We start from the raw sequence: 115,343 nt of genomic DNA on the forward strand, positions 1-115,343 counted from the left end.
GCCTGGGTAAATGACCTGAAATTCATTTCGGCGTTTCTGGTGGCGCTGGCGCTGCCATTGACAATATGTCTGATGAGAAAACGCGGCTGGTTTAATTTCCTCTTTACGATGAAAAAGTCATCGAAGCCGATGACAACCAAAGCGGTTTAATTGCAGAAGCAGAAACAAAAAGGGCCGCCCATGTTAATGGCGGCCCTTTTTTATCAGCTGATCGATTAATCAGGCAATTTGTACCGGCAATGCTTTCGCCAGACGCTTCATCTGGTTGTCACCTTCAAAATAGGCGACTTTAGGCTGCCACTGACGCGCGACGGCATCCTCTACCTGCACATAGGAGCAGATAATTAAAATATCGCCTTCGCAGGCGCAGCGGGCAGCCGCACCGTTGACCGAAATAATTTTCGAACCACGCTCAGCCGCGATAGCGTAGGTGGAAAAGCGCTGACCGTTAGTGACGTTATAAATATCGATCGCTTCATATTGCAGAATGCCGGAAGCATCCAGGAAATCCTGATCGATAGCGCAGGAGCCTTCATAATTAAGGTCCGCCTGCGTCACTTTTACGCGGTGCAATTTGCCTTGCAGAACTGTGCGAATCATAGCCAGAAACCTTATCAGAGAAATAAAATAACCTGCAGCGGGCGTACTTACAGCGTCAGGTCAACAGTTTGATTATCAATCAGTCGGGCTTTACCCAGCCAGGCGGCCATCAGCACCACCGCACGCTGGCTGTCCACCGTCAGCGGCTGCAGCGTTTCCGCATCACAGATTGCCAGGCCATCAGGACGCAATCCCTGTGCCAGCAGCGCCTCGCTGGCTGTCTCGATAATCTCTTCAATGTGACGCTCGCCGTTCTCAAGTCGCTGAGCCATCTGATGCATCACCTGGCTCAGCACCGGGGCCAGTTTGCGCTCATCGGATGTCAGGTAGCCGTTGCGTGAACTCAGTGCCAGGCCATCGTTCGCCCGCACGGTTGGCACGCCAACAATCTCAATGTCGAAGCCCATATCAGCCACCATCTTACGAATGATAGCCAGCTGCTGAAAATCCTTTTCACCGAAACAGGCGATATCGGGCTGCACCAGATTAAACAGTTTGCTGACGATGGTGGCCACGCCGCGAAAATGGCCTGGACGCGTTGCCCCTTCCAGCAGGGAAGAGAGCACTGGCACTTCAACAAAGGTCTGATTCTGCGCGCCCTGCGGATAGACTTCAGCCGGGGAGGGCGCAAAGACCACGTCAACCTGATGGCGGTTCAGCTTTTCACAATCTTCCTGCAGGGTGCGCGGGTAGCGCGCTAAATCATCAGCGCGATCAAACTGCATCGGATTGACAAAGATCGAGACAATGACGATGTCGCCGCGCGCCCGGGCTTCATCCACCAGCGTCAGATGGCCTTCATGCAGGTTGCCCATGGTCGGTACCAGCGCAATGCGTTTACCCTGCTGGCGCCAGCGACGGACTTCCTGGCGCAGCATCAGCAGCGTTTCAATGATCAACACGGTGACTCTCCTGAATTACTGGAAACTGTGCTCTGCCGCCGGATAGGTTCCGGCCTCGACTTCGGCGATATAGTGGCGAATCGCCGCGCGAACGTCGCCGGTCTCCGCCAGGAAATTTTTGGCAAATTTGGGAATATGACCGCCGGTTACGCCCAGCGCGTCATGCATCACCAGAATCTGACCATCGGTCACGTTACCGGCACCGATGCCGATCACCGGGATGGTAAGCGCCCCGGTGATCCGCTGCGCCAGCGACACCGGCACGCACTCCAGCACCATCAGCTGTGCGCCTGCCGCTTCCAGCGCCAGGGCATCGGCCAGCAGCTGATCGGCACCGGCCTCATCACGGCCCTGCACTTTATAGCCGCCAAAAATATTCACCGACTGCGGGGTCAGCCCAAGATGACCGCACACCGGCACGGCGCGTTCGGTCAGCATCTGTACGGTCTCTGCCAGCCAGCTGCCGCCTTCCAGTTTCACCATATTGGCACCGGCACGCATCAGCTGTGCGGCACTCTCAAAGGTCTTCTCTGGTGTGGCATAACTCATAAAGGGCAGGTCGGCGAGCAGCAGGGCCTGGGGCGCACCACGGCGCACGGCGGCGGTGTGATAGGCGATGTCGCTGACCGTAACCGGCAGGGTGGAGTCGTGCCCCTGCACCGTCATCCCTAAGGAATCACCAACCAGCAGCACCTTAATGCCTTCATCGGCAAACAGGCGGGCAAAACTGAAATCGTAGGCGGTCAGCGTCGCGAATTTTTTACCGCTGGCTTTCGCCTGACGCAGATGTGAAATCGTGGTGGGTTTCATGGCGCTCTCAACTCAGGAATTCTGATGGGCGCAGTTTACTGGATAGCGTGAAAGAGCGGAATCAGAGATGTGCGTTTGTCTGATCAGTCGTGCCACAGCACGATGTTGCTGCTGTCGAGGGTGGCCAGAACGGTGCTGAGTGCGCGGCCATCGGGCAGGCGGGCATCGGGCGCAATCGCCAGCAGGGGCACCAGCATAAAGGCGCGATTCAGCAGGTCGTAGTGCGGCACAATCAGCCGCTCAGTGTTAATAACTGCGTCGCCAAACAGCATGAGATCGATATCCAGCGTGCGCGGTCCCCAGCGTTCTTCCTTGCGTATCCGGCCATGATCCCGCTCAATCTGCTGGGTATGGTTAAGCAGGGCTTCAGCGCTGAGATCGGTTTCCAGCGCCACGGCGGCATTGAGAAAATCGGGCTGATCGGGCGGGCCATAAGGCGGCGTGCGATAGAACGGCGAGGTCGCGATGCGTTGCGTCTGCGGCAACGCATCCAGTGCTGTCAGCGCTGCATCAACCTGATGCAGCGGATCGGCCAGATTACTGCCTAACGCGAGGTAAACCCGTGTCATGACACGTTTTGATTGTCACGACGTGGCGCGGAAGAGCGGCGGCGCGGACGGCGCGATTTATTGCGCGGCACCGGATCGTCACCCAGATTATTCAGCATGTTTTTCTGATGCGGCGGCGCAGCGACCTGGAATTCACCCCACCACTGGCTCAGACGCAGCAGTTCCGGATTGTTTTCCACTTCCGCGCGCAGCGCCAGCAGATCGTATGCGGCGCGGAATTTCGGATGCTCCATCAGTTTCCAGGCGCGTTTACCGTGACGGCGTGACATGCGTAACTGCAGCAACCAGATATCGCGGATCAGCGAGGTAATACGTTTTGGAATCGCCAGCGCACGGCAGGCTTCGTCCAGCGTATCGTTCATCGCCATCGCAAAGGCTTCGAAGTAGGTCAGGCCACTCTCCTGCGCAATGCGTTCGGCCGCCTCAAGCTGCGGATACCAGAACATCGCTGCAAACAGGAACGCCGGATTCACGCGCATGTCGTTATGAATGCGGTTGTCGGTGTTTTTCAGCACCTGTGCCAGCATCCGCTCCATGTGGCTGTCACTGTTTTCCGTGAAGTTGCGCGCCAGCGTCGGGAACAGCGGCTGGAACAGCTGATATTCACACAGCTTCAGATACGTGCTGTAGCCATAACCCGCCTGCAACAGCTTCAGGGACTCTTCAAACAGGCGCGCAGGCGGGATATCACGCAGCAGCGAGGCCAGACGGGGAATCGGCTCGGCGGTTTCCGGCGCAATGCTCATATTGAGCTTGGCGGCAAAGCGCGCGACGCGCAGCATGCGCACCGGATCTTCGCGGTAGCGGGTTTCCGGATCGCCAATCAGGCGAATGATGCCCTGTTCGAGATCGCTGATGCCGCCAACATAGTCGCGTACGCTGAAATCAGCCACGCTGTAGTAGAGGCTGTTGATGGTGAGATCGCGACGCTGGGCATCATCTTCGATAGAGCCGAAGATATTGTCGCGCAGCAGCATGCCGCTCTGGGCGCGCTGCGAACTGTTGCGATCTTCCGCAATCTCTTCAACCTGATGATGACCACGGAAGGTGGCGACTTCGATCACTTCCGGGCCAAACATCACGTGTGCCAGCCGGAAACGGCGACCGACCAGCCGACAGTTGCGGAACAGCTTGCGCATCTGCTCAGGCGTGGCGTTAGTGGTCACGTCGAAATCTTTGGGTTTTTGCCCCAGTAGCAAATCGCGCACGCCACCGCCTACCAGATAGGCTTCATAACCGGCTTTGTTCAGGCGATAGAGCACTTTGAGGGCATTTTCGCTGATGTCTTTACGTGAGATGGTATGGCTTTCACGAGGGATGATGGTCATCAGACGCTCTGGTTCAACCTCTGCTGGGGCTTCCTCTTCATCACGCTTCAGGACTTTCCGGCAAAAATTAGCTACTCGGGTAAAAATGGGACACCTCGACAGTGGCAATTAGGGTGTAGGTAAAATCAGCGGCTAATCATAGCCTGTTGAGAACCGTTTGAGAATGCTGTTGTCTATGCATCCGGTTTCAGGGCGTTCTGTTGCGGCATCAAAGCGATATTCCACTGTGACACCGCGTCAGACAGCAGTTTGTCCTGCGTTAAGTCCTGCCAGCCGCCTGAAACAGGCTGTCCGAGGAAGCGTAATGCCGCTACCAGCAGGGGTCTGGCATCGCCATCGGGCAGCGAAGGCGCATGATTCTGCTTCGATAACTTATTGCCATCGTGATTAAGCGCCAGCGGCAGGTGCAGCCAGGCCGGCACCGGCCAGCCAAACTGCTGATAAAGCGCAATCTGCCGTACCGTCGGCTCAATCAAATCTGCGCCGCGCACCACTTCGGTAATGCCCTGAAAATGGTCATCGACGACCACCGCCAGGTTGTAGGCAAACAGGCCATCGCGACGGTGAATAATAAAATCTTCCTGCGCAAGACGGCTGTCCGCCTCTACGCGCCCGCGTAATCGATCGTCAAAGGCAAAGACCGGCGCATGCTGGCGTAAACGCAGCGCGGCATTCTCTGGTCCGCGTTGCCGTTCACGGCAGTAACCATCATAGAAACCGCCAATCTCCTGAATGCGACGTCGGGGACAGGTGCAGAAATAGCTCTGACGATGCTGCTGCAGCCAGGCCAGTGCGTCACGGTAGGCCTCATGACGTTGCGACTGCCACAGCACCTCGCCATCCCACGTCAAACCGTAGTGTTCCAGCTGATGCAGAATGCGGCTGGCGGCCCCCGGCACTTCCCGTGGCGGATCGATATCTTCAATTCTCACCCGCCAGATGCCGTTTTGCGCGCGCGCGCTCAGGTAACTGCTCAGGGCAGCTATCAGCGAGCCAAAATGAAGTTCACCAGAGGGAGAAGGGGCGAAGCGACCAATGCAGGAAGGTGACATAGGGTTCAGAAGTGACCACGCAGCGGACAACACAACGGTTTTTCCACTGCGTGGTAACAGGCTGGACGCGACATTAGCCGGCCATTTGTTTCTCACGAATTTCTGCTAACGTCTTACAGTCGATGCAGAGATCGGCAGTAGGACGTGCTTCGAGACGGCGGATACCAATCTCAACGCCACAGGAATCGCAATAACCGAAGTCGTCGTCTTCGACTTTCTTCAGCGTCTTCTCGATCTTTTTAATCAGTTTACGTTCGCGATCGCGGTTACGCAGCTCCAGGCTGAACTCCTCTTCCTGCGCGGCACGGTCAACCGGGTCCGGGAAGTTAGCGGCTTCATCCTGCATGTGCGATACGGTACGATCGACTTCGTCCCGCAATTGATTACGCCAGGCTTCCAGAATCTTGCGAAAATGGGTCAGCTGCGCGTCGTTCATATACTCTTCGCCAGGCTTAACCTGATAAGGCTCAACGCCAGCGATAGCGAGAATACTCAGGGACGATGTTTTACGGTTTTGACCTTCTTGCATGTTGCTTCTCCTGGATAACACGCACTATACCCTCTGACTTACGTCCCGCAGGGGCGTTACTGCCGGCCTGCATCTGACGTCTGCGGGGTACATCGATCCCCCATTGGGGAAAAAAACAGGCCGCTATAAATAACAGAAGCAGTCAGGGTTGGCAATTCTTCATGAACACACCTTGACAAGCCTGTGAGGAACAGCGTAATCAGCCCTTAGCTCAGAACATTCTTACCACATAAAATTGCAAAAGATATTACAAGGTTACGTTGATTGGCGATTTAAGAAACATTCCCTCTGCCGATAAGTCTGCCTGATACGCTAAAACCTCTACACCTTCCCGTTGCGCCTGAGCCAGTTGTTCTGCATACGCCGCATCAATGTGGCGTGCCGGGGAAACGTCCTCAATCCCCGAGTGCAAAACGGCAAACAATAAAACGGCCCGATGACCCTCTGCCGCCACTGTCGCCAGCTCGCGCAGGTGTTTCTGTCCTCGAATCGTCACCGCATCCGGAAAATAGCCTTTACCATCATGTAAAAGGGTTACGGATTTCACCTCAATATAGCAGTTGCGCCGTGCCTCTGCTTTGAGCAGGAAATCAATTCTGCTTTTTTCACTGCCATATTTCACTTCCGCCTGTCGATGCGAATAACCGGCCAGCGATGGCAGCTGATGCTGGTCCAGCGCTTCAGCCACCAGCTGGTTCGCGCGCAGGGTATTCACGCAGATCCAGTGGCCCTGTTGCGTTTCGGTCAGTTCCCAGCTGTGAGGGTATTTGCGCGTCAGGCTGTCGGACGTGGAATACCAGACTGTATCGCCCGGCGTGGCGCAGCCGGTCATGGCACCGGTGTTGGCGCAATGAATCGTCAGCACTTCGCCTTCTGGCGTCTCGACATCGGCCAGGAAACGTTTGTAACGGGCGATCAGGCGGGCGGATTTAAGGGGCGGAGAGAAGTGCATGCGGATCCTGAGACGTTAATGGCCAGCTGGCCAGCGCGCGGTAGCGGGCGCGGCCCCGGGCATAGTCAGAGGCGAACAGTGAAAAGGTGGAGACGCGAAAACGCCAGTGAAAGCCGCGTGGTGGCAATGCAACCGGCTGGGTGGCCTGGCGTAACAGCGTGATGTGCGGATGAAACGGCTGTGGGCTTTGATAACAGCCATGCCGGGCAGCCTGCGCCCGCAGCAGGCTGGCGAGCTGCAGCAGGCCGCGAGGCGCGCGCTGGCAGCTGAGCCAGACCACGCCGGGACGCGGCCAGTGCCCGGCATCATCCAGGTCGAGATCGAAACCGGGCTGGACGATGCGGGAGGCCAGCGTCTGCAGGCGCAGTGAGGTTTCCGGTGCAACCTCACCCAGAAACGCCAGCGTCAGGTGCAGATTCGCTGCGACCACAGGCGTGCCTGCCTCTGCAGGAAAGGTGTCGGCCCGCCAGCGCACCAGCTGTTGCTGCATTTCGTCAGGCAGGCTGATGGCAAAAAATAAGCGTTGTGTCGCCATGGCGCTCTCCGGCAAATATCACGGATGGATGCTACAATGCGCGCCATCTTAGCACAGGCAGAAGCGGAGTTTGCTGTGAGCGATTTACCGGTCAGCGCGGTGCTGCCAGACATCCTGGCGGCGCTGCGTGACGCCTCTCAAATCCTGCTGGCCGCCCCTACCGGCGCGGGCAAATCGACCTGGCTGCCGCTGCAGTTGTTGCAGCAGGCGGCGCTGCCAGGACGCATCATTATGCTGGAGCCACGCCGGCTGGCGGCACGTAATGTGGCGCAGCGGCTGGCGGAGCAGCTCGGCGAACAGCCGGGTGCCACGGTGGGATTCCGGATGCGTGGCGAAAGCTGCGTCGGGCCAGAAACCCGGCTGGAAGTCGTTACCGAAGGGATGCTCACACGCATGCTTCAGCACGATCCGATGCTGGAAGGCGTGTCGCTGGTGATCCTCGATGAGTTTCACGAGCGCAGCCTGCAGGCCGATCTGGCGCTGGCGCTGCTGCTCGATGTGCAGCAGGGATTACGCGACGACCTTAAAATCATGCTGATGTCCGCCACGCTGGATAATGCCCGGCTGGCGGCGCTGCTGCCGGATGCGCCACTGATTATTTCAGAAGGGCGCAGCTATCCGGTTGAACGGCGTTACGCGTCGCTGAATCAGAACGTACGCTTTGAAGAGGCGGTCGCGCGTGAAGTCGCTCAGCTGCTGCGCGATGAAGAGGGGTCACTGCTACTGTTTCTGCCGGGCGTGGCGGAAATTGAACGGGTGAAACGTGAGCTGGAACCACGCATCAGTGACGATGTGGATCTGACACCACTCTATGGCGCACTGCCGCTGGCGGCGCAGCGACGGGCGATCCTGCCCGCCGCCGCCGGACGTCGCAAAGTGGTGCTCGCCACTAATATCGCCGAGACCAGCCTGACCATTGAGGGGATTCGCCTGGTAGTCGACAGTGCGCTGGAGCGCAGCGCCCTGTTTGACGCTCGCAGCGGCGTAACGCGTCTGCAGACGCAGCGCATCAGCCAGGCCTCAATGATTCAGCGCGCAGGTCGCGCCGGGCGACTGATGCCGGGAATCTGTCTGCATCTGCTGCCGCAGGAGCAGGCGTCACGTGCAGCAGCGCAGAGCGAACCGGAAATCGTGAACAGCGATCTCTCGTCGCTGTGGCTGGATCTGCTGCAGTGGGGCTGTACCGGGCCGCAACAGCTGCAGTGGCTGGATCAGCCGCCCGCCAGAAATCTGGACGCGGCACAACGGCAGCTGACCCGTCTGGGTGCGCTGGACAGCAACGGCCTGCTTAACACACTGGGACGGCGTATGGCACAGCTGGGTTGCGATCCGCGACTTGCTGCTATGCTCTGTGCCGCAGGCGATGAGCCGGATGCGGTCGCCAGCGCCGCGCTGCTGGTGGCGATTCTGGAAGATCCTCCACGCAGCGGCAGTGCCGATCTGAGGGATGCGCTGCATCGGCCTCAGGCTCAATGGCAGCGGCGGGCGCAGCAGTGGCAGCAGCGACTCAACATTCGTGGCGGGCGGATCGATGAAGATCGCTTTGCGGGCCTGCTGGCGGTGGGGTTTGGCGATCGGCTGGCGCGGCGTCGCGACCAGAGCGGTCGCTATCAACTGGCCAACGGGCTGGGGGCCAGACTCGATGAGCAGGATGGCCTGACGCGCAACGAATGGCTGATTGCACCCGCCCTGTTGCAGAGCAGTGCGACGCCGGATGCCCGGATGCTGCTGGCACTGCCGGTCGACATTGAAACGCTGTGCCAGCAGCAGCCCGCACTGATTGAGCGCCGGACTGAAGTGGAATGGGACGAAGAGAAGGGCACGCTGCGTGCGTTCAGACGTGAGCAGATTGGCGCGCTGATCCTGAAGACCCAGCCGATGGCGCGCCCGGAGCCGGACGTGCTGCACGCCGCCATACTGCGCTGGATCGCCGAAAAAGGTCTGTCGGTATTGGGCTGGACGCCGGATGCCGAACAGTTGCGCCTGCGCATCCAGTGTGCGGCACAGTGGCTGCCGGAAGAGAGCTGGCCCGCTATGGACGATCAGACGTTGCTTGAGAGCCTGCCGCAGTGGCTGTTGCCGCAGATGTCAGCGGTACGCGATCTGCGCAGCCTGCAGGCGGTAAACCTGACAACGGCGCTCTTACATTTACTCACATGGTCACAACGTCAGCGGCTGGATAGTGTGCTGCCAACTCATTACACTGTGCCGACCGGAAGCCGGCTGCCGATTCGCTACGATGCGGATAAGCCGCCCGCGCTAGCGGTCAGGATTCAGGAGATGTTTGGCGAAGCGCAGAATCCCACCGTGGCGGAAGGACGTATCCCGCTGGTGCTGGAGCTGCTATCGCCCGCCCAGCGACCGTTGCAGATCACCCGCGATCTGGCGGCGTTCTGGCGCGGTGCCTGGCCGGAGGTCAGGAAAGAGATGAAGGGACGCTATCCGAAACATCTCTGGCCAGAGGATCCGGCCACCGCTTTGCCAACAAGGCGAACCAAAAAAATGTCCCCGCAGGGTTGAGTCCGCTGGATCGAATTCAGAGGGTTCTGCCATGCGGCACGCGAGAAAGCAGTTAGAGTAGCGGCGCTGCCGTAAGCACTGCCTGGAGAAGAAAAGTAATGTCTGGGAACGATCGCGAACCAATAGGGCGCAAAGGTAAACCGTTGCCGCCGCGCAGCAGTGCGGGCCGGGGACGACGCAGGGATATCGAACAGGATATCGATCAGGACGATTTTAATGATGACGAGGAGGAAGCGCCGGTGCCACGTAAAGGTAAAGGTGGAAAACCGCCGCGCGGCAAACGCCGTTGGCTGGGATGGATAATTAAACTGTTCCTGGTGTTTGTGGTGGTTATGGCCGCGTGGGGCATCTACCTCGACTCGGAAATTCGCAGTCGTATTGACGGTAAGGTGTGGCAACTCCCCGCCACCGTCTATGGCCGTATGGTCAGCCTGGAACCGGGCATGGCCTACAACAAAAGTGAAATGGTGGCGCTGCTGGAAGGGACTCAGTATCGCGAAGTCTCCCGTATCACCCGCCCCGGCGAGTTTTCGGTGAAGGGCAACACCATCGATCTGCTGCGTCGCCCGTTTGATTTCCCCGACAGTAAAGAGGGGCAGATCCACGCGCGTATGAGCTTCGCGAAAGATGAGCTGAGCGAGATTAAAAACCTCGAAACCGGCCGTGATTTTGGCTTTTTCCGCCTCGATCCGCGCCTGATCACCATGCTGCAGTCGCCGAATGGTGAACAGCGACTCTTCGTGCCGCGCACCGGTTTCCCGGATCTGCTGGTCGATACGCTGATCGCCACTGAAGATCGCCATTTCTATGAGCATGATGGTATCAGCCCGTACTCCATTGGTCGCGCTTTCCTGGCGAACATCACGGCAGGAAAAGCGGTGCAGGGCGGCAGTACGCTGACGCAGCAGCTGGTGAAGAACCTGTTCCTGACCAATGAGCGTTCGCTGTGGCGTAAAGCGCGTGAAGCCTATATGGCGGTGATCATGGATGCGCGCTACAGCAAAGATCGCATCCTGGAGCTCTACCTGAACGAGGTCTATCTCGGTCAGGCGGGCAGCGATCAGATCCGCGGTTTCCCGCTGGCGAGCCTCTACTACTTTGGCCGTCCGGTAGATGAACTGAGTCTGGATCAGCAGGCGATGCTGGTTGGCATGGTGAAAGGGGCATCGCTCTATAACCCGTGGCGCAACCCGAAACTGGCGCTGGAACGCCGCAACCTGGTGCTGCGCCTGTTGCAGCAGCAGAAAGTGATCGACCAGGAGCTGTATGACATGCTGTCGGCGCGTCCGCTGGGCGTGCAGCCAAAAGGGGGCGTGATCACGCCGCAGCCTGCCTTTATGCAGATGGTGCGTAACGAGCTGCAGGCGAAACTGGGCGACAAGATTAAAGATCTCTCCGGCGTGAAAATCTTCACCACGCTGGACCCGGTGTCGCAGGATGCAGCTGAAAAAGCGGTGGTTGATGGCATTCCGACGCTGAAAAAACAGCGCGGCCTGAAAGATCTGGAAACCGCGATGGTGGTGGTTGACCGCTTCAGCGGCGAAGTCCGTGCCATGGTCGGCGGGGCCGATCCGCAGTACGCCGGTTACAACCGTGCGCTGCAGGCACGTCGCTCTATCGGTTCACTGGCGAAACCGGCGACCTACCTCACCGCGCTGAGCCAGCCAAACAGCTACCGCCTGAACAGCTGGATCGCCGATGAGCCGATCGCGCTGAAGCAGCCAAATGGCACCATCTGGAAACCGATGAACGACGATCGTCGCTTCAGCGGCAAAGTGATGCTGGTGGATGCGCTGACCAACTCCATGAACGTGCCGACGGTTAACCTCGGTATGACGCTGGGGCTGGATGCGGTAGTCGATACCTGGAACAAGCTGGGTGTGCCGAAAGAGCAGCTGCATCCGGTTCCGGCGATGCTGCTGGGCGCCCTGAACCTGACGCCGGTTGAAGTGGCGCAGGCGTTCCAGTCGATCGCCAGCGGCGGTAACCGCGCGTCACTGTCTGCGGTGCGTTCAGTGATTGCAGAAGATGGCAGCGTGCTCTATCAGAGCTATCCGCAGGCGCAGCGTGTGGAACCGGCGCAGGCGGCTTATCTGACGCTTTACACCATGCAGCAGGTCGCTGACCACGGTACTGCCCGTGCGCTGGGCGCGCGTTTCCCGAATGCCCATCTGGCCGGAAAAACCGGTACCACTAACGATCTGATCGACAGCTGGTTTGCCGGTATTGATGGTAAAGAAGTGGCGATCACCTGGGTGGGCCGTGATAACAACCAGCCGACCAAACTCTATGGTGCCAGCGGTGCGATGCAGCTCTACCGTCGCTATCTCGACAATCAGGCACCGATGCCGTTGCAGCTGACGCCGCCGGAAGATGTGTCGATGATGAATGTCGATTCGGCCGGTAACTTTGTCTGTGGCACGGGCAGCAGCACCTGGCGTTCTCTGCCGGTGTGGGCGCTGGATCCGAATGCGCTGTGTCAGCAACAGCAGCAGGTTCAGCAGCAGCAACAGCTGTTTGACCAGCAACAGCAGCAGCAGCAGCAGCAGCCGCAACAGCAACCAGCCCAGCAACCGCAGGAGCAGAAAGACAGCGACGGCGTAGCAGGGTGGATAAAAGATATGTTTGGCAAATAAATCAGTCAGACAGGTTAAAAAGGGCGCTTCGGCGCCCTTTTTTTGTTTGTGATCAATACGTGTAAATGGCCCTGCAAACGGCGTCACTACTGGGATTTCTGCTTGCAGTGTCCGCGGCAGTTCGCATATTATCTAATCCGTTATAATAATCATTATCGTTTCGATTCGCTCGCCTGAGCCTATTTTAAGAGACACCTTTTTATGAATGCGCGAACGACTTTTGCAGACAACACCAAAAAAACATTTTCCCGGCCGCTTCTGGGCGTCATGATCTCACTGAGCCTGAGCTCCTCGCTTTACGCCGCGCAGCCAGAGACCATGGTGGTCTCGGCGGATGGCGGCAGCGGCGTCGAGGCGGAAAGCGCCTGGGGGCCGGCACCGACGGTGGCGGCGAAACGCAGCGCCACCGGCACCAAAACCGATACCCCGATTGAAAAAAACCCGCAGTCTGTCTCCGTGGTCACCCGCGAAGAGATGGAAATGCGCAACGTGACCAGCGTGAAAGGGGCATTTAACTATACGCCTGGCGTGCTGACCGGTAACCGTGGCAGCTCAGATGTGATTGATGCGCTTTCGATTCGCGGCTTCAGCGAAACCAATACCAACCAGTATCTGGATGGCCTGAAACTGCAGGGAGATAACTACTCTGAGTTTGCCATCGATCCCTACTTCCTGGAGCGCGCTGAACTGCTGCGCGGTCCGGTCTCTGTGCTCTATGGTAAAAGCAATCCGGGCGGTGTCGTCTCACTGGTGAGCAAGCGTCCCACCCAGGAAACCCTGCGCGAAGTGCAGTTCCAGATGGGCAATGACAATCTCTTCTCGACCGGCTTTGACTTTGGGGGTGCGCTGGATGATAACGGCGTCTACAGCTATCGCCTGACCGGTCAGGCGCGCAGTCAGGATGCGCAGCAGTCGATGAACAAAGAGAAGCGCTACACCATTGCCCCGTCATTCAGCTGGCGTCCCGACGATCGCACCCGCATTGATCTGCTGACCTATTTCCAGAACGAGCCAGAAACCGGCTATTACGGCTGGCTGCCGCGTCAGGGCACCGTGGTGCCGATCACCCGTGCCGATGGCAGCCAGTACAAACTGCCGACCGACTTCGACGAAGGCGAGCAGAGCAATAAGATTTCGCGCACCACCAAAATGGTGGGCTATAACGCCGAGCACAGCCTCAACGACACCTGGACGCTGCGCCAGAATCTGCGTTATGCCGACCTGCGCACCGATTACCGCAGTATCTATGGCAATGGTTTCAATACAGCAACCCAGGAGATTACCCGTGGTTCAGCGGTCTCCAGCGAGACGCTGAATCAGTTTGCCGTGGATACTCAGGCACAGGCGAAGTTTGCCACCGGCCAGGTCGATCATACGCTGCTGCTGGGTGTGGATTTCCAGCGTACCCGCAATGATATCGACGCACAGTTTGGCTCGGCATCCAGCCTGAATGCGGTTAACCCGCAATATGGCGATGATAGCGTGACGCCGTTTGCCGATCCTTATCAGCATCTGAATAAGCAGCGTCAGACAGGCCTCTATGCGCAGGATCAGATGGAGTGGAACCGCTGGGTGCTGACGCTGGGTGGCCGCTACGACTATGCCATGAACTCCGTTTACGATCGGGTGGCAGACAGCGTTGATCGCCAGAACGATCAGGCCTTTACCTGGCGTGGTGGGCTGAACTATGTGTTTGATAACGGCATCGCGCCTTACTTTAGTTACAGCGAAGCCTTTATTCCGAATGCCGGTTCGACCTATGACGGCCAGGCCTTTGATCCGTCACGCGCTAAGCAGTATGAAGCGGGCGTGAAATATGTACCGAAAGATCGTCCGGTGGTGCTCACCGCAGCGCTTTATCAGCTGACCAAAACCAAAAACCTGACTGCCGATCCAGATACGGTTAATCATCCGTTTGCCAGCGTCCAGAGCGGTGAAATCCGGTCGCGCGGCGTAGAGCTGGAAGCTAAAGCGGCGCTGAACGCTAACGTCAATCTGACGGCTTCTTACACCTACACCGATGCGGAATATACTGAAGACACTCAACTTAAAGGCAAAACGCCGGTGCAGGTGCCGAAGCATATGGCTTCACTCTGGAGCGACTACACCTTCCACGAGACCGCCCTGTCGGGTGTAACAGTGGGCGCAGGTGTGCGTTATGTCGGCGAGAGCCAGGGGCTTTACAGCACCGGCACTGAGCAGAACCAGAACTTTAAGGTAGCCGGTTACACCACGGTGGACGCGGCGCTGAAGTATGATCTGGGTCGCTTCGGCCTGCCTGGCTCGACGGTAGGCGTCAACGTTAACAATCTGTTCAACCGCGAGTATGTCGCCAGTTGCTATCGTGAATACGCCTGCTACTGGGGGGCGGAACGCCAGATTGTCGGCACCGCGACCTTCAGATTCTGATTTAACCGGGCGCTCCGGCGCCCGTTCACAGGGATAATCATGCCGCATCCGCACGCAGAAGAGGCTACCTTCAGGCTGGAGAATGCCAGTTTCGAGGTGCCCGGCCGCACTCTCCTCCAGCCCCTGTCGCTAACTTTTCCACCGGGTAAAATGACCGCGCTGATTGGTCACAACGGCTCGGGCAAATCGACGCTGTTGAAAATGCTGGGCCGTCATCATGCGGCCAGCAGCGGAGAGGTTTTGCTGAATCAGCAGCCGGTCGGGCGCTGGAACAGTAAAGCCTTTGCCCGCGAGGTGGCCTATCTGCCGCAGCAGTTACCGGCAGCCGAAGGGATGACGGTGCGTGAGCTGGTGGCGATTGGCCGCTATCCCTGGCACGGGGCGCTGGGGCGCTTTGGTCAGGAGGATCGCGATAGGGTGGAGGATGCCATTACGCAGGTCGGGCTAAAGCCCTTTGCCGGCCGGCTGGTGGACAGTCTGTCAGGCGGTGAGCGTCAGCGCGCCTGGCTGGCGATGATGGTGGCGCAGAACAGCCGCTGTCTGCTGCTGGATGAACCCACCTCGGCGCTGGATATTGCCCATCAGGTTGAGGTACTGGCGCTGATCAAAGATCTGAGCCAGCAGCGCGGCCTGACCGTCATTGCGGTACTGCACGATATCAATATGGCGGCACGCTACTGCGATCATCTGGTGGCGCTGCGTCAGGGCGCGATGATTGCCGAAGGTGACGCGGAGGCGATTATGCAGCCTGAGGTGCTCGGTGCAATTTATGGCATTCCGATGGGCATTTTACCGCACCCGCAGGGCGGCGCGCCGGTTAGTTTTGTCTGTTAAGGAAAGGATGATGCCCGATCTTTACCGCCGCCGACTGTTGCTGGCACTGGCGGCCTCGCCGCTGTTTTGTGCGCTTCCTCTGCGTGCTGCCACGCCGAATCCGGGTCGGATTATTGCACTGGAGTGGTTACCCACCGAATTGCTGATCGCGCTGGGCGTTACGCCCTGGGGCGTGGCCGATCTGCACAACTACAACATCTGGGTAGGTGAGCCGAAGCTGCCTGCAGACGTGATCGACGTCGGTCTGCGCACCGAACCCAATCTTGAACTGATGGCGCAAATGCAGCCGTCGCTGATCCTCTGCTCCAATGGCTATGGCCCGCCCAAAGAGAAACTGACGCGCATCGCACCCATCATGGGCTTCGACCTTCACAGCGGCGACGGAAAACCCTTCACCGCCGCGCGCGCATCACTGCGTCAGCTGGCGGCGCGCCTGGGATTAAGCGAGCGGGCGGAGCAGCATCTGCGTGAGGTCGATGATCAGCTGGCAGCGGCGCGTGAGCGGCTGGCACCCTATGCCGGACGCACGCTTCTGCTGATGTCGCTGCTCGACAGTCGTCACGCCATTACCTTCGGTAAAAACAGCCTGTTCCTGGAAGTGATGACCCTGCTGGGCCTGAAAAATGGCTGGCAGGGTGAAACCAATTTCTGGGGCAGCGCAGTGATCGGCATCGAACAGCTGGCGCAGGCCGGGGAGGTGGATGTTATCTGTTTCGATCACGACAACGACGTGGAGATGCAGCAGCTGATGCGCAGTCCGCTGTGGCAGGCCATGCCGTTTGTCCGCACCGGACGCTTTCAGCGCGTCCCGGCGGTCTGGTATTACGGTGCAACGCTCTCGGCGCTGCACTTTGTTCGCGTGCTGGAACGCGCGCTGGAGACGCACTGATGCGCCATGCTCTGTTTCCCGCAGGCCTTCTCAGCCTGCTGTTTCTGCTCTCACTCAGCCTGACGCTGGTCAATCTGCATTACGCGCTGCCACAGGCTGAATGGTGGCAGGCACTCTGGTCACCGACGATCGATAGCCTGCCGCAGATGGTGTTTCACTACAGCCTGCTGCCACGTACGGCGCTGGCGCTGCTGGTGGGTGCCGGACTGGGGTTAGCCGGTCTGCTGTTTCAGCAGATCTTGCGCAACCCGCTGGCGGAGCCGACGACGCTGGGCGTCTCTTCCGGCGCGCAACTGGGCATTACCGTCGCGACGCTGTGGCATCTGCCGGGCGGGGCGCTGACACAGCAGTTTGCTGCGCTCAGCGGGGCGCTGCTGGTAGGCGCGCTGGTGTTTGGTGTGGCCTGGAGCAAACGTCTGTCGCCAGTGACGCTGATTCTGGCCGGGCTGGTACTGAGCCTGTACAGCGGCGCGGTCAATCAAATCTTCGCAATCTTCAATCACGATCAGCTGCAGAACATGTTTCTGTGGAGCACCGGCGCGCTGAATCAGATGAGCTGGGAAAACGTGCAGCAGCTCTGGCCGCGCCTGCTGCTGGCGTTTGTGCTGGCACTGGCGCTGCTGCGTCCGCTGACGCTGATGGGGCTGGATGATGGTGTCGCGAAAAACCTGGGTCTGGCGCTCTCTGTGGCGCGGGTTGGCGGCCTTGGACTGGCGATTCTGCTCAGCGCACAGCTGGTCAATGTCGCCGGTATCATCGGCTTTATCGGGCTGTTTGCACCGCTACTGGCGAAGCTGCTGGGTGGACGACGGCTCCTCACCCGGATGCTGCTGGCACCGCTGACTGGCGCGCTGCTGCTGTGGCTGGCAGACAGCTGCGTGTTATGGCTCAGCACGCACTGGCGCGATATCCCGACCGGCACGGCCACGGCCCTGCTTGGCGTACCGATTCTGCTGTGGCTGCTGCCGCGACTGCGCACCGGTTCAGTGCCGCCCGCGCTGAATCAGGGTGACAATGTGCCCGCCGAGCGACAGAACCTGCTGCGCTGGGCGCTGATCGGTCTCGCTGTTCTGGCGCTACTGGGGTGGGGGGCGCTCGCGTTTGGGCGTGATGCGCAGGGCTGGAGCGGGTCCACAGGCGAGATGCTGCAATCACTGCTGCCGTGGCGCGCACCGCGCGTGCTGGCGGCGCTGGTAACCGGTCTGATGCTGGGCGTGGCGGGAAGTCTGATTCAGCGGCTGACCGGCAATCCTATGGCCAGCCCGGAAGTACTGGGCATCAGTTCCGGGGCCGCCTGCGGCGTAGTGGTCATGATGTTCTTTGTGCCGGGCGATGCGATGGCCTGGCTGCTGCCCGCCGGTGCGGTGGGGGCCGCGCTGACGCTGCTGGTGATTATGGCGGTAGCCAGCCGTGGCGGCTTCTCGCCGGAGCGGATGCTGCTGGCGGGTATGGCGCTTAACAGCGCCTTTGTCACCCTGCTGATGCTGCTGCTGGCCAGCGGCGATCCGCGCATGGGCGGGTTGCTGAGCTGGATCTCCGGCTCGACCTATAACATCAGCGGCAGTCAGGCAGTTCAGAGCGCAATCTGCGCGCTGGTGCTGGTGTCGCTGGCTCCGCTGGCGAGCCGCTGGCTGACGCTGCTGCCGCTGGGAAGTGCGACCGCGCGCTCGGCGGGTATGGCATTGACGCCTGCACGGCTGAGTCTGCTGCTGCTGGCGGCAGCACTGACCGCCAGCGCGACGCTGACTATCGGTCCGCTGAGTTTTGTCGGACTCATGGCACCGCATATGGCGCGCATGCTGGGATTCCGGCGGGCTTTGCCACAGCTGTTGCTGTCGGGATTGCTGGGAGGCGGATTGATGATGCTGGCTGACTGGTGCGGGCGGATGCTGGCGTTTCCGGATCAAATCCCTGCCGGACTGATGGCGACGTTTTTAGGTGCGCCTTACTTTATCTGGCTGCTGCGGCGTTCAGGTTAAAAAAAAGACCGGTGCAAGCCGGTCTCAGACTGCTGACAAACCCAATGAGTGTTGCTATGGCAGCAACGCATTAGCTAAAAGCGCAGGGAACACGGGCAGAGGAGGAAAGCGTCCCGCGCCAGGGACGGCGCGGGCCGAGCGGCCATGGATGGTTTAAGCGACTTTCCGATCTGCCCGTGTACCCTTCGCAGGCTCGATCTCACAGCTGGGCTGGGCAGACTTTGCTAACAATCTCAGGCCGGCGCAAGCCGGTCTTTGTCTTTAACGCTGCCGAAATTACAGCTTCGCGAAACAATGACGCGCGGCGTCAACCGTGCGCTGAATGTCCTCTTCGCTGTGCGCCAGCGACATAAAGCCCGCTTCATAAGCTGATGGCGCAAAGTAAACGCCTTCCTCCAGCATCAGATGGAAGAAGGTTTTAAAGCGCTCTACATCGCAGCGGGTCACATCGGCATAACAGGTCACGCTGTCAGCCTCGGTGAAGAACAGGCCAAACATCCCGCCAACATGGTTGATCACCAGCGGGATATTTTGCTGTTGGGCTGCCTCGCGCAGACCCTCAGCCAGCTGGCGGGTCAGAGCATCCAGCTTTTCGTGCGTACCAGGCTGCGCGATCTGCGTCAGGCAGGCAAAACCGGCGGCCATTGCGATCGGGTTACCGGAGAGCGTCCCCGCCTGATAGACCGGGCCGGTCGGGGCCAGCGCGGCCATCACATCGCGGCGGCCACCGAATGCGCCAACCGGCATCCCGCCACCGATAATCTTTCCAAGGCAGGTCAGGTCAGGACGCACATTGTAGTGAGCCTGCGCGCCGCCCAGTGCAACGCGGAAACCGGTCATCACTTCATCAATAATCAGCAGTGCGCCGAACTCATCACAGAGCGCACGCAGGCCTGGCAGGAATTCCGGCTGCGGCGGAATGCAGTTCATGTTGCCGGCAACCGGCTCGACGATGATGGCCGCGATGGCATCAGGATATTGCTCGAAGGCGCTGCGCACTGAGTCGAGATCGTTAAAGGTGCAGGTCAGGGTGTGTTTAGCGAAATCAGCCGGTACGCCCGGCGAGTTTGGCTGACCCAGCGTCAGGGCACCAGAACCGGCTTTCACCAGCAGATGATCGGCGTGACCGTGATAGCAGCCTTCAAACTTGATAATTTTATCGCGGCCGGTAAAGCCACGTGCCAGGCGAATCGCGCTCATGGTCGCTTCGGTGCCGGAGTTGACCATCCGCACCATCTCCATGGAAGGCACCAGCTCACACACCAGCTGCGCCATGGTCACTTCCATTTCGGTCGGTGCGCCAAAGCTCAGGCCGCGCTGGGCCGCTTCGATCACGGCATTGCGGATCGCCGCATTGTTATGACCCAGCACCATCGGGCCCCATGAGCCGACATAGTCGATATAGGCTTTGCCATCGGCGTCATAGAGATACGCGCCATCAGCATGTTCAATAAACAGCGGAACGCCGCCCACACCGGTAAATGCGCGTACTGGCGAGTTTACCCCGCCCGGGATCAGGCGTTGTGCCTCGGCAAACAGTTGTTCGGACTTACTCATTTTCGGCTCCAGCGGTTCATAAAAAATATTGCACCATTCTACGGAAGAGGGGCAGCAGACGAAAGGCGGATTCACTCGCCGCGCCCTTAACGGAGGTGAAAGCGGCACAGAGTGCGAAGGGCAGAGCTTGATTGCGCTGAGGTGCTGGCTGATAATAGCGTTATTAAGGTCGTTTTCTGACCTGGGCGTTTACCGGAGTAAAACATGAGTGATGAAGTAGTAGCACTGCCGTTGCAGTTTACCGACGCCGCAGCCACCAAGGTGAAGAACCTGATTGCCGATGAAGAGAACCCGGCGCTGAAACTTCGCGTCTACATCACCGGTGGCGGTTGCAGTGGTTTCCAGTACGGCTTCACCTTTGATGATCAGCTGAATGATGGCGACATGACGATCGAAAAGCAGGGCGTCTCGCTGGTGGTTGACCCGATGAGCCTGCAATATCTGGTGGGCGGTTCGGTGGATTATACCGAAGGTCTGGAAGGCTCACGCTTTATCGTGACCAATCCGAATGCCAAAACCACCTGTGGCTGTGGCTCTTCCTTCAGTATCTGATGACGAAGGCCGTCATCGCGACGGCCTCGTTTACCACTCTATTGTGACCAGCCGGTTACTCTGTTTCACACTTCCCTGCGACTGAATCTGACTATGGGTCACGCGTGGCTGCGCGCTTGCCTGTCTGCCGCAGTTCACCTGCGGCGCGGGCTGACCGTTAGCCGTGTTGATTTCACAGCGTGAATAGATGACAAGCCTGGCGCCTATAGAGCCATTAATCGATCCCGCAAATGCAGATCCGGCGAGCGATAGCCCTATGGCCAGCAGCAGTGCTCTGGTCATAGATGGTTCCTGGTGTTTTAAAAAAGCGCCGTGGCGCTAAAAGGACGGCAAGCATACGTGGCCGGCTCGTCTCTGGTATTGATTAACGGCAAAAAGTGCAGCAACTTTAATCATTTCGCCGATTTATTCAGCGGGATGCAGGGCCACACAGAGTTGCTGCGCCGCCAGCAGCAGTCGTGGACCTGGCCGGCTCAGCCAGTCCTCGCTGATGGCAATCACCGGCACAGTGAGCTGTGGCCGCCAGAAGTCACGGATGTTCTCCGCCTGCTGGGCACTGCCCGCTGTTACAACGGCCTGAGGATGGCGCATCAGTACCTGCTCGCGGCTGACCTGTGGCCAGCTGACGCGGCTGTCGGCAAAAATATTCCTGCCACCACATAATGTAATAATCTCATTCTGCAGCGTGGCTCTGGCGGCGGTAAAAAGCGGCTGCTGTCCAAACTGCAAAAAAAGCGGAACCGCAGTCAGGTGAGTATAGCGCTGACGCAGTGCGGCTTCCTGCTGCCGTAACGCCTGGGCAGCTCTGCTTGCCTGCTCCGGGCTGGGACTCCAGCGACCCAGATCGGCCAGCGCCGTGAACATCTCATCCAGCGTCTGCGGATCAATCCATTTAACCGGTACGCCGAGCTGTTGCAACTGATCGATCTGCCGCTGCGGATTACCGCCACGCCAGGCTAAGACCAGATCCGGTTTGAGCTGCAGAATGCGTTCGGCTTTAATGCCCTGCCAGTTGGCAACCTGCTCAAGCTGTTTTGCCTGCGGCGGATAGTCAGACCATGCACTGACCGCAATCGGCGTAATCCCGGCAGCAAAGGCGAGTTCGGTAAGGTGGGGAGCAAGGGTGATAACACGGGGCGGGGAGGCAAGCAGGCTGCCGCTCAACAGCAGCAGCCAGCAGAAAAGCAGCGTTTTAGCCACGCGCCAGATGCGCCAGCAGGTTCTCCACTAACAGCGAAGATTGCTTCGCCGCTACGCTTAAGAACTCATCAAAGCTGAGGTGAGATTCCTTATCGGCCACGTCGGAAATCGCACGGACCACCACAAACGGTACCTGGAACTGATGACAGACGTGACCGATGGCAGTCGCTTCCATCTCAACGGCAATCGCCTGCGGGAACAGGTTGCGAATGCGCGCCAGCGGTTCGGCACCATTGATAAAGGCATCGCCGCTTACCACCAGACCGCGTACGGCATTCAGATCCAGCTGCTTAATGCAGGCTTCTGCCGCTGCGATAAGCTTGCTGTCGGCCACAAACGCGGCCGGACAACCCGCCATCTGACCCGGCTCATAACCAAAAGCGGTGACATCAGCATCGTGATAACGCACTTCGTCTGACACCACGATATCGCCGACGCTGAGCGACGGCGCTAAACCGCCCGCCGAACCGGTGTTGATCACCACATCGGGTTTGCATAGCTGCAGCAGCAGCGTGGTGCCCAGCGCCGCAGAGGTTTTACCAATGCCCGATTTCAGCAGTGCCACCTCAACGCCCTGCAGGGTGCCGGTATAGATTTCACAACCCGCCAGCGACAGCGTTTGACGGTTTTCAATTTTGTCGCGCAGCAGTGTGACTTCCTGCTCCATCGCGCCAATAATGCCTGCTTTCATAGTGAGTTCCGCTAATGTAAAGAATCAAAATTTAGGGCATAGTCTACCATGGCATCCAGGGGATTAATTCACGAAAAAGTCAGGGGTAATTCATGTCAGCGATCAATTTCAGGAAGAAGATCAGCTTCTCGCGCCCTTATACCAGTCGAAAAGATCCGGAAGGCGAATATTACATTACCCGACATTTTGAGAGTGACCGTGGACGGATTATCAACTCCGCCGCCATCCGGCGTTTGCAGCAGAAAACGCAGGTCTTTCCGCTGGAGCGAAATGCCGCCGTCCGTTCCCGACTGACACACTCGCTGGAGGTGCAGCAGACCGGACGCTACATCACCAAAGAGATCCTGCAAACCCTGAAGATGCAGGGCGGGTTGGCGCAGTATGGTCTGGATGAGCTTGAAGGCGCATTTGAAAGCCTGATCGAAATGGCGTGTCTGCTGCATGACGTGGGTAATCCGCCGTTTGGTCATTTTGGCGAGGCGGCCATTAACGACTGGTTTGAAGAGAACCTGGCTGCCGAACTGGTCGATCCGCTGGTGGCGGGCGTTGAAGGGGATGCACAGCGTAAAGCCTTTGATGAGCTGAATGCCATGATCCGCCAGGATCTCTGCCATTTTGAGGGCAACGCGCAGGCTATCCGTATGGTGCACACCCTGCTGCAGCTCAATCTCAGCTACTCTCAGGTCGCCTGTATCCTCAAATATACTGCTCCTGCCTGGTGGCAGGGGGAAAGGCCCGCCGAATTTAGCGTGTTAATGAAGAAACCCGGTTTTTATCTCTCCGAGCAGGATTATATTGCCGACCTGCGTGCTGCCACCAATATGGAAGAACACCATCGCTTTCCGCTCACCTATATAATGGAAGCGGCGGATGATATCTCCTATTGTATTGCCGATTTGGACGACGCTGTAGAAAAAGATATCTTTAATGTTGAGAGTTTGTTTGAATTTCTCAATAAAGCCTGGGGGCCGGTGAAAAATAATGACGCCTTTAGCCGGACTATTGGCGAAGCCTGGCGGGAAGCCTGTAGTAAAAAACGCCGCAGCCGCAGCGATCAATTTTTTATGTCATTACGCGTAAATGTTCAGAGCGTGCTGGTCAGTTACGCGGTGAAACGTTTTGTTGATAATCTTCCTGCAATATTCGAGGGAAGTTTTAACCATGCGCTGCTGGAAGATGAGGGTGAAGAGGGCCGTTTACTGCAACTGTTTAAGACCGTTGCGCGCCAGCAGGTGTTTAATCACTCTGAAGTTGAACAGCTGGAGCTGCAGGGTTACCGCGTGATTAAAGGGCTGCTGGAGATCTATCAGCCGCTGATGCGCCTTAATTATGAAGCCTTTACCACGCTGATGAATGAGGATTTTTTACGCCAGCACCCGATTGAAACGCGGCTTTTTCATAAGCTCTCCGGGAAACACCGCAAAGCCTATTTGCACAAGATGCGTAATCTGGTTGTGGAGCATAAATATCAGCGGCTGTTGTGGGAACGTTATTATCGCTTCCGGCTTATTCAGGATTATATTAGCGGCATGACCGATCTCTATGCCTGGGATGAGTACCGGCGGCTGATGGCAGTAGAATAAGCCGCCGATTGTAAAGAGCGCGAATAAATTTTTACCTTTGGCTTAAACTTTTAAAGGAACTTCGCGCTAAAACATTTATCTCACCTTTCGACCACAGCAATGGTCTGAACAGTAATCTTATTGAGAAACGAAAAATGAAAAAAAAGACTTTAGTGTTAAGTGCGCTGGCGTTGAGCCTGAGCATGGCGCTCGCCCCTGTTACTGTTTCTGCTGCGCAAACGGCCTCTTCCGAAAGCCAGCAACTGCCAAGCCTGGCTCCCATGCTGGAGAAGGTGATGCCGTCTGTGGTCAGTATCAGCGTTGAGGGCACCACCACAGTAAAAACCCCACGCATGCCGCAGCAGTTTCAGCAATTCTTTGGCGACAATTCGCCTTTCTGTCAGGACGGTTCCCCGTTCCAGGGTTCACCCATGTGCCAGAACGGTGGCGGTGAAGGTGGTAATGGTGGCGCACCCGTCCCTGATACCCAGCAGGAAAAATTCCGTGCACTGGGATCGGGCGTGATTATCAACGCCGAAAAAGGCTACGTGGTGACCAACAACCACGTGGTGAATAATGCCACCAAAATTCAGGTGCAGCTCAGCGACGGTCGTCGCTATGACGCAAAAGTCATCGGTAAAGATCCCAGCTCTGACATTGCACTGATTCAGTTGCAGGAAGCTAAAAATCTGACCGCCGTGAAAATCGCTGACTCTGACAATCTGCGCGTCGGTGACTACACCGTGGCAATCGGTAACCCGTATGGACTGGGTGAAACCGTAACCTCCGGTATCGTTTCGGCACTGGGACGCAGCGGCCTGAATGTAGAAAATTACGAAAACTTTATCCAGACGGATGCGGCGATTAACCGGGGCAACTCCGGTGGTGCGCTGGTTAACCTCAACGGTGAACTGATTGGGATTAACACCGCTATTCTGGCGCCGGATGGCGGTAACATTGGTATCGGCTTTGCTATTCCGAGCAACATGGTGAAAAACCTGACGGCGCAGATGGTTGAGTTTGGACAGGTTAAACGCGGCGAGCTGGGTGTGCAGGGCACGGAACTGAACTCCGAACTGGCAAAAGCGATGAAAGTCGACGCACAGCGTGGTGCATTTGTCAGCCAGGTACTGCCAGACTCTGCTGCCGCAAAAGCGGGCATCAAAGCGGGTGACGTGATTGTCTCCATGAACGGCAAACCGCTGAGCAGCTTTGCTTCACTGCGTGCAGAAGTGGGTTCACTGCCGGTTGGCACCACCCTGAAACTGGGCCTGCTGCGTGACGGCAAACCGGTCGATGTATCTGTTCAGTTGCAGCAGAGCAGCCAGGCGAAAGTGCAGTCCGCCACCATCTACAACGGCATTGAAGGGGCTGACCTTAGCAATGTTGAAACCGGTGATAAAGGCGTTCGCGTTGATAATGTGAAAGCGGGCAGTGCCGCAGCGCGTATCGGCCTGAAGAAGGGGGACGTGATTCAGGGCGTTAACCAGCAGCCGGTAACCAACCTCGGCGAGTTGCGCAAAGTCCTTGATACCAAGCCAGCCGTTCTGGCGCTGAATGTGAAGCGCGGCGATAGCAGCATCTACCTGCTGATGCAGTAACGGAACGACCACTGATGAAGAGGCGGACTGCGGTCCGCCTTTTTTATGTCCGGCATTTGCCCTGGCAGAGTGTGATGCTCACCGCAAATTCGGCAAATGACCGCCTGGCTCTGTGCAAATGCACAATGTTCTGCCTGCTTTCCATGCGTATTCTGTTTCTCCCCCTCTTTTTCAGGAGTAATGGATGGCTACCTATCACCTTGATGCCCGGCTGGCACAGGATATCGTGGCGCGCACCATGAAAATTATTGACAGCAATGTCAATGTGATGGATGCGCGGGGCCGCATTATCGGCAGCGGTGACCGGGAACGCATTGGGGAGTTGCACGAAGGTGCGCTGCTGGTGCTTTCACAGGGTCGCGTAGTCGACATTGATGAAGCGGTGGCTAAACATCTTCATGGCGTACGGCCCGGCATTAACCTGCCGCTGCGCATTGATGGTGACATCGTCGGGGTGATTGGCCTGACCGGCGAGCCGCTGGCATTGCGGCACTACGGCGAGCTGGTCTGCATGACCGCAGAGATGATGCTGGAGCAGGCGCGGCTTCTGCATATGCTGGCACAGGACAGCCGTCTACGTGAAGAGCTGGTGCTGAATCTCATCCGCAGCGATACCCTGTCGCCACAGCTGACTGAATGGGCTCAGCGGCTCGGCATCGATCTCAATCAACCGCGTGTGGTGGCCGTTCTGGAGGTGGATAGCGGTCAGCTTGGCGTCGACAGCGCGATGTCAGAGTTACAACAGCTGCAAACGCTGCTGACCACACCGGAGCGCGATAATCTGATCGCCATTGTCTCACTGACCGAAATGGTGGTGCTGAAACCAGCCCTGAACGGGCATGGACGTTACGATCAGGATGATCATCGCCGCCGCGTCGAGCAGTTGCTGCAGCGGATGAAAGAGAGTGGCCATCTCCGGATGCGCATCGCGCTGGGTAACTTCTTTACCGGGCCGGGCAGCATTGCACGCTCTTACCGGACGGCGCGCACCACCATGATGGTGGGCAAGCAGCGTATGCCCGAAGTGCGCAGCTATTTTTATCAGGATCTGGTGCTGCCGGTGCTGCTCGACAGCTTGCGAGGCGGCTGGCAGGCCAATGAGCTCGCCCGGCCGCTGGCGAAGCTCAAGAGCATGGATAACAACGGCTTGCTGCGCCGTACGCTAATCGCCTGGTTCACCCATAATGTCCAGCCGAGCGCTACCGCACGTGCACTATTCATTCATCGCAATACGCTGGAGTACCGCCTGAACCGGATTTCTGAACTGACGGGACTGAATCTGGGTCATTTTGACGACAGGCTATTGCTCTATGTGGCTTTGCAACTGGATGAGCAGGGGTAGAGGGCAGGTTTGCGGCATAAAAAAGGCCAGCAAAGCTGGCCTCTCTTGTCTCTTGTCGGACAGGAAATTAACGGCTGTTACGGGTTAATTTTTCCAGGTCCGATTCAATTTCCGAGATCTTGTGGGCGACCACGCTTTCCAGGTGACGCAGGTCATCCAGAATTTTGCGTTTCAGATCCACTTCAACCTGATCGCGCTGGCAAATCTGGTCCAGTTCATCGATGACATAACGCAGATTCGGGCTGATTTCCTGAACTTCTTTGTAGCCCTGCGTCGCGTGATCGGCAACGACAGTTTTGCGCTGGCGCGGATATTTGAATTTAACGCTCTTCGCGAAAAACTCGCCTTTATCTTTGCGAAAGTAGATTTTCAGAATGTCGTTATTGGCTTCCTGACGCAGGCTGTAGCGGTCAATGTCGTCCGGGTTACTGATACCTAAGCTTTTCAGATTGTCATACATAGCGTTGTTTCCATCAAAAGTGAGAAGCGCGCAGACTTGTTCATGACGTCCGTCAACTGTAGACATAAATAAGCGGGATGAACATTGCGCGACAGGATTTAACTGGCGCGGATTATGACCTGGATAAAAACTAAACGCACCAGTTAATTCGCGGCGCGAAGCATGTTATTTGATAATGACTGTAAAGAAAAGATGACGGGCTGATTTCCAGCCCGTCAGTGAAATCAGTCGATGGTGCGCAGCAGTTCGTTGATACCGGTTTTGCCCAGCGTTTTCGCATCCACTTTCTTCACGATCACGGCACAATAGAGGCTGTAGCTGCCATCTTTGGACGGCAGGTTACCTGAAACCACGACGGAGCCGGCAGGCACACGACCATAATGTACTTCGCCTGTTTCGCGGTCATAAATTTTGGTGCTCTGACCGATGTAAACACCCATTGAGATCACTGAGCCTTCTTCAACAATCACGCCTTCAACGATTTCAGAGCGTGCGCCAATGAAGCAGTTGTCTTCGATAATGGTCGGGTTGGCCTGCAGCGGTTCCAGCACGCCACCGATACCCACGCCGCCAGAAAGGTGAACGTTTTTACCAATCTGTGCACAGGAGCCGACGGTCGCCCAGGTGTCTACCATGGTGCCTTCATCCACAAATGCACCGATGTTGACGTAAGAAGGCATCAGCACCGTGTTGCGGGCGATATAGGCACCCTGACGCACAGCCGCAGGCGGCACGACGCGGAAGCCTGCTGCTTTGAAACGCGCTTCATCCCAGCCGGCAAATTTCATCGGCACTTTGTCGTAAAAGCGGGTTTCCGAACCTTCCATCACCTGGTTGTCATTGATGCGGAAAGAGAGCAGCACTGCTTTCTTCAGCCACTGATGCGTTACCCACTCGCCGTCGATCTTCTCAGAAACGCGCAGCTCACCGCTGTCCAGCAAAGAGATCACCTGGTTAATGGCATCACGGGTTTCGCTGTCAACGCTGGCAGGTGTGATGTCAGCGCGACGTTCGAAGGCGGATTCAATAACGCTCTGTAACTGTTGCATATTTTTTTCCTAATCTGTCATGTGCGATGCCGGGCAATAACCCGACACAAGTAAAGAGATTAATGTTTACAAATCGAGTCTGGTCACACTTTATCGTTTGGATTAAGGGCCTCTGTCAACCGTTGTTGCAACGCTTTGCGCATTTCTTCGTCCAGCGCCTGACGTTCACTGTTGGCCAGAATAAACAAATCTTCGACCCGCTCGCCAATGGTGCTGATGCGTGCGCCGTGCAGTGAGACACCGAGATCGGCAAAGACTTCACCCACGCGCGCCAGCAGGCCAGGCTGATCCAGCGCCACCAGTTCAAGGTAGCTGCGACGGTCGGTGTGCGTCGGCAGGAAATTGACCTCGGTATCCACGCTGAAATGCCGCAGTTTGGCCGACGGACGACGGGTTCGTGGCGCCACCCAGTCAGACTGGGTGATCGCCTGCTCCAGCGCCTGAATGATCATCGGATGGCGGTCCGGCGACAGCGGGCTGCCATCCGGTTCCAGCACAATAAAGGTATCCATGGCCATGCCGTCGCGGCTGGTAAAGATTTGCGCGTCGTGGACGCTGAGGTTGCGGCGGTCGAGTTCTCCGGCGACGGCGGCAAACAGGTGTGGGCGATCGGGACTCCAGATGAAAATTTCGGTTCCGCCGCGTGTGGCCTGCGGGCTGACCAGCACTAATGGTTTCTTCAGATCGTGAACCAGTAAGTGGCGGGCATGCCATGCAATCTGATTCGGCGTATGGCGCAGGAAATAATCTGCGCGGCAGCGATTCCAGATCTGGTGCAGACGCTCTTCATCAATGTTGTCCATCCGCAGCAGCGCCAGCGCCTGCAGGCGATGGTGACGCACCCGCTCACGCAGGTCCGGACTGTTTTCCATGCCGCGTCGCAACTGCTTCTCGGTGGCGAAAAAGAGCTCACGCAGCAGGCTCTGCTTCCAGCTGTTCCACAGACTTTCGTTGGTGGCGCAGATATCGGCGACGGTCAGGCAAACCAGATAGCGCAGCCGGTTCTCATTCTGCATCACCTCAGCGAACTGCTGGATCACCGTCGGGTCCTGAATATCGCGCCGTTGCGCCGTCACTGACATCAGCAGATGATGGCGAACCAGCCAGGCCACCAGCTGCGTTTCACGCGAGTTCAGGCCATGCATTTCAGCGAAATCGAGCGCATCCTGTGCGCCGAGAATAGAGTGGTCGCCGCCGCGCCCTTTGGCAATGTCGTGCAGCAGCGCGGCCATCAGCAGCAGTTCCTGCTGCGGCAGGCGCGGCCATAACTCTACGCAGAGCGGATGCTGTGGACGGGTGGTTTCATTGGCGAAGCTTTCCAGCTTCTGCAACACGCGGATAGTGTGCTCATCCACGGTGTAGGCGTGGAACAGATCGAACTGCATCTGCCCGACAATATGGCCCCACAGCGGCGTGTAAGCCCATAACACGCTGTGACGGTGCATCGGTACCAGTGCCCGGCTGACGGCGCCCGGGTGGCGCAGAATCGACATAAAGGTACGTCGCGCTTCCGGAATCTGGCACAGCGGCTGTTTAAGGTGACGACGCGCATGGCGCAGATGACGGAGGGTAGTGGAGTAGATCCCCTTGATGCTGTCGTTACGCACCATGACATAGAACATACGCAGAATGGCCTGCGGTTCGCGGGTAAACAGCGTTTCGTCGCGCAGGTCGATCAAATTGCCACGCAGCTGGAAATCGTCATTGACAGGTCTCGGTTTTTCGCTGGTAGAGAGCGCCAGAATCGCCTCATCAAACAGCTGCAGCAGCATCTGATTCAGTTCGCCGATGCGCCGCGTGACGCGATAGAAATCTTTCATCATCCGCTCGACCGGCTCATTGCCTTCGCCCTGGTAATTCAGGCGCTGCGCCACGCTGAGCTGGCGATCGAACAGCAGGCGATTATCGTAGCGGGGCAGGGAGAGGTGCAGGGCAAAACGGATGCGCCAGAGAAATTCCTGGCATTCGTTGAGTTCGCTGCGTTCCGCGTCGGTGAGGAAACCAAAGCCAACCATCTCATCCAGCGTGGTGGCGCCAAAATGGCGTCGGGCAACCCATTGCAGCGTGTGGATGTCGCGCAGGCCACCCGGACTGCTCTTGATGTCCGGCTCAAGGTTATAGCTGGTGCCGTGGTAACGCTTGTGGCGTTCCTGCTGTTCTTCGATTTTGGCCGCAAAGAAGGTGGATGAGGGCCAGAAACCATCGCTGAAGATGTTTTTCTGCAGTTCCAGAAACAGCGCCACGTCGCCGGTCAGCATCCGTGATTCAATCAGGTTAGTGGCAACGGTCAGGTCAGACAGCCCCTCCAGCAGACACTCTTCCAAAGTGCGCACGCTATGGCCCACTTCCAGCTTGAGGTCCCACATCAGCGTCAGCAGATCGCTGGTACGCTGTGCAGCCTGTTCATTCAGCGGCTGGCGGCTGAGGATCAGGACATCAATATCAGAGAGCGGATGCAGTTCGGCACGGCCATAGCCGCCCACGGCGACCAGCGCGATAGAGGGCATCGCATCAAAGCCATAGAAGCGCCACAGGCGACGCAGCAGCCGATCGATAAACAGCGTGCGGGCATCTATCAGCGGCTCAACGGCTTCACCGGCATCAAATGCGGCAGCCAGATGCTGCTGAAACTGCTCCAGCCGCGGCTTCAGAATGTCGCGGGTCAACTGGTCGTCACCCCATTCCGCTGGCGAATCGACCAGACCGTTTTTTACCTCTTCCGACAGACTCACGCTCATGCAGCTCTTCTCTTTTTTAGCCAAAAAAAAGCCGGCTCATCGCCGGCTTGATCTGCGTGAAGAAAATTACCCTTCAGCAACGAGCACGGCAGGGATCGTGTCATCTTTACGCAGGGTTAAAATCTCACAGCCGTTTTCCGTCACCACAATAGTATGCTCATACTGTGCGGACAAGCTGCGATCTTTGGTTTTTACCGTCCAGCCATCTTTCATGGTGCGGATGCGGTAATCACCGGCATTGACCATCGGTTCTACCGTAAAGGTCATGCCCGCCTGCAGTACAACGCCGCTATCATCGGCATCGTAATGCAGCACCTGCGGCTCTTCGTGGAAGCCCTTGCCGATGCCGTGACCGCAATATTCGCGCACAACAGAGAAGTCGTTCGCTTCCACATACTTCTGGATAGCCCGGCCCAGTTCGCGCAGACGAATACCGGGCTTAATCAGACGCAGGGAAAGATAGAGGCTCTCCTGCGTGACGCGGCACAGGCGCTCACCCTGAATGGTCGGTTTACCAACGATAAACATCTTTGAGGTATCGCCGTGGTACTCATCTTTAATCACGGTGACATCAATATTGACGATATCGCCATCTTTTAACGGGCGGTCATCGCTGGGAATGCCGTGGCACACCACTTCGTTGACGGAGATGCAGACCGACTTCGGAAAGCCGTGATAGCCGAGGCAGGCAGAGACCGCCTGTTGCTTTTGAGTAATGTGCTCGTGGCAGATGCGGTCCAGCTCACCGGTGGTCACACCCGGTTTCACGTAAGGTTCGATCATCTCCAGCACCTCGGCGGCCAGTCGGCCTGCGACGCGCATTTTTTTGATTTCTTCAGGGGTTTTAATTGAAATTGCCATTAAATTAATCCGCATTTGTCGAAATTTTCGACAATAATAAGTTCTGTGCTGTCATGTTAGCAGCCAGCAAATGGGCTGCCAAATAGAGAACGCGCTGGCCTCTGTCAGCGATGATTTATTGGCGTCACTGGGCTGGTTGTGATATAAAGCGCGCCGACGATTCTCTGTATGGCCGTTTCGGTCAGCAGGAAACGCATAACTCTCATTATGTGTACTAAAACACACATGTATCGACACATACGCCGGGGTGCCTTGAAAGAGGTCGGTCGTATGGGATACATGGAGGCCCAACCCCAATCAAACTTTAGAGGTTTTATCATGGCAACTGTTTCCATGCGCGACATGCTCCAGGCTGGTGTTCACTTCGGTCACCAGACCCGTTACTGGAACCCAAAAATGAAGCCATTCATCTTTGGTGCACGTAACAAGGTTCACATCATCAACCTGGAAAAAACTGTACCTATGTTCAACGAAGCTCTGGCTGAACTGAACAAGATCTCTTCCCGTAAAGGTAAGATCCTGATCGTAGGTACTAAGCGCGCTGCTGCTGAAGCGGTAAAAGAGTCTGCACTGAGCTGCGACCAGTTCTTCGTAAACCACCGCTGGTTGGGTGGCATGCTGACTAACTGGAAAACCGTGCGTCAGTCAATCAAGCGTCTGAAAGATCTGGAGATTCAGTCTCAGGATGGTACTTTCGACAAACTGACCAAAAAAGAAGCGCTGATGCGTGCGCGTGAGCTGGCCAAGCTGGAAAACAGCCTGGGCGGTATCAAAGACATGGGCGGTCTGCCAGACGCGCTGTTTGTTGTTGATGCTGACCACGAACACATCGCAATCAAAGAAGCAAACAACCTGGGTATCCCGGTATTTGCTATCGTTGATACCAACTCAGATCCAGATGGCGTTGATTTCGTTATCCCAGGTAACGACGATGCGATCCGTGCTGTAAACCTGTACCTGACTGCCGTTGCGACCACCGTTCGCGAAGGCCGCTCTCAGGACCTGGCTGAGCAAGCTGAAGAAGCGTCTTTAGAAAACGCTTAATTAAGGTTTGCTCTGCATAAGAGCCCTTAGCATTCAGATGTGATCTGTAAGGGGCCTATAGTGGCCCCTTTATTTATCTAAGTCTGTTACGCCCCTAACCGGACGGCGGGACAGAGTAAATTTTCCGCAAATAAGTGTCTGCATGTACGTATGTACACAGGCACGAACCGAGGATTCTGGAATGGCTGACATTACCGCTGCATTGGTAAAAGAACTGCGCGAGCGTACTGGCGCTGGCATGATGGATTGCAAAAAAGCGCTGACTGAAGCGAACGGCGACATTGAGCTGGCGATTGAGAACATGCGTAAGTCTGGCGCAATCAAAGCAGCGAAAAAAGCAGGCAACGTTGCTGCTGATGGCGTAATCAAAACCAAAATCGTTGGCGACTACGGTGTGATTCTGGAAGTTAACTGCCAGACTGACTTCGTAGCAAAAGATGGCGGTTTCCAGGCGTTCGCAGACAAAGTTCTGGATGCGGCTGCCGCTGATCGTGTTACTGACGTTGAAGTCCTGAAAGCGCAGTTCGAAGAAGAGCGCGTTGCACTGGTTGCTAAAATCGGTGAGAACATCAACATCCGTCGCGTTGCAATCCTGGAAGGCGCAGAGCTGGGCAGCTACCTGCACGGCGCGCGTATCGGCGTTCTGGTTTCAGCGAAAGGCGCTAACGAAGATCTGATCAAACAGATCGCGATGCACGTTGCAGCGAGCAAGCCTGAATTCGTTAAGCCAGAAGACGTTTCTGCTGACGTGGTAGATAAAGAGTACCAGGTTCAGCTGGACATCGCGATGCAGTCTGGCAAGCCAAAAGAGATCGCAGAGAAGATGGTTGAAGGCCGTATGAAGAAATTCACCGGCGAAGTCTCTCTGACGGGTCAGGCTTTCGTTATCGACCCAAGCAAAACCGTTGGCCAGGCTCTGAAAGAGCAGGGCGCTGACGTGATCAACTTCATCCGCTTCGAAGTGGGTGAAGGCATCGAGAAAGTTGAATCAGACTTCGCTGCAGAAGTTGCAGCAATGTCCAAACAGTCTTAATGCTCTGAAAGAACCGCCAGATGGCGGTTCTTTTTTGTCTGTGAATCGCAACAGACACGTTTTCAGTTTCATCCCAATAGCATTTTCTTTGCGGTAAGCGGATGATCGATCAGAATTTACTTCTCCTTTACACCCAATCTTCCAGGAAGAACTGACCATGGCGACCAACGCAAAACCTGTTTATCAACGTATCCTGCTTAAACTCAGCGGCGAAGCTCTGCAAGGCGCTGAAGGTTTTGGTATCGACGCGAGTGTGCTTGACCGCATGGCACAAGAGGTAAAAGAGCTGGTTGAGCTGGGCATCCAGGTTGGCGTGGTAATTGGCGGAGGGAACCTGTTCCGCGGCGCGAGCCTGCAGCAGGCAGGTATGAACCGCGTCGTAGGTGACCACATGGGTATGCTGGCGACCGTGATGAACGGCCTGGCGATGCGTGATGCACTGCACCGCGCCTATGTGAATGCACGCCTGATGTCAGCGATTCCACTGAATGGCGTCTGTGACAACTACAGCTGGGCAGAAGCGATCAGCCTGCTGCGTAACAACCGCGTCGTCATCTTCTCCGCCGGTACCGGCAATCCGTTCTTTACCACCGACTCTGCGGCGTGTCTGCGCGGCATTGAGATTGAAGCGGACGTGGTACTGAAGGCGACCAAAGTTGACGGCGTTTACTCTGCCGATCCGGTGAAAAGCCCGGACGCGACGCTGTATGATCAACTGACCTATGCCGAAGTCCTGGATAAAGAGCTGAAAGTGATGGATCTGGCGGCCTTTACGCTGGCACGTGACCACAAATTACCTATCCGTGTTTTCAACATGAATAAACCTGGCGCACTGCGTCGCGTAGTAATGGGTGAAAAAGAAGGCACCCTGATTACGCATTAATACCCGAGGCGAGATAAAATAAGGTATATTCTGTCAGCGCGATGAGAATGCATCGCGCACCAGTCAGGATTATCGATGATTATCGATCCCGCTTCCGGTTATGCCGGAACTGGCCAGGTCAAACCGAATCCAAGGGTTTCAACGTGATTAACGACATCAAAAAAGATGCTGACACGCGCATGGAAAAATGCGTTGAAGCATTCAAAACTACCATCAGCAAAGTGCGTACCGGTCGTGCGTCACCTTCGCTGCTCGACGGCATCGTCGTCGAATATTACGGCACGCCGACGCCACTGCGTCAGCTGGCTTCTGTCACTGTGGAAGATTCACGCACGCTGAAAATCAACGTGTTTGATCGTTCACTAAGCCAGGCAGTCGAAAAAGCGATCATGAAGTCCGATCTCGGTCTGAACCCAAGTTCAGCCGGTACTGACATCCGTGTTCCGCTGCCAGCGCTGACAGAAGAGCGTCGTAAAGATCTGATTAAAATCGTGCGCGGCGAAGCCGAGCAGGGCCGTGTGTCGGTACGTAACGTCCGTCGCGATGCCAACGATAAAATCAAAGCGCTGCTGAAAGATAAAGAAATCAGCGAAGACGACGAACGTCGTGCGCAGGACGAAGTGCAAAAAATGACCGATGCGTACATCAAGAAAGTTGATGCTGCACTGTCAGAAAAAGAAACGGAGCTGATGGATTTCTGATTCCATCACTGCCGGACAAAACGCCGTACAGAGAGGTATTCGTATGAATGCGACATCTGGCGGCGTTTTACATTGTGCCTGCGGGCACGCTGACTTCACACGGATAGCCTCATGAAGCGATTAACTCTGCTGGGATCCACCGGCTCGATCGGCACCAGTACGCTAGCGGTGGTTCGCGCCAACCCAGAGCTTTATCAGATTACGGCGCTGGTTGCCGGCCATAACGTGGCGCTGATGGCCGAACAGTGTGCGGCCTTTACGCCACGCTACGCCTGCATGGCAGACGAAACTTCTGCCGCTGCGCTGCGTGAGCGACTGAGAGCAATCAGGGTCAATACTGAAGTGCTCTCCGGCGTTCAGGCAGCCTGTGAGCTGGCCGCGCTGGATGAGGTGGATCAGGTGATGGCGGCCATTGTCGGTGCGTCAGGTTTGCTGCCAACGCTGGCCGCCATTCGCGCCGGTAAAACGGTATTGCTGGCCAACAAAGAATCGCTTGTCACCTGCGGCCGTTTGTTTATGGAGGCGGTGCGTCATCATAACGCGCAGTTACTACCGGTCGACAGCGAACATAACGCCATTTTTCAGAGTTTACCGGCTACCATCCAGCATCAGTTAGGTTACGCTGACCTGCGGGATAATGGCATTGAGTCAATTATCCTTACGGGATCGGGTGGTCCTTTTCGTGACACAGATTTAGCGGATCTCAGCGCCATGTCGCCTGATCAGGCCTGTGCACATCCGAACTGGTCGATGGGGAGAAAAATCTCTGTCGATTCGGCCACCATGATGAATAAAGGTCTTGAGTACATTGAAGCCCGTTGGTTGTTTAATGCCAGCGCAGCGCAGATGGAAGTGATCCTTCACCCACAGTCGGTGATTCACTCTATGGTGCGATACTGCGATGGCAGCGTGCTGGCTCAGTTAGGTTCTCCCGATATGCGTACGCCCATTGCCCATAGCATGGCCTGGCCTTCGCGCATCAAAGCAGGCGTGACGCCGCTGGATTTTACCCGCATGTCGGCGCTGAGCTTTGCAGAACCTGATTTTAGTCGCTACCCCTGCCTGAAACTGGCCATTGATGCCTGTGATGCAGGGCAGGCGGCGACCACCACGCTGAATGCAGCCAACGAGGTTGCCGTCGCGGCTTTCCTGAACCACCAGATCCGCTTCACCGACATCGCAGCGCTTAATAGCGCGGTGATGGCGGCACAGGTGTGTCCGGAGCCTGATTCGGTGGACGCTGTCCTTGAAATTGATCGCTCCGCGCGCGCGCTGGCGGCAGAAATGTTGCCGCGCTTCACGTCGTGAAGCCGATCGTTATGAGGCCATTTGTTCGCTTCAGGTGAAAATGGTATAGTCGCTGGCTCGCGTTTCACGGTCTGTCACCGAATTCGGTGTGGCCCGGCACCAAAAGCGTGTCGGGATTTGAATCGGGCGCAATGTATTCAGAAACCACAGCATTTCTGATGAAAGGAATTGGTTAAGCGTTATGTCGTCTAACAATCACAACAACACTGATGACCAGCAGGGAAACGGTCCGCGCCACGTCGCTATCATCATGGATGGCAACGGTCGCTGGGCCAAAAATCAGGGAAAATTGCGTATTTCAGGCCACAAAGCGGGCGTTAAATCGGTGCGCCGCGCCGTCAGCTTTGCGGTCAGCAACAATCTTGAAGCCCTGACGCTTTACGCCTTCAGCAGTGAAAACTGGAGCCGTCCGGCGCAGGAAGTCACCGCGTTAATGGAACTGTTTGTCTGGGCGCTCGACAGCGAAGTGAAAAGCCTGCACAAACACAATGTTCGCTTACGCGTCATTGGCGATACCAGCCGTTTCAGCCCGCGTATTCAGGAACGTATTCGCCGTTCTGAGACGCTGACCGCAAATAATAGTGGCCTGACGCTCAACATTGCTGCCAACTATGGCGGCCGTTGGGATATTATCGAAGGCGTGAAAAAACTGGCTGAGCAGGTGCAGGAAGGATTACTGCGTCCTGACCAGATTACCGAAGAGAGCCTGACGTCGCAGCTCTGTATGCAGGAGCTGGCGCCAGTGGATTTAGTGATAAGGACCGGGGGAGAGCATCGGATTAGCAACTTCCTGCTGTGGCAGATTGCCTATGCTGAATTCTATTTTACCGATGTGCTCTGGCCGGATTTCGATGAACACGTTTTTGAAGGTGCACTGAATGCATTCTCTCTGCGGGAGCGTCGTTTTGGCGGCGCTGCACCAGGCGGCGCCTGAGCAATCTGGGGGTAACCTTTGCTGAAGTCTCGTCTGATTACCGCGTTGATATTAATTCCGCTGGTAATAGCTGCACTGTTCTGGTTACCACCTGTGGGCTTTGCCCTTACAACCATCGTTATCTGCATGCTGGCCGCCTGGGAATGGGGTCAGTTTGCAGGGATGGCATCACGGCAACAGCGCGTCTGGCTGGCTGTACTTTGTGGTCTGCTGCTGGCGCTGATGCAGTTTACGCTGCCGCCTTATCAACACACGGTGCATCTGCCCCAGGTCGCGACATCGCTTTGGGCGTCGCTGGTGTGGTGGGTCGTTGCACTGCTGCTGGTACTCTCCTATCCCGCATCTGCGGCCTTCTGGCGTCATTCGCGCCCGCTCCGCTTACTGTTTGGCGTGTTAACGCTGGTGCCTTTTTTCTGGGGCATGGTGGCGCTGCGGCAGTATCACTACGAAACCGATCACTTCGCCGGTGCCTGGTGGCTGCTGTTTGTGTTGCTGCTGGTGTGGGGTGCGGATTCAGGTGCCTATATGTTTGGCAAGATGTTCGGCAAGCACAAGCTGGCACCGAAGGTCTCGCCAGGTAAAACCTGGGAAGGCTTCCTGGGCGGCCTGGTCTCCTCTGCGCTGATTGCGCTGCTGTTTGCCTCGCTGGCGCCGCTGACGGTCTCTACCGGTACGCTGGTGATTTGCGCGGTTATCGCAACGCTGGCCTCCGTGCTGGGCGACCTCACTGAGAGTATGTTTAAACGTGAAGCGGGTATCAAAGACAGTGGCAATCTGATACCGGGTCACGGCGGCATTCTTGATCGCATTGATAGTCTGACTGCGGCGGTGCCGGTGTTTGCCTGTTTATTGCTGCTGGTGTTCCGCACCCTTTAAGGACAGGCAAAGATGTTGAGCATAATCTGGAGTTTCTTCGCCTTTATCGTTGCGCTGGGCGTGTTGATTACCGTTCATGAGTTTGGCCATTTCTGGGTCGCTCGTCGCTGTGGCGTCAAGGTTGAGCGTTTTTCCATTGGGTTTGGTAAGTCGCTCTGGCAGCGCCGTGACCGCCACGACACGGAATTTGTCATCGCGCTGATTCCCCTTGGTGGCTACGTGAAAATGCTCGACGAACGTGTCGAAAGCGTGCCAGCCGAGCTGCGTCATCAGGCTTTTAATAATAAAGCCGTCTGGCAACGTGCCTCCATCATTGCGGCAGGTCCTGTCGCTAACTTCCTCTTTGCCATCTTTGCCTACTGGGTTGTGTTTATTCACGGCGTGCCTGGTGTGCGCCCGGTAATCGGTGAAATTTTAAACGGTTCGGTCGCTGCGGAAGCGCAAATTGCGCCCGGCATGGAACTTAAGGCCGTTGACGGTATCGAAACGCCTGACTGGGATGCTGTGCGTATGGCGCTGGTGGGTAAAATCGGCGACAGCAGCACCACGTTAACGGTGGCACGATTTGGCGAGGACGCGACTCAGCAGAAGCAGCTGGATTTGCGTAACTGGCAGTTTGAGCCTGATAAGCAGGATCCGGTCGTCGCGTTAGGCATTCAGCCTCGCGGTCCGCAAATTGAGACCACACTGGCAGAAGTTCAGGCGAATTCGCCAGCCAGTGAAGCCGGTTTGCAAGCAGGCGACAGGATCGTTAAAGTCGATGGTCAGCCATTATCGCAGTGGCAGACGTTTGTTACCCAGGTCCGGGACAATCCCGGCAAAAGCATGGCGCTTGAGGTGGATCGCGGCGGTGAATCAATTGCGCTGACGATGACGCCAGAAGCGAAAGCTGGCACGACAGCGGGCTTTGCGGGTGTGATTCCGCGCATTGTTCCGCTGCCCGAAGAGTACAAGACGGTAAGGCAGTATGGCGCGTTTGCGGCTATCGGTGAGGCCAGTGTAAAAACCTGGCAACTGATGAAGCTCACCGTTTCCATGCTGGGCAAGTTAATAACCGGTGATGTGAAGCTGAACAACCTGAGCGGGCCAATCTCGATTGCGCAGGGTGCAGGGTTGTCAGCGGAGTATGGGTTGATTTACTACCTGATGTTCCTGGCGTTGATTAGCGTCAACCTGGGCATTATCAACCTGTTCCCTTTGCCGGTTTTAGATGGTGGGCACCTGCTGTTCCTGGCGATCGAAAAGATCAAAGGTGGACCGGTGTCCGAGCGAGTTCAGGACTTTAGTTATCGCATTGGCTCAATTCTGCTGGTGCTGTTAATGGGGCTTGCACTTTTCAATGATTTCTCACGTTTGTAACCGCTGGAACGCGAACATTCGAGGGATGTGTTAGGAAAACGCATAACAACGATGGCGATGAAAAAGTTGCTCATAGCGTCGCTGCTGTTTAGCAGCGCCACCGTTTACGGTGCAGACGATTTCGTGGTGAAGGATATTCATTTCGAAGGGCTGCAGCGAGTCGCCGTCGGCGCGGCTCTGCTGAGCATGCCAGTACGGGTTGGCGATACGGTGAATGACGATGATGTCAGAAATACCATTCGCTCGCTGTTCGCTACTGGCAACTTTGAGGATGTTCAGGTCCTGCGAGACGGTACAACGCTGATTGTCCAGGTCAAAGAACGTCCTACCATTGCCAGCATTACCTTCACCGGTAACAAAGCGGTGAAAGAGGATCAGCTCAAACAAAATCTGGAAGCTTCAGGTGTCCGTGTCGGCGAAGCGCTGGACCGTACTACCATCTCTTCTATCGAGAAGGGACTTGAAGACTTCTATTACAGCGTCGGTAAATATACCGCCAACGTGAAAGCCGTGGTCACGCCACTGCCGCGTAACCGCGTTGATCTGAAGCTGGTCTTTACGGAAGGTGTCTCTGCCAAAATTCAGCAGATCAACATCGTCGGTAATAAAGCCTTCAGCTCCGATGAACTGATCTCCCGTTTCCAGCTGCGCGATGAAGTGCCATGGTGGAACGTGGTCGGCGATCGTAAATACCAGAAGCAGAAACTGGCGGGCGACCTTGAGACCCTGCGCAGCTTCTATCTGGATCGCGGTTATGCCCGCTTCAACATCGATTCGACTCAGGTCAGCCTGACGCCAGATAAAAAAGGCATCTACATCACGGTGAATATCACCGAGGGTGACCAGTACAAAATCGCTGGTGTGATCGTCAATGGCAGCATGGCGGGCCATTCAGCAGAAATTGAGCATCTGACCAAAATTCCGGCAGGCGAGCTTTATAACGGCGCCAAAGTCACGAAAATGGAAGATGACATCAAGAAACTGCTGGGCCGCTACGGCTATGCCTATCCGCGTGTGGCCACACAGCCTGAAATCAACGACGCCGATAAAACCGTAAAACTGCATATCAACGTCGATGCGGGTAACCGCTACTACGTGCGTAACGTCCGTTTCGAAGGTAATGACACCTCTAAAGATTCGGTGTTACGTCGCGAAATGCGTCAGATGGAAGGCGCATGGCTGGGCAGCGATCTGGTTGAACAGGGTAAAGAACGTCTGAACCGTACCGGTTACTTTGAAACCGTGGATGTGGATACGCAGCGTGTGCCTGGTTCGCCGGACCAGGTTGATGTGGTTTACAAGGTTAAAGAGCGTAACACCGGTACCTTTAACTTCGGCGTCGGCTACGGCACCGAAAGTGGTGTGAGCTTCCAGGTCGGGGTAACGCAGGATAACTGGCTGGGCACCGGTAATACCGTGGGCATCAGCGGCACCAAAAATGACTACCAGACCTATGCTGAATTCTCGCTTACTGACCCTTACTTCACCGTTGATGGTGTGAGTCTGGGTGGTCGTCTGTTCTATAACGACTTCAAAGCGGACAATGCGGATCTTTCTGACTATACCAACCGAAGTTATGGTCTGGATGGCACGCTTGGCTTCCCGGTTAACGAAAACAACACCCTGCGTGTCGGTCTGGGCTATGTCCACAATGATCTGTCAAACATGCAGCCGCAGGTTGCGATGTGGCGTTATCTGGATTCAGTCGGCAAGCCGCAGCAGTTAAATGACAAAGGCGAATTCTCAGCCGATGACTTCACCTTTAACTACGGCTGGACTTACAACACGCTGGACCGCGGCTTCTTCCCGACATCCGGTAACCGTACCAACCTGAACGGTAAGGTAACGATTCCAGGCTCAGATAACAGCTTCTATAAGGCCACGCTGGACACCCAGCAGTATGTGCCGATTAACCAGGATCGTACCTGGGTGCTGCTGGGCCGTGGTCGTGTTGGCTATGGCGATGGTCTCGGCGGCAAAGAGATGCCGTTCTATGAGAACTTCTACGCCGGTGGCTCGAGCACCGTGCGTGGCTTCCAGTCCAACACCATTGGACCGAAAGCGGCTTACTACAATAACAACTCGTCGAACTGCCGCATTGCCGATCCAAATGGCGTCTGTAAGTCTGACGATGCGGTGGGCGGTAACGCCATGGCGATTGCCAGCCTTGAGCTGATTACGCCAACGCCGTTCCTGAGCGAGAAGTATGCTAACTCGGTGCGTACCTCGGTGTTTGTTGATACCGGTACTGCGTGGGATACCCACTGGGAAAACACCGCTGAAACACGTGCTGCGGGTATTCCAGACTACAGCGATCCAAACAATATCCGCGTATCAAGCGGTGTGGCGCTGCAGTGGATGTCACCGCTCGGCCCGCTGGTGTTCTCGTATGCCCAGCCGATTAAGAAAGTCGATGGAGACAAGTCAGAGCAGTTCCAGTTTAACATTGGTAAAACCTGGTAATGTTCTGAGCATGGATGCATAGCTGAAGTCTTGCTGCCGGGCAGCACTTGTTGCTGTTCCGGGGCAAACACTGTGTCGCTGACACAAACGTTGATGGTAAGGAGTTTATAGTGAAAAAGTTGTTGTGTGCCGCAGGTCTGGGTCTTGCTTTAGCGGTCTCCGCTGGTGTTCAGGCTGCTGACAAAATTGCAGTGGTAAACGTGTCCAGCATTTTCCAACAGTTACCGCAACGTGCGACTGTTGCTAAACAGCTGGAAAACGAGTTCAAAGGCCGTGCAACTGAGTTGCAGAGCCAGGAGCGCGATCTGCAAACCAAAATGCAGCGTCTGCAGCGTGACGGTTCTACCATGAAGGCCAGCGAACGCAGCCGTATGGAAAAAGATGTCATGTCACAGCGTGAAGCTTTCTCTTCAAAAGCGCAGGCTTTTGAGCAGGACAATCGCCGTCGTCAGATGGAAGAGCGTAACAAGCTGCTGAGCCGTATTCAGGATGCCGTGAAGAAAGTCGCTGACAGCGATGGTTACGACGTCGTGATCGACGCTAACGCGGTGGCTTATGCATCAAACGCAAAAGACATCACTGCTGACGTGCTGAAACAGGTTAAATAATTCATGTCATCTATTCGACTGGCTGATTTAGCCCAGCAGTTGGATGCAGAATTGCACGGAGATGGCGATATCGTCATCTCCGGCATTGCTTCTATGCAATCCGCCACAACTGGCCAAATCACTTTTCTTGCAAACAGCCGTTACCGCGAGCAACTCGCCCTGATAAAGGCCTCAGCCGTGGTGCTGACGGAAGCGGATCTGGAGTGGTGCAAAACCGCAGCGCTGGTAGTCAAAAATCCCTACCTGACCTATGCGCGTATGGCACAAATACTCGATACCACGCCACAGCCGGCGCAGAATATCGCCCCCAGCGCAGTCATCGATCCCTCAGCGCGACTTGGCAATAACGTTGCCATTGGTGCCAATGCGGTGATCGAAGCGGACGTTGAGCTGGGTGATAACGTAGTCATTGGTGCGGGATGCTTTGTGGGCAAAAAAACCTGTATCGGCAGCGGAACCCGCCTCTGGGCCAACGTCTCTGTGTATCACGAGATCGAAATCGGCCAGGATTGTCTGATTCAGTCAGGTACCGTCATCGGTTCTGATGGTTTCGGCTATGCCAACGATCGCGGTAACTGGGTGAAAATCCCGCAGTTAGGCGCGGTAATTATCGGCGATCGCGTCGAAATAGGTGCCTGCACCACCATCGATCGCGGTGCGCTTGATAACACTCTGATCGGCAATGGTGTTATCATAGACAACCAGTGCCAGATCGCTCACAACGTAATTATTGGCGACAATACTGCGGTTGCAGGCGGTGTGATCATGGCGGGTAGTTTGAAAATTGGGCGTTACTGTATGATTGGCGGTGCCAGCGTCATTAACGGCCATATGGAAATCTGTGACAAAGTAACGGTGACCGGTATGGGTATGGTCATGCGTCCTATCACAGAGCCTGGTGTCTATTCGTCAGGCATTCCGCTGCAACCCAACAAAACCTGGCGCAAAACTGCAGCGCTGGTGATGAACATCGATGACATGAGCAAACGCTTAAAAGCCATCGAGCGCAAGGTCGGCAAAGACGACTAACCGCCATCCCAAAACTGACCGGCTTTCATAATAAAAATGTTAAGCAGGGAAGCCCGGCGCCACAGAACCTATTTGCGGCCTGCGGAAGATCATTTTGATCTGTGCAGGCCGTGTTATTGATGTCATCAGATTTTTAGGACAGGAAGAGTATTTTGACTACTGAAACTCATACTCTGAAAATTGAAGAGATTTTAGAGCTGCTGCCGCACCGCTATCCGTTTCTGCTGGTAGACCGCGTGCTGGAATTTGAAGAGCACAAATACCTGCGTGCAGTGAAGAACGTTTCTGTTAATGAACCGTTTTTCCAGGGGCATTTCCCTGGTAAACCGATTTTTCCTGGCGTTCTGATCCTGGAAGCGATGGCGCAGGCCACCGGTATTCTGGCGTTTAAAAGCGTAGGTAAACTGGAACCAGGTGAACTCTATTACTTTGCCGGTATCGACAGTGCCCGCTTCAAGCGCCCTGTGGTACCAGGCGACCAGATGATCATGGAAGTCACTTTCGAGAAAACCCGCCGTGGTCTGACCCGCTTTAAAGGCGTGGCGACTGTCGATGGTAAAATCGTTTGTGAAGCGACCATGATGTGTGCCCGCAGCCGGGAGGCATAATTCGTGATTGATCCAACCGCCACTATCCATCCCAGTTCTGTCATCGAAGAGGGCGCTGTTATTGGCGCCCGCGTTCACATTGGCCCGTTTTGCTTTATTGGCGCGAATGTTGAAATCGGTGAAGGAACGGTACTGAAGTCACACGTTGTGGTGAACGGCCACACGCGTATCGGTAAAGATAATCAGATCTATCAGTTTGCCTCGATTGGTGAAGTGAATCAGGATCTGAAATATGCCGGTGAGCCAACACGGGTTGAGATCGGCGATCGCAACCGCATCCGTGAAAGCGTGACGATTCATCGCGGCACCACGCAGGGTGGCCATGTCACCACGGTGGGCAGCGATAATCTGCTGATGGTCAATGTCCACATTGCGCATGACTGCGTGATTGGCAACCGCTGTATCTTCGCCAACAACGCCACCCTGGGTGGTCACGTGACGGTCGATGATTTCGCCATCATTGGCGGCATGACAGCGGTACATCAGTGGTGCATCATCGGTGCTCACGTGATGGTTGGTGGCTGTTCCGGCGTAGCGCAGGATGTACCGCCTTACGTTATTGCGCAGGGCAACCACGCGACGCCGTTCGGGATCAATATCGAAGGTCTTAAACGCCGTGGCTTCAGCAAAGAGTCGTTGCACGCCATTCGCAACGCCTACAAGCTGCTCTATCGCAGCGGCAGAACGCTGGAAGAAGTGAAGCCGGAAATCGAAGCCATCGCGCAGCAGCACAGCGAAGTGCAGCCTTTCTACGACTTCTTCACCCGTTCAACCCGTGGATTAATTCGTTAATCCATGTCAGCGCGTCCTTTAACGATTGCCCTGGTCGCCGGAGAAACCTCCGGCGATATTCTTGGTGCAGGTCTGATTCGTGCCCTGAAAGCCCGTCATCCTGATGCACGCTTTGTCGGCGTGGCGGGTCCCTTAATGCAGGCGGAAGGGTGTGAAGCCTGGTATGAGATGGAAGAGCTGGCGGTGATGGGCATTGTTGAGGTGCTGGGCCGCCTGCGACGTCTGCTGACAATCCGCCGCGATCTCACCCGGCGTTTTACCGAACTCAGACCCGATGTCTTTGTCGGGATTGATGCGCCCGATTTCAATATCACGCTGGAAGGCAACCTTAAACGCACGGGCATTCGCACGATCCACTATGTCAGTCCCTCGGTGTGGGCATGGCGGCAAAAGCGCGTGTTTAAAATTGGTCGTAACACCAATCTGGTGCTGGCTTTCCTGCCGTTTGAAAAAGCCTTCTACGATCGCTATAACGTTCCCTGTCGCTTTATCGGCCATACCATGGCGGATGCCATGCCGCTGCAACCTGATAAGCAGGCTGCGCGTCGTCATCTCGGCATTGCCGATGATGCACTCTGTCTGGCTTTGCTGCCCGGCAGCAGAGGCGCAGAAGTGGAAATGCTCAGCGCTGATTTCCTGAAAACAGCGCAATTGTTGCGTCGTCACTATCCGGCACTGGAAATCGTGGTGCCGCTGGTTAATGCCCGTCGCCGCGAACAGTTTGAAAAAATTAAAGCTGACGTCGCTCCTGAGCTGCCGATGCATCTGCTGGATGGTCAGGGACGTGAAGCGATGATTGCGAGCGATGCCGCACTCCTGGCGTCAGGTACTGCCGCACTGGAGTGCATGCTGGCAAAATGCCCTATGGTCGTCGGTTATCGCATGAAGCCGGCCACGTTCTGGCTGGCGAAACGGCTGGTAAAGACGCCTTATGTCTCTCTGCCGAATCTGCTGGCCGGGCGTGAGCTGGTCAAAGAGCTACTGCAGGATGAGTGTCAGCCAGAAGCCCTGGCCGCGGCGTTAGATCCACTGCTGCATGCCGGGCCTGAGCGCGAAACCCTGCTGCAGACGTTTCATGAATTACATCAACAGATCCGCTGGAACGCCGATGAGCAGGCAGCGGATGCGGTACTGGAGCTGGTGAATGCCTGATTTTATCTATCCTGTCGCCAGACTGATTGCCGGTGTGGACGAAGTGGGGCGCGGTCCGCTGGTCGGCGCGGTGGTCACTGCTGCCGTCATCCTCGACCCGGCTAATCCGATTACCGGTTTGGCTGACTCCAAGAAATTGTCGGAAAAGCGCCGCCTGTCATTGTATGACGAAATCAAAGAGAAGGCGCTGGCCTGGAGTCTGGGACGTGCAGAGCCGGAAGAGATTGATCAGCTCAACATTCTGCACGCCACTATGCTGGCGATGCAGCGCGCCGTTGCTGGCCTGAGTATTCAGCCCGACTATGTGCTGATTGATGGTAATCGTTGTCCGGCGTTGCCAATGCCTTCACAGGCCGTGGTGAAAGGGGATAGCCTGGTGGCCGAAATCAGTGCAGCCTCCATCATCGCCAAAGTGTCGCGCGATCGTGAAATGGCCGAGCTGGATCTGCTGTTCCCGCAGTATGGTTTTGCGCAGCACAAAGGTTATCCGACGGCGCTGCATATGGAAAAACTGACGCAGTATGGCGCCACGCCGCACCACCGTCGCAGTTTTGCGCCTGTACGCAACGCGCTGCTCGACGCTGAAGTACTGGCTGCCCGCCAGATCCTTACGCTTTAATAGCCTGACGCTGTTTTAACCGGAAACTGATATGGCTGAACCCCGTTTTATACATCTGCGTGTCCATAGTGACTATTCGATGGTTGATGGCCTGGCGAAAACCGGGCCGTTGATCAAGAAGGCGGCTGCCCTTGGCATGCCTGCTATCGCGATTACCGACTTCACTAACCTTTGTGGTCTGGTGAAATTTTACGGTGGCGCACACAGCGCAGGGATAAAGCCGGTCATTGGTGCCGATTTTAACGTTGCCAGTGAGCTGATGGGAGATGAGCTGACCCAACTGACCGTGCTGGCGTCCAGTGATACCGGATACCAGAACCTGACGCTGTTGATCTCCCGCGCTTATCAGCGTGGTTATGGCGTGGACGGACCGATCATCGATCGCGACTGGCTGATTGAACTGCAGGAAGGGTTAATTCTGCTGTCGGGCGGGCGACGTGGCGACGTGGGCCGCAGCCTGTTGCGTGGCAACAATGCCCTGGTTTCGCAGTGTCTGTCGTTTTACCAGCAGCATTTCCCCGATCGCTACTATCTGGAACTGATCCGCACCGGTCGTCAGGACGAAGAGAGCTATCTGCATGCCGCCGTTGAACTGGCGATTGCCGAGGGCATCCCGGTCGTCGCCACCAATGAAGTCTGCTTTATCAACGCAGAAGATTTCGATGCGCACGAAATTCGCGTTGCCATTCACGACGGCTATACGCTGGACGATCCCAAGCGCCCGCGCAACTACAGTCCTCAGCAATATATGCGCAGCGAAGAGGAGATGTGCGAGCTGTTCTCGGATATCCCGGAAGCGCTGGAAAACAGCGTAGAGATTGCTAAGCGTTGTAACGTGACTGTCCGGCTCGGTGAGTACTTCCTGCCGCAGTTCCCGACCGGCGATATGACCACTGAAGATTATCTGGTGGTGAAATCCCGTGAGGGACTGGAAGAACGTCTGGTCTTCCTGTTCCCGGACGAGGCTGAGCGCGCGGAAAAACGCCCGGAATATGATGAGCGTCTGGAAATTGAACTCAACGTTATCAACCAGATGGGATTCCCCGGCTACTTCCTGATCGTAATGGAGTTCATCCAGTGGTCCAAAGATAACGGCGTGCCGGTCGGACCGGGCCGTGGTTCGGGTGCGGGTTCGCTGGTGGCCTATGCGCTGAAAATCACCGATATCGATCCGCTGGAATTTGACCTGCTGTTTGAACGCTTCCTGAACCCGGAACGTGTTTCGATGCCCGACTTTGACGTCGACTTCTGCATGGAGAAACGCGATCAGGTGATTGAACACGTCGCCGATATGTACGGTCGTGAAGCAGTTTCCCAGATTATTACCTTCGGTACCATGGCGGCGAAAGCGGTTATCCGCGATGTGGGTCGCGTGCTGGGGCATCCTTACGGCTTTGTTGACCGTATTTCAAAACTGATCCCGCCCGATCCCGGCATGACGCTGGAAAAAGCGTTTATTGCTGAACCACAACTTCCTGCGATGTATGACGCAGATGAAGAGGTTAAAGCGCTGATCGACATGGCGCGCAAGCTGGAAGGGGTTACGCGTAACGCCGGTAAGCATGCGGGTGGCGTGGTCATTGCGCCAACGAAGATCACCGATTTTGCGCCGCTCTATTGCGATGAGCACGGCCAGTTCCCGGTCACCCAGTTCGATAAAAATGATGTGGAATATGCCGGCCTGGTGAAGTTCGACTTCCTGGGACTGCGAACGCTGACCATCATCGACTGGGCACTGAAGATGATCAACCCGCGCCGGGAAAAAGAGGGACTGGAGCCGATCGATATCGCCGCGATCCCGCTGGATGATAAGAAAAGCTTCGATATGCTGCAGCGCTCGGAAACCACCGCGGTGTTCCAGCTTGAATCGCGCGGCATGAAAGATCTGATTAAGCGTCTTAAGCCTGACTGCTTCGAAGATATGATCGCACTGGTAGCGCTGTTCCGTCCTGGTCCTCTGCAGTCCGGCATGGTAGATAACTTCATCGACCGTAAGCATGGCCGTGAAGCGATCTCCTATCCCGATATCCAGTGGCAGCACGAGAGCCTGAAGCCAGTGCTGGAGCCAACGTACGGCATCATCCTCTATCAGGAACAGGTGATGCAGATCGCCCAGGTCCTGTCCGGTTACACTCTGGGCGGTGCAGATATGCTGCGTCGCGCCATGGGTAAAAAGAAACCCGAGGAGATGGCTAAGCAGCGTTCAGTTTTCCGCGACGGTGCCGAAAGCATGGGCATCGACGGCGAACTGTCGATGAAGATCTTCGATCTGGTGGAAAAATTTGCAGGTTATGGCTTTAACAAGTCACACTCTGCGGCCTACGCACTGGTCTCCTATCAGACGCTGTGGCTGAAAGCGCACTATCCGGCTGAGTTTATGGCGGCGGTGATGACCGCCGATATGGATAACACCGAGAAAGTGGTCGGCCTGGTCGATGAGTGCTGGCGGATGGGGCTGAAGGTCCTGCCGCCCGATATTAACTCCGGTCTCTATCCGTTCCACGTTAACGAAGCGGGCGAGATCGTGTACGGCATAGGCGCGATCAAAGGCGTGGGCGAAGGTCCGATCGAAGCGATCATCGACGCCCGTAACGAAGGCGGCTATTTCCGCGAACTGTTTGATCTCTGCGCCCGTACCGACACCAAAAAGATCAACCGTCGGGTGATGGAGAAACTGATCATGTCCGGGGCCTTTGATCGCCTCGGACCGCACCGCGCCGCGCTGATGAGTGCACTCAGCGACGCGCTGAAAGCGGCCGATCAGCACGCGAAAGCGGAAGCGATTGGTCAGGCGGATATGTTTGGCGTGCTGGCAGAAGAGCCAGAGCAGGTGGAGAAATCATACGCCAGCGTCACGCCGTGGCCTGAGCAGGTGCAGCTGGATGGTGAACGGGAAACGCTGGGGTTATACCTGACCGGCCACCCGATTAATCAGTATCTGAAAGAAATTGAGCGTTACGTTGGCGGGGTGCGGCTGAAAGATATGCATCCTACCGATCGGGGTAAAATTACCGTGGCGGCCGGTCTGGTGATCGCCGCGCGGGTAATGGTGACCAAACGCGGCAACCGAATTGGTATCTGTACTCTGGACGATCGCTCCGGTCGTCTTGAGGTGATGTTATTTACCGATGCGTTAGATAAATACCAGCAGTTGCTGGAGAAAGACCGAATCCTGATCGTCAGCGGACAGGTCAGCTTTGATGACTTCAGTGGTGGGCTTAAAATGACCGCGCGTGAAGTCATGGACATCGACGAAGCTCGCGAAAAATACGCGCGCGGACTTGCTATCTCGCTGACGGACAGGCAAATTGATGACCAGCTATTAAACCGACTCCGTCAGTCCCTGGAACCCCATCGATCAGGGACTATTCCGGTGCATCTCTATTATCAGAGAGCCGACGCGCGAGCGAAGCTGCGCTTTGGTGCAGCGTGGCGTATTTCGCCCAGCGATCGTTTACTTAACGATCTGCGCTCGTTGATTGGATCGGAGCAGGTGGAACTGGAGTTTGACTAGAACAGGAACATTATGAGTCTTAATTACCTGGATTTTGAACAGCCAATTGCAGAACTGGAAGCGAAGATTGATTCGCTGACCTCAATTGGTCGTCAGGATGATAAACACGTTAATCTGGATGAAGAAGTTCAGCGTCTGCGTGAGAAAAGCGTTGAGCTGACCCGTAAAATCTTCGCCGATTTGGGCGCATGGCAGATTGCCCAACTGGCACGCCATCCTTTACGTCCTTACACCTTTGACTACGTTCGCAACGCTTTCGACGATTTCGATGAGCTGGCGGGCGACCGTGCTTATGCGGATGACAAAGCGATTGTCGGCGGGATTGCGCGTCTTGATGGACGTCCGGTGATGATCATCGGGCACCAGAAAGGCCGTGAAACTAAAGAGAAGATTCGCCGTAACTTCGGCATGCCTGCACCGGAAGGCTATCGTAAAGCGCTGCGCCTGATGGAGATGGCTGAACGTTTCAAAATGCCAATCATCACCTTCATCGACACACCGGGTGCTTATCCGGGCGTGGGCGCGGAAGAGCGTGGGCAGTCTGAAGCGATTGCCCGCAACCTGCGTGAAATGTCTGGCCTGAAAGTGCCGGTGATCTGTACGGTCATCGGTGAAGGCGGTTCAGGTGGCGCGCTGGCGATTGGCGTAGGTGATAAAGTGAATATGCTGCAGTACAGCACCTATTCAGTGATCTCACCAGAAGGTTGCGCCTCCATTCTGTGGAAAAGCGCTGACAAAGCGCCGCTGGCCGCCGAAGCGATGGGCATTACCGCGCATCGTCTGAAAGAGCTGAAGCTGATTGACTCCGTGATCCCTGAGCCGCTGGGTGGCGCACATCGCCGTCCGGTGGATATGGCGCAGTCACTCAAGCAGCAGCTGCTGGCTGACCTGGCCGACCTCGATGGATTAACCACCGAAGAGCTGCTGGATCGTCGTTATCAGCGTCTGATGAGCTACGGCTACGCCTGATTTTAGCTCATCCATAAAAGCGGACTCCGGTCCGCTTTTTTTATGCCGCCAGTTCAGCCCCCGCACGCGGTCTGACGCCTTTCAGCCTCATCTGATCGTCCCCTTGCTACACCTTCCCTGAGTTAGCGGTTATGCTTGTCCGGTTCCACAACAATCAGGGAGAGGGGCATTGAATATTCTGGCGATCATGGGCGCGCACGGCGTGTTTTATAAAGATGAACCGTTACGCGAACTCGACGCGGCGTTAAATCTGCAAGGCTTCCAGCTGCTTTACCCGAAAAACAGTGACGATCTGCTGAAGCTGATCGAACACAATCCGCGTATCAGTGGCGTGATCTTCGACTGGGACGCGCACAACAGTCCGGAACTGTGCGGCGAGATTAATCAGCTCAATGAATACCTGCCGCTGTATGCCTTTATCAATACCCACTCGCAGATGGACATCAGCATCAATGAGATGCGCATGCCACTGCACTTTTTTGAATATGCGCTGAATGCCGCCGACGATATCGCGCTGCATATCCGGCAGTATACCGATGACTATCTCGACCACATTACCCCACCGCTGACCAAAGCACTTTTCACCTATGTGAAAGAGGGCAAGTACACCTTCTGCACGCCGGGCCATATGGCGGGTACCGCATTTCAGAAAAGCCCGGTAGGCTGTTTGTTCTACGACTTCTTCGGGGCCAATACGCTGAAGTCGGACATCTCTATTTCAGTGACCGAGCTGGGTTCGCTGCTGGATCACACCGGCCCGCACCTTGAAGCGGAAGAGTACATCGCACGCACGTTTGGCGCCGAGCAGAGTTACATGGTGACCAATGGCACCTCGACCTCGAATAAAATTGTCGGCATGTATGCGGCACCGGCGGGCAGCACCGTATTGATCGATCGCAACTGCCACAAGTCTCTCACTCATCTGCTGATGATGAGCGATCTGGTTCCCATCTGGCTGAAGCCGACCCGCAATGCGCTGGGGATTCTCGGCGGTATCCCGAAGCACGAGTTCACCCGCGAGAGCATTACGCAGAAGGTCGCGACCACCGATCGCGCTACCTGGCCAGCGCATGCGGTGATCACCAACTCCACTTACGATGGGCTGCTCTACAACACCCAGTACATTAAAGAGACGCTGGATGTGCCGTCGATTCATTTCGATTCGGCCTGGGTGCCATATACCAATTTCCATCCGATTTATGCCGGTAAAAGCGGCATGAGTGGCGATCGTATTCCGGGCAAGGTGGTATATGAGACGCAATCGACCCACAAACTGCTGGCGGCGTTCTCGCAGGCCTCCATGATTCACATTAAAGGCGACTACGACGAACAGACGTTTAACGAAGCCTACATGATGCACACCACCACCTCACCCAATTACGCTATTGTCTCCTCCATTGAAACTGCCGCCGCCATGCTGCGCGGTAACCCCGGTAAGCGGTTGATCAATCGCTCGGTGGAACGTGCCTTGCACTTCCGTCGGGAAATCCAGCGCCTGCGCGAAGAGTCTGACAGCTGGTTCTTCGATATCTGGCAGCCGGAACAGATCGATGAAGCGCAATGCTGGGCGATCCAGCCCGGCGAAGAAGAGTGGCATGGATTTACGCAGGCCGATCGCGATCACATGTACCTCGATCCGATCAAAGTCACTATCCTGACGCCAGGCATGAGTGAGCTGGGTGAAATGGCGGAAGAGGGGATCCCGGCCGCGCTGGTGGCGAAGTTTCTCGATGAGCGCGGCATTGTAGTGGAGAAGACCGGCCCCTATAACCTGCTGTTCCTGTTCAGCATCGGCATCGACAAAACCAAAGCGATGAGCGTGCTGCGCGGTCTGACTGAGTTTAAACGCGCCTATGATCTCAATCTGCGCGTGAAAAACATGCTGCCGGATCTCTACGCTGAAGATCCCGACTTCTATCGCAATATGCGCATTCAGACGCTGGCGCAGGGGATCCATCAGCTGATCCGCCATCACGATCTGCCGCGTCTGATGCTGCAGGCATTTGATGTCCTGCCCGAAATGAAGATGACGCCGCATCAGGCGTTTCAGCAGCAGGTGAAGGGCAACATCGAAACGGTGGACCTCAGCGAACTGGTCGGGCGGGTGTCGGCCAACATGATCCTGCCTTATCCGCCGGGCGTTCCTCTGGTAATGCCGGGCGAGATGATTACCGAAAAGAGCCGTGCGGTGCTCGATTTTCTGCTGATGCTGTGTAGCATCGGCCGGCACTACCCGGGATTCGAAACCGATATTCACGGTGCCAGCCTGACGGAAGAGGGCGAGTATCGCGTCCGCGTACTGAAAAACGACCTCGCGTAACCCTTTAAATCACTATCAGCGGCAGGCGGTCTGCGGACAGCCTGCCCCAATCAGGAAATTCACTATGTTGCAGTTAACCGCTATTCACCACATCGCCATCATCGCCTCCGACTATCAGCGCAGCAAAGCGTTCTATTGCGACGTGCTGGGCTTTCGTCTGATGGGCGAAGTTTACCGCGAGGCGCGTGACTCCTGGAAAGGGGATCTGGCCTTACAGGATCGCTATACCATTGAGCTGTTCTCTTTTCCCGCGCCGCCAGCACGCGTCAGTCATCCCGAGGCGTGTGGCCTGCGTCATCTGGCCTTTACCGTGCCCGATGTGGCCGCTGCCGTTGCGACGCTGGCCGATAAAGGCGTTGTCTGCGAGCCGATTCGCATTGATGAACTGACCGGTAAACAGTGTACGTTCTTTGCCGATCCGGATGGTTTGCCGCTGGAGCTTTATCAGGCGTAAAATAGCGCGCTCAGCGGGCGACATTCGGTCGCCCGATTATCCGGATTCTGCCATGCCTTTGCCCGCTTTTGACGCCCTGTTGCAACCTGATGCCGCGCTGGTAGTCGCATTCAGTGGCGGACTCGATTCAACGGTGCTGCTGCATCAGCTTCTCGGCTGGCAGCAGCAGCATCCTCAGTCGCACCTGCGGGCGTTGCATGTACATCACGGTCTCAGCCCAAATGCCGATGCATGGGCCGCCCATTGCCAGACGATATGCGAACAGTGGCAGCTGAGATGTGACGTGTTGCGCGTGACGGTGGATGGCAGGGAAAATGGGATTGAAGCAGCTGCCCGCACCGCCCGTTATCATGCGCTGAGCGCCGCGCTCAAGCCGGGCGAGATATTGCTTACCGCGCAGCACCTCGACGATCAGTGTGAAACCTTTCTGCTGGCGCTGAAGCGCGGCAGTGGTCCGGCCGGGCTGGCAGCAATGCCTTTATCGCGCATGCTGGGTACGCATCAGCTGGTGCGTCCGCTGCTGAATCAGTCGCGACAGTCGCTGGAAGCTTATGCCGACGTCCATCAACTGGTGTGGATAGACGACGAAAGTAATCAGGATCTTCGCTACGATCGTAACTTCCTCCGCCAGCGGCTGCTGCCTGAGCTTAATCAGCGCTGGCCCCATTTTGCTGAGGCAACGGCCCGAAGTGCGGCATTGTGCAGTGAGCAGGAGCAGTTACTGGATGAGCTGCTTGCCGGGCAACTGGCCGAGCTGATCCAGCCTGACGGCAGCCTCAATTTTCCACCTTTAATGAACATGAGCACGCTGCGCGCTAACGCGTTATTGCGCCGCTGGATCGCCGGACAGGGTGGAGCGATGCCATCACGGGATGCGCTGAAGCGTATTCGCGATGAAGTGATGGCGAGCCGGGAAGATGCACAGCCCCGGCTACGCTTCGGCCAGGCTGAATTGCGTCGTTTCCGTCAGCAACTCTACTGGCTGCCGTTATTCACGTCACTGCGCGACACCGAGCTGGCATGGCCCGATATCCGCCAGCCGCTATCATTACCGCAGAACCTCGGTACGCTGCGTGCCAGCATGTCGCAGAGCCTGTTGCGCTATCCTCTGCCGGATGAGCAGATCAGCGTGCGGTTCCATGCGCAGGGTCAGGTCCATCTGGTGGGCCGCAATGGCGGAAGAGAAATGAAAAAGCTGTGGCAGGAGTTACAGATACCGCCGTGGCAGCGAGAACGGCTGCCGTTAATTTTTTATAACCAGACGCTGGTCTGTGTGCCGAATCTCTTTGTCACACACGCGGGCGCGGCCAGTGATCAGCAGGGCTGGCAGATAGTCTGGGACAGGGCATCCCGCTCAGGAGAGCAATAACAATGAAGCAATGGCTTATCGTCTGTTTAGTGGCCGCCGTATTACCGGCATGGGCGGCGGGTGATGCGCAGCGCGGCGCAGAAAAAGCGGCCAGTTGCATGGCGTGTCATGGCGCAGCGGGCAAAGCGGCGGTGCCGCTCTACCCAAACCTGGCCGGACAACACGCCCCTTATCTGGAGCATGCGCTGCAGGCGTACAAAAAGGGCGAACGCAGTGGCGGTCAGGCTGAGGTCATGAAGGCGTTTGTGGCGGGATTAAGCGATAGTGATATGGCGGATCTGGCGGCATACTACGGTTCGTTACAGCCCTGACGTTTAACAGGGCGGGAAGGTCCCGCCCGGAATACGTGGATTACTCTGCGCTGACCACGACCGTACCCAGTTCGGGATGGGTAAAGCTGGCGATATGGTCGAGACGTAATTCGCGATGCTCACCGGAAAGATCGATAGCCAGATATTCCACATTCTTGCGTGAGAAGATCTCTTTAGCCTTTGCCTTGAGCTGCTCGCCATCTTTCATTTCCAGCGACAGCATCCATTGGTTCTGGCAGGCGAGCTCCAGATTATCGTAATCATCGCAATTGATAGGTTGGTACGCTTCATTTATCAACATAGTCGCTCACCAATAAGTTAGCAGCGGCGTAAGCCGCCTGTTCCCTGACAGAAGAGTTTAGCTCAGTATTTGCGGCAATATCATTAAGCGCCTTTAATGCGCAGCCAATCGCATCCGGTATGTAACCTAAATCCCCGCTGCCGATTTCGGCATATTTCCGGCGAACTAACTCACAATAATTTTGCACGTGGCCCTCCTCAGCAGAGCGTAAATACTCTGGTTAACTGGCGACTATATCATAGCCATTTAGAGGAAATCAGCCTGCGTAAAGCAGGATCAGTGCGCGAATCACTGCTAAAGTGACAGATTCCGCTGTCTGAGACGGAATGAATCAGAGCACAAAAGGTTAATTTGATGAACAGGTTATCAGAGGTCAACGTGATTAAGGTGTGGGGAGCGCGCTAATGATTATGCTATCCCGTTCGGTTGAGATTCCGGAGAGTGAGATCGAGCTGACGGCGATTCGTGCCCAGGGGGCGGGCGGACAACATGTCAACAAAGCCAGTACCGCCATTCATCTGCGCTTCGATATTGCGGCCTCTTCACTGCCTGCGTTTTATAAAGAGCGGTTGCTCACCGCCAGCCATCATCTGATTACCGGTGAGGGCGTGGTGGTGATCAAGGCGCAGGAGTATCGTAGTCAGGAAATGAATCGTGAAGCGGCATTGCAGCGTCTGGTCAATCTGATCCAGGAGTTGAGCACTGTCGAAAAAGCCCGGCGCGCCACGCGCCCGACCCGCGCGTCGAAAGAGCGTCGTCTGGAAGGGAAATCACGCCGCAGTACGACTAAATCGATGCGCGGCAAAGTGCAATAAAAAACGCCCCGCAAGCGGGGCGTTTGTTTCCTGGGCAGGCCCGGTCTCAAAGCAACCGGGCAAACTCTTCAGCTATCAGACGCCCCTCAGGAAAGGCATCTGACCGTTCCTTCAAAGCTTACTTATTCAGAGCCTTCAGCAGGAAATCAACGATTTCATCCTGCTTAATCATCTGCTTCTCACCGGCGCGACGTGATTTATATTCAATCTCCTGATTGTCGAGATTGCGGTCGCCGATGACGATGGTGTGTGGCACACCGATCAGTTCCATATCTGCGAACATCACGCCTGGACGCTCTTTACGGTCATCCAGGATAACTTCAACGCCTTTGGCACGCAGGGTGGCATACAGCTCTTCCGCCAGCTCTTTAACGCGGAACGATTTCTGCATATTCATCGGCAGAATCGCCACCTCGAACGGTGCTAGTGCATCTGGCCAGATGATGCCGCGATCGTCATGGTTCTGCTCAATGGCTGCGGCAACCACGCGGGTGATGCCGATGCCGTAGCAGCCCATGCTCATCACCTGATTACGGCCATCTTCACCCTGAACGGAGGCTTTCAGCGCGTCAGAATACTTGGTGCCGAGCTGGAAGATGTGACCGACTTCGATGCCGCGTTTAATCTGCAGCGTACCTTTGCCATCCGGGCTTAAATCGCCTTCGACCACGTTACGGATATCCGCCACGCTCGCCAGCGGCAGATCGCGCTCCCAGTTAATGCCGAAGTAGTGTTTACCATCGACGTTGGCACCGGCGCTGAAGTCGCTCATCTTCGCCACGGTACGGTCAGCAATGATTGGCATCTGCAGGTCTACTGGTCCAATGGAACCCGGACCGGCTCCCACTGCCGCGCGAATCTCTTCTTCTGTCGCGAACACCAGTGGTGATGCCACGATAGCTGACTTCTCGGCTTTGATCTCATTCAGCTGATGATCGCCGCGAACCAGCAGGGCAACCAGTGCATGACCGCTCTCTTCAGCACCTTTAACAATCAGCGTTTTCACTGTCTTTTCAACAGGCACACTGAATTGCTCAACCAGCTCCGCGATGGTTTTGGCATCTGGCGTCTCAACCAGCTGCATCTCCTGCGACGGCGCAGCACGTTCACCGGCGGGGGCGACGGCTTCGGCCAGCTCAATGTTGGCGGCGTAATCAGAATCGGTAGAGAAGATCACATCATCTTCACCGCTCTGCGCCAGCACCTGGAACTCATGTGATGCGCTGCCGCCGATAGAGCCGGTGTCGGCCTGCACGGCACGGAAATCCAGGCCCATACGGCTGAAGATCTGGCTATAGGCGCGATACATCGCATCATACGTTTCCTGCAGCGATTCCTGTGAAACGTGGAATGAGTAAGCATCTTTCATGATGAACTCGCGTGAACGCATCACGCCAAAGCGTGGACGCACTTCATCACGGAATTTGGTCTGAATCTGATACAGGTTGAGCGGCAGTTGCTTATATGAGCTCAGCTCATTGCGGATGAGGTCAGTGACTACTTCTTCATGCGTCGGACCCAGCACGAAAGGACGCTCGTGGCGATCGGCAATACGTAACAGTTCCGGGCCATACTCCTCCCAGCGACCGCTCTCCTGCCACAGGTCGGCGGGCTGCACAACCGGCATTAAAATCTCAACCGCGCCCGCGTTGTTCATCTCTTCGCGCACGATATTTTCGACTTTCTTCAGCACGCGAACACCGGTCGGTAACCAGGTGTACAAGCCAGAAGCCAGTTTGCGGATCATACCGGCGCGCAGCATCAGCTGGTGGCTGATCACTTCAGCGTCGGAAGGCGTCTCTTTCTGAGTAGAGAGCAGATATTGAGTAGTACGCATTGATTACGGTTCCAGTTGATCGGAAAGTCACAGACAGAATTTTGCTGGCGGCTAGTGTACCAGCGAGATCACCGGCTCAAAAGCGGGTTTTAACGCGGGTCGATAGCGATCACTTCAGTACCGGCATCGTCAATGCGCCAGCGTACATTAAAATCCATCAGCAAGGCCGCATATTCCCGCTCCTGCGTTTCACCCTGACGGTAAGCGGGACGAGGATCCTGTGCCAGCACCTCACTGATAAAGCGTGCGAGATTGGGATAGCGCGACTGCTGCTGAAGCTGTTGCTGGGCCAGCGCGGAGAAGCGAACCGGCATATCCGCCGCCGGTGCCGCCTGAGCAAACCCGGCCTGCGCATGAGGCAGCGCTTCGGCAAAGGGCAGATAAGGTTTGATATCCACCACCGGCGTGCCATCGACCAGATCCAGACTGCCAAGCTGCAGGATTACCTGCTGTTTTTCAATCCTGATCCCTTTCAGTTCAACCAGCGACATGCCAATGGGATTGGGACGGAACGTTGAACGTGTCGCAAAAACACCCATGCGCGCATTGCCGCCCAGCCGGGGAGGGCGAACCGTAGGACGCCAGCCGCCTGCCATCGTCTGATGGAAGACAAACAGCAGCCAGAGGTGACTGAAGTCTTCCAGCCCGCGAACGGCTTCCGGCTGATTGTAGGGGGGCAGCAGGTGAAGTTCGCCGCCGCCATCCTGCACTAGACCTGGCTGGCGCGGCACGGCAAACTTCTCTTTCCACGGTGAACGGATTACCCCAATTTGCGCAAAGGCGAATTCACTCATTGATTGCTGACTTTCAGCGCTGAACCCTGGCAGACGGCCTGACGATAGCAGCCCGGCGTGCCGGTAACGATTTCACACTGATGCAGCAGCACCGCATTGGCTTTCATCTGTGAAGCTTTGATCTGCAGACGTTTACGTGCTGTGGCGATGTTGGCCGGGGAGTTCTGATTACTGATCTGGCAATCTTCAGCGGAGACTTCACCCAGATCGCGGAACGGTTTGCTGACCAGATCGGCGGCATCGGTATAAAGCTTAACCGGGGCCGGTCGTACCACGGGTTTGCGGGTCGGTTGGCTGGATTGCTGCGGCCGGGACGGTGCGCTGCTTATCGGGTGATACTCATGAACACACCCTGTCAGCATCAATGCTAACAAGCAGAGCGGTAAAAAACGCATGGCAACATCCTCAGGTTTCAAAAAGTGGCGTTATTGAAACAAGGACGGGAATAAATAACAAGTCGGGCAGGGTACCCAATAACAGAAAGGGCGACATAGCGTCGCCCTTAAGGAGATGAATAGCTGAATTACCAGCCTTTAACCGCGCCGCCGTTAAAGACTTTGTTAGCGGCTTCGTTCACTTCGTCAGACTGGTAAGCCTGAACGAACTTCTTCACGTTTTCCGCATCTTTATTATCTTCGCGGGCAACAATCAGGTTCACGTAAGGTGAATCTTTATCTTCGACGAAAATGCCATCTTTAGCCGGGGTCAGGCCAATCTGGCTGGCGTAAGTGGTATTGATTACGGCCAGTGCGATCTGCTGATCGTCTAATGAGCGCGGCAGCTGTGGTGCTTCCAGCTCAACGATTTTCAGATGCTTAGGATTCTCAGTGATATCCAGTGAGGTTGGCAGCAAGCCCACGCCATCTTTCAGTTTGATCAGCCCCACTTTCTGCAGCAGCAGCAGCGTACGACCCAGGTTGGTCGGGTCATTCGGAATGGCAACCTGTGCGCCATCCTGCAGCTCATCCAGTGACTTGATCTTCTTCGAATAGCCCGCGATTGGGTAGACGAAAGAGTTACCCACTGAAACCAGCTTGTAACCACGATCTTTGATCTGCTGATCCAGATACGGTTTGTGCTGGAAGGCGTTGACGTCGATATCGCCTTTACTCAGCGCTTCATTCGGCAGCACGTAGTCGTTAAACGTGACCAGCTCAACGTCCAGACCATACTTCTCTTTAGCCACTTTCTGTGCGGCTTCAGCAACCTGCTGCTCAGCACCGACAATGACGCCCACTTTAATGTGGTTTGCGTCTTTCTCTTTTTGATCGCATCCTGCCAGCGCAATCGCGCCAATCAGTGCACCCACAGCGGCAATTTTTTTGAATCTGAAAGACATATCCTTTCCTTCTTAATAATGTGAGATTGCTGGCTTACTTATGGGACACTGCACGCACGATGCGGTCGCCACAGAATTGAATGAGATACACCAAAACCACTAACAACACCAATACCGTATTCATCACCGTGGCGTTGTATCCGATATAACCATACTGATAGCCGATCTGACCCAGACCACCGGCACCCACTGCGCCACCCATGGCAGAGTAACCGACCAGCGTAATCAGGGTAATGGTGGCTGCATTCACCAGGCCCGGCATCGCTTCCGGCAGCAGGACCTTACGGACGATCTGCATTGGCGTAGCGCCCATGGCACGTGATGCTTCAATCAGACCGGTAGGCAGTTCCAGCAAGGCATTTTCAACCATACGCGCAATAAACGGTGCAGCGCCAACGGTCAGCGGCACGATGGCTGCCTGCAGTCCGATGGAGGTGCCAACGATAACGCGGGTAAAAGGAATCATCCAGACCAGTAAAATAATGAAAGGAATGGAGCGGAAGATATTCACCAGCGCGGAGAGCACGCGGTACAGCCCCTGATTCTGTAGAATCTGCCCTGGACGGGTGACATAAAGTAAAACGCCGACCGGCAGGCCCAGTACAAAACCGAAAAAGCCTGAGACGAAGGTCATCATCAGCGTTTCCCATACGCCCCGTCCCAGCAACCACATCATCGCTTCAGACATAACCTAGCACCTCTACTTTCACATGATTCTCTTTCAGCCAGGCTATCGCCTCGCGCGTATCGCTTTCTGCGCCGTGCATTTCGGCCAGCATAATGCCGAACTTCACACCACCGGCGTAATCCATCTGGGCACTGATAATGTTGTTATTCACGTTGTAACGGCGGGCCGCTTCGGAAAGCAGCGGCGCATCAACTGATTTACCGGTGAACTCCAGTCGCAGCAGGGGCACGGTGCCTTCAGCGGCCGTGGCTGAAAGACGCTGCTGGTAATCATCCGGAATATCCAGATGCAGAGTCGACTGAATAAACTGCTGTGCTAACGGCGTCTTAGGGTGTGAGAACACTTCACTGACGCTGTCTTTCTCGATCAGCTCACCGTGACTGATGACCGCAACCTGATCGCAGATGCGTTTCACCACATCCATCTCATGCGTGATCAGGAGAATCGTCAGTCCAAGCCGGCGGTTGATATCTTTCAGCAATTCCAGAATAGAGCGGGTTGTTGCGGGATCCAGTGCGCTGGTGGCTTCATCACACAGCAGAACCTTAGGATTGCTGGCCAGCGCACGGGCAATTGCGACACGCTGCTTCTGACCGCCCGAGAGATTGGCAGGCCAGGCATCATGTTTATCGGATAATCCCACCAGTTCCAGCAGCTCAGTAACGCGAGCGTTGATCTGGGCGCGGGAGAGATTACCGAGTTCCAGTGGCAGAGAAACGTTGCCCGCGACAGTGCGTGAGTTCATCAGGTTAAAGTGCTGGAAGATCATGCCAATCTGGCGGCGCGCCTGGGTTAACTGACGCTCATTAAGTGCAGTCAGATCGGCTCCGTCGACCAGTACGCGGCCTGAAGTGGGGCGCTCCAGCAGATTCACACAACGAATCAATGTACTTTTACCGGCACCGGAAGCGCCGATAACGCCATAAATCTGTCCGGCAGGCACGTGCAGGCTGACATCCGTTAATGCCGGAATAGTCCGCGAGCCCTGCTGAAACACCTTAGTAATATTTTCTAGTTTAATCATTATGTTATTAATTATCGTGTTGCGTTGTCCGTGGTGTGGGAAGCCTCGTCACTTTTAATCGCTATAAAAGCTGAATGGATGGTAAGGCATCCAGACGTCTGAATCAATGGAAGTGATTCAATCTGACATTCTCCCTTTTATAGCAATCATGCGATACTGATCGGCAATTTTTACAGCAGGAGTTTCTAAGTGGCGAATAAAGTCCCCGCTATTTTTCTTGATCGTGATGGCACCCTTAATGTCGACAGTGGCTATGTTCATGAGATCGATGACTTCCAGTTTATTGACGGCACAATTGAAGCGCTGCAGCAACTGAAGGCAATGGGATATGCGCTGGTGGTTGTGACCAATCAGTCTGGTATAGCGCGCGGTATGTTTACCGAAGATACCTTTATGCGTCTGACAGAGTGGATGGACTGGTCGCTGGCCGATCGCGACGTCGATCTTGATGGCATCTATTTCTGTCCTCACCATCCCGAAGCAACAGTTGAAGAGTTCCGTCAGGAATGTGATTGCCGTAAGCCACAGCCTGGCATGCTGCTGACCGCACAGGAAGAGCTGCATATTGATATGGCTGCTTCTTATATGGTGGGCGACAAGCTGGAAGATATGCTGGCAGGAAAGGCTGCGGGCGTAGGCACCAAAGTGCTGGTGCGTAGCGGTAAACCCGTCACGGCTGAAGGCGAAGCTGCAGCAGACTGGGTGATTAATAGCCTCGCAGAGCTGCCAGCACGCATTAAACACGGCTAAAACGGCGCTTTTGAGCAAATTTCAGACGAACAGCAAAAAAGTCTCAATTTGCACTTGCGCTATCTGAGCCGTTCCCTATAATGCGCCTCCACTGACACGGCAAACCGGAAACGGAAAACGGGTTGAGAGGCACAGGAGACTGCGCCGCCGGAGAAAAACTTCTGAAATAGAGGTTGACTCTGCAGGAGGAAAGCGTAATATACGCCACCTCGCGACAGGGCGCTAACGCACTGTTCGCACTGCTCTTTAACAATTTATCAGACAATCTGTGTGGGCACTCGCAGGATTGATATCAGCGTCTCCGGACGCAACAAAATATCAAAGCCTCACGAGTGAACACATAATGAAATTCATTATGACGTTTTACAGATGAGCACCGCTTAACTTGTTTAAGCAAATCAAACTTAAATTGAAGAGTTTGATCATGGCTCAGATTGAACGCTGGCGGCAGGCCTAACACATGCAAGTCGGACGGTAGCACAGAGGAGCTTGCTCCTTGGGTGACGAGTGGCGGACGGGTGAGTAATGTCTGGGGATCTGCCCGATAGAGGGGGATAACCACTGGAAACGGTGGCTAATACCGCATAACGTCGCAAGACCAAAGAGGGGGACCTTCGGGCCTCTCACTATCGGATGAACCCAGATGGGATTAGCTAGTAGGCGGGGTAATGGCCCACCTAGGCGACGATCCCTAGCTGGTCTGAGAGGATGGCCAGCCACACTGGAACTGAGACACGGTCCAGACTCCTACGGGAGGCAGCAGTGGGGAATATTGCACAATGGGCGCAAGCCTGATGCAGCCATGCCGCGTGTATGAAGAAGGCCTTCGGGTTGTAAAGTACTTTCAGCGGGGAGGAAGGCGGTGCGGTTAATAACCGCACCGATTGACGTTACCCGCAGAAGAAGCACCGGCTAACTCCGTGCCAGCAGCCGCGGTAATACGGAGGGTGCAAGCGTTAATCGGAATTACTGGGCGTAAAGCGCACGCAGGCGGTCTGTTAAGTCAGATGTGAAATCCCCGGGCTTAACCTGGGAACTGCATTTGAAACTGGCAGGCTTGAGTCTTGTAGAGGGGGGTAGAATTCCAGGTGTAGCGGTGAAATGCGTAGAGATCTGGAGGAATACCGGTGGCGAAGGCGGCCCCCTGGACAAAGACTGACGCTCAGGTGCGAAAGCGTGGGGAGCAAACAGGATTAGATACCCTGGTAGTCCACGCCGTAAACGATGTCGACTTGGAGGTTGTTCCCTTGAGGAGTGGCTTCCGGAGCTAACGCGTTAAGTCGACCGCCTGGGGAGTACGGCCGCAAGGTTAAAACTCAAATGAATTGACGGGGGCCCGCACAAGCGGTGGAGCATGTGGTTTAATTCGATGCAACGCGAAGAACCTTACCTACTCTTGACATCCAGAGAACTTAGCAGAGATGCTTTGGTGCCTTCGGGAACTCTGAGACAGGTGCTGCATGGCTGTCGTCAGCTCGTGTTGTGAAATGTTGGGTTAAGTCCCGCAACGAGCGCAACCCTTATCCTTTGTTGCCAGCGATTCGGTCGGGAACTCAAAGGAGACTGCCGGTGATAAACCGGAGGAAGGTGGGGATGACGTCAAGTCATCATGGCCCTTACGAGTAGGGCTACACACGTGCTACAATGGCGCATACAAAGAGAAGCGACCTCGCGAGAGCAAGCGGACCTCACAAAGTGCGTCGTAGTCCGGATCGGAGTCTGCAACTCGACTCCGTGAAGTCGGAATCGCTAGTAATCGTGGATCAGAATGCCACGGTGAATACGTTCCCGGGCCTTGTACACACCGCCCGTCACACCATGGGAGTGGGTTGCAAAAGAAGTAGGTAGCTTAACCTTCGGGAGGGCGCTTACCACTTTGTGATTCATGACTGGGGTGAAGTCGTAACAAGGTAACCGTAGGGGAACCTGCGGTTGGATCACCTCCTTACCTGAAGATACCTTCCCGCGCAGTGTCCACACAGATTGTCTGATAAAAAGTAATGAGCAGGACGGCTGCGAAGTCGTGACACTATCGTGTCCCCTTCGTCTAGCGGTTAGGACTCCGCCCTTTCACGGCGGCAACAGGGGTTCGAATCCCCTAGGGGACGCCACCTGCTTGGTGACAGGTGAAAGGTGTCTCCATACAGTATCTCAAAACCGATTTGGTTGCGTAAGCAGCCGGGCCGCGTTTGAGATATTTGCTCTTTAACAATCCGGAACAAGCTGAAAATTGAAACGACGTGTCGTTTTCATTCTCCGTAATAAGAATGAAAAATACGATACGTTCGAGTCTCTCAAATGCTTGCAGTCTGCAGCGTTGAAAAACGCCTGTGGGTTGTGAGGTTAAGCGACTAAGCGTACACGGTGGATGCCCAGGCAGTCAGAGGCGATGAAGGACGTGCTAATCTGCGTAAAGCGACGGTAAGGTGATATGAACCGCTACAGCCGTCGATGTCCGAATGGGGAAACCCGGTGCACTCTGTGCATCATTGCAGCATGAATACATAGTGCTGCAAGGCGAACCGGGGGAACTGAAACATCTAAGTACCCCGAGGAAAAGAAATCAACCGAGATTCCCCCAGTAGCGGCGAGCGAACGGGGAGCAGCCCAGAGCCTGAATCAGCATGTGTGTTAGTGGAAGCGTCTGGAAAGTCGCAGGGTACAGGGTGATACTCCCGTACACAAAAGCACACGTGCTGTGAGCTCGATGAGTAAGGCGGGACACGTGGTATCCTGTCTGAATATGGGGGGACCATCCTCCAAGGCTAAATACTCCTGACTGACCGATAGTGAACCAGTACCGTGAGGGAAAGGCGAAAAGAACCCCGGCGAGGGGAGTGAAACAGAACCTGAAACCGTGTACGTACAAGCAGTGGGAGCCTTCTTTATGGGGGTGACTGCGTACCTTTTGTATAATGGGTCAGCGACTTATATTCTGTAGCAAGGTTAACCGTATAGGGGAGCCGCAGGGAAACCGAGTCTTAACTGGGCGTTAAGTTGCAGGGTATAGACCCGAAACCCGGTGATCTAGCCATGGGCAGGTTGAAGGTTGGGTAACACTAACTGGAGGACCGAACCGACTAATGTTGAAAAATTAGCGGATGACCTGTGGCTGGGGGTGAAAGGCCAATCAAACCGGGAGATAGCTGGTTCTCCCCGAAAGCTATTTAGGTAGCGCCTCGTGAACTCATCCTCGGGGGTAGAGCACTGTTTCGGCTAGGGGGCCATCCCGGCTTACCAACCCGATGCAAACTGCGAATACCGAGGAATGTTATCACGGGAGACACACGGCGGGTGCTAACGTCCGTCGTGAAGAGGGAAACAACCCAGACCGCCAGCTAAGGTCCCAAAGTCATGGTTAAGTGGGAAACGATGTGGGAAGGCACAGACAGCCAGGATGTTGGCTTAGAAGCAGCCATCATTTAAAGAAAGCGTAATAGCTCACTGGTCGAGTCGGCCTGCGCGGAAGATGTAACGGGGCTAAACCATGCACCGAAGCTGCGGCAGCGACGCTTAGGCGTTGTTGGGTAGGGGAGCGTTCTGTAAGCCGTTGAAGGTGTGCTGTGAGGCATGCTGGAGGTATCAGAAGTGCGAATGCTGACATAAGTAACGATAAAGCGGGTGAAAAGCCCGCTCGCCGGAAGACCAAGGGTTCCTGTTCAACGTTAATCGGAGCAGGGTGAGTCGACCCCTAAGGCGAGGCCGAAAGGCGTAGTCGATGGGAAACAGGTTAATATTCCTGTACTCGGTGTTACTGCGAAGGGGGGACGGAGAAGGCTATATCAGCCGGGCGACGGTTGTCCCGGTTTAAGCGTGTAGGCGGAGGGTCCAGGTAAATCCGGTCCCTTATTAACGCTGAGGCGTGACGACGAGGCACTACGGTGCTGAAGTGATAAATGCCCTGCTTCCAGGAAAAGCCTCTAAGCATCAGGTAACACAGAATCGTACCCCAAACCGACACAGGTGGTCAGGTAGAGAATACCAAGGCGCTTGAGAGAACTCGGGTGAAGGAACTAGGCAAAATGGTGCCGTAACTTCGGGAGAAGGCACGCTGGCGCGTAGGTGGAGGGACTTGCTCCCCGAGCCGAAGCCAGTCGAAGATACCAGCTGGCTGCAACTGTTTATTAAAAACACAGCACTGTGCAAACACGAAAGTGGACGTATACGGTGTGACGCCTGCCCGGTGCCGGAAGGTTAATTGATGGGGTTATCCGCAAGGAGAAGCTCTTGATCGAAGCCCCGGTAAACGGCGGCCGTAACTATAACGGTCCTAAGGTAGCGAAATTCCTTGTCGGGTAAGTTCCGACCTGCACGAATGGCGTAATGATGGCCAGGCTGTCTCCACCCGAGACTCAGTGAAATTGAACTCGCTGTGAAGATGCAGTGTACCCGCGGCAAGACGGAAAGACCCCGTGAACCTTTACTACAGCTTGACACTGAACATTGAGCCTTGATGTGTAGGATAGGTGGGAGGCTTTGAAGCGCGGACGCCAGTCTGCGTGGAGCCAACCTTGAAATACCACCCTTTAATGTTTGATGTTCTAACGTAGGCCCGTTACCCGGGCTGCGGACAGTGTCTGGTGGGTAGTTTGACTGGGGCGGTCTCCTCCTAAAGAGTAACGGAGGAGCACGAAGGTCAGCTAATCACGGTCGGACATCGTGAGGTTAGTGCAATGGCATAAGCTGGCTTGACTGCGAGAGTGACGGCTCGAGCAGGTGCGAAAGCAGGTCATAGTGATCCGGTGGTTCTGAATGGAAGGGCCATCGCTCAACGGATAAAAGGTACTCCGGGGATAACAGGCTGATACCGCCCAAGAGTTCATATCGACGGCGGTGTTTGGCACCTCGATGTCGGCTCATCACATCCTGGGGCTGAAGTAGGTCCCAAGGGTACGGCTGTTCGCCGTTTAAAGTGGTACGCGAGCTGGGTTTAGAACGTCGTGAGACAGTTCGGTCCCTATCTGCCGTGGGCGCTGGAGAATTGAGGGGGGTTGCTCCTAGTACGAGAGGACCGGAGTGAACGCACCACTGGTGTTCGGGTTGTCATGCCAATGGCATTGCCCGGTAGCTAAGTGCGGAAAAGATAAGTGCTGAAAGCATCTAAGCACGAAACTTGCCCCGAGATGAGTTCTCCCTGACCCCTTGAGGGTCCTGAAGGGACGTTGAAGACTACGACGTTGATAGGCCGGGTGTGTAAGCGCAGCGATGCGTTGAGCTAACCGGTACTAATGACCCGTGAGGCTTAACCTTACAACGCCAGAGGCGTTTTTGAGAGACACGATTTTCAGCTTTGTACCGGATATTCTGCGCGGCCCCTGTGGCGGCGCAGAGACAGAATTTGCCTGGCGGCTGTAGCGCGGTGGTCCCACCTGACCCCATGCCGAACTCAGAAGTGAAACGCCGTAGCGCCGATGGTAGTGTGGGGCCTCCCCATGCGAGAGTAGGGAACTGCCAGGCATCAAATTTGTTCCTTTTCCTCTGACAGGGAAAATAACGGGAACAGACGGTTATCAGCCGGTTGCTGATAAGCGTGAAAGAATCGGTGGAGCGGTAGTTCAGTTGGTTAGAATACCTGCCTGTCACGCAGGGGGTCGCGGGTTCGAGCCCCGTCCGTTCCGCCACTTAATTGGAAAGCCCTGACTTAACGGTCAGGGCTTTTTCCATTGCAGCAAATAAGCCAGTTCAAAAGACCTCACGTGCGCCACGGCTGCTCAGCTGTCCACTCGCTGAGAAAATCGATAAAAGCCCGCACACGCTGACTCAAGCCGATATCGCTGTAGTAGACCGCATTGAAGGGCATCTCGACCGGCAGACGTTGATCGGCCAGCACCTCCACCAGTGTTCCTTCTGCAACCTCACGATCGATCATATAGTCTGACAGACAGGCAATACCATTGCCGGTAAGGCAGAGCTGCTTAATCGTCTCTCCACTATTAGAAGAGATAGCCCAGTCAATATCATAGAGTTCGCCGCTTTCACGTGCGATGGGCCAGCGATTGAGCCTCGGGGATTCTTCAAAGCCAAGACAAGTGTGGTTATCCAGATCGGTCACCTTTTGTGGTACACCGTGCTCACGGAGATAGGCAGGTGACGCTACAACCCTGCGAAAACTGTTAAACAGCAATCTGGCGCGTAGCGTTGAGTCCGTAAGATTGCCGGCACGAATCGCAATATCCACTTTCCGTTCAATCAGATTGATAAAACTCTCTGAGGAGATCAACGAAAGCGTCACCCCGGGATAGCGCTGGCGAAAGGGCTTAACCATCGGCATCAGCAAATGTAGAATAACCGGTGTCGCGGCATCAACGCGCAATAGCCCTTTGGGCTCATGTAAGCTTTCTATCAAATCGCTTTCTGCGGTAGTCATCTCCTGCAAAAAGCGCTGAACATGGCGGAAATAGCGTTCGCCTTCCTGCGTAAGTGCCAGCTGTCGCGTGGTACGGGTCAGCAGAGCAATGCCCAGCTTGTTTTCCAGTTTTTTTATGGTTCTGCTGACGGCAGAGTTTGCCATCTGCAACTGCTCAGCAGCGCGGCTGAAACTTCCACTCTCTACTACACTGACAAACACTTTAAGTTCGTCAGAAGATGCCTTCATTTTTCCGCCCTATAGTATCTTATTTATTTAGCTATTTTATGAACGATTATACTGGCATAACCAGTACAGGCGTCCTCAATGATGGCACCGTTGATGTGGCCAGGCCCTGCCTCGTTTAGCTTAGCGAGCTTAAACTAACGCCTTTATTCTGGAAAAGCGTGATGAATTCTGACATTCACCTGCATCCATTGAAACCCCGGTCTAGAATCCCTATAACAGACAGGTGTTAACTGTATTTTTGAATTATCAGCCAGGCGGGAAAGTGCGCAAAAAAACTTATGCAATGCGATATGTAGCAGGACAACCAGTGGAACAGATCTTTCCACCTGGGGCGATGCTCCATCTCGGACAGGCACTGCCCCCCGGCGCACCGTTGCCCGCACATCCAAACCTTAAAGTTCTGGTATGGAATATTTTCAAGCAGCAGCGTGCTGACTGGATGTCAGTGCTGGAAGGATTTGGTAAGGATGCGCATCTGGTGTTACTGCAGGAAGCGCAGACCACACCCGAACTGGTGCAGTTTGCCACTAGTAATTATCTGGCTGCCGATCAGGTGCCTGCCTTTGTGCTGCCTCAGCATCCCTCTGGCGTGATGACACTCGCTTCTGCCCATCCGGTCTATTGTTGCCCATTACGCGAGCGTGAGCCTCTGCTGAGGCTGTCAAAATCGGCGCTGGTTACGGCGTATCCGCTGCCAGCAGGAGAAATGCTGATGGTGGTTAACATCCATGCGGTTAACTTCAGCCTGGGTGTCGACGTCTACAGTAAACAGCTGGGGCCCATCGGCGAACAGATCATGCATCATCAGGGACCGGTAATCATGGCAGGGGATTTCAATGCCTGGAGCCGTCAGCGCATCAATGCGCTCTACCGGTTTGCACAGCGGATGAAGCTGGAAGAGGTGATGTTTACGGCCGATCACCGCCGCAAAGCGTTTGGTCGCCCACTGGATTTCGTCTTCTATCGCGATCTCAGAGTGAGCGAGGCATCCGTACTGGTGACGCGCGCTTCCGATCATAACCCCTTACTGGTGGAGTTCAGTTCAGGCGGCTAATCCTGCGCCGGGCCAGGGAGGTATGTTGGTGTGAGGCCTAAATAGCGGCAGATGAATAAATGAAAAAGGCTGACAAATGTCAGCCTTTTCAACGTATCAGGTATCCGGTGTTGCGTTATTATTCACAAACAGCGTTAAGTTATCGCCGGGTTGAATATCTTTCGCACTGTCCAGCACACTGTTCCAGCGCATCACGTCTTTGATATTGACGCCGTGATGACGGGCAATACTGTCAAGAGAATCACCCTTACGAACACGATAGGTGATGCTGTTGCCGTTATCAGCCAGTCGGGTGCCGTTCGAACCGATGGTCAGCGTCTGACCCGGTCGGATATCAGCACCGCGCAGGTTGTTTTCCTGCTTCAGTGTCGAGACGCTAACGCCAAGTTTAGCGGCGATACCAGAAAGCGTATCACCCCGTCGCACTTTGTACCCGCCACTCGCGCTGGCTTTCGCAAGCTGCACAGGCTGTACCGCTGCGATGTCACCGGAAGCCAGTGAGTTTCGCAATTTCGCGACGTTCGACTTCGGCACCATAATATAGTGCGGGCCGTTTGGCGCTGTTGCACCGCCTTTGTAGCCGGTATTGAAGCTCTTAAGTTTCGTGAGCGACATACCTGCCATTTCAGCAGCCTGCGTCAGCTGTATCTGCTGACCCACTTCCACTCGTGCCAGAGCACGACTTTCATTAGGTGTCGGCAGTTTGATACCGTAACGCTTGTTATTTTTGAGCAGTTCACTCAGAGCTAACATTTTAGGCACATACACGGTCGTTTCGCGTGGCAGCGATAAATGCCAGAAGTCAGTCGGCTTACCGCGCGCCTTATTCTGCTTGATCGCTTTGAGCACCCGTCCTTCACCACTGTTGTAAGCAGCGATGGTCAGTAACCAGTCACCGTCAAACATGGTGTTAAGACGCTGCATCATATCCAGCGCAACTTTCGTGGATGCGACTACATCACGTCGCCCATCGTAATACTGGTTTTGTTTCAAACCATAGTTTCGACCCGTAGCTGCAACAATCTGCCAGATACCAGCGGCATTGGCGGATGAGGTTGCGCGAGGGTCAAAAGCGCTCTCCACTATGGGTAGCAGTACCAGTTCCATCGGCATTTTACGTTTCTGTATCTGCTCGACTATCCAGTACATGTACGGCTCTGCCCGTAATGTTACATCGTGGAGATAGCTCTTATTTTTTAAAAATTTACTTTTTTGTTCGCGGATTGCCGGGTTTTCCGGAATCCCCATCTTCAACTCGTCACTAATGAAACTCCAGAGATCTGCGTCTGCTGCGAGGCCAGTTCCATCTTCCTGCCATCGCGGCGACAAAAACTCGTCTCCGTACTTTCCATTTTCACCTTGACCAGCTGAAGACAGACTCTGTGCATGCTGTTCGGGGATATTGGCATCGTTCCTGGACGCCTGACATCCTACCAGCAAGACTGAGGCGAGTAAGATCGCTTTAGCCTTCATGTGTGTGTCAATAGTTCGCTTAAAAGACGAGCAACTATACGTGACGACTTTTCACAACACAACCCGAAAAATCAAAAAGCGTCTTTCTTCTCGCGTAGAACGGCAAATGTCCGCCATACCGGTTCATCCGTAACGTTAACGTTTAATGCCCTTTGCAAATCAATATCTTGCGTACGCAGAAATAAATTTATTGACCGTTCGTGCGCCAGTTTTGTTGGCAGACTAATGCCATTTTCGGCACGTAAGTCCTTAATTTTCTGGTATTCGGCCGTTATTTGCGGGTCATGGGGCAGAATAGCCGCAGCAAACTTCAGATTGGATAAAGTATATTCATGCGCGCAGCAGACTAAGGTTTCTCCTGGATGCTGATTAAGCTTTTGAAACGAATCATACATCTGCTCTGGTGTACCCTCAAAAAGGCGTCCGCAGCCGCCTGAAAAGAGAGTGTCCCCACAGAAAAGATAAGGTGAGCTGTAATATGAGATATGTCCTAAAGTGTGACCAGGGGTATGGATCACTTCAAAGGTCAGGCCCAGTACGGTGACTTTATCCCCTTCGCTGACTATCGTTCTGGCCCCTTTCGCTTCGGTTTCCTGAGGACCGTAAACCTCAAGGTGAGGGAAGTGCTCACATAATGTTTTCACGCCGCCCGTATGGTCGTTATGGTGGTGAGTCAACAGAATCGCGACTGGCTGCCAGCCGTTTGACGCCATTTTTTCTAACACTGGCTGAGCTTCGCCGGGATCAACGATCAGGCATTTACCCTCATCATCATTCAGCGTCCAGATGTAGTTGTCCTGCAACGCAGGAATACTGGTAAGATTCATCATCACCTCTCGCAGGTCGTAGGAAAAGGAAGAGCGTAAAGCATGAAGCCCGCTAAATCACGCCAGGTTCTGAACGCACCGCTGTCCTGGCGCAATATGCCGTGGGGAGATTATTTCCGCGACGCGCTAACGCAGCAGCTTCAGCCTTACCTTGGAAAGCTTTATGGCTTTCATATGCTTAAGCTTGGCAACCTCAGCGCAGAAATCAACACCGAAAACTGTGCTATTTCACATCAGGTCAATGTGGGTAGTGAAGGCGAGCTGTTACAGGTGCGGGCTGACCCGATGCAGTTGCCGTTTGAGTCGAAGTCTATTGATGCCTGTTTGCTGGCCCATACGCTCGCCTGGAGTCAGGATCCTCACCGGGTGCTACGCGAAGTGGACAGGGTGTTAATCGATGATGGCTGGATGATCATCAGCGGCTTCAATCCCTTCAGCCTGCTTGGTGTGAGTAAAATGGTACCGGGATTAACCCGCAAAGCACCCTGGAGCGGGCGGATGTTCAGCCAGATGCGGCTACTCGACTGGCTGGGATTGCTGAATTATGAGGTGGTCTACCGCACCCGATTTCAGGTGCTGCCGTGGCACCGGCAGGGCGGAAAACTGATCAGCGCCCACTTACCGGCGCTGGGGTGTCTGAATATTGTGGTGGCGCGTAAGCGAACCTTCCCGCTGCTGCCAACCCGGGCAAAGAAGAGCCTGAGCACCAGCAAGATCCGCCAGACGGTCAATGCCACGCGTCAGTTTCGCAAGGCAGAGGATCAGGACTCCGCTTTATAACCGATATCCTCAAAGGCAGGATTTTCGGCCGCGCTGCGGGCCAGCACGTCGCAGCGCTCGTTTTCCGGGTGTCCGGCATGCCCTTTAACCCACTCCCACTGAATCTTATGGGTGCTGAGGGCTAAGTCGAGACGCTGCCAGAGATCGACATTCTTCACCGGCTTTTTATCGGCAGTTTTCCAGCCACGCTTCTTCCAGTTATGGATCCAGCTGGTGATCCCCTGACGCACATACTGACTGTCGGTGCTGAGCACCACATCGCACGGCTGGGTCAGCGCTTCAAGCGAGACAATCGCCGCCATCAGCTCCATCCGGTTGTTAGTGGTAAGGTAATAGCCCGCGCTGAAGGTTTTCTCATGCTGACCGTAGCGTAAAATCGCACCGTAACCGCCGGCACCGGGATTTCCAAGACAGGATCCATCGGTGAATATTTCTACCTGTTTGCGCATCTCTGGTAGACTTCCTCTCAAAAGCGCCAAGTCTGACATAAAACGGGTCTTATGAGCACTGCAAATAATCGCCAGATCGTTCTCGATACTGAAACCACCGGCATGAATATGATCGGGGTACATTATGAGGGGCACCGCATCATTGAGATTGGTGCGGTAGAGGTGATTAACCGTCGCCTGACCGGCAACAATTTCCATATGTATCTCAAGCCCGATCGGCTGGTCGATCCTGAAGCTTTTGGTGTACATGGGATTGCCGATGAGTTTCTGGCCGACAAGCCCGCGTTCAGCGAAATCGCCGATGAGTTTCTCGACTACATTCGCGGTGCCGAGTTAGTCATTCATAACGCGCCGTTTGATATCGGCTTTATGGATTACGAATTTTCAAAGCTGAACCGCGGCATTGAGAAAACCGAAACCTTCTGCAAAATTACCGACAGCCTGGCACTGGCGCGTCGAATGTTTCCCGGCAAGCGTAACAGCCTTGATGCGCTCTGCTCACGTTACGAAATAGACAACACCAAACGTACCCTGCACGGCGCACTGCTCGATGCCGAGATTCTGGCTGAAGTGTTCCTGACCATGACCGGCGGGCAGACGTCACTCTCCTTCTTATCAGAAAGTGAAAGCGCCCGGCAGGCACAGGGAGAGAGCATTCAGCGCATCGTGCGTCCCGCTTCTGCACTGCGTGTGGTGACGGCCAGCGAAGAAGAGGTCGTTGCTCATGAGTCCCGTCTGGATCTGGTGATGAAAAAAGGCGGCAGCTGTCTGTGGCGCGGCTGAAGAGCCTGTTTTTGTGGATAAAATCAGCGCCAAGCTGAAAAAAACAGCAAACGATTCATTCACCTGGAAAAAGCGTTGACGCCGTAACGGCCTGCCATTACTATGCGCCTCGTTCCCGACGGGGAACAAAGCGCGGAGCGGTAGTTCAGTTGGTTAGAATACCTGCCTGTCACGCAGGGGGTCGCGGGTTCGAGCCCCGTCCGTTCCGCCAATCTCTTTAAAAAAGCCGATTCAGAAATGAATCGGCTTTTTGCTGTCTGCTATTCAGCGGCGGCTTGCTTCTTCTGCGCCATTCCCTCGCTATGCCAGCGGGTCACATCCTCCTTCTCGCGATCTTCACGGGCGATAAAGCGATAGCAGCCTGCCGCCAGACCGGCACCAATAAACCAGCTGAAGTTCGCCACCTGATGCAGGGAAGGGATAAAGCTAATCACCAGGCAAATCGCTACCGACGGCAGCAGCGCGCCAATCGCTTTGGGGTTAAAGCCACCGCGATACCAGTAACGGCCTGCTGGCGTATCGTTAAACAGGTCATCGACCGAGATACGTGCACGTTTAATCAGGTAGAAATCGGTCAGCAGAATGCCGAACAGTGGTCCGATGAACGATCCCAGTACATCCAGCGTGTAATGAATCAGCTCAGGGGACTGGAACAGGTTCCACGGCGTTAACAGCACGGAACCCACGGCGGCGATCATGCCACCTGTGCGGAAGCTGATTTTCTGCGGTGAACAGTTGGAGAAGTCAAAAGCAGGTGAAACGAAGTTCGCCACGATATTGATGCCGATGGTAGCAGTAATCATCGTCAGCAGGCCAATCGCCACCGCCAGATCGTTGCCGACCATGCTCACGGTTTCGATGGGATCGGTAATCATCTTGCCAAACAGCGACTGGGTACCTGACACAATCACCACCGTCACCACAGAGAACAGCAGGAAGTTGAACGGCAGGCCCCAGCGGTTGCCACGGCGAATCTCGGACATGTTTTTGCCATAGCGTGAAAAGTCACCGAAGTTCAGCAATGGACCGGAGAAGTAGGAGACCACCAGCGCCGTGGCCGTAATCATCTGCCACGTCTGCTCACCTGCAGTCAGTGATTTGCTGGCAAGGGTAAAGGAGATCCCATCGAAGCCGGTCTTGTATACAATCCAGCCCGCCAGTGCCACCATCACCACATAGACAGCCGGTCCAGCGACATCAATAAAGCGTTTAATCGCGTTCATGCCGTGCCAGAACACCATCGCCTGCAGTAACCACATAATGCCAAAGCAGCACCAGCCCAGTAGCGACAGGCCCAGCCAGTGCGGTACGGTCATCGACGTCAGCGACGGCGCGAACTTCAGCAGCACCAGCATCAGGGCGCTCGCCGCCAGGTAGGTCTGGATGCCATACCACGCGAACGCGATCAGCCCGCGGATCACTGCCGGAATATTGGCGCCGAACACGCCAAACGCCTGACGGCAAATCACCGCATAAGGTACGCCCGCCATCTGGCTCGGTTTCGCCACCAGATTCGCACAGATCTGCACGATGCAGATCCCGGCCAGCAGACAGAGCAGCACCTGCCAGCTGGCTAATCCCAGCGTGAAGAAGCTGGCGGCCACCACATAGCCACCCATGCTGTGCACATCGGACATCCAGAAGGAAAAAATGTTGTACCACGACCAGTTCTGATCGCGTGTCGGTGCCAGGTCGTCGTTACAGAGCCGTGGGCTGTAACGGGCACTGGCTTCAGAGGCCGTGCTGGCCACCGTTGATTGATTTGGCATGAAACCTGCTCCTATACCTGAGAGTGAAATGAATAATCTGGTAAAACGGTATTGCAGGATTCAGGCCAGATCTCTTTTCTTGTATACAATTTTTATTTTTCACGTATACGATATGTTGCATACAGCGAGCGACCGGAGCAGGTAATGACGAGTAAAACAGGCCAGCGAGACGCCACCAGGCTGCAGGATAAGGATGAAGGGATCTACCAGGCGCTAATGAACGCCATTGTTGAGCACCAGCTGCCGCCGGGCAGTAAATTGCCGGAAGAGGCCCTTTCCGTAGTATTTGGCGTGAGCCGCACCGGCATCCGCAAAGTGCTGCAGCGCCTCGCGGCGGTGCAGATGGTCACCCTGACGCCCAAACGTGGTGCGCAGGTGGCGACACCCGGTGTTGAAGAGGCGCGTGACATCTTCTCCACCCGCAGTTTGATGGAGTGCGCCAATCTGCCTGCGGTACTGGCGCATCTGCAGCCGCCTCATCTGGTGGCGCTGGAGCAGCTTATCGCGCAGGAGAATCAGGCCCTTGCCGATCAGGATGGTCCGGCAGCGATCCGGCTCTCTGCGGCATTTCATATCCAGCTGCAGGCGATCTCCGGCAATCAGGTGCTCACCGGCATGGTGACCAGCCTGACGCAGCGCTCGTCGCTGGTGATTGCCGCTTATGGCGCGCCGTGGCAGCGCGGCTGCCGCTGTGACGATCACGCGAATCTGCTGAAGTTACTGCGTGCGCGTGCGCTGGAACCGCTGACGCAGGCGCTACAGCATCACTTTGAGCACATCGTTTCCAGCCTGCATTTTGAGCGCAGCGGGGAAACCCTGCCCGATTTCTCCCGACTGTTTGCCTCAGGCTCTGGAGCTGCCTTATGAGCCTGATTCAGGTTATTAACCCCAACACCAGCCTGGCGATGACTGAAACCATCTGCCAGGCCGCCCGTGCGGTCGCCGCGCCGGGTACCGAAATTCTGGCCGTTTCGCCGTCGCAGGGCGTGCCCTCCATTGAAGGCCACTTCGATGAGGCGATCGCCGCCATCGGCGTGCTGGAGCAGATCAAACTCGGCAGGGAGCAGGGCGTCAGCGGCCATGTCATCGCCTGCTTTGGCGATCCGGGTCTGCTGGCGGCACGCGAGCTGGCCAGCGGACCGGTGATAGGTATTGCGGAAGCGGCGATGCATACCGCCACGCTGCTGGCGACGCGTTTCTCCATTGTTACTACGCTGCCACGCACCCTGGTGATTGCGCGTCATCTGCTGCAGCAGTATGGCTTTACCCATCACTGTGCCGCGCTGCACGCCATCGATCTGCCGGTACTGGCGCTGGAAGATGGCAGCGGCCTGGCGCAGGAGAAAGTGCGGGAACGCTGTATTCAGGCGAAACGGGAAGATGGCAGCGGGGCGATTGTGCTGGGCTGTGGCGGAATGGCCACGCTGGCTGCTTCGCTGACCCAGGAGCTGGGCCTGCCGGTGATCGACGGCGTCAGCGCGGCGGTGAAAATGGTGGAGTCGCTGGTGGCGCTGGGCTTTGGCACCAGCAAACATGGCGATCTGGCCTGGCCTTTGCAGAAACCTCTCTCAGGTGCGTTTCAGCATCTAAACTAACGGAACTTTCCCGATTTAAGACAGGAAGCGAGTGATGACTGACGCTGCAGAGAAGAAAGAGTACAGCTTTAACAAAAACTATCCGCGCGATTTAATCGGTTATGGCGCTAATCCGCCGCACGCCGCCTGGCCCAACAACGCCCGCGTGGCGGTGCAGTTTGTTCTGAACTATGAAGAGGGCGCAGAAAACAGCGTGCTGCATGGCGATGCGGGCTCAGAACAGTTCCTTTCGGACATCATCGGTGCAGCCAGCTATGCCGATCGTCACATGTCGATGGAGTCGCTGTATGAATATGGCTCCCGCGCCGGTTTCTGGCGCATTCACAATGAGTTTCAGAAGCGCGGTCTGCCGCTAACCGTGTTTGGCGTGGCGATGGCGCTGGCGCGTCACCCGGAAGTCGTCGAGGCGATTAAACAGGCGGACTACGATGTGGTCAGCCACGGCTGGCGCTGGATCCACTATCAGGGCATGGATGCAAAAACCGAACGTCAGCATATGCAGCAGGCGGTTGATGTGCTGGTGGATCTGTTTGGTAAAGCACCGACCGGCTGGTACACCGGCCGTGACAGCCCGAATACCCGCCGGCTGGTGGTGGAGCAGGGCGGCTTCAGCTATGACAGTGACTACTATGGCGACGATCTGCCGTTCTGGACCCAGGTCACCTGTCAGGATGGCACGGTGAAACCGCACCTGATTATTCCTTACACCCTGGAATGCAATGACATGCGCTTTGCCTCGCCGCAGGGTTTTAACACCGCCGAACAGTTCTTCACCTATCTGCGGGACACCTTCGATGTGCTGTATGAAGAGGGGGAAACCGCGCCGAAGATGATGTCGATCGGCATGCATTGCCGCCTGCTGGGGCGTCCTGGCAAATTCCGCGCGCTGCAAAACTTCCTCGATCACATTCAGCAGCACGATGACGTCTGGATTTGTACCCGTCAGCAGATCGCTGACCACTGGATCACCACGCACCCGGCTCCGTAAGCCCGGTCCGGCGCTTGCCCCGTACTGATTGGGCGAAGCGCCGGAGGCCGTCAGCTCATCAGACTGACCTGCGCCGCCACGATGCACCAGCCGTGGGGCATGCGCACCCAGGTCTGCTGCTGGCGGCCAATTTTATCGCTGCCGGTGCGGGTAAATTCGGTGCTGCAGACCGCATAATCCTCGCCAAAGGTGGTAATCACGGTGTTGCGCAGCGTCCGGTCCAGCCCGGCTGACGGACGCGCGGCACGGAAGGCCCGAATCTCATCAATGCCATACAGATTCTCACCCGCGCCGAGGCGCACGGTTCGCGGGTCGTGCCAGAACAACACATCCAGTTCGTCCACATCATTGCTAACCAGCGCCTGCTCGTAGCGGTAAAACTGCGCCGTCACCTCGCTGAGCACCTGCGGTAAATTAATCTCTCTGTTCATCAGGCTCCTGCCATATTGATTTGCGGTATCGTAATGCCCTGTTGTTCCAGTGCCCAGGCGGCGCGTAGCACTGCCTCTTCGTTAAACGGACGGGCGATAAGCTGTAAACCAATCGGCAGGCCGCTCCGGGTCGCCAGCGGCACGGTACAGACCGGCAATCCCAGGAAGGAGATCGGCTGCGTCAGCATCCCCATGCTCGCTTTAGCGGGCAGGGATTCACCCTGAATCGACAGCGTCTGCTGGCCGATCGTGATCGCGCTGCAGGGCGTTGCCGGGGCGATCAGCACATCGAAATGATCAAACAGCGGTAACACCTGCTGCTGGAAATGACGACGGAAGCGCTGCGCCTGCACATACCAGGCGCCTGGCATCATGGCACCCGCCAGCAGACGCTCGCGTGAGTTCGGTTCAAACTGCTCCGGCATCTGACGCAGGGCAGGCAGATAGTGATTGCCGCCTTCTGCGGCGGTCATGATAAACGCCGCCGAGCGTGCCAGCTCCGCGTCGGGCATCAGCACCTCTTCCTGTGCATCCAGCGCGGCCGCGACCACCGCGACGGCATCGCGCGCGTCATCATCGCACCAGCGGGAAAAAAAGCCGCCCAGCACGCCGCAGCGTAAGCCTTCGCTGCCCTGTGACAGCCCCGGCAGCGTCGCGGCAAGCGGACGATCGGCCTGAAACGCATCGGCGTGGTCTGCGCCCTGTAACAGATCATAAACCAGCGCCAGGTCTTCAGCCCGCCGGGCCAGCGGCCCGATATGGTCAAGGCTGGCGACAAACGGATGGCTGCCGCTACGCGACAGACGGCCAAAAGTGGGCTTAAGGCCAAAAATACCGCACAGCGACGCGGGCACCCGAATCGAACCGTTGGTATCGCTGCCGAGCGAAAAGTGAACCAGCCCGGCGGCTACCGCGGCGGCCGAACCGCCTGACGAGCCGCCCGCCACGCGGCTGAGATCGCGCGGATTGTGGGTCGCACCATAATGGCTGTTCTCGGTGGTAAAACCATAGGCATAGGCATCCATGTTCAGCATACCTGACAGCAGCGCGCCAGCGTTACGCAGTTTCCCGACGGCAAACGCATCGGCCTGTGCCGCAGGGCGATCGCGGAACAGGCTGGCACCGGCCAGGGTGCTATGACCCACCACATCAAACAGGTTTTTCACCGCATACGGAATGCCCGCCAGCGGTGGCAGCGTTTCGCCGCGCTGCCGCTGTGCATCAATGACGCTGGCCTCTTTTAACATGCGCGGCCCGGTCACTTCCGTCCAGGCATTCAGCGCCGGGTTGTGCTGCTCAACCGCCTGCAGCGTGTGCTTCGCCACCTCCAGTGCGCTGATCTCACCCTGCTGAATCGCCCGTTGCAGCGTCTGAATTGAAACATCACCTAATCTCATGCCTGATATACTCCTGCGACTTCCAGCCGGTCATCCAGCGGAAACGCCATCAGCGGCGCAGCCATCTCCGCAATGCGTGAAAGCTGGATCAGCAGCTCAGCGCGGCGGGCCTCATCCAGTTCCAGTTGCAGGATCTGCTCCATATGGCCGATGTAGCTGGCCCACTCTTGTTGATTCATGATTCGCTCCTGTTAAAAACCGGCAGCGCTGCCGTTACTACGTGGGTCGCTTGCGCCCTCAAACATGCCGTTGCTGTGACGCACAATCGCGCCCGCATGGCCTACGGATTCGCTGAAGTCCGGCAGCCGTTCCACCTCATGTCCCCACAGACGCAGCATCAATACCGTTTCGTCGTCAAAGCGGCCTTCCAGTTTTAATGAGTCGGACGATTGCCCCCAGGTCCGGCCCAGCAGCCAGCGCGGTGCACTGACCGCCTGCTGTAACGGCAGCCCCTGAATCACATGGCGGGTAAAAATCGCCGCCTGAGTCTGCGGCTGCCCATCTCCGCCCATCGCGCCATACACCATTGTCCGGCCATCTTTCAGCCGCGCGGCGGCGGGATTGAGGGTATGAAACGGCTGCTTACCGGGCGCGAGCGCCAGGAGATGGTCAGGGTCGAGGCTGAACGCAGCGCCCCGGTTCTGCCAGGTGATGCCCGTGCCAGGCAGCACCACACCGCTGCCAAACTCGTGGTAAATGCTCTGAATAAAGGAAACAGCCAGGCCGCTGCTGTCCATTACGCCCATCCAGACCGTATCGCCCGGTCCGCGTCCGCTGCCCCAGGCGGCGGCCTCGCCATCGGCGATCTGGCTGGCGAGCGTATCGAGATGATCACTATCCAGCAGCGCCTGCACATCTTCGGTGACGTGACGCGGATCGGTGATGTGTTTGTCGCGCAGCGCAAAGGCTTTTTTGGTGGCTTCCACGATGCGGTGCACCGTCTGCGCGTCGTCAGCCTCCGTCATCTCCAGCCGATCGGTGATGCCGAGGATCGCCAGCGACACGACGCCCTGGGTTGGCGGAGCGATATTCCAGATGTCGCCTTCGCTGTGGGCGAGATGCAGCGGCGTTGTGCGACGGGCGCGATGCTGCTGCAGATCGGCCAGCGTCACCGGCATGCCCAGCGTCGCCATCTCACCGGCCATATGGTGAGCCAGCGGGCCGCGATAAAAGCTGTCGAGTCCCTCTTCGGTGAGCTGGCTCAGGGTGTTCGCCAGCGCGGGCTGGGTAAAACGGCTGCCCGGCTGCGGCACATCGCCGTCGGGCATAAAATGGGCACGAAAGCCGGGCTGATGCTGCAACTCACTGAGGAAGTTCGTGGTCGCGGCGGTCTGTGAGGCGGTCACCGGAATCCCGTCGGCGGCGTAGCGAATCGCATCCCGCAGCAGACGGGCCAGCGGCAGTGGCGGGGTGCCCATCTCTGCAGAGAGCTTCAGTGCCTCCTGCCAGCCGCTGACCGTACCGGCCACCGTCAGCGCCGCTTTCGGCCCGCGATGGGGGATCTTCGGGTGATCGGCGTAAAAATCGCGGTGAGCCAGTGAACCGGCTGCGCCGCTGGCGTCGATAGCGACCGGATCGCCGCCAGGCGGCAGAATCAGCCAGAAGCCATCGCCGCCCAGTCCGTTCATGTGCGGATAGACCACGGCGATTGTTGCGGCAGCAGCCACCATCGCTTCAATGGCATTACCGCCATCGCGCAGCACCGCGAGCGCACTTTCACTCGCCAGATGGTGTGGCGTCACCGCCATCCCCTGCGGGGCCATATTGCTTTGAATCATCTTTTTCTCGTTCTTTGGGTGACAGAACCCATAACAAAGCAAGAGCTGTTCCAGTTTTCATGCTCAGCTGACAATGCGCCGGTTAACCTGGCGTAAATTGTGCTAGCTTCTGCTGAAACAAAAGTTACAGGACGCCTTATGAAACAGCTTGATGAACGACTCAGAAGTCACTATCCCCAGCTCTCTCCGCAGGAGCAGCGTATTGCCGACTTCGTGTTTGACCACTTCGATGACCTGATCAGCTACAACAGCGCCGAGCTGGCGCGGCTCAGTGGCGTGTCGAAAGCCACGGTCAGTCGACTGTTTAAGCGTCTGGGCTATGAGAAGTACAAGGATATGCGTGATGAGCTTCGCATCCTGCGGCAGAGCGGCATGCCGCTGACCGATAACCGTGATGCGGTGCAGGGCAATACGCTGCTGGCGCGCCACTACAAGCAGGAGATGGCTAATCTGACGCAGTGGGTAAACAGCCTGGATGCCCGACACTTTAATGAGGTGATTCAGCAGCTGGCGCAGGCTAAACGTGTCTTTATTATCGGCATGCGCAACGCCTATCCGGTAGCGCTGCATCTGCGACAGCAGCTGGTGCAGGCGCGTTCGCAGGTGCATATCCTGCCGCAGCCAGGCCAGACGCTGGCTGAGGAGCTGGTGGATATCACGCCGGACGACATGGTGATCGTGATGGCGTTTCGCCGCCGTCCGCGCATCATCCGCCCGCTGATGCAGCAGCTGCAGGCGGCGGGCATCCCGCTGCTGGCGCTGTGTGAGCCGCAGGCGCAGACGGTAATTTCGCTGGCGCGCTGGCAGCTCTGTACGCCACTCGACAGTGTTTCCGCCTTCGACAGCTACAGTGCCGCCATGAGTCTGGTTAATCTGATCGCCAATGCGCTGCTGCATGAAATGCTGGCACAGGGACGTCAGCGTATTCATCAGATCGCCGACCTTTACCAGCAGTTTGACGAGCTGGAGCACCGTTAACAGGCACCGTTTTGGTGCTTTGCCCCATTTCAGAACACCACTTACCCGGCGTGATTGCCCCGATTACGCCGTATTTCCACTGAACTCTCTGCCGCTTAACCCTTTTTCTGTTGCCGCCCGTATTGGCACATTAGTTGCAGATTGCTTGTCAAAGAATCTTTTGTTTCACGTTAATCTCACCGGGGTGCATAATGAAAAAAGTTTTGATGGCAGTTGCGACAGCGGTATTACTGATGGCACAAACGGGCAGCGCGTTGGCCGATCAACTGCAGGATATCCAGAAGCGCGGCGTCATCCGTGTCGCCGTGCCGCAGGATTTTCCGCCGTTTGGCTCGGTCGGCACTGACCTGCAGCCGCAGGGATATGACATCGACACGGCGAAATATCTGGCGAAGCAGATGAAACTTAAGTTGCAGCTGGTGCCGGTCAGTAGTGCCAACCGCGTGCCTTATCTGCAAACCGACAAGGTCGATCTGGTTATCTCCAGCATGGGTAAAAACGCCGAGCGTGAGAAAGTGATCGACTTCACCCGTGCCTATGCGCCGTTCTTCCTGGGCGTCTTCGGACCGAAGGGCGATGAAATCAAAGCGGCGTCGGCTCTGAGCGGCAAGTCGATTGGCGTCACGCGCGGTGCGGTAGAAGATATGGTGCTCAGCGAAGTGGCCCCGAAAGATGCGCAGGTGAAACGCTACGAAGATAACAACACCACGTTGTCTGCGTATCTTTCTGGTCAGGTGCAGTATGTCGCAACCGGTAACCTGGTCGTCGCCGCGATTGCGCGCCAGAATCCGGCCAAAGCGCCTGTGGCGCAGTTTATGCTGAAAGATTCACCCTGCTATATCGGCCTGAAAAAAGATGAGCCTGCATTGAAAGCGAAAGTGAATGAGCTGATTGAGCAGGGCATTAAAGACGGCACGCTGAATAAACTCTCAGAAGAGTGGCTGAAAGCACCGCTGCCTGCGAACCTCGGCGCCTGAGGACGGATTCATGATCGGGCAACTTAACTTTCCCGCCCTGTGGCCCTACTGGCCGGAGCTGCTCTCCGGTCTGTGGGTCACCATCCAGCTGACGGTGCTGGCGACCACCGGTGGCGTGGCGCTCGGCATTGCGGGTGCGGCGCTGCGCAGCGGCAAACCGAGCTGGATGAGCCGTCTGTGGGGCATCTATGTCGAGCTGATCCGCAATACGCCGTTTGTGGTGCAACTGTTCTTTATCGTTTTTGGTCTGCCTGCGCTGGGGCTGAAACTCACTGCGGGTGAGGCGGCACTGCTGGCGATGCTGATTAACCTTGGCGCCTACAGCACCGAGATTATCCGCGCCGGGATTCAGGTGACGCCCAAAGGGCAGTGGGAAGCGGGACGGGTGCTGGGATTAACCCGCAGCCAGACTTTTCTGCGGGTCGTGCTGCCGTCTGCGCTGCAGCGCATTTATCCGGCGCTGGTGAGTCAGTGCATCATCGTGATGCTGGGCTCGTCGGTGGTGTCGCAGGTCTCCTATGAGGAACTGACCTTCGCCGCCAACCTGATCCAGTCGCGCACCTTCTTAAGTTTTGAGGTCTATCTGGTGACCACGCTGATCTACCTGGCGTTGTCGATTGCGATGCGCCATCTGCTGCTGGCGATTGGCCGTAAATGGTTTGGAGTGCAGCCATCATGATGACGACCTTTACCGACTGGGACATCCTGCGCAACCTGCTGCTGGCGGCGCGCTGGACCCTGTTACTGTCGCTGGTGGCCTTTATCGGCGGCACGCTGGTGACGCTGCCGCTGCTGTTTATGCGGCTGCTGCAGCGTAAGTGGCTGACGCGCCTGATACGCGGTTACACCGCGCTGTTTCAGGGCACGCCGCTGCTGATGCAGCTGTTCCTGGCATTTTTCGGCGTCGGCCTGTTTGGGATCGATGTCGCCCCCTGGACCGCCGCCTCACTGGCGCTGACCTTCTACACCAGCGCCTTTCTGGTGGACATCTGGTACGGCAGCATCCGCGCCCTGCCGAAAGGGCAGTGGGAAGCGTCGCGCTGCCTCGGCCTGACCTTTGGTCAGACGCTGTGGCGGGTGGTGGCACCGCAGGCGATCCGCATCGGTATCGCCCCGACGGTGGGATTCGCCGTGCAGGTGATCAAGGGCACCGCGCTGGCGTCGATTATCGGCTTCATCGAGCTGACCAAGGCGGGCACCATTCTCAACAACGTCACATATCAGCCGTTTAAAGTCTTTGGGCTGGTGGCGCTGGGCTACTTCCTGATGTGTTATCCGCTGTCTCGCTACAGCCAGTATCTGGAGAAAAAATTCAATGCCGCTCATCACCATTAATCAGGTGCAAAAATATTACGGCGACAACCATGTGTTGAAAGGCGTGGATCTGGATATCGACATGGGCGAGGTGATCTCGATCATCGGTCGCAGCGGATCGGGTAAAAGCACGCTGCTGCGCTGCATGAATGGGCTGGAAGGTTATCAGGAGGGCAGCATCAAGCTGGGGGGAATGACGATCACCGACCGCGATTCGCAGGCGCGTGAAATCAGCCGCTCGGTCGGAATGGTGTTTCAGAGCTTCAACCTGTTCCCGCACATGACAGCGCTGGAGAACGTCATGCTGGCACCGCGCCGCGTGCTGAAGAAAAGCGAGGCCGAGTGCCGGGCGCTGGCGGCACAGATGCTGGAGAAGGTCGGACTGGGCGAACGCCTTAACTACTATCCTGCCAGCCTCTCCGGCGGTCAGCAGCAGCGCGTGGCGATCGCCCGTGCGCTGGCGATGACGCCGAAAGTTTTACTCTGTGATGAGATCACCTCCGCGCTCGATCCTGAACTGGTGGGCGAAGTGCTCAAGGTTCTGGAGCAGCTGGCGGCAGAGGGCATGACGCTGATCCTCGTCACCCATGAAATGAACTTCGCCCGCGACGTGGGCGATCGTGTGGTCTTTATGCATCAGGGGCGCGTCTGGGAGCAGGGCGACAGTAAAACGCTGTTCGCCCAGCCGCAGACGGCGGAGCTGAAGCAGTTTATTTCTTCGGTTCGTCTCTGAGTCTTAGAAAAGGAAATGATGATGGATATAACAAAATTCCCGCAACTCAATCCGCCACAGCGTTTGCTGATGGGACCGGGGCCGATCAACGCCGATCCCCGTGTGCTGCGCGCCATGTCGAGTCAGCTGCTGGGTCAGTACGATCCTGCGATGACCCACTACATGAACGAAGTGATGGCGCTCTATCGCGGCGTGTTCCGCACCGAAAACCGCTGGACGCTGCTGATTGATGGCACGTCACGTGCCGGTATCGAAGCGATTCTGCTGTCGTCTATTCGCCCTGGTGACAAAGTGCTGGTACCGGTGTTTGGCCGTTTCGGTCATCTGCTGTGCGAAATTGCCCGCCGCTGTCGTGCGGACGTGCACACCATTGAAGTGCCGTGGGGCGAAGTCTTTACCCCGGACCAGATTGAAGATGCGATCAAAAAAGTGCGACCGCGTCTGTTGCTGACCGTGCAGGGCGACACGTCGACCACCATGCTGCAACCACTGGAGCAGCTGGGCGCAATCTGCAAACAGTATAGCGTGCTGTTCTACACCGATGCGACCGCGTCGCTGGCGGGTAACGCGCTGGAAACGGACGCCTGGGGACTTGATGCGGTGTCGGCGGGGATGCAGAAATGCCTGGGCGGGCCATCGGGCACCTCGCCGGTCACCCTGAGCGCAGAGATGGAAGCCGTGATCCGCAAACGCAAATGCGTAGAGCAGGGGATCCGCACCGAAGCGCATCAGGATGGCGAAGAGGAGATGATCTACTCCAACTATTTTGATCTCGGCATGATCATGGATTACTGGGGCCCGGAGCGGCTCAACCATCACACCGAAGCGACCAGTGCGCTGTTTGGCGCGCGCGAATGCGCCCGTCTGATCCTGCAGGAGGGGCTGGATAACGGCATCGCCCGCCACAAACTGCATGGCGAAGCGATGCTGAAAGGCATTCAGGGGATGGGGCTGGAGACCTTCGGCGATCTGAAAAACAAAATGAACAACGTGCTGGGCGTGATGATCCCGTCCGGCGTGAATGGCGATCAGGTGCGCAAGCTGATGCTGGAAGATTTTGGCATTGAGATTGGCACCTCATTTGGTCCGCTGCATGGCAAGGTCTGGCGCATCGGCACCATGGGCTACAACGCGCGTAAAGATTGCGTGATGCAGACCCTGTCGGCGCTGGAAACGGTGCTGACCTACGTCGGCTACCGCACGCCGCAGGGTGCCGCCGCACAGGCCGCGTGGGATCACTACGGGAGCCACGCATGATGATGAGCGCCAGCGAAGCCCAGGTCGCGGCACAGCGCGTGATGGCGCGCTGCGATACGCTGGCCGCGATCAGCGAAACGGCTGAGGGACTGACCCGCGTCTACCTCTCGCCAGAACATCTGCGCGCTAACGCCTGCGTCGGTGAGTGGATGCAGGCGGCGGGAATGCAGGTGTGGCAGGATGAAGTTGGCAATATCTGTGGGCGCTACGAGGCGGCAGAAGCGGGTGCGCCTGCGCTGCTGCTCGGCTCGCATCTCGACACGGTACGCAACGCCGGGCGCTATGATGGGATGCTGGGCGTGCTCAGCGCCATTGAAACCGTGCAGTGGCTTAACGAACATCAGTGCCGTCTGCCGCTGGCGATTGAGGTGATTGGCTTCGGCGACGAAGAGGGCACCCGTTTTGGCATTACGCTGCTCGGCAGTCGCGGTATTACCGGCAGCTGGCCGCAGAGCTGGGTGACGCATCCTGACGGCAACGGCATCACCGTGGCGCAGGCGATGACCGATGTCGGGCTCGACAGCGACAGGATCGTATCTGCGGCGCGGCGGGTTGAGGACATCGTCGGATATCTTGAGCTGCACATTGAGCAGGGCCCCTGTCTGGAGCAGGAGGAGCTGGCGCTGGGCGTGGTCACGGCGATCAACGGTGCGCGCCGCCTCAACTGCCGTTTTACCGGCGAAGCGGGCCATGCGGGCACGGTGCCGATGACGCACCGCAAAGATGCGCTGGCCGCCGCTGCCGAGTGGATGGTGTTTATCGAGCAGACCACCCGTGAGCAGGACCCGCAGCTGGTCGCTACCGTCGGTACGATTAACTGTGCGCCGGGTGCGGTGAATGTCATCCCCGGCGAGGTGTCGCTGTCACTCGACGTACGCGGTCCGCTGGACACGCCGCTGGAGACGCTGCTCTCCAGCCTGTTAACCCAGGCAGAGGCGATTGCACTGCGCCGTGGACTTCAGTTTGAATCGAACGAATATTATCGCATCGGTGCCACCGCCTGTGACTCTGCGCTGCAACAGGCGCTGAGCCATGCGGTGAAAACGGTGCAGGGTCGCAGTCTGTCGCTGCCGAGCGGTGCCGGACACGACGCTATCGCCATCGCTGAACGCTGGCCGGTCGGCATGTTATTTGTGCGTAACCATCGCGGCATCAGTCACCATCCGGCTGAGTCGGTGGCGGTGGACGATGTGGCACCTGCGCTGCAGGCCTATTTACAGGCGGTCTCGCTGATTGCCGGACGGAGCTGAACATGGAATTAGCCACATTTAATCAGCTTTCCGCTGACGAAGCGCAGGCGGCCATCCGGCACTGTGTGGCGATCCCGCACTGGCAACAGGCGCTGGTGGCGGCCCGGCCTTTTGCCAGCACCGATGCATTACTGGCTACTGCCGATATGCTGGCGCGTCAGTGGCAGCAGCCTGAACTGGAGGCCGCCCTGTCGGCACATCCGCGCATCGGTGAGCGCGTGAACGGCGCAGATAAGGAAGCCGCGTTGTCACGTGGCGAGCAGTCTGCAATGCAGCAGGCCGATCACGCCCTGCAACGGGCGATGCAGCAGGCTAATCAGGCGTATGAAGCACGTTTTGGCCGGGTGTTTCTGATACGCGCTAAAGGGCGCAGCGGCGAGCAGATGCTGGCAGAGTTGCAGCGTCGGTTGCAGAATGATGATATTGCCGAGCAGCAGGAGGCGCTGGATCAGCTGCGTGAAATTACCCTGTTACGCCTTAAGGAGATGATGCAATGAGTACCGTGACGACCCATATTCTTGACACGGCGCTGGGCAAACCGGCCAGCGCCGTGGCGATTTCACTGGAGCAGAACAGTCCGGAAGGGTGGTTTCCGATTTCACAGGGTGAAACGGACAGCGACGGACGTCTGAAAGATCTGACGCCCGAGCCGCTGACGCCGGGCCATTACCGTTTAACGGCGGAAATTGGCGACTATTTTGCCGCTGCCGGTCGGGATGCGCTCTACGTCAGCGCCCAGATCGATTTTGTCATTGCCGAGGCGGGCAGCCACTTCCATCTGCCGTTTCTGATTTCACCCTGGTCGTGGTCAACCTATCGCGGCAGCTAATCGTCGGTGGTTTACAGCGAAAAACGATCCGCATCCTGCCACGCCGGGAAACGCTCGCGGTAGGCCTTCAGCGCGTCCAGCGACAGCTCAGCATCCAGCCGGGCGCGCTGATGCGGCTCGGCCGCGCTGAGGATCTCGCCCTGCGGCGAAATAATCTGACTGTCGCCGCTGTAGTGATGCTGATTGCCGTCACTGCCAACACGATTACAGCCTGCCACATAAGCCTGATTTTCAATCGCCCGCGCTAACAGCAGCGCCTGCCAGTGCAGCGTACGTGGCGCTGGCCAGTTGGCAACATAGAGCGCCAGATCGTAATCGTTGCGGTTGCGCGAGAAAACCGGAAAGCGCAGGTCGTAACAGATTTGCGGCAGAATGCGCCAGCCGCGCCACTCAAACACCTGACGCTGTTCGCCGGGCAGATAGTGGTGATGTTCATCCGCCATGCGGAACAGGTGACGCTTGTCATACTGATGCAGCGTGCCGTCCGGCTCGACCAGCAGGAAGCGGTTAACCGCGCCATTGTCGGTCTGAATCGCCGCGCTGCCGCCGACCAGGGCATCGGTGCGGCGGGCATGCTGATGCAGCCATTCAACCACCTGCGCCTGTGGCAGCGAGCTTTTCGCTGCCTCCATCGCAAAGCCGGTAGTAAACATCTCCGGCAGCAGAATCAGGTCACGTCCGGTGAGTCCGGCCAGCTGCGCGTCAAAATGTCGCAGGTTGGCCTCGCCATCCATCCAGCTCAGCGTCTCCTGCAAAACGGTAATTTTTAAAGCTGACATAAGCGCTCCGCGGCGGCATCTAATGTCGCCGGCTGTTTGGCAAAACAAAGGCGGATCAGTTTATGAGGGAAAGCATCGGCGCAGAACACCGACAGCGGAATCGCGGCGACGCCCACTTCGCGGGTCAGCCACTGGCAGAAACTGACATCATCCAGATCGGAGATGGCGCTGTAATCGACCAGCAAAAAGTAGGTGCCTTCGCAGGGCAGTACCTTAAAGCGGCTGTTGCTCAGCGCCGTCGCCAGCCGATCGCGCCGGTCACGATAAAACGCCGGCAGCTCAAAATAGTGTTCCGGATGCTCACGCAGCATATCGGCAATTGCCAGCTGCGCAGGGGTATTCACCGAGAAGGTCAGGTACTGATGCACCTTGCGCAGTTCAGCGCTAATCGCCACAGGAGCAATGCAGTAACCCACTTTCCAGCCGGTCATGTGGAACGTCTTGCCAAACGATGACACCGCAATGGCGCGCTGGCGCAGTTCAGGATGGGCCAGCACGCTGGCGTGGCCCGCCTCATCGAAACAGATGTGCTCATACACTTCGTCGCTCAGCACATAGATTGGGTGCTGAGCAATCGCCTGCCACAGCGCGGCGAAATCCTGCTGCTGCCAGACGGTGGCCGAAGGATTGTGCGGCGTATTCAGGATCACCAGCCGGGTTTTGTCACTCAGCAGCGCAGCAAATGCCTGCCAGTCCACCCGGAAGGCAGGCGGCTGCAGCGTAATGCGTTTCATCACGCCGCCCGACAGCTCCACCGCAGGGGCATAACTGTCGTAGCTGGGATCAAAGCAGATCACCTCATCGCCCGGCCGCACCAGCGCGGTAATCGCCGCATAGAGCGCTTCGGTCGCGCCCGCCGTCACCGTGATTTCCGTTTCCACATCCGGACGATAGTCATAAAGCCGCGCGGTTTTCTCTGCAATCGCCTCACGCAACGGCAGCGCACCTGTCATCGGCGCATACTGGTTCGCGCCCTGGCTGACGTGATACGCCAGCCGCTGCTGCAGATAGTTCGGGCCGCTGAAATCGGGAAAGCCCTGGGAGAGATTGATGGCGTTATGCTGCTGCGCCAGCGCACTCATCTGGCTGAAAATCGTGGTGCCGAGCAAAGGGAGTTTGCTCTCGGGGATCAGGTTGTGCTGCGTCATGGTGTCAGGCCTTAAGCGCGAAGATTGATGCGGTGTCACCCGGTGTTTGTGCCACTATAAACAGGATGGTAGTATTTGGCAATCAAGACGCTTAGACGGCTAAATGCGTCATGCTCCGCGCGTCGGCGGCGTTGGCTACGCGTACTTACCCGGAATCTCATTTCACCGCAAGGAACCATTATGTCGCAGAGTCTTCCGTTAGATCAGCTGGTCGCCGCCTGTCACTGGATTGGGGCAAAAGGCTGGGCACCGGCCACCGGCGGCAATATGTCCGTGCGCCGCGATGAACATGTCTGCCTGCTGAGTGAATCGGGCAAAGATAAAGGCACGCTGACGCGGGATGACTTTATCGAGGTCGATATCGCCACCAGCCAGTCGCTCTCTGGCCGTAAGCCGTCGGCAGAAACCGGGCTGCACACGATGATCTATCGCCTCTTTCCGGAGGCGGGCGCGGTACTGCACACCCACACGGTGAATTCGACCGTGCTGTCGCGGGTGGAGCAGGGCGCGGCGCTGCTGCTGCACGGCTATGAGATGCAGAAATCGTTAAGTGGCCAGCACACCCATCTGGATACGCTGGCGATTCCCGTATTCGACAACAGCCAGGACATTGCGGCGCTGGCGTCAGAAATTGAAGATTACGCCGCCCGCTTTCCGCTGCATTATGGCTTCCTGCTGCGCGGCCACGGCTTAACCTGCTGGGGCCGGGATGTCAGCGAAGCCCGCCGTCATCTGGAAGGTCTGGAATTTTTATTCGAATGTGAACGTCAACGTCGCCTGCTGGAGAAAGCATGATTCGCGCCATTGTTACTGATATCGAAGGCACCACCAGCGATATTCGCTTTGTACATAACATCCTGTTTCCCTATGCCCGCCAGCATCTGCCGGACTTCGTGCGTGACAATGCGCACCAGCCTGAGGTGGCGGCGGCGCTGCAGTCGGTACGTGAAGAGGCCGGTCAGCCGCAGGCCGATCTGGATGGGGTGACGGACATTCTGCTGGGCTTTATGGGCCAGGATCGCAAATCCACCGGCCTGAAAGCGCTGCAGGGGATGATCTGGCGCGACGGCTACGTGAACGGCAGTTTTACCGGTCATCTCTATCCCGACGTCCTCCCAGCACTCACCCGCTGGAAGGCGCAGGGTATTGAACTTTATGTATATTCCTCCGGATCGGTTGCGGCGCAGAAATTGTTATTTGGCTACAGCGACGAAGGTGATATTACTGGCCTGTTCAGCGGCTATTTTGACACCCGCGTCGGCGCCAAGCGTGAAGTCGCGTCTTATCGCGCTATCGCCGCTGAAATTGGTCAGCCAGCGGCGCAGCTGCTGTTTCTCTCCGATATTCATCAGGAGCTGGATGCCGCCGCGGAGGCGGGATGGCAGACGCTGCAATTACTGCGTGGCGATGCGGACGACGAGAGCCGCCATCGTCAGGTGACGGATTTTTCCCAGATTAACCCGGAGTCGATTTAGGATGAGCGCACTGACTATTTTTACCGACCGCGAAGCCAGCCAGCCGGTGTGGCACAGCACCGACGCAGAAGCGATTCGTGACCGTCTGAATGCTAAAGGCGTCCGTTTTGAACGCTGGGAAGCCGATCGCGATTTGGGTGAAAACCCGGATGCCGAAACGGTGATCAACGCCTATCAGCATGCGATCGATCGGCTGGTGGCGGAGAAGGGCTATCAGAGCTGGGACGTGATCAGCATGCGTGCCGACAATCCGCAGAAAACCGTACTGCGCGAGAAGTTTCTCAATGAGCATACGCACGGTGAAGATGAGGTGCGTTTCTTTGTCGAGGGGGCCGGGCTGTTTTGCCTGCATCTGGATGGCGAGATCCTGCAGATCCTGTGCGAGAAAAACGATCTGATCTCGGTGCCCGCGGGCACGCCGCACTGGTTTGATATGGGATCGTCACCGCACTTCACGGCGATCCGGATTTTCGATAATCAGGAAGGCTGGGTGGCGAACTTTACCGGCGACAAGATCGCGGATGCCTATCCGCGTATGGCGTAATCTGTCAGCCTGCACGGTGAGGCGTCTGCCATCAGCGGCAAACGCCTTGCAGCGCGTTACTGCGGCTGGAAGATGCCGTTCTGTACCTGGTCAGGCGTGACCACGCCAGTATCCAGTACCCAGCCGCTGATCAGGGCGGCAGGCGTGACATCGAACGCCGGGTTGTAAACCTTCGTCGCTTCCGGTGCCCACTGTACGCTGCCAAAACTGCCGGCCACGCCTGTCACTTCGCTGGCGGCGCGCTGCTCAATAGGAATTTCTGCGCCGTCAGGACAGCTGCGATCCAGCGTGGTATGGGGAGCCGCCACGTAAAATGGAATCTGATGATAATGCGCCAGCACCGCCAGGCTGTAGGTGCCAATCTTATTGGCGACATCGCCGTTGGCGGCAATGCGGTCAGCGCCAACCCACACCGCATCCACCTCGCCACGGGCCATCAGGCTGGCGGCCATGGAATCGGTGATCAGCGTGTAAGGAACCGCCAGTTCGCCCAGCTCCCAGGCGGTCAACCGGCCACCCTGTAGCAGCGGGCGGGTTTCATCCACCCAGACATTCTTAACCAGTCCCTGCTGATGGGCACGGGCAATAACGCCGAGCGCGGTGCCCACGCCAGCAGTGGCCAGCCCGCCGGTATTGCAGTGGGTCAGCAACTGGCTGTTGGGTTTTACGAGTGTGCAACCTGCGTCTGCGATGGCGTCGCACAGTTGCTTATCCTCCTGCACCAGCCGCCAGGCTTCTTCAACCAGCGCGGGGACAAAGTCCGGCTGAGCCAGCGCCACTTTCATCCGATCCAGGTTGTTCATCAGATTGACCGCGGTAGGGCGGGCGGCGCGCAGCGTCTCCAGCGCCTGTGCCAGTTCAGCGCGCGTCAGTCCCTGTTCTGCCAGCAGCGCCAGCAACAGCGAAGCGGAGAGACCAATCAGCGGCGCACCGCGCACCCGCAGCGCATGAATATGTTCAACCAGCTGAGGCACGCTGTGCGCAGGCAGCCAGTTTTTCTGCTGCGGCAGCGCCTGCTGATCCAGAATCCAGAGCTGATTGTCACGAACCTGTAAACTGGTGGTTTGAAGTGTCTGCATTGTGGGTGAAATCCATGTTGCGTTAATGATACGTATTGTGCCAACATGCTGAACGGATGTATAGACGTCTGAACGGCTTATTACACCTGAGTGACCCCCTTCGAACGATGAGGAACAGGCAATGTCGCAATACCGTACTTTTACTGCTGCTGATGCTGTGGACTATGCCCGACAATTTGGCGGCGTGGACAATCCTGCCGCGCTGAGCAGCGCAGAAGAGATTGGTGATGGCAACCTCAACCTGGTGTTTAAGATTTATGACGATCAGGGCAACAGTCGCGTCATCGTCAAGCAGGCACTGCCCTATGTGCGCTGCGTGGGGGAGTCCTGGCCGCTGACGCTGGATCGGGCGCGGCTGGAAGCGCAGACCCTGGTCGAGCACTACAAGTATTGTCCGCAGCACACGGTGAAGATCACCCATTATGATGCGGAGTTGGCAGTGATGGTGATGGAAGATCTTTCCAGCCATCGCATCTGGCGCGGCGAGCTGGTGAAGGGCGTGTATTATCCGGAAGCGGCGCAGCAGCTAGGCGACTATCTGGCGCAGACTCTGTTCCATACCTCCGATTTCATCCTGCATCCACATCAGAAAAAAGCGGAAGTGGCGCGTTTTATTAATCCGGAAATGTGTGAAATCACCGAAGATCTTTTCTTCAACGATCCCTACACCAACCATGAGCGCAACAGCTATCCCGCGGCGCTTGAGCCGCTGGTCGCCAGCCTGCGTGATGATGATGCGTTACGCATTGCGGTGGGCGGCCTTAAACATCGCTTCTTTGCCCATGCTGAAGCCTTGCTGCATGGCGATATTCACAGTGGCTCAATTTTCGTTGCGGACCGCAGTCTGAAAGCGATTGATGCAGAATTTGGCTATTTCGGCCCCATCGGGTTTGATATTGGCACTGCTATCGGCAATCTGCTGATTAACTACTGTGGTCTGCCGGGGCTGCTGCCTCCGCGTGAAGCCGCCGATGCACGTGAACAGCGCCTCAGCGATGTTCACACCCTCTGGACGACCTTTGCGTCAGGCTTCCTGGCGCTGGCAGCTGAGAAAACCCGCGATGAGGCGATGGCTTATCCAGGCTATGCGGCGGCGTTTCTGCGTAAAGTGTGGGCCGATACCATCGGTTACTGCGGCACGGAACTGATTCGCCGCACGGTGGGGATGTCACATGTAGCGGATATGAAGCTGATTGCCGATCCGGCGATGCATATCGACTGCATCCGTAATGCGATTAACCTGGGACGCACGCTGATTCTGGCCGCCGATCACGTAGAAGATGTGGATGCGCTGATTGCCCGTATCCGTCAGGCGGGATAAAAAGGCCGACGTGATGTCGGCCTGTAAAGCAGTACTGGCTCAGGGAGCATACGCCCTCCCTTGCTCGCCCGGCCCGTAGCACGGGATGCTTTCCTTTTCTGACCCTGTTCCCTGCGCTTTGGGCTTAATCATTGCGGTCAGATTTCCCCTGATTTGGCATAGTGTCGCCCTCCTGATGAAGAGCGCTGAACTTCAAGCGATGGGAGCATACGCCTGGAGTAAAGCATCGCGGGCCATGGATGGCCCGCGCTGAGCATGCCATGGATGGCGTTTTTGCGTCTTTACGGAGGGCGTATGCTCCCTGAGCAGACGCTAATCCTATGCCGCCTCACTCGCCCGTGACGCAGGCTGAGGGGCTTTCTCCTGCACCGGGACTGCCAGTGCCTCTGGCTCAAACTCATCAACGTTAATCGACCGCAGACGACTGGCTTCAGCACGCTGCAACACATCCGCCTCTTTAGCATCAATCCAGCCCTGCTCCAGCGCACGCTTAGCCAGCGCGTCCAGCCGGGTAAAGGAGAGATGCTGCTTCGTCTGTTTGCACAACCTGTCATGAATCACTTCTGCCGCCATCACATCCTGCAGCGCCTGTTCCAGCTGACCGGCAGGGTTGTGCTCGCTCGGCGTCAGGTACATGCCACGTCCCAGACGGCTACGGGTAGCTGACGGCTGTTGCAGCATTTTTGCCAGTTGATGATCCAGGCGATCAGATGGCGCAGGACAGTGATGACCGCCAGCAAAAATGGTCATCCGCAGTGCGCCCGCCACCAGACGGTTGGGGAAGTTACGCAGCAGATCGTCGATAGCCACTTCCGCCTGATGCAGCGCATCCTGAACGCCCCAGTGAACCAGCGGCAGATCGGCTTCGTTGCGGCCTTCATCGTCATAGCGTTTCAGCGTCGCGGAAGCGAGATAGAGCTGGCTCAGTACATCGCCCAGACGCGCCGAGATACGCTCGCGACGTTTCAGGCTGCCGCCCAGTACCGCCATCGACACATCAGAGAGCAACGCCAGATTGGCACTGATGCGGTTCAGGTGCTGGTAATAACGGCGGGTGCCATCGCGGGTCGGGCTGGCGCTGGTACGTCCGGCGGTTAAGCCCAGCCACAGACTGCGCAGGGTGCTGCTGCCCACATAACCGATATGGCTGAACAGCGCGTGATCAAACGCGTTCACATCGTTGCTGGCGGCGGCTGCCATCTCCTGCAGCACATAAGGATGGCAGCGAATCGCGCCCTGTCCGAAGATAATCATGCTGCGGGTCAGAATGTTAGCGCCTTCCACCGTGATAGCGATCGGTGCGCCCTGATAGGCACGGGCCAGGAAGTTGCTGTTGCCGAGCATGATGCCTTTACCGCCCGCAATATCCATGGCGTCGATAATGGCGCGCTGGCCGCGATGGGTGCAGTGATATTTCACAATCGCCGACAGCACCGCCGGTTTTTCACCCTGCATAATCCCGGCGGTAATCAGCGTGGCCGCCGCATCCATCACGTAAGCGTTACCGGCGATGCGCGCCAGCGGCTCTTCAATCCCTTCCATCTTACCGATTGAAACCCGGAACTGACGGCGGATATGGGCATACGCACCTGTCGCCAGCGCCACACTTTTCAGGCTGCCGGTTGAGTTCGAAGGCAGCGTAATGCCGCGGCCCACTGACAGACACTCCACCAGCATCCGCCAGCCCTGTCCGGCCATTTCCGGCCCGCCGATAATATAGTCAATCGGTACAAAGATATTATTGCCGCGCGTTGGGCCGTTCTGGAATGGTACGTTAAGCGGGAAGTGGCGATGGCCAATTTCCACGCCGGGGGTATTCGTTGGGATCAGCGCACAGGTAATGCCAGGATTCTCGTTGTCGCTGAGCAGATGCTCCGGGTCAGAGAGTTTAAACGCCAGGCCCAGCACGGTGGCGATCGGCGCCAGCGTAATGTAGCGCTTGTTCCAGGTCAGCCGCATGCCCAGCACCTGCTGACCCTTCCATTCACCCATGCAGACGACGCCGGTATCGGGGATTGCGCCGGCATCTGAACCCGCTTCCGGGCTGGTCAGCGCAAAGCAGGGGATCTCATCGCCGCGTGCCAGCCGCGGTAAATAGTGATTTTTCTGCTCTTCGGTGCCGTAGTGCTGCAGCAATTCGCCCGGACCCAGTGAGTTAGGCACGCCCACGGTAATCGCCAGAATCCCGGAGACGCCAGACAGTTTTTGCAACACACAGGCCTGCGCATAGGCGGAGAAATCGAGTCCGCCATACTCTTTCTTAATGATCATCGCGAAGAAACGATGCTCTTTCAGATAGGCCCAGAGTTCCGGCGGCATATCGGCCAGCTCGTGGGTGATCTGGAAATCGTTAGCCATGCGGCACGCTTCTTCGACCGGGCCATCAAGAAAAGCCTGCTCTTCGGCGGTGAGGCGCGGCTGTGGATAGCTGTGCAGCTTCTGCCAGTCCGGTTTGCCCTGGAACAGATCGCCTTCCCACCAGGTGGTGCCCGCATCAATCGCTTCTTTCTCGGTGCGCGACATCGGCGGCATCACCTTCTGGAAGCGCTGAAAGATCGGCTTTGAAAACAGGCTGCGGCGCAGTGACGGCAGGTTAAATGGCAGCAGGACGATCGCCAGCAGCAGCAGCAGCCACGGCGTCCAGAGGTGAGCAACAGCCATCGCGGCAGTCCACAGCAACAGGATTGCGCTGCTGAGCCGTAACGACAGGCGGTGATAGAACAGAGCGCCAATCAGCGCCAGCGTGGCAAATATTGAAACAATTATCATGATGAACCGCTCCAGGAAGTAAGAGGTCTGACCTGTTGTGTAGAGAGGTTTAGAGTAGTTGGCGGGATTTATCAATTTGTTTACATCGCAATTACAACCTGCCTCACAAAAACCGTTTTTAGCCCATTTTTGCATCAACTGTGGCAATGTTAATCGCCGCCACTGCCTGGCCGGACATGGCATGACGCTTTGCGCTGACCGGCCATTCCGTTAAACTTGCTGCGATTAACCTCTCCTAAAAAAGGACATCCCTATGTACCAGGACATCATCCGCTCTGAGCTTAATGAAGCTGCTGATACGCTGACAAAATTCCTCAGCGATGACGCCAATATTCATGCGATCCAACGTGCTGCGGTGCTGCTGGCTGATAGCTTCAAGGCGGGCGGCAAGGTGCTTTCCTGCGGTAACGGCGGTTCACATTGTGATGCCATGCACTTCGCCGAAGAGCTGACCGGTCGCTACCGTGAAAATCGTCCTGGTTATCCGGCGATTGCCATCTCAGATGTCAGCCATCTCTCCTGCGTCAGTAATGACTTTGGTTATGACTATGTCTTTTCGCGCTATGTGGAAGCGGTAGGACGACCAGGCGATGTGTTGCTGGGCCTCTCAACCTCCGGGAACTCTGCCAATATTATTAAAGCGATTGAAGCTGCACGTGCGCAGGGGATGAAAGTGATCACCCTGACCGGTAAAGATGGCGGTAAGATGGCAGGCAGTGCCGATATTGAAATCCGCGTGCCACACTTTGGTTATGCCGATCGCATTCAGGAGATCCACATTAAAGTGATCCATATCCTGATGCTGCTGATCGAAAAAGAGATGGTGAAGTAACTGCGCTGGCCTCCCGCCTGACGGGAGGCCTCAAAATCAGAGGTGGTGGCTATGTGCGAATTGCTCGGGATGAGCGCCAATGTTCCCACGGATATCTGTTTCAGCTTTACCGGACTGGTTCAGCGTGGCGGTGGAACCGGGCCTCACAAAGATGGCTGGGGCATTACCTTTTACGAAGATAAAGGTTGTCGTACGTTTAAAGATCCGCTGCCGAGCTTTAACTCGCCGATTGCGCGTCTGGTGCAGGAGTATCCGATCAAATCGCATTCGGTGGTGGCGCACATCCGCCAGGCGAATCGTGGTCAGGTGTCGCTGGAAAACACCCATCCGTTTACCCGCGAGCTGTGGGGCCGAAACTGGACCTATGCGCACAACGGTCAGCTTAAGGGCTATCGTCAGCTGGAGACCGGTACATTCCGGCCGGTAGGTGAAACGGACAGTGAGAAGGCGTTCTGCTGGATCCTGCATCAGCTGGCGACGCGCTATCCACGCACGCCGGGCAACTGGCCTGCGGTGTTTCGTTTTATCGGAGAGCTGGCCGGTTCGTTGCGGCAGAAGGGCGTGTTTAACATGCTGTTGTCAGATGGCCGCTATCTGATGGCCTTCTGCTCCACCAACCTGTTCTGGATCACCCGCCGGGCACCGTTTGGCCGGGCGCAATTACTGGATCAGGATGTGGAGGTGGATTTTCAGCAGCACACCACGCCGCATGACGTGGTGACGGTGATTGCTACGCAGCCACTGACGGCCAATGAAACCTGGCAGCGGATTGCGCCAGGTGAATGGGCGTTATTCTGCCTTGGAGAGCGCCAGGAATGAACGTGAAGCGGCTTCGGGACTGGCTAACACCGGTGCCGGGCTGCTGTTCATCACATATTTCCCGCTGGTAACATTGACCATCGGCGGCTGGTGATATTTCGCAAAGTACGCATAGCCCGGCTGCAACTGCTGCCAGAAACTGGCGTCGCTGGAGTAGCGGTGACGCTGCATGTTGCTGTCGGTCATGCGGAACGGATAGATGCTGATGCCAACATCCTGCTGACCGTTACGCAGCGCCGCGTTCACATAGGTAAAAATCTCATCCATATAGGCGTTGGTCATGGCATAGCAGCCAATTGACTTACAGTCGCCATGAATCATCAGGTAGTTGCCGCTATACCCCTGATTACGATCGTACTGATTCGGGAAGCCGATGTTGATCGCGCGATAAAAGCGGCTATCCGGCTTCAGCTGATTCAGCTTCACGTTGTAAAAACCTTCCGGGCTTTTGAAATCGCCTTCACGACGTTTCGGGCCGAGGCCGCCAGAAAAGTTACAGATGCGATAGGTATCCAGCAGGCGGAATTCGTTACCGATTTTGCCGTAGAGTTCGAGCGTGCGTTCTTCCTTGAAGATCTGGATGTAGACCGGGGTGCCGAGTAACTGCTTTTTTAATTCTTTGCTGACCGGTGCCGCTGAGACGGGTTCGGGTGTCATTGCCATGCTGAGGGCTGGCAGTAAAATCATCGCAAACAGGAGTGCGATTTTGCCCATGCTGTGTATACCTTGAGGTGAAGAGAACATGACGCAAAATGTGCGTCTTTGTTTGCATTATCGGAACTGTCCGCTACCGCAGCGCAACATTAAACATTGTCTGTTTTTTTAGCAAGACGCCGACAGCCAGATTCGCGATTTACTGAAAGATATTCGGCCACAAATTTGTAAACTTTAATTGTGGGCCCGACAAATATTGCAGTTACCCCTGCCAACTGTATACTTATCCAGTGCCGGAGGGGGTATGCGTAAAATCATTCATGTCGATATGGACTGCTTCTATGCCGCGGTGGAGATGCGTGATAATCCCCAGCTGCGCGATATCCCGATCGCCATTGGCGGCAGTCGCGAACGCCGTGGCGTGATCAGCACCGCCAACTATCCGGCCCGCAAATTTGGCGTGCGCAGTGCGATGCCAACCGGCATGGCCCTCAAGTTATGCCCGCATCTGCGCCTGCTGCCAGGCCGTTTCGACGCCTACAAAGAAGCCTCCGCACAGATTCGCGACATTTTTACCCGCTACACACCGCGGATTGAACCGCTCTCACTCGATGAAGCCTATCTGGATGTCACCGACAGTCCGCACTGTCACGGCTCCGCCACGCTGATGGCGCAGGAAATCCGTGCGACCATCTTCCGTGAAACCGGGCTTACCGCGTCAGCGGGTATCGCGCCAATTAAGTTTCTGGCGAAGATCGCCTCGGACCTGAATAAGCCGGACGGACAGTATGTAATTACCCCGCCGGAGATGGCCGGTTTTCTGCTGTCCCTGCCGCTGGCGAAAATTCCCGGTGTCGGCAAGGTCTCGGCCAAAAAGCTGGAGGAGATGGGGCTGGTCACCTGTGGCGACGTACAGAAGGCTGATTTAGCGCTGCTACTGAAGCGCTTTGGTAAGTTTGGCCGGGTGCTGTGGGAACGCAGCAACGGCATTGATGATCGTGAGGTGATCGTCGAGCGCGAGCGTAAATCGCTGGGAGTGGAACGCACGCTGGCGGAAGATATCAGCGACTGGGACGCCTGCCTGGAGATTATCGACTTTCTCTATGCTGAACTGGATCGCCGGCTGACGCAGATTCGACCAGACAAACAGGTGGCGCGGCAGGGCGTAAAACTGAAGTTCAGCGATTTTCAGCAGACGACCCAGGAGCATATCTGGCCGGTGCTGAATAAAGAGGACATGATTGCCATCGCCCGGAAAACCTGGGATGAGCGTCGCGCCGGTCGTGGCGTGCGGCTGGTGGGACTGCATGTCACCATGGTGGATCCCCAGCTGGAGCGTCAGCTGCTGCTGGGTCTGTAACGGTCAGCCTCACCAGTCGGCAAGGCTGACGCCGGATTACTTCTTGTATTTCGCCTCAAGGGTCGCAAACCACGGTGCGATGAAATCTTCATTGCCGCCCCAGCCCGGAATGATCTTGTTCAGCGAGGCAACGTTCACCGCGCCAGGCTGACTGTTGAGCTGCTGCTGAGAGATCGACGCGGCTTTAAACTGATACGTCGCTGGCGTCTCTTCACCGGCAATCTTCTTCGCCACCAGACGCATATTCACCGCGCCGATGGTTTTAGGATCGACCGCCACCGTCTGCACCCATGGGCTGTTTTTCTCGCGCATCAGCTGCAAATCCTGGTTCGAGACGTCGATGCTGTAGAGCTTAATCTCGGTACGACCATTCTCCTGCAGCGCCTTGTAAGCACCCTGACTGAACGCATCCCAGGCGCCCCAGATGGCATCGATTTTGCCTTTCGGGTATTTCGCCAGAATCGCGCCAATCTTGTTGGCGGTGTCGCCCTGAACGTCCGTAGAGACGGCGCCAATCGACTCCAGCTGGTGAATGCCCGGATTCTCTTTCAGCAGTTTTTCATACACGACCTGACGGCGTTCCATCGGCGGGAAACCGGCGACCCACAGCTTGACGATGTTCGCCTTACCGTTGAAGTCGTGGATAAGCTGACCTAGCGACAGCTGCGCCAGCGAAGCATCATCCTGCGCAGTGACGGTGACGCCAGGAATCCGGTTATCCACCGGCGTATCAAACACGGACAGCTTAATACCGGCATCGGCAATACGCTTTACCAGTCCGCTGGCGTAGGGTGCTTTGCCGTGCGACAGCACGATGCCGTCATATTTCTGGCTGATCGCCTGATTCACGAAATCCTGAAAGCGCGCATCATCGCCGTTGCTGAGAAAGGTGCTGACCTTAAAGCCCAGCTGGCGACCCTGCTGTATGGCACCGGCAACAAACTGGGTGGTGTTGTCATCGGAGCCGAGGTTGCGGATCACCGCAATACGAATCAGGCCATCATGGCTGGCGATTGCCGCAGGCACCGGGGTGACGGTGTCCGCGAAGGCGGCGCTGGCGTTCAGCAGGCTCAGGGCCAGCAGCGAGAGTGTTATTTTTTCCATTGTTATCAACTCCGGTATACGCGCCTCAGCGGCGCTGGATATAGGTAATCGCCAGTGCTAACGCCAGCACCAGTCCTTTAATAATGTCCATGGCGTAGTAGGGCACAGAGAGCATGACCAGGCCGTTCTGCAGCACGCCGAGGATAACCGCGCCGACCAGCGTGCCCAGCGCGTTGGGCTTGCCGGAACCGGCCAGCGAAAAGCCAATCCACGCCGCCGCGACCGCATCCATCAGGTAGCCGCTGCCGGCATTGACCTGCGATGAACCGATACGTGAAGCAAGCAGGATGCCGCCCAGACCGGCGAGCAGTGAGGCGATCACATAAGCCAGCACCCGGTAGCGGTTGGTACGGATGCCCGAGAGGCGCGCCGCTTCCGGATTACCGCCCAGCGCATACATGCGGCGGCCATGCTTAGTCAGAGATAGCGCCAGCTGTGCGGCAACGGTCACCACCAGCATAATGATGACGATGGTCGGCACCTGACCCAGCAGGCCAAACGCGGCCGGAATAGTGCCTTCCGCCATATCACCGCTCGGCAGCACCATGTTCTCGGTGATCGACCCGCCAAAGCTGTAGGTCATCGCCACACCCTGAATCACGAAGAGTGTCGCCAGCGTCGCCAGCATGTCGGGGATACGCAGGATCACAATCAGGAAGGCGTTAAACAGTCCGACCAGGGTGCAGAGCGCCAGGGTAATCAGGATTGCGGTGGTCGTGCCGAAGCCGTACCAGACAAACAGCGAAATCACTAACGCATTGGCGAGTGAGGCGGTTGAGCCGACCGACAGATCAAAGCCGCCCACGGTCAGCGAGATGGACACGCCGATCGCAATCACCGTCACAATCGCAATCGATCGCAGAATGTTGATGATGTTGTTGGGCTCAAGGAAGCTGTCGGAAGCCAGGCCAAAGGCGGCGATCAGGATCACCACCGTGAGTAACATGCCCCATTTATAGAGAAAGTCGAACAACTGGTGACGCCATGGCGCGGCCGTCAGGTTCAGGCTGGTTTCTTTGCTGCTCACGCAGGGGTTCCTCCGGTGGAATAGAGCAAAAGCGTCTCTTCGGTGACGTCGCGTGCGGCCAGCTCGGCCACAATACGTCCATCCCAGAGCACGCAAATCCGGTCGCATAAGCCGACCAGTTCAGAAAATTCACCCGACGCGTAGATGATGCCTTTACCCTCGCGCGCCAGGCTGTCGATCAGGGTGAACAGCTCGGTTTTGGCTTTGATATCGACGCCTTTGGTCGGCTCATCGAAAATCAGCACGTCAGCGTTGTTGCGCAGCCATTTGCCAATCGCCACCTTCTGCTGGTTGCCGCCTGAGAGACGCCGCAGTGTCTGTGCCGGGCCGGTGGTGCGCACCTGCAACTGCCGGATAACCTGCTCCGCCCAGCGCCACGCCTGGCGATGCCCGAACAGGCTCCAGCGCGAAAAGCTGTCGTCGGCGCTGACGCTAAGGTTCATCGCCACCGACTCATCGATAAAGATCCCCTCTTTGCGCCGCTCTTCCGGCACCAGCGCCATGCGGCGACTGACGGAGTCGTGCGGCGAGCGCGGCTGCCACGGCTGACCGTGCAGTTCACCGCGACTGACGCGGCTTTTGCTGGCACCAAACAGCGCCTTGCAGAGTTCGGTTTTGCCGGCACCGGCCAGTCCGGCGATGCCCAGAATTTCCCCTTTGTGCAGCCGCAGCGAGATATCCTGCAGCAGCTGCTCATCGTGCAGTCCTTCCACCGCCAGCAGCAGCGGCTGTGTCTGCTGTTCACGACGGGCCGGGAAGATATCGGTGAGCTGGTGGCCCAGCATCTTCTCCACGATCTGCTCGCCGCTCAGCGCCGCCATCGGGCCGGTTTCGATCAACCGGCCATCACGCAGCACCGTCAGCTGGTCGCAGATGGCTTTCAGTTCATGGATGCGGTGAGAGATGAACACCACGCCGATCCCACTGGCCTGCAGACGACGCACCACGGCAAACAGCCGTTCGCTTTCGTGCTGATCCAGCGGGGCAGTGGGTTCATCCAGAATCAGGAAGCGGCAGTGGTGCGACAGCGCCCGCGCCAGCAGAATTTGCTGTTTTTCCGCCAGGGTGCAGCGCTCTACCAGCCGGTTGACGTCCAGTGCCACGTCGAGCTGCGTCAGCAGCGCCCGCGCCTGACGGCGGATCTCACCCCAGCGATAGCGGTGGCCGGGTTCTGCCAGCCGATCCAGCAAAATGTTTTCCGCCACGCTGAGCTGCGGCACCAGCGCCACGTCCACTTCCTGCTGAACCAGATGGATACCCAGCTGTTTTGCATCACGCGGCGTGCGGATGGAGACCGGTTCACCATCCAGCAGGATTTCGCCGCTGTAGTGGCTGTGCGCGCCGGAAAGGATCGCCATCAGGGTAGATTTACCCGCGCCGTTCGCGCCGGTCAGGGCATGAACCGAATGGCCGTCACTGCGGAAATCCACCGACGATAGCGCGGCAAACCCGCCAAAAGCGATGGAGATGTTACGCATCTCAAGGCGGTTTAACCCTGGCATGTCATTACTCTCCTGAAAAATCACTGGCCGCATTTTTTCCTGAACCTTCAGGCGCGGCAACAGCCGAAAGCGCATAAGCTAGCACGAAATCTTATTAGCCATCCAGACATCCGGATATAACGGCGGCTGTGACCAGCGAAGCGCGGGAACGTGGCGGAATAGCGGGGTAAAGCGCGGAAAAGGCAGCGAATTATGCTGGGGATAAGTGACAGGCATAAAAAAACCAGGCCGGAGCCTGGTTTACTTTTTTTGTGACAGAATTACTTTTCTGGCACTACATTCAGCAGGGTGGTCAGTAATTTCCAGTAAAGACCAACGCTTTCGATGTGAACCTGCTCATCCGGCGAGTGCGGCCCGGTGATGGTCGGTCCAATCGAGACCATATCCATATCCGGATATGGCTTTTTGAACAGACCACACTCCAGACCGGCGTGAATCACCTGAATGTTCGGGGTCTTATCAAACAGCGCGATATAGGTCTGACGGGTCAGCGCCATGATGGCGGAGTCCGCATCCGGCTGCCAGCCTGGGTAGCCACCTTTCGCTTTGGTCTGCGCGCCCGCCAGCTGGCCCAGCGAGGTCAGCATCTGTACCACATAATCGCGGCCGGTGTCGATCAGCGAACGGATCAGGCAGTTGATCTCTGCGTGGTCATCTTCCATCGTCACCACACCGATATTCAGTGAGGTTTCGACCACACCTTTCGCCACGTCTGAATTGCGGATCACGCCGTTTGGCGTGCTGTTCAGCAGATTCAGGAAGCGATCGCGGCTGTCAGTGCTCAGGGCATTACCCTGATGCGCCAGCGGCTCGGTGACCAGTGCGATGTTTGGCTCTTTAACGCCATGCTCGTTTTTGATGGCGCTCAGGAAGTGCGCCGCTGCGGATTTCAGCGCATCCGCTTTGTGACTCTCGACCGCCACAGTAGCAAAGGCTTCACGCGGAATCGCGTTGCGCAGCGTACCGCCGCTGAACGCCAGCAGACGCAGATCCAGTTCAGCCGCGTGTGCCGCCAGGAAGCGTGCCAGCAGTTTGTTGGCGTTGCCGAGGCCCATATGAATGTCGGCACCGGAGTGACCGCCACGCAGTCCCTTCAGCGTCAGCTTCAGGGTCTGGAACTCAGCAGGCACGGCTTCGCGGGTCAGTGGCAGGGTAGAGACGAAGTCGATACCGCCTGCACAACCCATGTAGATCTCACCTTCTTCTTCGGAGTCGGTGTTGATCAGGATTTCAGCCTGCAGCCAGTTGGGTTGCAGACCGAACGCGCCATCCATGCCAGTCTCTTCGGTCATGGTCAGCAGCACTTCCAGCGGGCCATGCGTCAGGCTGTTGTCAGCCAGCACCGCCAGCGCAGAAGCCATACCGATGCCGTTGTCCGCGCCCAGCGTGGTGCCGCGTGCTTTTACCCACTCGCCGTCAATCCAGGGCTGAATCGGGTCTTTGGTGAAGTCATGCACGGTGTCGTTATTTTTCTGCGGCACCATGTCCAGATGCGCCTGCAGCGCAACCGGGGTACGGTTTTCCATGCCTGCGGTGGCGGGCTTACGAATCAGGATGTTGCCGACCTGATCGCGCTCACACCAGAAGCCCTGCTCTTTAGCCCAGCCGGTGATGTAGTTCGCCAGCGCTTCTTCGTGAAAAGAGGGATGGGGAATAGAGCAGATCTTAGCGAAAATATCCCACAGTGGCTGTGGAGAGAGTTGAGACAATTCAGACACGACAGGTCTCCTGTGTCAGTGTACCGGCGAGGCCGGACATCGCGAGTTTCCAGTGAAAAATCGCCGTCAGAGAATCTGACGAGCCAGGCCTGAGAATATCACTGTTTTTTACCGGGTGCGCTCTCAGACGCGCTAAAAAGCCGCAACCAGCGCGCGGGTGCTGGTTTTTAGTGCGTCAACTCCTTATAATCTCGCGCAACCTTTTCCCCGTTGCACATTTTTACGCCACCTCGGTTGGCTGGGATTTCTATTTTATGAGCGAAAAATACGTCGTTACCTGGGACATGCTTCAGATTCATGCCCGTAAACTGGCCCAGCGCCTGCTTCCTGTTGAACAGTGGACAGGCATTATCGCGGTGAGCCGCGGCGGTCTGGTACCGGCTTCGCTGCTGGCACGTGAACTGGGTATCCGCTACGTTGATACCGTCTGCATCTCCAGCTATGACCACGATCATCAGCGCGAAATGAAAGTGCTGAAGCGTGCGGAAGGCGACGGTGAAGGCTTTATCGTGATCGATGACCTGGTGGATACCGGCGGCACCGCCCAGGCGATTCGCGAGATGTACCCGAAAGCGCGTTTCTGCACCATTTTCGCGAAACCCGCTGGTCGCTCACTGGTTGATGATTATATTGTCGATATCCCGCAGGATACCTGGATTGAGCAGCCGTGGGATATGGGCGTGGTCTACATCCCGCCGATTGTAAAAAACTGATTGATACACATCAGACAACGCCCGGTTTTCCGGGCGTTGTGCTTTCTGAGCCTCGCACGCCGAATTGCCGTACAGTACACTTAGCCATCGCCGTTCTGTTGCAGGAGAAGTGAGTATGTCGAGCAAAAATCTCAGCGAGGAGCTATTCAAGCCGCGCTTTAAGCATCCTGAAACCTCTTCCCTGGTTCGCCGCCAGCATCACGCTACCCCGGATATCCACTCAGCCCTGGATGGTGACAGCCAGCGTGGCTGGTATCGCATGCTGAACAAGCTGATGTGGACATGGCGCGGGCTGACGCCGCAGGAGATCAGTGAAGTGCTGGCGCGTATTGCCATCAGTAACGTTGAACATACCGATGAGACGCTGCTCGATACGGTAATCGGTTTCCGCAGCGGTAACTGGCATTTTGAATGGTGCAGACAGGCAGGCATCTGGCAGCAGAAAGCGCTGGAGGCGACCGACGACAGCGAGGCGGGTGACTACTGGCTGCACGCGGCGCACCTCTATAGCGTTGCCGCTTATCCCTATATAAAAGGCGATGAGCTGGCTGACCAGGCACAGACGCTGGCCAATCGCGCCTATGAAGAGGCCACTCAGCGGTTGCCGGGCGAACTGAAATCCCTGACGTTTGCCATCACGGGCGGCAGTCCGGTTAGCGGCTTTCTGCACATACCACCGGATGTCGAAGCGCCTTATCCCACCGTGCTGTTCTGCGGCGCGCTCGACTCGTTACAGAGCGATCATTACCGCCTGTTCCATGACTATCTTGCCCCGCGCGGCATTGCGATGCTGACCATTGATGTGCCGTCGGTGGGTAACTCGGTGAAATGGACGCTGAATCAGGACACCAGTTTTCTGCATCAGCAGGTGTTGCGCGATCTGAAAAACGTGGCCTGGGTTGACCATACCCGTGTGGCGGCGTTTGGCTATCGCTTTGGCGCGAACGTGGCGGTGCGGCTGGCCTATCTGGAATCGCAGCGGCTGCGCGGCGTCGCCTGTCTTGGCCCGATTGTGCATGCGCTGCTGACGCAGACGGCATTGCAGGATGAGATCCCGGATATGTATATGGATATGCTGGCAAGCCGGTTAGGCATGGCGACCACTTCCGACAGCGCGCTGCGCACCGAACTCAATCGTTATTCGCTTAAAACCCAGGGATTGCTGGGCCGCCGGACGCCGACACCGATGCTGTCGGGTTACTGGCAGAACGATCTTTTCAGTCCGGAAGAAGAGAGCAAGCTGATCGCTAACTCGTCGTCAGACGGCAAAGCGCTGCTGATTCCGGTGAAGCCGATGATGGCCAGTTTCGACAAGGCGCTGAATGAGATTTGCGACTGGCTGGAGAAGCGTTTAAAAAGGTAACTGGCAAAATTTACAGTATTTGCTACAACTAGTAGCGGAATTCTTCCGGGCGGCCTTATAAAGGCTTATGACGTAATCGGGCCGCCCGGAAATCAAGGCTGTATAGCGGTCAAAACCTATGGAGAATCAGCATGACGTTACCAAGTGGTCATCCCCGCAGTCGCCTGCTTAAGCGTTTTACCGAGCTTGGGCCTTATATTCGCGATGGGAAATGTGGCGAAACCCGCTTCTTCTTCGACTGTCTGGCTGCCTGCGTCAATGTGAAACCGGCACCGGAACTGCGTGAGTTCTGGGGCTGGTGGATGGAGCTGGAAGCGCAGGCTGACCACTTTACCTATGTCTACCATATTGGTCTGTTCGATAAAGAGGGCGACTGGTCGGTGGCAAACATCAAAGGTAAAGAGAACACGGCACGTGTGGAAGAGACCTTACGGAATTTCCATACCCGCCTGAAAGCGATGCTGAAGGAGTTAGAGCTGGATCTTATCCCGGCCAGCGACTTCGATGAGAAACCGGTGAAGCTGAGCGCCTGATTAGGTAGTTCAGTAAAATAAAGACGAAAAAAATGGCGAGTTTAAAAACTCGCCATTTTTGTTGAAGTCTGGCCCGCTGTTAGATCGCGTTTTCGCAGAGAACACGGTCAGATCGGAAAGACGCAAAAGCCGCCATCCATGGCACGCTCTGCTCACGCGATTACGCACCTCATCCCTGAGGTGCGTCCGTAAACGGGCCAACGCTTTGCGTTGTTCAAAAACGCTCCCGGCGTTTTTGTCCGTGGCGTGGGACGCTTTCCTCTTCTGACCGTGTTCCCTGCGTGTTGAATTTATGCGTTGCTGCCAGATCCAAATCCGCCCGGTTTTCGAGCCTCAAATCAGAACTGGTAAGTCACACCCATTGCCACAATGTCGTCGTTGTTGATCGACAGCGCGTTGTCATCATCCAGCTGGTTGATTTTGTAATCCACGAAGGCGGACATGTTTTTGTTGAAGTAGTAGGTTGCACCCACATCGATATATTTCACCAGATCTGCATCACCGATACCGTTTTCAATATCTTTGCCTTTGGTCTGCACATAGCCAATAGAAGGACGCAGGCCGAAATCAAACTGATACTGCGCCACCAGTTCGATGTTCTGCGCTTTGTTGGCTGCGCCCGCGACGGCAGCGCCGGTATTACGGTTGGTGCCGCTGATTGGCGTCATGTTGCGGGTATCGGTGTAAATCGCCGCCAGGTAAACGCTGTTGGCATCATACTTCACCCCTGCGCCCCAGGAATCTGCGCGGTCACCGCCGCCATAGGCGCGCGCCTGCTGCTGGTTGGTGCGGTCAGATGAGGTGATGGCACTCATCAGGCTCACGCCGCTATCACCCAGCGCATAGCCCAGTGAAGCACCGTAGCCGTCGCCGTTCTGGCGGTTAATGTCAGTACGGCTGTTGGCGCTGGTGGCGTCGTTCTTGCCCTGATACTGCAGCGCAAATTTCAGGCCATCGACCAGACCAAAGAAGTTGTTGTTGCGGTAAGTGGCGACGCCGGTGGCGCGCTGGGTCATAAAGTTATCGGAACGGGCCGTGCCGTCCCCACCGAATTCCGGGAACACGTCGGTCCAGGCTTCAACGTCATACAGCACGCCATAGTTACGGCCATAATCCACCGAACCATACTGCGAGAATTTCAGGCCAGCAAAACCCAGGCGGGTCTTGTTGCCGTTATTGGCGTCGCTGCCTTCAGAGTTATTAACGTTGTACTGATATTCCCACTGACCGTAACCGGTCATCAGGTCATTAATCTGCGTCTGGCCTTTAAAGCCGATACGGGTATAAGACTTGTCACCGTCTGCGCTGGCATTATCGCTGATGTAGTGCTCAGCTTTAACTTTGCCGTATAAATCCAGTTTGTTGCCGTCTTTGTTATAGATTTCGGCAGCGTGCGCGGCAGAAGCCAGCGTCAGCGTGGAGACGATCATGGCCAGTGTGCTTTTCTTCATTTGCTATCAATCCCAATGTGAACGCCGTAAAAAAACGAAAGTTTTTGTAAAACACCGACTTTTTACCCGTCCGTGATGAACTTTTTATGACACTTTTCCGGATTTCTTGTTAATGCTGAACTTTTGGTCTACCGCCTTGTCCGCGTAAATTCGTGCTTTTCCCCCGCTGGCTGTTGGCTTCCGTATCGACTCCTGTTAAAACGTCCTTTCGTAAAAATTTTTCACTACGGCAGGAAATATGAGTGGCAGTCAGACCTTAGTGGTCAAGTTGGGTACCAGCGTTCTTACCGGCGGCTCTCGCCGGTTAAATCGGGCGCACATGGTGGAACTGGTTCGTCAGTGTGCGCAGCAGCATGCCGCAGGCCACCGCATTGTGATCGTCACTTCTGGCGCGATGGCCGCCGGACGCGAACACCTGGGCTACCCCGAACTGCCACCCACCATCGCCTCAAAGCAGCTGCTGGCTGCGGTGGGGCAGAGCCGTCTGATTCAGCTGTGGGAACAGTTATTCTCCATCTATGGCATCCATATTGGTCAGATGCTGCTGACCCGTGCCGACATGGAAGATCGCGAACGTTTCCTGAATGCCCGCGATACGCTGCGCGCGTTGCTGGATAACCACATTGTGCCGGTGATCAACGAGAACGATGCGGTTGCTACCGCTGAAATCAAAGTGGGCGACAACGACAATCTTTCGGCGCTGGCGGCGATGCTCGGCGGTGCCGACAAGCTGCTGCTGCTGACCGATCAGCAGGGTCTGTTTACCGCCGATCCGCGCAACAATCCTGACGCTGAGCTGATCAGCGACGTCCACGTGATCGATGATGCGTTACGCGCGCTCGCGGGTGACAGCGTATCCGGTCTCGGCACCGGCGGTATGTCGACCAAGCTTCAGGCGGCGGATGTTGCCTGCCGCGCCGGAATAGACGTGATTATCGCCTCGGGCAGTCGCAGCGGTGTGATCAGCGATGTGATTGACGGTAAGCCGGTTGGTACGCGATTCCATGCACAGCAATCGCCGCTGGAGAACCGTAAACGCTGGATTTTCGGTGCGCCACCGGCGGGCGAACTTACCGTCGATGACGGGGCACTGGCGGCCATCATTGAACGCGGCAGTTCGCTGCTGCCCAAGGGCATTCGCGCAATCCAGGGGAATTTCTCGCGCGGTGAAGTGATCCGCATCCGCAGCCTGCAGGGCCGGGATATTGCTCACGGTGTTTCTCGCTACAACAGTGACGCGATGCGCATGATTGCCGGCCATCACAGCCAGCAGATCAGCGAAATTCTGGGATATGAATATGGCCCGGTGGCCGTTCACCGCGACGATATGATCGTCAGTTAAGGAGCGGACAATGCTTGAAGAGATGGGAAAAGCGGCGCGTGCCGCAGCGTATACCGTGGCCGATCTGTCGACGGCTGAGAAGAATCAGGTTCTGATGACCATTGCTGACCGCCTTGAGGCGGAGAGCGCAGACATTCTGGCTGCTAACGAGCTGGATTTAGCCGATGCGCGTCAGAACGGCATGAGTGCCGCGCTGTTAGACCGGCTGACACTCAACCCGCAACGCCTCGCCAGCATCGCCAGCGATGTGCGTCAGGTCTGTCAGCTGGCCGATCCGGTGGGACAGTTAATCGACGGCGGTCAGCTCGACAGCGGACTGCGTATTGAACGCCGTCGCGTGCCGCTGGGCGTTGTTGCAGTCATTTATGAGGCGCGTCCTAACGTCACGGTTGATGTCGCCAGCCTGTGTCTGAAAACCGGCAACGCCGCCATTCTGCGTGGCGGCAAAGAGACCTGGCGCACCAATGCGGCCACCGTCCGGGTGATCCAGAACGCGCTGAAA

At 56.5% G+C, this 115,343-nt stretch carries 105 protein-coding genes, 3 tRNA genes and 3 rRNA genes (2 of these 111 only partly in view); 67 read left to right on the forward strand and 44 right to left on the reverse strand.

The window, feature by feature from the left end:
• Positions 1-150: the final stretch of an acyltransferase family protein gene (locus FA92_RS01950; RefSeq protein ID WP_013356814.1), read on the forward strand. Its footprint begins 864 nt before the window's first position; 150 of the gene's 1,014 nt are visible here — the last part of the coding sequence; its start codon lies off the left edge, out of view; its stop codon occupies positions 148-150.
• Positions 151-219: 69 nt separating this feature from the next.
• On the opposite strand, the gene panD is transcribed toward FA92_RS01950, so the two are convergent.
• From panD to thpR, 9 genes are all read right to left on the reverse strand, one after another.
• Entirely contained in the window at positions 220-600 is a 381-nt protein-coding gene (panD, locus tag FA92_RS01955) for an aspartate 1-decarboxylase (RefSeq protein WP_013356815.1), read from the reverse strand.
• A 47-nt stretch (positions 601-647) separates the two neighbouring features.
• The gene (panC, locus tag FA92_RS01960; protein WP_033781903.1) at positions 648-1,502 is read right to left on the reverse strand and encodes a pantoate--beta-alanine ligase; all 855 of its coding nucleotides are present in this window, start codon (positions 1,500-1,502) and stop codon (positions 648-650) included.
• Positions 1,503-1,517: 15 nt separating this feature from the next.
• Positions 1,518-2,312 (reverse strand): 3-methyl-2-oxobutanoate hydroxymethyltransferase, encoded by a 795-nt coding sequence (panB, locus tag FA92_RS01965; protein ID WP_033781905.1) that lies wholly within the window; start codon positions 2,310-2,312, stop codon positions 1,518-1,520.
• A gap of 83 nt (positions 2,313-2,395) precedes the next feature.
• Positions 2,396-2,881 (reverse strand): 2-amino-4-hydroxy-6-hydroxymethyldihydropteridine diphosphokinase, encoded by a 486-nt coding sequence (folK, locus tag FA92_RS01970; protein WP_033781907.1) that lies wholly within the window; start codon positions 2,879-2,881, stop codon positions 2,396-2,398.
• Entirely contained in the window at positions 2,878-4,296 is a 1,419-nt protein-coding gene (gene pcnB / locus FA92_RS01975) for a polynucleotide adenylyltransferase PcnB (protein ID WP_218832235.1), read from the reverse strand. Before pcnB ends, folK begins: the two co-directional genes overlap by 4 nt.
• 86 nt (positions 4,297-4,382) lie before the next feature.
• Positions 4,383-5,261 carry a tRNA glutamyl-Q(34) synthetase GluQRS gene (gene gluQRS, locus FA92_RS01980; RefSeq protein WP_033781909.1) on the reverse strand — a complete coding sequence of 293 codons (879 nt, stop codon included), beginning with the start codon at positions 5,259-5,261 and terminating at the stop codon, positions 4,383-4,385.
• A gap of 73 nt (positions 5,262-5,334) precedes the next feature.
• Entirely contained in the window at positions 5,335-5,790 is a 456-nt protein-coding gene (gene dksA / locus FA92_RS01985; protein ID WP_008925615.1) for an RNA polymerase-binding protein DksA, read from the reverse strand.
• Between the two features lie 247 nt (positions 5,791-6,037).
• Complete coding sequence (gene sfsA / locus FA92_RS01990; RefSeq protein WP_033781911.1) at positions 6,038-6,742, reverse strand: DNA/RNA nuclease SfsA; 705 nt, start codon at positions 6,740-6,742, stop codon at positions 6,038-6,040.
• Positions 6,720-7,277: an RNA 2',3'-cyclic phosphodiesterase gene (thpR, locus tag FA92_RS01995; protein WP_033781913.1), complete on the reverse strand. Its 558-nt coding sequence runs from the start codon at positions 7,275-7,277 to the stop codon at positions 6,720-6,722. The genes sfsA and thpR overlap by 23 nt, the downstream gene beginning before the upstream one ends.
• A 36-nt stretch (positions 7,278-7,313) precedes the next feature.
• On the opposite strand from thpR, the gene hrpB reads away from it, so the two are divergent.
• The 6 genes from hrpB to fhuB all read left to right on the forward strand — a co-directional run bounded on the left by hrpB (position 7,314) and on the right by fhuB (position 18,544).
• Entirely contained in the window at positions 7,314-9,797 is a 2,484-nt protein-coding gene (gene hrpB / locus FA92_RS02000) for an ATP-dependent helicase HrpB (RefSeq protein ID WP_033781915.1), read from the forward strand.
• 98 nt (positions 9,798-9,895) lie between these two features.
• Entirely contained in the window at positions 9,896-12,433 is a 2,538-nt protein-coding gene (gene mrcB, locus FA92_RS02005; RefSeq protein WP_033781917.1) for a bifunctional glycosyl transferase/transpeptidase, read from the forward strand.
• 201 nt (positions 12,434-12,634) lie between these two features.
• Positions 12,635-14,842 carry a ferrichrome porin FhuA gene (fhuA, locus tag FA92_RS02010; protein WP_033781919.1) on the forward strand — a complete coding sequence of 736 codons (2,208 nt, stop codon included), beginning with the start codon at positions 12,635-12,637 and terminating at the stop codon, positions 14,840-14,842.
• Positions 14,843-14,881: 39 nt separating this feature from the next.
• On the forward strand, positions 14,882-15,676 hold the full coding sequence (gene fhuC, locus FA92_RS02015; protein WP_033781921.1) for a Fe3+-hydroxamate ABC transporter ATP-binding protein FhuC: 795 nt from the start codon (positions 14,882-14,884) through the stop codon (positions 15,674-15,676).
• A 10-nt stretch (positions 15,677-15,686) separates the two neighbouring features.
• Positions 15,687-16,565 (forward strand): Fe(3+)-hydroxamate ABC transporter substrate-binding protein FhuD, encoded by an 879-nt coding sequence (gene fhuD, locus FA92_RS02020; RefSeq protein ID WP_033731617.1) that lies wholly within the window; start codon positions 15,687-15,689, stop codon positions 16,563-16,565.
• A complete protein-coding gene (fhuB, locus tag FA92_RS02025) occupies positions 16,565-18,544 on the forward strand; it encodes a Fe(3+)-hydroxamate ABC transporter permease FhuB (protein ID WP_033781923.1) in 1,980 nt (659 codons plus the stop codon). The genes fhuD and fhuB overlap by 1 nt, the downstream gene beginning before the upstream one ends.
• Before the next feature lie 276 nt (positions 18,545-18,820).
• Here fhuB and hemL read toward each other — a convergent pair whose 3' ends face one another.
• The gene (gene hemL / locus FA92_RS02030; RefSeq protein ID WP_033781924.1) at positions 18,821-20,101 is read right to left on the reverse strand and encodes a glutamate-1-semialdehyde 2,1-aminomutase; all 1,281 of its coding nucleotides are present in this window, start codon (positions 20,099-20,101) and stop codon (positions 18,821-18,823) included.
• A 204-nt stretch (positions 20,102-20,305) separates the two neighbouring features.
• Between hemL and erpA the strand changes: the two genes are divergently transcribed.
• Positions 20,306-20,653, forward strand: a complete 348-nt coding sequence (gene erpA / locus FA92_RS02035) for an iron-sulfur cluster insertion protein ErpA (RefSeq protein ID WP_008925625.1) — start codon at positions 20,306-20,308, stop codon at positions 20,651-20,653.
• Between the two features lie 30 nt (positions 20,654-20,683).
• Here erpA and FA92_RS02040 read toward each other — a convergent pair whose 3' ends face one another.
• From FA92_RS02040 to mtnN, 3 genes are all read right to left on the reverse strand, one after another.
• Complete coding sequence (locus FA92_RS02040) at positions 20,684-20,935, reverse strand: hypothetical protein (RefSeq protein WP_033781925.1); 252 nt, start codon at positions 20,933-20,935, stop codon at positions 20,684-20,686.
• A gap of 123 nt (positions 20,936-21,058) precedes the next feature.
• Positions 21,059-21,853 (reverse strand): vitamin B12 ABC transporter substrate-binding protein BtuF, encoded by a 795-nt coding sequence (gene btuF / locus FA92_RS02045; RefSeq protein WP_033781927.1) that lies wholly within the window; start codon positions 21,851-21,853, stop codon positions 21,059-21,061.
• The gene (gene mtnN / locus FA92_RS02050) at positions 21,846-22,544 is read right to left on the reverse strand and encodes a 5'-methylthioadenosine/S-adenosylhomocysteine nucleosidase (RefSeq protein WP_013356830.1); all 699 of its coding nucleotides are present in this window, start codon (positions 22,542-22,544) and stop codon (positions 21,846-21,848) included. The genes btuF and mtnN overlap by 8 nt, the downstream gene beginning before the upstream one ends.
• Before the next feature lie 92 nt (positions 22,545-22,636).
• Between mtnN and dgt the strand changes: the two genes are divergently transcribed.
• The 3 genes from dgt (at position 22,637) to FA92_RS02065 (ending at position 27,049) form a co-directional block, all read left to right on the forward strand.
• A complete protein-coding gene (gene dgt, locus FA92_RS02055; RefSeq protein WP_033781928.1) occupies positions 22,637-24,127 on the forward strand; it encodes a dGTPase in 1,491 nt (496 codons plus the stop codon).
• A 134-nt stretch (positions 24,128-24,261) separates the two neighbouring features.
• Positions 24,262-25,707 (forward strand): serine endoprotease DegP, encoded by a 1,446-nt coding sequence (gene degP, locus FA92_RS02060; RefSeq protein WP_033781929.1) that lies wholly within the window; start codon positions 24,262-24,264, stop codon positions 25,705-25,707.
• Between the two features lie 184 nt (positions 25,708-25,891).
• Entirely contained in the window at positions 25,892-27,049 is a 1,158-nt protein-coding gene (locus tag FA92_RS02065; RefSeq protein ID WP_013356833.1) for a CdaR family transcriptional regulator, read from the forward strand.
• 67 nt (positions 27,050-27,116) lie between these two features.
• Here FA92_RS02065 and FA92_RS02070 read toward each other — a convergent pair whose 3' ends face one another.
• From FA92_RS02070 to map, 4 genes are all read right to left on the reverse strand, one after another.
• Positions 27,117-27,509 (reverse strand): DUF3461 family protein, encoded by a 393-nt coding sequence (locus FA92_RS02070; RefSeq protein WP_033731626.1) that lies wholly within the window; start codon positions 27,507-27,509, stop codon positions 27,117-27,119.
• A gap of 224 nt (positions 27,510-27,733) precedes the next feature.
• The gene (gene dapD, locus FA92_RS02075; RefSeq protein WP_013356835.1) at positions 27,734-28,558 is read right to left on the reverse strand and encodes a 2,3,4,5-tetrahydropyridine-2,6-dicarboxylate N-succinyltransferase; all 825 of its coding nucleotides are present in this window, start codon (positions 28,556-28,558) and stop codon (positions 27,734-27,736) included.
• An 83-nt stretch (positions 28,559-28,641) separates the two neighbouring features.
• Positions 28,642-31,296, reverse strand: coding sequence for a bifunctional uridylyltransferase/uridylyl-removing protein GlnD (gene glnD, locus FA92_RS02080; protein WP_033781930.1), 2,655 nt, complete (start codon positions 31,294-31,296; stop codon positions 28,642-28,644).
• A gap of 66 nt (positions 31,297-31,362) precedes the next feature.
• Entirely contained in the window at positions 31,363-32,157 is a 795-nt protein-coding gene (map, locus tag FA92_RS02085) for a type I methionyl aminopeptidase (protein WP_033781932.1), read from the reverse strand.
• A gap of 318 nt (positions 32,158-32,475) precedes the next feature.
• Here map and rpsB point away from each other — a divergent pair, with 318 nt between their 5' ends.
• The 21 genes from rpsB to FA92_RS02190 all read left to right on the forward strand — a co-directional run bounded on the left by rpsB (position 32,476) and on the right by FA92_RS02190 (position 56,503).
• Positions 32,476-33,201: a 30S ribosomal protein S2 gene (gene rpsB / locus FA92_RS02090; protein WP_033731630.1), complete on the forward strand. Its 726-nt coding sequence runs from the start codon at positions 32,476-32,478 to the stop codon at positions 33,199-33,201.
• 181 nt (positions 33,202-33,382) lie between these two features.
• Positions 33,383-34,234 (forward strand): translation elongation factor Ts, encoded by an 852-nt coding sequence (tsf, locus tag FA92_RS02095; RefSeq protein ID WP_013356839.1) that lies wholly within the window; start codon positions 33,383-33,385, stop codon positions 34,232-34,234.
• 157 nt (positions 34,235-34,391) lie between these two features.
• The gene (gene pyrH, locus FA92_RS02100; protein WP_013356840.1) at positions 34,392-35,117 is read left to right on the forward strand and encodes a UMP kinase; all 726 of its coding nucleotides are present in this window, start codon (positions 34,392-34,394) and stop codon (positions 35,115-35,117) included.
• A 143-nt stretch (positions 35,118-35,260) separates the two neighbouring features.
• Positions 35,261-35,818 carry a ribosome recycling factor gene (frr, locus tag FA92_RS02105; RefSeq protein WP_033731632.1) on the forward strand — a complete coding sequence of 186 codons (558 nt, stop codon included), beginning with the start codon at positions 35,261-35,263 and terminating at the stop codon, positions 35,816-35,818.
• Between the two features lie 111 nt (positions 35,819-35,929).
• On the forward strand, positions 35,930-37,126 hold the full coding sequence (gene ispC / locus FA92_RS02110; protein ID WP_033731633.1) for a 1-deoxy-D-xylulose-5-phosphate reductoisomerase: 1,197 nt from the start codon (positions 35,930-35,932) through the stop codon (positions 37,124-37,126).
• Between the two features lie 181 nt (positions 37,127-37,307).
• The gene (gene ispU / locus FA92_RS02115) at positions 37,308-38,060 is read left to right on the forward strand and encodes a (2E,6E)-farnesyl-diphosphate-specific ditrans,polycis-undecaprenyl-diphosphate synthase (protein WP_009091989.1); all 753 of its coding nucleotides are present in this window, start codon (positions 37,308-37,310) and stop codon (positions 38,058-38,060) included.
• 18 nt (positions 38,061-38,078) lie between these two features.
• The gene (gene cdsA / locus FA92_RS02120; RefSeq protein WP_013356843.1) at positions 38,079-38,936 is read left to right on the forward strand and encodes a phosphatidate cytidylyltransferase; all 858 of its coding nucleotides are present in this window, start codon (positions 38,079-38,081) and stop codon (positions 38,934-38,936) included.
• A 12-nt stretch (positions 38,937-38,948) separates the two neighbouring features.
• Positions 38,949-40,295 (forward strand): sigma E protease regulator RseP, encoded by a 1,347-nt coding sequence (rseP, locus tag FA92_RS02125; protein WP_033781935.1) that lies wholly within the window; start codon positions 38,949-38,951, stop codon positions 40,293-40,295.
• A 51-nt stretch (positions 40,296-40,346) separates the two neighbouring features.
• Entirely contained in the window at positions 40,347-42,758 is a 2,412-nt protein-coding gene (bamA, locus tag FA92_RS02130; protein ID WP_013356845.1) for an outer membrane protein assembly factor BamA, read from the forward strand.
• A gap of 110 nt (positions 42,759-42,868) precedes the next feature.
• Positions 42,869-43,366, forward strand: coding sequence for a molecular chaperone Skp (skp, locus tag FA92_RS02135; protein ID WP_003852644.1), 498 nt, complete (start codon positions 42,869-42,871; stop codon positions 43,364-43,366).
• Between the two features lie 3 nt (positions 43,367-43,369).
• Entirely contained in the window at positions 43,370-44,395 is a 1,026-nt protein-coding gene (lpxD, locus tag FA92_RS02140) for a UDP-3-O-(3-hydroxymyristoyl)glucosamine N-acyltransferase (protein WP_033781937.1), read from the forward strand.
• 152 nt (positions 44,396-44,547) lie between these two features.
• A complete protein-coding gene (fabZ, locus tag FA92_RS02145) occupies positions 44,548-45,003 on the forward strand; it encodes a 3-hydroxyacyl-ACP dehydratase FabZ (protein WP_003852639.1) in 456 nt (151 codons plus the stop codon).
• A gap of 3 nt (positions 45,004-45,006) precedes the next feature.
• Positions 45,007-45,795, forward strand: a complete 789-nt coding sequence (lpxA, locus tag FA92_RS02150) for an acyl-ACP--UDP-N-acetylglucosamine O-acyltransferase (protein ID WP_013356847.1) — start codon at positions 45,007-45,009, stop codon at positions 45,793-45,795.
• A gap of 3 nt (positions 45,796-45,798) precedes the next feature.
• Complete coding sequence (gene lpxB / locus FA92_RS02155) at positions 45,799-46,947, forward strand: lipid-A-disaccharide synthase (RefSeq protein WP_013356848.1); 1,149 nt, start codon at positions 45,799-45,801, stop codon at positions 46,945-46,947.
• Positions 46,940-47,566, forward strand: a complete 627-nt coding sequence (gene rnhB, locus FA92_RS02160; RefSeq protein ID WP_013356849.1) for a ribonuclease HII — start codon at positions 46,940-46,942, stop codon at positions 47,564-47,566. The genes lpxB and rnhB overlap by 8 nt, the downstream gene beginning before the upstream one ends.
• Positions 47,567-47,597: 31 nt before the next feature.
• The gene (gene dnaE / locus FA92_RS02165) at positions 47,598-51,080 is read left to right on the forward strand and encodes a DNA polymerase III subunit alpha (RefSeq protein WP_013356850.1); all 3,483 of its coding nucleotides are present in this window, start codon (positions 47,598-47,600) and stop codon (positions 51,078-51,080) included.
• Between the two features lie 12 nt (positions 51,081-51,092).
• Positions 51,093-52,049 carry an acetyl-CoA carboxylase carboxyl transferase subunit alpha gene (gene accA, locus FA92_RS02170; protein WP_013356851.1) on the forward strand — a complete coding sequence of 319 codons (957 nt, stop codon included), beginning with the start codon at positions 51,093-51,095 and terminating at the stop codon, positions 52,047-52,049.
• Between the two features lie 169 nt (positions 52,050-52,218).
• The gene (locus tag FA92_RS02175; RefSeq protein ID WP_013356852.1) at positions 52,219-54,369 is read left to right on the forward strand and encodes a lysine decarboxylase LdcC; all 2,151 of its coding nucleotides are present in this window, start codon (positions 52,219-52,221) and stop codon (positions 54,367-54,369) included.
• Positions 54,370-54,433: 64 nt separating this feature from the next.
• Positions 54,434-54,823: a VOC family protein gene (locus FA92_RS02180; protein WP_013356853.1), complete on the forward strand. Its 390-nt coding sequence runs from the start codon at positions 54,434-54,436 to the stop codon at positions 54,821-54,823.
• 52 nt (positions 54,824-54,875) lie between these two features.
• Complete coding sequence (tilS, locus tag FA92_RS02185) at positions 54,876-56,192, forward strand: tRNA lysidine(34) synthetase TilS (RefSeq protein WP_033781939.1); 1,317 nt, start codon at positions 54,876-54,878, stop codon at positions 56,190-56,192.
• A gap of 2 nt (positions 56,193-56,194) precedes the next feature.
• Positions 56,195-56,503, forward strand: coding sequence for a cytochrome c (locus tag FA92_RS02190; RefSeq protein WP_013356855.1), 309 nt, complete (start codon positions 56,195-56,197; stop codon positions 56,501-56,503).
• Positions 56,504-56,543: 40 nt separating this feature from the next.
• Here the strand turns inward: FA92_RS02190 and rof are convergent, their stop codons facing one another.
• Complete coding sequence (gene rof, locus FA92_RS02195; protein WP_013356856.1) at positions 56,544-56,804, reverse strand: Rho-binding antiterminator; 261 nt, start codon at positions 56,802-56,804, stop codon at positions 56,544-56,546.
• Positions 56,791-56,991 (reverse strand): YaeP family protein, encoded by a 201-nt coding sequence (locus FA92_RS02200; protein WP_003852623.1) that lies wholly within the window; start codon positions 56,989-56,991, stop codon positions 56,791-56,793. Before FA92_RS02200 ends, rof begins: the two co-directional genes overlap by 14 nt.
• Before the next feature lie 217 nt (positions 56,992-57,208).
• Here FA92_RS02200 and arfB point away from each other — a divergent pair, with 217 nt between their 5' ends.
• The gene (gene arfB, locus FA92_RS02205) at positions 57,209-57,619 is read left to right on the forward strand and encodes an alternative ribosome rescue aminoacyl-tRNA hydrolase ArfB (RefSeq protein WP_033781940.1); all 411 of its coding nucleotides are present in this window, start codon (positions 57,209-57,211) and stop codon (positions 57,617-57,619) included.
• Positions 57,620-57,737: 118 nt separating this feature from the next.
• On the opposite strand, the gene proS is transcribed toward arfB, so the two are convergent.
• The 6 genes from proS to metN form a co-directional block, all read right to left on the reverse strand.
• Positions 57,738-59,456: a proline--tRNA ligase gene (gene proS, locus FA92_RS02210; RefSeq protein WP_033781941.1), complete on the reverse strand. Its 1,719-nt coding sequence runs from the start codon at positions 59,454-59,456 to the stop codon at positions 57,738-57,740.
• An 89-nt stretch (positions 59,457-59,545) separates the two neighbouring features.
• Positions 59,546-60,250, reverse strand: a complete 705-nt coding sequence (gene tsaA, locus FA92_RS02215; protein WP_033781942.1) for a tRNA (N6-threonylcarbamoyladenosine(37)-N6)-methyltransferase TrmO — start codon at positions 60,248-60,250, stop codon at positions 59,546-59,548.
• Positions 60,247-60,645 carry an Rcs stress response system protein RcsF gene (rcsF, locus tag FA92_RS02220; protein ID WP_013356860.1) on the reverse strand — a complete coding sequence of 133 codons (399 nt, stop codon included), beginning with the start codon at positions 60,643-60,645 and terminating at the stop codon, positions 60,247-60,249. Before rcsF ends, tsaA begins: the two co-directional genes overlap by 4 nt.
• A 128-nt stretch (positions 60,646-60,773) precedes the next feature.
• Complete coding sequence (locus FA92_RS02225; protein WP_013356861.1) at positions 60,774-61,589, reverse strand: MetQ/NlpA family lipoprotein; 816 nt, start codon at positions 61,587-61,589, stop codon at positions 60,774-60,776.
• Positions 61,590-61,623: 34 nt separating this feature from the next.
• Positions 61,624-62,277 (reverse strand): methionine ABC transporter permease MetI, encoded by a 654-nt coding sequence (locus FA92_RS02230; RefSeq protein WP_009091958.1) that lies wholly within the window; start codon positions 62,275-62,277, stop codon positions 61,624-61,626.
• On the reverse strand, positions 62,270-63,301 hold the full coding sequence (gene metN, locus FA92_RS02235) for a methionine ABC transporter ATP-binding protein MetN (RefSeq protein WP_033731647.1): 1,032 nt from the start codon (positions 63,299-63,301) through the stop codon (positions 62,270-62,272). The genes FA92_RS02230 and metN overlap by 8 nt, the downstream gene beginning before the upstream one ends.
• A 189-nt stretch (positions 63,302-63,490) precedes the next feature.
• Here metN and gmhB point away from each other — a divergent pair, with 189 nt between their 5' ends.
• From gmhB to FA92_RS02265, 6 genes are all read left to right on the forward strand, one after another.
• Complete coding sequence (gmhB, locus tag FA92_RS02240; RefSeq protein ID WP_033781943.1) at positions 63,491-64,051, forward strand: D-glycero-beta-D-manno-heptose 1,7-bisphosphate 7-phosphatase; 561 nt, start codon at positions 63,491-63,493, stop codon at positions 64,049-64,051.
• A 406-nt stretch (positions 64,052-64,457) separates the two neighbouring features.
• A 16S ribosomal RNA gene (locus tag FA92_RS02245) occupies positions 64,458-65,999 on the forward strand.
• Between the two features lie 88 nt (positions 66,000-66,087).
• Positions 66,088-66,162: transfer RNA gene (locus FA92_RS02250), tRNA-Glu, on the forward strand.
• A gap of 230 nt (positions 66,163-66,392) precedes the next feature.
• A 23S ribosomal RNA gene (locus FA92_RS02255) occupies positions 66,393-69,301 on the forward strand.
• Positions 69,302-69,392: 91 nt separating this feature from the next.
• Positions 69,393-69,508 (forward strand): 5S ribosomal RNA (rrf, locus tag FA92_RS02260).
• The 16S, 23S and 5S rRNA genes sit together here with 2 tRNA genes alongside, the layout of an rRNA operon.
• An 87-nt stretch (positions 69,509-69,595) precedes the next feature.
• Positions 69,596-69,672, forward strand: a tRNA-Asp gene (locus FA92_RS02265).
• Between the two features lie 71 nt (positions 69,673-69,743).
• Here FA92_RS02265 and yafC read toward each other — a convergent pair.
• Positions 69,744-70,646: a DNA-binding transcriptional regulator YafC gene (yafC, locus tag FA92_RS02270; protein ID WP_033781944.1), complete on the reverse strand. Its 903-nt coding sequence runs from the start codon at positions 70,644-70,646 to the stop codon at positions 69,744-69,746.
• A 262-nt stretch (positions 70,647-70,908) separates the two neighbouring features.
• Here yafC and FA92_RS02275 point away from each other — a divergent pair, with 262 nt between their 5' ends.
• Positions 70,909-71,700, forward strand: coding sequence for an endonuclease/exonuclease/phosphatase family protein (locus FA92_RS02275; protein WP_033732016.1), 792 nt, complete (start codon positions 70,909-70,911; stop codon positions 71,698-71,700).
• A gap of 96 nt (positions 71,701-71,796) precedes the next feature.
• Here FA92_RS02275 and mltD read toward each other — a convergent pair whose 3' ends face one another.
• Together mltD and gloB are read right to left on the reverse strand one after the other, a co-directional pair.
• Positions 71,797-73,173: a murein transglycosylase D gene (mltD, locus tag FA92_RS02280; RefSeq protein WP_013356866.1), complete on the reverse strand. Its 1,377-nt coding sequence runs from the start codon at positions 73,171-73,173 to the stop codon at positions 71,797-71,799.
• A 71-nt stretch (positions 73,174-73,244) separates the two neighbouring features.
• The gene (gloB, locus tag FA92_RS02285) at positions 73,245-74,000 is read right to left on the reverse strand and encodes a hydroxyacylglutathione hydrolase (RefSeq protein WP_033781946.1); all 756 of its coding nucleotides are present in this window, start codon (positions 73,998-74,000) and stop codon (positions 73,245-73,247) included.
• Between the two features lie 42 nt (positions 74,001-74,042).
• Here gloB and FA92_RS02290 point away from each other — a divergent pair, with 42 nt between their 5' ends.
• Positions 74,043-74,780: a class I SAM-dependent methyltransferase gene (locus FA92_RS02290; protein ID WP_013356868.1), complete on the forward strand. Its 738-nt coding sequence runs from the start codon at positions 74,043-74,045 to the stop codon at positions 74,778-74,780.
• Here the strand turns inward: FA92_RS02290 and rnhA are convergent.
• Positions 74,762-75,229 (reverse strand): ribonuclease HI, encoded by a 468-nt coding sequence (gene rnhA, locus FA92_RS02295; protein WP_033781948.1) that lies wholly within the window; start codon positions 75,227-75,229, stop codon positions 74,762-74,764. The genes FA92_RS02290 and rnhA overlap by 19 nt on opposite strands.
• 51 nt (positions 75,230-75,280) lie before the next feature.
• Between rnhA and dnaQ the strand changes: the two genes are divergently transcribed.
• Together dnaQ and FA92_RS02305 are read left to right on the forward strand one after the other, a co-directional pair.
• Entirely contained in the window at positions 75,281-76,012 is a 732-nt protein-coding gene (gene dnaQ / locus FA92_RS02300) for a DNA polymerase III subunit epsilon (RefSeq protein ID WP_013356870.1), read from the forward strand.
• Between the two features lie 134 nt (positions 76,013-76,146).
• Positions 76,147-76,223: transfer RNA gene (locus FA92_RS02305), tRNA-Asp, on the forward strand.
• A gap of 49 nt (positions 76,224-76,272) precedes the next feature.
• On the opposite strand, the gene FA92_RS02310 is transcribed toward FA92_RS02305, so the two are convergent.
• Complete coding sequence (locus tag FA92_RS02310) at positions 76,273-77,781, reverse strand: NCS1 family nucleobase:cation symporter-1 (RefSeq protein WP_033781950.1); 1,509 nt, start codon at positions 77,779-77,781, stop codon at positions 76,273-76,275.
• A gap of 144 nt (positions 77,782-77,925) precedes the next feature.
• On the opposite strand from FA92_RS02310, the gene FA92_RS02315 reads away from it, so the two are divergent.
• From FA92_RS02315 to puuE, 3 genes are read left to right on the forward strand one after another with little or no spacing between them, the layout of a single operon-like run.
• Entirely contained in the window at positions 77,926-78,648 is a 723-nt protein-coding gene (locus FA92_RS02315) for a GntR family transcriptional regulator (RefSeq protein WP_033781952.1), read from the forward strand.
• Positions 78,645-79,376 carry an allantoin racemase gene (hpxA, locus tag FA92_RS02320; RefSeq protein WP_033781954.1) on the forward strand — a complete coding sequence of 244 codons (732 nt, stop codon included), beginning with the start codon at positions 78,645-78,647 and terminating at the stop codon, positions 79,374-79,376. The genes FA92_RS02315 and hpxA overlap by 4 nt, the downstream gene beginning before the upstream one ends.
• Before the next feature lie 34 nt (positions 79,377-79,410).
• Positions 79,411-80,364 (forward strand): allantoinase PuuE, encoded by a 954-nt coding sequence (gene puuE / locus FA92_RS02325; RefSeq protein ID WP_013356874.1) that lies wholly within the window; start codon positions 79,411-79,413, stop codon positions 80,362-80,364.
• Between the two features lie 50 nt (positions 80,365-80,414).
• Here the strand turns inward: puuE and hpxZ are convergent, their stop codons facing one another.
• The 4 genes from hpxZ to FA92_RS02345 are packed head-to-tail and all read right to left on the reverse strand — an operon-like array spanning position 80,415 to position 83,970.
• On the reverse strand, positions 80,415-80,795 hold the full coding sequence (hpxZ, locus tag FA92_RS02330; protein ID WP_033781955.1) for an oxalurate catabolism protein HpxZ: 381 nt from the start codon (positions 80,793-80,795) through the stop codon (positions 80,415-80,417).
• Positions 80,795-82,192, reverse strand: a complete 1,398-nt coding sequence (locus FA92_RS02335) for an AtzE family amidohydrolase (protein ID WP_033781956.1) — start codon at positions 82,190-82,192, stop codon at positions 80,795-80,797. The genes hpxZ and FA92_RS02335 overlap by 1 nt, the downstream gene beginning before the upstream one ends.
• A complete protein-coding gene (hpxX, locus tag FA92_RS02340) occupies positions 82,189-82,371 on the reverse strand; it encodes an oxalurate catabolism protein HpxX (protein ID WP_033781957.1) in 183 nt (60 codons plus the stop codon). Before hpxX ends, FA92_RS02335 begins: the two co-directional genes overlap by 4 nt.
• Before the next feature lie 12 nt (positions 82,372-82,383).
• The gene (locus FA92_RS02345) at positions 82,384-83,970 is read right to left on the reverse strand and encodes a gamma-glutamyltransferase family protein (RefSeq protein ID WP_033781958.1); all 1,587 of its coding nucleotides are present in this window, start codon (positions 83,968-83,970) and stop codon (positions 82,384-82,386) included.
• Between the two features lie 138 nt (positions 83,971-84,108).
• On the opposite strand from FA92_RS02345, the gene hpxU reads away from it, so the two are divergent.
• The 9 genes from hpxU to uraH all read left to right on the forward strand — a co-directional run bounded on the left by hpxU (position 84,109) and on the right by uraH (position 91,308).
• The gene (gene hpxU / locus FA92_RS02350; RefSeq protein ID WP_033781959.1) at positions 84,109-84,948 is read left to right on the forward strand and encodes a MurR/RpiR family transcriptional regulator HpxU; all 840 of its coding nucleotides are present in this window, start codon (positions 84,109-84,111) and stop codon (positions 84,946-84,948) included.
• A gap of 191 nt (positions 84,949-85,139) precedes the next feature.
• Complete coding sequence (locus FA92_RS02355; protein WP_033781961.1) at positions 85,140-85,925, forward strand: transporter substrate-binding domain-containing protein; 786 nt, start codon at positions 85,140-85,142, stop codon at positions 85,923-85,925.
• A gap of 10 nt (positions 85,926-85,935) precedes the next feature.
• Positions 85,936-86,604 carry an amino acid ABC transporter permease gene (locus FA92_RS02360; protein ID WP_033781963.1) on the forward strand — a complete coding sequence of 223 codons (669 nt, stop codon included), beginning with the start codon at positions 85,936-85,938 and terminating at the stop codon, positions 86,602-86,604.
• Positions 86,604-87,260, forward strand: a complete 657-nt coding sequence (locus FA92_RS02365) for an amino acid ABC transporter permease (RefSeq protein WP_033784498.1) — start codon at positions 86,604-86,606, stop codon at positions 87,258-87,260. The genes FA92_RS02360 and FA92_RS02365 overlap by 1 nt, the downstream gene beginning before the upstream one ends.
• Positions 87,241-87,972: an amino acid ABC transporter ATP-binding protein gene (locus tag FA92_RS02370; protein ID WP_013356883.1), complete on the forward strand. Its 732-nt coding sequence runs from the start codon at positions 87,241-87,243 to the stop codon at positions 87,970-87,972. The genes FA92_RS02365 and FA92_RS02370 overlap by 20 nt, the downstream gene beginning before the upstream one ends.
• A 21-nt stretch (positions 87,973-87,993) precedes the next feature.
• Positions 87,994-89,229 (forward strand): alanine--glyoxylate aminotransferase family protein, encoded by a 1,236-nt coding sequence (locus FA92_RS02375; protein ID WP_033781965.1) that lies wholly within the window; start codon positions 87,994-87,996, stop codon positions 89,227-89,229.
• A complete protein-coding gene (gene hpxK / locus FA92_RS02380; RefSeq protein ID WP_033781967.1) occupies positions 89,226-90,479 on the forward strand; it encodes an allantoate amidohydrolase in 1,254 nt (417 codons plus the stop codon). The genes FA92_RS02375 and hpxK overlap by 4 nt, the downstream gene beginning before the upstream one ends.
• A 2-nt stretch (positions 90,480-90,481) precedes the next feature.
• Positions 90,482-90,976 carry a 2-oxo-4-hydroxy-4-carboxy-5-ureidoimidazoline decarboxylase gene (uraD, locus tag FA92_RS02385; RefSeq protein ID WP_033781969.1) on the forward strand — a complete coding sequence of 165 codons (495 nt, stop codon included), beginning with the start codon at positions 90,482-90,484 and terminating at the stop codon, positions 90,974-90,976.
• On the forward strand, positions 90,973-91,308 hold the full coding sequence (gene uraH, locus FA92_RS02390) for a hydroxyisourate hydrolase (RefSeq protein WP_013356887.1): 336 nt from the start codon (positions 90,973-90,975) through the stop codon (positions 91,306-91,308). Before uraD ends, uraH begins: the two co-directional genes overlap by 4 nt.
• An 11-nt stretch (positions 91,309-91,319) precedes the next feature.
• Here the strand turns inward: uraH and FA92_RS02395 are convergent, their stop codons facing one another.
• The gene (locus tag FA92_RS02395) at positions 91,320-92,087 is read right to left on the reverse strand and encodes an amidohydrolase (protein ID WP_013356888.1); all 768 of its coding nucleotides are present in this window, start codon (positions 92,085-92,087) and stop codon (positions 91,320-91,322) included.
• Complete coding sequence (locus FA92_RS02400; protein WP_033781970.1) at positions 92,075-93,235, reverse strand: pyridoxal phosphate-dependent aminotransferase; 1,161 nt, start codon at positions 93,233-93,235, stop codon at positions 92,075-92,077. The genes FA92_RS02395 and FA92_RS02400 overlap by 13 nt, the downstream gene beginning before the upstream one ends.
• Positions 93,236-93,415: 180 nt before the next feature.
• On the opposite strand from FA92_RS02400, the gene FA92_RS02405 reads away from it, so the two are divergent.
• The 3 genes from FA92_RS02405 to FA92_RS02415 are packed head-to-tail and all read left to right on the forward strand — an operon-like array spanning position 93,416 to position 95,254.
• Positions 93,416-94,030, forward strand: a complete 615-nt coding sequence (locus tag FA92_RS02405; RefSeq protein ID WP_033781972.1) for a methylthioribulose 1-phosphate dehydratase — start codon at positions 93,416-93,418, stop codon at positions 94,028-94,030.
• Positions 94,027-94,710: an acireductone synthase gene (mtnC, locus tag FA92_RS02410; protein ID WP_033781973.1), complete on the forward strand. Its 684-nt coding sequence runs from the start codon at positions 94,027-94,029 to the stop codon at positions 94,708-94,710. Before FA92_RS02405 ends, mtnC begins: the two co-directional genes overlap by 4 nt.
• Before the next feature lies 1 nt (position 94,711).
• A complete protein-coding gene (locus FA92_RS02415; RefSeq protein WP_033781974.1) occupies positions 94,712-95,254 on the forward strand; it encodes an acireductone dioxygenase in 543 nt (180 codons plus the stop codon).
• Between the two features lie 56 nt (positions 95,255-95,310).
• Here FA92_RS02415 and mtnA read toward each other — a convergent pair whose 3' ends face one another.
• Positions 95,311-96,333: an S-methyl-5-thioribose-1-phosphate isomerase gene (gene mtnA, locus FA92_RS02420; protein WP_033781975.1), complete on the reverse strand. Its 1,023-nt coding sequence runs from the start codon at positions 96,331-96,333 to the stop codon at positions 95,311-95,313.
• Positions 96,334-96,454: 121 nt separating this feature from the next.
• On the opposite strand from mtnA, the gene mtnK reads away from it, so the two are divergent.
• Positions 96,455-97,654: an S-methyl-5-thioribose kinase gene (gene mtnK, locus FA92_RS02425; protein WP_033781976.1), complete on the forward strand. Its 1,200-nt coding sequence runs from the start codon at positions 96,455-96,457 to the stop codon at positions 97,652-97,654.
• A 318-nt stretch (positions 97,655-97,972) separates the two neighbouring features.
• Here the strand turns inward: mtnK and fadE are convergent, their stop codons facing one another.
• Complete coding sequence (gene fadE, locus FA92_RS02430; protein WP_033781977.1) at positions 97,973-100,423, reverse strand: acyl-CoA dehydrogenase FadE; 2,451 nt, start codon at positions 100,421-100,423, stop codon at positions 97,973-97,975.
• Between the two features lie 253 nt (positions 100,424-100,676).
• Between fadE and lpcA the strand changes: the two genes are divergently transcribed.
• A complete protein-coding gene (lpcA, locus tag FA92_RS02435; protein ID WP_013356896.1) occupies positions 100,677-101,255 on the forward strand; it encodes a D-sedoheptulose 7-phosphate isomerase in 579 nt (192 codons plus the stop codon).
• A gap of 51 nt (positions 101,256-101,306) precedes the next feature.
• A complete protein-coding gene (locus tag FA92_RS02440; RefSeq protein WP_013356897.1) occupies positions 101,307-102,074 on the forward strand; it encodes a class II glutamine amidotransferase in 768 nt (255 codons plus the stop codon).
• On the opposite strand, the gene dpaA is transcribed toward FA92_RS02440, so the two are convergent.
• Positions 102,045-102,788, reverse strand: a complete 744-nt coding sequence (gene dpaA / locus FA92_RS02445; RefSeq protein ID WP_033781979.1) for a peptidoglycan meso-diaminopimelic acid protein amidase — start codon at positions 102,786-102,788, stop codon at positions 102,045-102,047. The two genes, FA92_RS02440 and dpaA, sit on opposite strands and share 30 nt — an antisense overlap.
• 244 nt (positions 102,789-103,032) lie before the next feature.
• Between dpaA and dinB the strand changes: the two genes are divergently transcribed.
• Positions 103,033-104,088, forward strand: a complete 1,056-nt coding sequence (dinB, locus tag FA92_RS02450) for a DNA polymerase IV (RefSeq protein ID WP_033781980.1) — start codon at positions 103,033-103,035, stop codon at positions 104,086-104,088.
• Positions 104,089-104,124: 36 nt separating this feature from the next.
• On the opposite strand, the gene FA92_RS02455 is transcribed toward dinB, so the two are convergent.
• The 4 genes from FA92_RS02455 to pepD all read right to left on the reverse strand — a co-directional run bounded on the left by FA92_RS02455 (position 104,125) and on the right by pepD (position 109,439).
• A complete protein-coding gene (locus tag FA92_RS02455) occupies positions 104,125-105,192 on the reverse strand; it encodes a sugar ABC transporter substrate-binding protein (protein WP_033781981.1) in 1,068 nt (355 codons plus the stop codon).
• Positions 105,193-105,217: 25 nt separating this feature from the next.
• Positions 105,218-106,219, reverse strand: coding sequence for an ABC transporter permease (locus tag FA92_RS02460; protein WP_033781982.1), 1,002 nt, complete (start codon positions 106,217-106,219; stop codon positions 105,218-105,220).
• The gene (locus FA92_RS02465) at positions 106,216-107,721 is read right to left on the reverse strand and encodes a sugar ABC transporter ATP-binding protein (RefSeq protein WP_013356902.1); all 1,506 of its coding nucleotides are present in this window, start codon (positions 107,719-107,721) and stop codon (positions 106,216-106,218) included. Before FA92_RS02465 ends, FA92_RS02460 begins: the two co-directional genes overlap by 4 nt.
• A gap of 260 nt (positions 107,722-107,981) precedes the next feature.
• The gene (gene pepD / locus FA92_RS02470) at positions 107,982-109,439 is read right to left on the reverse strand and encodes a beta-Ala-His dipeptidase (protein WP_013356903.1); all 1,458 of its coding nucleotides are present in this window, start codon (positions 109,437-109,439) and stop codon (positions 107,982-107,984) included.
• Positions 109,440-109,693: 254 nt separating this feature from the next.
• On the opposite strand from pepD, the gene gpt reads away from it, so the two are divergent.
• The 3 genes from gpt (at position 109,694) to crl (ending at position 112,048) form a co-directional block, all read left to right on the forward strand.
• Entirely contained in the window at positions 109,694-110,152 is a 459-nt protein-coding gene (gpt, locus tag FA92_RS02475; RefSeq protein ID WP_003851171.1) for a xanthine phosphoribosyltransferase, read from the forward strand.
• 115 nt (positions 110,153-110,267) lie between these two features.
• A complete protein-coding gene (gene frsA / locus FA92_RS02480; protein ID WP_033781984.1) occupies positions 110,268-111,515 on the forward strand; it encodes an esterase FrsA in 1,248 nt (415 codons plus the stop codon).
• A gap of 131 nt (positions 111,516-111,646) precedes the next feature.
• The gene (gene crl, locus FA92_RS02485; RefSeq protein WP_013356906.1) at positions 111,647-112,048 is read left to right on the forward strand and encodes a sigma factor-binding protein Crl; all 402 of its coding nucleotides are present in this window, start codon (positions 111,647-111,649) and stop codon (positions 112,046-112,048) included.
• 338 nt (positions 112,049-112,386) lie between these two features.
• On the opposite strand, the gene ompC is transcribed toward crl, so the two are convergent.
• Positions 112,387-113,499 (reverse strand): porin OmpC, encoded by a 1,113-nt coding sequence (ompC, locus tag FA92_RS02490; RefSeq protein WP_013356907.1) that lies wholly within the window; start codon positions 113,497-113,499, stop codon positions 112,387-112,389.
• Positions 113,500-113,737: 238 nt separating this feature from the next.
• Between ompC and proB the strand changes: the two genes are divergently transcribed.
• Positions 113,738-114,841, forward strand: coding sequence for a glutamate 5-kinase (gene proB, locus FA92_RS02495; protein ID WP_013356908.1), 1,104 nt, complete (start codon positions 113,738-113,740; stop codon positions 114,839-114,841).
• Positions 114,842-114,851: 10 nt separating this feature from the next.
• A protein-coding gene (proA, locus tag FA92_RS02500; protein ID WP_033781985.1) for a glutamate-5-semialdehyde dehydrogenase crosses the window boundary here: on the forward strand, positions 114,852-115,343 show its beginning. The gene runs 762 nt beyond the window's last position; only the first 492 of its 1,254 coding nucleotides appear in the window; the start codon lies at positions 114,852-114,854; its stop codon lies off the right edge, out of view.

Source organism: Pantoea sp. 9140 (genome assembly GCF_000745295.1).
GTDB lineage: Bacteria > Pseudomonadota > Gammaproteobacteria > Enterobacterales > Enterobacteriaceae > Pantoea > Pantoea vagans.

Bases quoted from the DNA above. Each gene is read 5' to 3' on its own strand.
- bamA (WP_013356845.1), top strand. From the start codon at position 40,347: ATGGCGATGAAAAAGTTGCTCATAGCGTCGCTGCTGTTTAGCAGCGCC.
- map (WP_033781932.1), bottom strand. From the start codon at position 32,157: ATGGCAATTTCAATTAAAACCCCTGAAGAAATCAAAAAAATGCGCGTC.
- hpxZ (WP_033781955.1), bottom strand. From the start codon at position 80,795: ATGAACAGAGAGATTAATTTACCGCAGGTGCTCAGCGAGGTGACGGCG.
- rnhA (WP_033781948.1), bottom strand. From the start codon at position 75,229: ATGCGCAAACAGGTAGAAATATTCACCGATGGATCCTGTCTTGGAAAT.
- uraH (WP_013356887.1), top strand. From the start codon at position 90,973: ATGAGTACCGTGACGACCCATATTCTTGACACGGCGCTGGGCAAACCG.
- tilS (WP_033781939.1), top strand. From the start codon at position 54,876: ATGCCTTTGCCCGCTTTTGACGCCCTGTTGCAACCTGATGCCGCGCTG.
- mtnK (WP_033781976.1), top strand. From the start codon at position 96,455: ATGTCGCAATACCGTACTTTTACTGCTGCTGATGCTGTGGACTATGCC.
- thpR (WP_033781913.1), bottom strand. From the start codon at position 7,277: ATGGCGACACAACGCTTATTTTTTGCCATCAGCCTGCCTGACGAAATG.
- ompC (WP_013356907.1), bottom strand. From the start codon at position 113,499: ATGAAGAAAAGCACACTGGCCATGATCGTCTCCACGCTGACGCTGGCT.
- dpaA (WP_033781979.1), bottom strand. From the start codon at position 102,788: ATGGGCAAAATCGCACTCCTGTTTGCGATGATTTTACTGCCAGCCCTC.
- FA92_RS02370 (WP_013356883.1), top strand. From the start codon at position 87,241: ATGCCGCTCATCACCATTAATCAGGTGCAAAAATATTACGGCGACAAC.
- fhuC (WP_033781921.1), top strand. From the start codon at position 14,882: ATGCCGCATCCGCACGCAGAAGAGGCTACCTTCAGGCTGGAGAATGCC.
- FA92_RS02180 (WP_013356853.1), top strand. From the start codon at position 54,434: ATGTTGCAGTTAACCGCTATTCACCACATCGCCATCATCGCCTCCGAC.
- mtnC (WP_033781973.1), top strand. From the start codon at position 94,027: ATGATTCGCGCCATTGTTACTGATATCGAAGGCACCACCAGCGATATT.
- FA92_RS02290 (WP_013356868.1), top strand. From the start codon at position 74,043: ATGAAGCCCGCTAAATCACGCCAGGTTCTGAACGCACCGCTGTCCTGG.
- arfB (WP_033781940.1), top strand. From the start codon at position 57,209: ATGATTATGCTATCCCGTTCGGTTGAGATTCCGGAGAGTGAGATCGAG.
- erpA (WP_008925625.1), top strand. From the start codon at position 20,306: ATGAGTGATGAAGTAGTAGCACTGCCGTTGCAGTTTACCGACGCCGCA.
- hpxK (WP_033781967.1), top strand. From the start codon at position 89,226: ATGATGATGAGCGCCAGCGAAGCCCAGGTCGCGGCACAGCGCGTGATG.
- folK (WP_033781907.1), bottom strand. From the start codon at position 2,881: ATGACACGGGTTTACCTCGCGTTAGGCAGTAATCTGGCCGATCCGCTG.
- mltD (WP_013356866.1), bottom strand. From the start codon at position 73,173: ATGAAGGCTAAAGCGATCTTACTCGCCTCAGTCTTGCTGGTAGGATGT.
- hpxX (WP_033781957.1), bottom strand. From the start codon at position 82,371: ATGAATCAACAAGAGTGGGCCAGCTACATCGGCCATATGGAGCAGATC.
- rcsF (WP_013356860.1), bottom strand. From the start codon at position 60,645: ATGCGTTTTTTACCGCTCTGCTTGTTAGCATTGATGCTGACAGGGTGT.
- FA92_RS02355 (WP_033781961.1), top strand. From the start codon at position 85,140: ATGAAAAAAGTTTTGATGGCAGTTGCGACAGCGGTATTACTGATGGCA.
- fhuD (WP_033731617.1), top strand. From the start codon at position 15,687: ATGCCCGATCTTTACCGCCGCCGACTGTTGCTGGCACTGGCGGCCTCG.
- fhuA (WP_033781919.1), top strand. From the start codon at position 12,635: ATGAATGCGCGAACGACTTTTGCAGACAACACCAAAAAAACATTTTCC.
- dksA (WP_008925615.1), bottom strand. From the start codon at position 5,790: ATGCAAGAAGGTCAAAACCGTAAAACATCGTCCCTGAGTATTCTCGCT.
- FA92_RS02335 (WP_033781956.1), bottom strand. From the start codon at position 82,192: ATGAGATTAGGTGATGTTTCAATTCAGACGCTGCAACGGGCGATTCAG.
- FA92_RS02310 (WP_033781950.1), bottom strand. From the start codon at position 77,781: ATGCCAAATCAATCAACGGTGGCCAGCACGGCCTCTGAAGCCAGTGCC.
- fhuB (WP_033781923.1), top strand. From the start codon at position 16,565: ATGCGCCATGCTCTGTTTCCCGCAGGCCTTCTCAGCCTGCTGTTTCTG.
- lpxB (WP_013356848.1), top strand. From the start codon at position 45,799: ATGTCAGCGCGTCCTTTAACGATTGCCCTGGTCGCCGGAGAAACCTCC.
- FA92_RS02440 (WP_013356897.1), top strand. From the start codon at position 101,307: ATGTGCGAATTGCTCGGGATGAGCGCCAATGTTCCCACGGATATCTGT.
- gluQRS (WP_033781909.1), bottom strand. From the start codon at position 5,261: ATGTCACCTTCCTGCATTGGTCGCTTCGCCCCTTCTCCCTCTGGTGAA.
- rpsB (WP_033731630.1), top strand. From the start codon at position 32,476: ATGGCAACTGTTTCCATGCGCGACATGCTCCAGGCTGGTGTTCACTTC.
- dapD (WP_013356835.1), bottom strand. From the start codon at position 28,558: ATGCAACAGTTACAGAGCGTTATTGAATCCGCCTTCGAACGTCGCGCT.
- crl (WP_013356906.1), top strand. From the start codon at position 111,647: ATGACGTTACCAAGTGGTCATCCCCGCAGTCGCCTGCTTAAGCGTTTT.
- panB (WP_033781905.1), bottom strand. From the start codon at position 2,312: ATGAAACCCACCACGATTTCACATCTGCGTCAGGCGAAAGCCAGCGGT.
- mtnN (WP_013356830.1), bottom strand. From the start codon at position 22,544: ATGAAAGCAGGCATTATTGGCGCGATGGAGCAGGAAGTCACACTGCTG.
- yafC (WP_033781944.1), bottom strand. From the start codon at position 70,646: ATGAAGGCATCTTCTGACGAACTTAAAGTGTTTGTCAGTGTAGTAGAG.
- FA92_RS02375 (WP_033781965.1), top strand. From the start codon at position 87,994: ATGGATATAACAAAATTCCCGCAACTCAATCCGCCACAGCGTTTGCTG.
- mtnA (WP_033781975.1), bottom strand. From the start codon at position 96,333: ATGCAGACACTTCAAACCACCAGTTTACAGGTTCGTGACAATCAGCTC.
- proB (WP_013356908.1), top strand. From the start codon at position 113,738: ATGAGTGGCAGTCAGACCTTAGTGGTCAAGTTGGGTACCAGCGTTCTT.
- FA92_RS02070 (WP_033731626.1), bottom strand. From the start codon at position 27,509: ATGTATGACAATCTGAAAAGCTTAGGTATCAGTAACCCGGACGACATT.
- uraD (WP_033781969.1), top strand. From the start codon at position 90,482: ATGGAATTAGCCACATTTAATCAGCTTTCCGCTGACGAAGCGCAGGCG.
- FA92_RS02040 (WP_033781925.1), bottom strand. From the start codon at position 20,935: ATGACCAGAGCACTGCTGCTGGCCATAGGGCTATCGCTCGCCGGATCT.
- FA92_RS02365 (WP_033784498.1), top strand. From the start codon at position 86,604: ATGACGACCTTTACCGACTGGGACATCCTGCGCAACCTGCTGCTGGCG.
- FA92_RS02400 (WP_033781970.1), bottom strand. From the start codon at position 93,235: ATGACGCAGCACAACCTGATCCCCGAGAGCAAACTCCCTTTGCTCGGC.
- FA92_RS02230 (WP_009091958.1), bottom strand. From the start codon at position 62,277: ATGTCTGAAGCGATGATGTGGTTGCTGGGACGGGGCGTATGGGAAACG.
- sfsA (WP_033781911.1), bottom strand. From the start codon at position 6,742: ATGCACTTCTCTCCGCCCCTTAAATCCGCCCGCCTGATCGCCCGTTAC.
- tsf (WP_013356839.1), top strand. From the start codon at position 33,383: ATGGCTGACATTACCGCTGCATTGGTAAAAGAACTGCGCGAGCGTACT.
- metN (WP_033731647.1), bottom strand. From the start codon at position 63,301: ATGATTAAACTAGAAAATATTACTAAGGTGTTTCAGCAGGGCTCGCGG.
- ispU (WP_009091989.1), top strand. From the start codon at position 37,308: ATGTCGTCTAACAATCACAACAACACTGATGACCAGCAGGGAAACGGT.
- proS (WP_033781941.1), bottom strand. From the start codon at position 59,456: ATGCGTACTACTCAATATCTGCTCTCTACTCAGAAAGAGACGCCTTCC.
- mrcB (WP_033781917.1), top strand. From the start codon at position 9,896: ATGTCTGGGAACGATCGCGAACCAATAGGGCGCAAAGGTAAACCGTTG.
- degP (WP_033781929.1), top strand. From the start codon at position 24,262: ATGAAAAAAAAGACTTTAGTGTTAAGTGCGCTGGCGTTGAGCCTGAGC.
- lpcA (WP_013356896.1), top strand. From the start codon at position 100,677: ATGTACCAGGACATCATCCGCTCTGAGCTTAATGAAGCTGCTGATACG.
- rof (WP_013356856.1), bottom strand. From the start codon at position 56,804: ATGTTGATAAATGAAGCGTACCAACCTATCAATTGCGATGATTACGAT.
- gpt (WP_003851171.1), top strand. From the start codon at position 109,694: ATGAGCGAAAAATACGTCGTTACCTGGGACATGCTTCAGATTCATGCC.
- hrpB (WP_033781915.1), top strand. From the start codon at position 7,314: ATGCGCGCCATCTTAGCACAGGCAGAAGCGGAGTTTGCTGTGAGCGAT.
- frsA (WP_033781984.1), top strand. From the start codon at position 110,268: ATGTCGAGCAAAAATCTCAGCGAGGAGCTATTCAAGCCGCGCTTTAAG.
- panD (WP_013356815.1), bottom strand. From the start codon at position 600: ATGATTCGCACAGTTCTGCAAGGCAAATTGCACCGCGTAAAAGTGACG.
- FA92_RS02315 (WP_033781952.1), top strand. From the start codon at position 77,926: ATGACGAGTAAAACAGGCCAGCGAGACGCCACCAGGCTGCAGGATAAG.
- FA92_RS02225 (WP_013356861.1), bottom strand. From the start codon at position 61,589: ATGTCTTTCAGATTCAAAAAAATTGCCGCTGTGGGTGCACTGATTGGC.
- accA (WP_013356851.1), top strand. From the start codon at position 51,093: ATGAGTCTTAATTACCTGGATTTTGAACAGCCAATTGCAGAACTGGAA.
- dnaQ (WP_013356870.1), top strand. From the start codon at position 75,281: ATGAGCACTGCAAATAATCGCCAGATCGTTCTCGATACTGAAACCACC.
- FA92_RS02190 (WP_013356855.1), top strand. From the start codon at position 56,195: ATGAAGCAATGGCTTATCGTCTGTTTAGTGGCCGCCGTATTACCGGCA.
- FA92_RS02360 (WP_033781963.1), top strand. From the start codon at position 85,936: ATGATCGGGCAACTTAACTTTCCCGCCCTGTGGCCCTACTGGCCGGAG.
- FA92_RS02455 (WP_033781981.1), bottom strand. From the start codon at position 105,192: ATGGAAAAAATAACACTCTCGCTGCTGGCCCTGAGCCTGCTGAACGCC.
- FA92_RS02405 (WP_033781972.1), top strand. From the start codon at position 93,416: ATGTCGCAGAGTCTTCCGTTAGATCAGCTGGTCGCCGCCTGTCACTGG.
- dinB (WP_033781980.1), top strand. From the start codon at position 103,033: ATGCGTAAAATCATTCATGTCGATATGGACTGCTTCTATGCCGCGGTG.
- ispC (WP_033731633.1), top strand. From the start codon at position 35,930: ATGAAGCGATTAACTCTGCTGGGATCCACCGGCTCGATCGGCACCAGT.
- tsaA (WP_033781942.1), bottom strand. From the start codon at position 60,250: ATGAGTGAATTCGCCTTTGCGCAAATTGGGGTAATCCGTTCACCGTGG.
- puuE (WP_013356874.1), top strand. From the start codon at position 79,411: ATGACTGACGCTGCAGAGAAGAAAGAGTACAGCTTTAACAAAAACTAT.
- dnaE (WP_013356850.1), top strand. From the start codon at position 47,598: ATGGCTGAACCCCGTTTTATACATCTGCGTGTCCATAGTGACTATTCG.
- FA92_RS02395 (WP_013356888.1), bottom strand. From the start codon at position 92,087: ATGTCAGCTTTAAAAATTACCGTTTTGCAGGAGACGCTGAGCTGGATG.
- FA92_RS02065 (WP_013356833.1), top strand. From the start codon at position 25,892: ATGGCTACCTATCACCTTGATGCCCGGCTGGCACAGGATATCGTGGCG.
- rseP (WP_033781935.1), top strand. From the start codon at position 38,949: ATGTTGAGCATAATCTGGAGTTTCTTCGCCTTTATCGTTGCGCTGGGC.
- gloB (WP_033781946.1), bottom strand. From the start codon at position 74,000: ATGAATCTTACCAGTATTCCTGCGTTGCAGGACAACTACATCTGGACG.
- lpxD (WP_033781937.1), top strand. From the start codon at position 43,370: ATGTCATCTATTCGACTGGCTGATTTAGCCCAGCAGTTGGATGCAGAA.
- hpxA (WP_033781954.1), top strand. From the start codon at position 78,645: ATGAGCCTGATTCAGGTTATTAACCCCAACACCAGCCTGGCGATGACT.
- fadE (WP_033781977.1), bottom strand. From the start codon at position 100,423: ATGATAATTGTTTCAATATTTGCCACGCTGGCGCTGATTGGCGCTCTG.
- FA92_RS02415 (WP_033781974.1), top strand. From the start codon at position 94,712: ATGAGCGCACTGACTATTTTTACCGACCGCGAAGCCAGCCAGCCGGTG.
- hpxU (WP_033781959.1), top strand. From the start codon at position 84,109: ATGAAACAGCTTGATGAACGACTCAGAAGTCACTATCCCCAGCTCTCT.
- pyrH (WP_013356840.1), top strand. From the start codon at position 34,392: ATGGCGACCAACGCAAAACCTGTTTATCAACGTATCCTGCTTAAACTC.
- dgt (WP_033781928.1), top strand. From the start codon at position 22,637: ATGTCAGCGATCAATTTCAGGAAGAAGATCAGCTTCTCGCGCCCTTAT.
- glnD (WP_033781930.1), bottom strand. From the start codon at position 31,296: ATGAGCGTGAGTCTGTCGGAAGAGGTAAAAAACGGTCTGGTCGATTCG.
- rnhB (WP_013356849.1), top strand. From the start codon at position 46,940: ATGCCTGATTTTATCTATCCTGTCGCCAGACTGATTGCCGGTGTGGAC.
- hemL (WP_033781924.1), bottom strand. From the start codon at position 20,101: ATGAGTAAGTCCGAACAACTGTTTGCCGAGGCACAACGCCTGATCCCG.
- FA92_RS02345 (WP_033781958.1), bottom strand. From the start codon at position 83,970: ATGATTCAAAGCAATATGGCCCCGCAGGGGATGGCGGTGACGCCACAC.
- FA92_RS02465 (WP_013356902.1), bottom strand. From the start codon at position 107,721: ATGCCAGGGTTAAACCGCCTTGAGATGCGTAACATCTCCATCGCTTTT.